At 74.1% G+C, this 113,842-nt stretch carries 92 protein-coding genes (2 of these 92 cut by a window edge); 34 read left to right on the top strand and 58 right to left on the bottom strand.

Going from position 1 to position 113,842, the window contains the following annotated elements; genetic code table 11:
• The 3 genes from AC0693_RS15845 to AC0693_RS15855 form a co-directional block, all read right to left on the bottom strand.
• On the bottom strand, positions 1-546 hold the 5' portion of the coding sequence (locus AC0693_RS15845; protein WP_469319726.1) for a class I SAM-dependent methyltransferase. It extends 381 nt beyond the left edge of the window; only the first 546 of its 927 coding nucleotides appear in the window; it begins with the start codon at positions 544-546; the stop codon falls past the left edge of the window.
• 494 nt (positions 547-1,040) lie between these two features.
• Entirely contained in the window at positions 1,041-1,682 is a 642-nt protein-coding gene (locus AC0693_RS15850; protein WP_469319727.1) for a GNAT family N-acetyltransferase, read from the bottom strand.
• Positions 1,683-1,784: 102 nt separating this feature from the next.
• A complete protein-coding gene (locus AC0693_RS15855) occupies positions 1,785-2,984 on the bottom strand; it encodes an NUDIX domain-containing protein (protein ID WP_478802120.1) in 1,200 nt (399 codons plus the stop codon).
• 77 nt (positions 2,985-3,061) lie between these two features.
• Between AC0693_RS15855 and AC0693_RS15860 the strand changes: the two genes are divergently transcribed.
• The 6 genes from AC0693_RS15860 to AC0693_RS15885 all read left to right on the top strand — a co-directional run bounded on the left by AC0693_RS15860 (position 3,062) and on the right by AC0693_RS15885 (position 14,378).
• The gene (locus AC0693_RS15860) at positions 3,062-3,259 is read left to right on the top strand and encodes a hypothetical protein (protein WP_478802121.1); all 198 of its coding nucleotides are present in this window, start codon (positions 3,062-3,064) and stop codon (positions 3,257-3,259) included.
• A 747-nt stretch (positions 3,260-4,006) separates the two neighbouring features.
• Positions 4,007-5,818, top strand: coding sequence for an RNA ligase family protein (locus AC0693_RS15865; protein ID WP_478802122.1), 1,812 nt, complete (start codon positions 4,007-4,009; stop codon positions 5,816-5,818).
• A gap of 7 nt (positions 5,819-5,825) precedes the next feature.
• Entirely contained in the window at positions 5,826-8,879 is a 3,054-nt protein-coding gene (locus AC0693_RS15870; RefSeq protein WP_478802244.1) for a poly(A) polymerase, read from the top strand.
• Between the two features lie 349 nt (positions 8,880-9,228).
• A complete protein-coding gene (locus AC0693_RS15875) occupies positions 9,229-11,388 on the top strand; it encodes a discoidin domain-containing protein (RefSeq protein WP_469331981.1) in 2,160 nt (719 codons plus the stop codon).
• A gap of 127 nt (positions 11,389-11,515) precedes the next feature.
• Positions 11,516-12,592 (top strand): DUF1996 domain-containing protein, encoded by a 1,077-nt coding sequence (locus AC0693_RS15880; RefSeq protein ID WP_468471437.1) that lies wholly within the window; start codon positions 11,516-11,518, stop codon positions 12,590-12,592.
• 55 nt (positions 12,593-12,647) lie between these two features.
• Complete coding sequence (locus AC0693_RS15885) at positions 12,648-14,378, top strand: discoidin domain-containing protein (RefSeq protein WP_478802123.1); 1,731 nt, start codon at positions 12,648-12,650, stop codon at positions 14,376-14,378.
• Positions 14,379-14,479: 101 nt separating this feature from the next.
• Here the strand turns inward: AC0693_RS15885 and AC0693_RS15890 are convergent, their stop codons facing one another.
• From AC0693_RS15890 to AC0693_RS15910, 5 genes are all read right to left on the bottom strand, one after another.
• Positions 14,480-15,397, bottom strand: coding sequence for an NADP-dependent oxidoreductase (locus tag AC0693_RS15890; protein ID WP_468471502.1), 918 nt, complete (start codon positions 15,395-15,397; stop codon positions 14,480-14,482).
• Positions 15,398-15,535: 138 nt separating this feature from the next.
• Positions 15,536-16,897 carry a GH1 family beta-glucosidase gene (locus AC0693_RS15895; RefSeq protein ID WP_478802245.1) on the bottom strand — a complete coding sequence of 454 codons (1,362 nt, stop codon included), beginning with the start codon at positions 16,895-16,897 and terminating at the stop codon, positions 15,536-15,538.
• 74 nt (positions 16,898-16,971) lie between these two features.
• A complete protein-coding gene (locus AC0693_RS15900; RefSeq protein ID WP_469319733.1) occupies positions 16,972-17,838 on the bottom strand; it encodes a carbohydrate ABC transporter permease in 867 nt (288 codons plus the stop codon).
• A complete protein-coding gene (locus AC0693_RS15905) occupies positions 17,831-18,799 on the bottom strand; it encodes a carbohydrate ABC transporter permease (protein ID WP_478802124.1) in 969 nt (322 codons plus the stop codon). The genes AC0693_RS15900 and AC0693_RS15905 overlap by 8 nt, the downstream gene beginning before the upstream one ends.
• Positions 18,800-18,809: 10 nt before the next feature.
• Entirely contained in the window at positions 18,810-20,129 is a 1,320-nt protein-coding gene (locus tag AC0693_RS15910) for an ABC transporter substrate-binding protein (RefSeq protein ID WP_356416943.1), read from the bottom strand.
• A 181-nt stretch (positions 20,130-20,310) separates the two neighbouring features.
• Between AC0693_RS15910 and AC0693_RS15915 the strand changes: the two genes are divergently transcribed.
• Positions 20,311-21,609, top strand: coding sequence for an ROK family transcriptional regulator (locus tag AC0693_RS15915; RefSeq protein ID WP_469319735.1), 1,299 nt, complete (start codon positions 20,311-20,313; stop codon positions 21,607-21,609).
• A gap of 12 nt (positions 21,610-21,621) precedes the next feature.
• On the opposite strand, the gene AC0693_RS15920 is transcribed toward AC0693_RS15915, so the two are convergent.
• The 8 genes from AC0693_RS15920 to AC0693_RS15955 all read right to left on the bottom strand — a co-directional run bounded on the left by AC0693_RS15920 (position 21,622) and on the right by AC0693_RS15955 (position 31,647).
• Positions 21,622-22,503 (bottom strand): YwqG family protein, encoded by an 882-nt coding sequence (locus AC0693_RS15920; RefSeq protein WP_478802125.1) that lies wholly within the window; start codon positions 22,501-22,503, stop codon positions 21,622-21,624.
• A gap of 99 nt (positions 22,504-22,602) precedes the next feature.
• A complete protein-coding gene (locus AC0693_RS15925) occupies positions 22,603-23,337 on the bottom strand; it encodes a YoaK family protein (protein WP_469332002.1) in 735 nt (244 codons plus the stop codon).
• A 268-nt stretch (positions 23,338-23,605) separates the two neighbouring features.
• Positions 23,606-24,745 carry a LacI family DNA-binding transcriptional regulator gene (locus tag AC0693_RS15930; RefSeq protein WP_478802126.1) on the bottom strand — a complete coding sequence of 380 codons (1,140 nt, stop codon included), beginning with the start codon at positions 24,743-24,745 and terminating at the stop codon, positions 23,606-23,608.
• Positions 24,746-24,782: 37 nt separating this feature from the next.
• Positions 24,783-27,362 carry a glycoside hydrolase family 3 C-terminal domain-containing protein gene (locus AC0693_RS15935; protein WP_478802127.1) on the bottom strand — a complete coding sequence of 860 codons (2,580 nt, stop codon included), beginning with the start codon at positions 27,360-27,362 and terminating at the stop codon, positions 24,783-24,785.
• A gap of 100 nt (positions 27,363-27,462) precedes the next feature.
• Positions 27,463-27,915 carry a hypothetical protein gene (locus tag AC0693_RS15940; protein WP_478802128.1) on the bottom strand — a complete coding sequence of 151 codons (453 nt, stop codon included), beginning with the start codon at positions 27,913-27,915 and terminating at the stop codon, positions 27,463-27,465.
• Between the two features lie 170 nt (positions 27,916-28,085).
• Complete coding sequence (locus tag AC0693_RS15945; RefSeq protein WP_478802129.1) at positions 28,086-29,198, bottom strand: tetratricopeptide repeat protein; 1,113 nt, start codon at positions 29,196-29,198, stop codon at positions 28,086-28,088.
• Positions 29,195-30,289 (bottom strand): tetratricopeptide repeat protein, encoded by a 1,095-nt coding sequence (locus AC0693_RS15950; protein ID WP_469319744.1) that lies wholly within the window; start codon positions 30,287-30,289, stop codon positions 29,195-29,197. Before AC0693_RS15950 ends, AC0693_RS15945 begins: the two co-directional genes overlap by 4 nt.
• Entirely contained in the window at positions 30,286-31,647 is a 1,362-nt protein-coding gene (locus AC0693_RS15955; RefSeq protein ID WP_478802130.1) for an ATP-binding protein, read from the bottom strand. The genes AC0693_RS15950 and AC0693_RS15955 overlap by 4 nt, the downstream gene beginning before the upstream one ends.
• A gap of 162 nt (positions 31,648-31,809) precedes the next feature.
• Between AC0693_RS15955 and AC0693_RS15960 the strand changes: the two genes are divergently transcribed.
• Positions 31,810-32,586, top strand: a complete 777-nt coding sequence (locus AC0693_RS15960; RefSeq protein WP_478802131.1) for an SDR family NAD(P)-dependent oxidoreductase — start codon at positions 31,810-31,812, stop codon at positions 32,584-32,586.
• A gap of 60 nt (positions 32,587-32,646) precedes the next feature.
• On the opposite strand, the gene AC0693_RS15965 is transcribed toward AC0693_RS15960, so the two are convergent.
• Both AC0693_RS15965 and AC0693_RS15970 read right to left on the bottom strand, forming a co-directional pair.
• Positions 32,647-33,765, bottom strand: a complete 1,119-nt coding sequence (locus AC0693_RS15965; RefSeq protein WP_478802132.1) for an ABC transporter substrate-binding protein — start codon at positions 33,763-33,765, stop codon at positions 32,647-32,649.
• 52 nt (positions 33,766-33,817) lie between these two features.
• Positions 33,818-34,681: a peptidoglycan-binding domain-containing protein gene (locus AC0693_RS15970; RefSeq protein ID WP_478802133.1), complete on the bottom strand. Its 864-nt coding sequence runs from the start codon at positions 34,679-34,681 to the stop codon at positions 33,818-33,820.
• Between the two features lie 423 nt (positions 34,682-35,104).
• Between AC0693_RS15970 and AC0693_RS15975 the strand changes: the two genes are divergently transcribed.
• Both AC0693_RS15975 and AC0693_RS15980 read left to right on the top strand, forming a co-directional pair.
• Positions 35,105-35,590 carry a hypothetical protein gene (locus AC0693_RS15975; RefSeq protein WP_478802134.1) on the top strand — a complete coding sequence of 162 codons (486 nt, stop codon included), beginning with the start codon at positions 35,105-35,107 and terminating at the stop codon, positions 35,588-35,590.
• A 104-nt stretch (positions 35,591-35,694) separates the two neighbouring features.
• Positions 35,695-36,261, top strand: a complete 567-nt coding sequence (locus tag AC0693_RS15980; protein ID WP_478802135.1) for a P-loop NTPase family protein — start codon at positions 35,695-35,697, stop codon at positions 36,259-36,261.
• Here AC0693_RS15980 and AC0693_RS15985 read toward each other — a convergent pair.
• Positions 36,258-36,602, bottom strand: a complete 345-nt coding sequence (locus AC0693_RS15985) for a hypothetical protein (RefSeq protein WP_356414868.1) — start codon at positions 36,600-36,602, stop codon at positions 36,258-36,260. The two genes, AC0693_RS15980 and AC0693_RS15985, sit on opposite strands and share 4 nt — an antisense overlap.
• A 151-nt stretch (positions 36,603-36,753) precedes the next feature.
• On the opposite strand from AC0693_RS15985, the gene AC0693_RS15990 reads away from it, so the two are divergent.
• Together AC0693_RS15990 and AC0693_RS15995 are read left to right on the top strand one after the other, a co-directional pair.
• Positions 36,754-37,266 carry a hypothetical protein gene (locus tag AC0693_RS15990; RefSeq protein WP_478802246.1) on the top strand — a complete coding sequence of 171 codons (513 nt, stop codon included), beginning with the start codon at positions 36,754-36,756 and terminating at the stop codon, positions 37,264-37,266.
• Between the two features lie 459 nt (positions 37,267-37,725).
• Positions 37,726-38,250, top strand: a complete 525-nt coding sequence (locus tag AC0693_RS15995; RefSeq protein WP_469320134.1) for a GNAT family N-acetyltransferase — start codon at positions 37,726-37,728, stop codon at positions 38,248-38,250.
• 66 nt (positions 38,251-38,316) lie between these two features.
• On the opposite strand, the gene AC0693_RS16000 is transcribed toward AC0693_RS15995, so the two are convergent.
• Positions 38,317-41,055 (bottom strand): DNRLRE domain-containing protein, encoded by a 2,739-nt coding sequence (locus tag AC0693_RS16000; RefSeq protein WP_478802136.1) that lies wholly within the window; start codon positions 41,053-41,055, stop codon positions 38,317-38,319.
• A 382-nt stretch (positions 41,056-41,437) separates the two neighbouring features.
• On the opposite strand from AC0693_RS16000, the gene AC0693_RS16005 reads away from it, so the two are divergent.
• The 3 genes from AC0693_RS16005 to AC0693_RS16015 all read left to right on the top strand — a co-directional run bounded on the left by AC0693_RS16005 (position 41,438) and on the right by AC0693_RS16015 (position 42,940).
• A complete protein-coding gene (locus AC0693_RS16005; RefSeq protein ID WP_356414874.1) occupies positions 41,438-41,722 on the top strand; it encodes a hypothetical protein in 285 nt (94 codons plus the stop codon).
• A gap of 83 nt (positions 41,723-41,805) precedes the next feature.
• Positions 41,806-42,252 carry a Crp/Fnr family transcriptional regulator gene (locus AC0693_RS16010; RefSeq protein ID WP_468471402.1) on the top strand — a complete coding sequence of 149 codons (447 nt, stop codon included), beginning with the start codon at positions 41,806-41,808 and terminating at the stop codon, positions 42,250-42,252.
• A 265-nt stretch (positions 42,253-42,517) separates the two neighbouring features.
• Positions 42,518-42,940, top strand: a complete 423-nt coding sequence (locus tag AC0693_RS16015) for a subtilase-type protease inhibitor (RefSeq protein ID WP_356414879.1) — start codon at positions 42,518-42,520, stop codon at positions 42,938-42,940.
• Positions 42,941-42,969: 29 nt separating this feature from the next.
• Here the strand turns inward: AC0693_RS16015 and AC0693_RS16020 are convergent, their stop codons facing one another.
• A complete protein-coding gene (locus AC0693_RS16020) occupies positions 42,970-43,857 on the bottom strand; it encodes a GNAT family N-acetyltransferase (RefSeq protein WP_478802137.1) in 888 nt (295 codons plus the stop codon).
• A gap of 84 nt (positions 43,858-43,941) precedes the next feature.
• Positions 43,942-44,565: a hypothetical protein gene (locus AC0693_RS16025; protein ID WP_468471399.1), complete on the bottom strand. Its 624-nt coding sequence runs from the start codon at positions 44,563-44,565 to the stop codon at positions 43,942-43,944.
• Between the two features lie 175 nt (positions 44,566-44,740).
• On the opposite strand from AC0693_RS16025, the gene AC0693_RS16030 reads away from it, so the two are divergent.
• Both AC0693_RS16030 and AC0693_RS16035 read left to right on the top strand, forming a co-directional pair.
• A complete protein-coding gene (locus AC0693_RS16030) occupies positions 44,741-45,193 on the top strand; it encodes a VOC family protein (RefSeq protein WP_469320107.1) in 453 nt (150 codons plus the stop codon).
• 105 nt (positions 45,194-45,298) lie between these two features.
• Positions 45,299-46,033 (top strand): SIR2 family NAD-dependent protein deacylase, encoded by a 735-nt coding sequence (locus AC0693_RS16035; RefSeq protein WP_356414891.1) that lies wholly within the window; start codon positions 45,299-45,301, stop codon positions 46,031-46,033.
• 40 nt (positions 46,034-46,073) lie between these two features.
• Here the strand turns inward: AC0693_RS16035 and AC0693_RS16040 are convergent, their stop codons facing one another.
• The 9 genes from AC0693_RS16040 to AC0693_RS16080 all read right to left on the bottom strand — a co-directional run bounded on the left by AC0693_RS16040 (position 46,074) and on the right by AC0693_RS16080 (position 54,414).
• Positions 46,074-46,556: a VOC family protein gene (locus AC0693_RS16040; RefSeq protein WP_469332024.1), complete on the bottom strand. Its 483-nt coding sequence runs from the start codon at positions 46,554-46,556 to the stop codon at positions 46,074-46,076.
• 104 nt (positions 46,557-46,660) lie between these two features.
• Entirely contained in the window at positions 46,661-50,236 is a 3,576-nt protein-coding gene (locus AC0693_RS16045; RefSeq protein ID WP_478802138.1) for a bifunctional glycosyltransferase/CDP-glycerol:glycerophosphate glycerophosphotransferase, read from the bottom strand.
• 169 nt (positions 50,237-50,405) lie between these two features.
• The gene (locus AC0693_RS16050; RefSeq protein ID WP_356414900.1) at positions 50,406-50,777 is read right to left on the bottom strand and encodes a hypothetical protein; all 372 of its coding nucleotides are present in this window, start codon (positions 50,775-50,777) and stop codon (positions 50,406-50,408) included.
• 72 nt (positions 50,778-50,849) lie between these two features.
• Positions 50,850-51,269 (bottom strand): roadblock/LC7 domain-containing protein, encoded by a 420-nt coding sequence (locus AC0693_RS16055; protein WP_356414903.1) that lies wholly within the window; start codon positions 51,267-51,269, stop codon positions 50,850-50,852.
• Positions 51,270-51,340: 71 nt separating this feature from the next.
• Entirely contained in the window at positions 51,341-52,141 is an 801-nt protein-coding gene (locus AC0693_RS16060) for a transcriptional regulator (protein ID WP_469320111.1), read from the bottom strand.
• Positions 52,138-52,569, bottom strand: coding sequence for a hypothetical protein (locus AC0693_RS16065; RefSeq protein WP_356414908.1), 432 nt, complete (start codon positions 52,567-52,569; stop codon positions 52,138-52,140). Before AC0693_RS16065 ends, AC0693_RS16060 begins: the two co-directional genes overlap by 4 nt.
• Before the next feature lie 181 nt (positions 52,570-52,750).
• The gene (locus AC0693_RS16070) at positions 52,751-53,023 is read right to left on the bottom strand and encodes a helix-turn-helix domain-containing protein (protein ID WP_468471391.1); all 273 of its coding nucleotides are present in this window, start codon (positions 53,021-53,023) and stop codon (positions 52,751-52,753) included.
• 122 nt (positions 53,024-53,145) lie between these two features.
• Positions 53,146-54,111, bottom strand: coding sequence for a DUF4304 domain-containing protein (locus tag AC0693_RS16075; protein WP_468471389.1), 966 nt, complete (start codon positions 54,109-54,111; stop codon positions 53,146-53,148).
• Positions 54,112-54,174: 63 nt separating this feature from the next.
• Positions 54,175-54,414, bottom strand: a complete 240-nt coding sequence (locus AC0693_RS16080) for a hypothetical protein (RefSeq protein ID WP_478802139.1) — start codon at positions 54,412-54,414, stop codon at positions 54,175-54,177.
• 186 nt (positions 54,415-54,600) lie between these two features.
• On the opposite strand from AC0693_RS16080, the gene AC0693_RS16085 reads away from it, so the two are divergent.
• Together AC0693_RS16085 and AC0693_RS16090 are read left to right on the top strand one after the other, a co-directional pair.
• A complete protein-coding gene (locus AC0693_RS16085; protein WP_469320115.1) occupies positions 54,601-55,821 on the top strand; it encodes a PucR family transcriptional regulator in 1,221 nt (406 codons plus the stop codon).
• 131 nt (positions 55,822-55,952) lie between these two features.
• On the top strand, positions 55,953-57,548 hold the full coding sequence (locus AC0693_RS16090) for a hypothetical protein (protein ID WP_478802140.1): 1,596 nt from the start codon (positions 55,953-55,955) through the stop codon (positions 57,546-57,548).
• A gap of 26 nt (positions 57,549-57,574) precedes the next feature.
• On the opposite strand, the gene AC0693_RS16095 is transcribed toward AC0693_RS16090, so the two are convergent.
• From AC0693_RS16095 to AC0693_RS16105, 3 genes are all read right to left on the bottom strand, one after another.
• Complete coding sequence (locus AC0693_RS16095) at positions 57,575-59,506, bottom strand: APC family permease (protein WP_478802141.1); 1,932 nt, start codon at positions 59,504-59,506, stop codon at positions 57,575-57,577.
• Between the two features lie 73 nt (positions 59,507-59,579).
• Entirely contained in the window at positions 59,580-60,035 is a 456-nt protein-coding gene (locus tag AC0693_RS16100; protein ID WP_356414923.1) for a (2Fe-2S)-binding protein, read from the bottom strand.
• Positions 60,036-60,044: 9 nt separating this feature from the next.
• Complete coding sequence (locus AC0693_RS16105; protein WP_478802247.1) at positions 60,045-62,354, bottom strand: xanthine dehydrogenase family protein molybdopterin-binding subunit; 2,310 nt, start codon at positions 62,352-62,354, stop codon at positions 60,045-60,047.
• A 341-nt stretch (positions 62,355-62,695) separates the two neighbouring features.
• Here AC0693_RS16105 and AC0693_RS16110 point away from each other — a divergent pair, with 341 nt between their 5' ends.
• Positions 62,696-62,944, top strand: coding sequence for an SCO4226 family nickel-binding protein (locus AC0693_RS16110; RefSeq protein WP_356414929.1), 249 nt, complete (start codon positions 62,696-62,698; stop codon positions 62,942-62,944).
• A 178-nt stretch (positions 62,945-63,122) separates the two neighbouring features.
• Positions 63,123-64,580: a PP2C family protein-serine/threonine phosphatase gene (locus AC0693_RS16115; RefSeq protein ID WP_478802142.1), complete on the top strand. Its 1,458-nt coding sequence runs from the start codon at positions 63,123-63,125 to the stop codon at positions 64,578-64,580.
• 125 nt (positions 64,581-64,705) lie between these two features.
• Here the strand turns inward: AC0693_RS16115 and AC0693_RS16120 are convergent, their stop codons facing one another.
• On the bottom strand, positions 64,706-66,202 hold the full coding sequence (locus AC0693_RS16120; RefSeq protein WP_356414934.1) for a DNA-binding protein NsdB: 1,497 nt from the start codon (positions 66,200-66,202) through the stop codon (positions 64,706-64,708).
• Between the two features lie 229 nt (positions 66,203-66,431).
• Here AC0693_RS16120 and AC0693_RS16125 point away from each other — a divergent pair, with 229 nt between their 5' ends.
• Entirely contained in the window at positions 66,432-67,556 is a 1,125-nt protein-coding gene (locus tag AC0693_RS16125; protein WP_356414937.1) for an aminoglycoside phosphotransferase family protein, read from the top strand.
• Between the two features lie 196 nt (positions 67,557-67,752).
• A complete protein-coding gene (gene kstD, locus AC0693_RS16130; protein WP_478802143.1) occupies positions 67,753-69,513 on the top strand; it encodes a 3-oxosteroid 1-dehydrogenase in 1,761 nt (586 codons plus the stop codon).
• Positions 69,514-69,582: 69 nt separating this feature from the next.
• Here kstD and AC0693_RS16135 read toward each other — a convergent pair whose 3' ends face one another.
• From AC0693_RS16135 to AC0693_RS16170, 8 genes are all read right to left on the bottom strand, one after another.
• Entirely contained in the window at positions 69,583-70,083 is a 501-nt protein-coding gene (locus AC0693_RS16135) for a hypothetical protein (protein WP_469320120.1), read from the bottom strand.
• 127 nt (positions 70,084-70,210) lie between these two features.
• Positions 70,211-73,057, bottom strand: a complete 2,847-nt coding sequence (locus AC0693_RS16140; protein ID WP_478802144.1) for an ATP-binding protein — start codon at positions 73,055-73,057, stop codon at positions 70,211-70,213.
• A 101-nt stretch (positions 73,058-73,158) separates the two neighbouring features.
• Positions 73,159-73,563 carry an ACT domain-containing protein gene (locus AC0693_RS16145; RefSeq protein WP_478802145.1) on the bottom strand — a complete coding sequence of 135 codons (405 nt, stop codon included), beginning with the start codon at positions 73,561-73,563 and terminating at the stop codon, positions 73,159-73,161.
• 88 nt (positions 73,564-73,651) lie between these two features.
• Positions 73,652-73,879, bottom strand: coding sequence for a DUF397 domain-containing protein (locus tag AC0693_RS16150; RefSeq protein WP_469320136.1), 228 nt, complete (start codon positions 73,877-73,879; stop codon positions 73,652-73,654).
• Positions 73,880-74,023: 144 nt separating this feature from the next.
• Positions 74,024-75,199, bottom strand: a complete 1,176-nt coding sequence (locus AC0693_RS16155) for a thiolase domain-containing protein (RefSeq protein WP_478802146.1) — start codon at positions 75,197-75,199, stop codon at positions 74,024-74,026.
• Positions 75,196-76,263 (bottom strand): thiolase domain-containing protein, encoded by a 1,068-nt coding sequence (locus tag AC0693_RS16160; RefSeq protein WP_356416207.1) that lies wholly within the window; start codon positions 76,261-76,263, stop codon positions 75,196-75,198. Before AC0693_RS16160 ends, AC0693_RS16155 begins: the two co-directional genes overlap by 4 nt.
• On the bottom strand, positions 76,263-77,249 hold the full coding sequence (locus AC0693_RS16165) for a Zn-ribbon domain-containing OB-fold protein (RefSeq protein ID WP_356416209.1): 987 nt from the start codon (positions 77,247-77,249) through the stop codon (positions 76,263-76,265). Before AC0693_RS16165 ends, AC0693_RS16160 begins: the two co-directional genes overlap by 1 nt.
• A gap of 153 nt (positions 77,250-77,402) precedes the next feature.
• On the bottom strand, positions 77,403-78,203 hold the full coding sequence (locus tag AC0693_RS16170) for a crotonase/enoyl-CoA hydratase family protein (RefSeq protein WP_469320124.1): 801 nt from the start codon (positions 78,201-78,203) through the stop codon (positions 77,403-77,405).
• Between the two features lie 185 nt (positions 78,204-78,388).
• Here AC0693_RS16170 and AC0693_RS16175 point away from each other — a divergent pair, with 185 nt between their 5' ends.
• The 7 genes from AC0693_RS16175 to AC0693_RS16205 all read left to right on the top strand — a co-directional run bounded on the left by AC0693_RS16175 (position 78,389) and on the right by AC0693_RS16205 (position 90,796).
• A complete protein-coding gene (locus AC0693_RS16175; protein ID WP_478802147.1) occupies positions 78,389-80,035 on the top strand; it encodes an acyl-CoA synthetase in 1,647 nt (548 codons plus the stop codon).
• 95 nt (positions 80,036-80,130) lie between these two features.
• Positions 80,131-81,462 (top strand): phenylacetate--CoA ligase PaaK, encoded by a 1,332-nt coding sequence (paaK, locus tag AC0693_RS16180; RefSeq protein ID WP_478802148.1) that lies wholly within the window; start codon positions 80,131-80,133, stop codon positions 81,460-81,462.
• 149 nt (positions 81,463-81,611) lie between these two features.
• Positions 81,612-82,355, top strand: coding sequence for a YhjD/YihY/BrkB family envelope integrity protein (locus tag AC0693_RS16185; RefSeq protein WP_356416241.1), 744 nt, complete (start codon positions 81,612-81,614; stop codon positions 82,353-82,355).
• Positions 82,356-82,502: 147 nt separating this feature from the next.
• A complete protein-coding gene (locus tag AC0693_RS16190) occupies positions 82,503-87,095 on the top strand; it encodes a type I polyketide synthase (protein ID WP_478802149.1) in 4,593 nt (1,530 codons plus the stop codon).
• Between the two features lie 8 nt (positions 87,096-87,103).
• A complete protein-coding gene (locus AC0693_RS16195) occupies positions 87,104-87,760 on the top strand; it encodes a 4'-phosphopantetheinyl transferase family protein (RefSeq protein WP_478802150.1) in 657 nt (218 codons plus the stop codon).
• 115 nt (positions 87,761-87,875) lie between these two features.
• A complete protein-coding gene (locus AC0693_RS16200; protein ID WP_478802151.1) occupies positions 87,876-90,335 on the top strand; it encodes a SpoIIE family protein phosphatase in 2,460 nt (819 codons plus the stop codon).
• A gap of 227 nt (positions 90,336-90,562) precedes the next feature.
• A complete protein-coding gene (locus tag AC0693_RS16205; RefSeq protein WP_469320130.1) occupies positions 90,563-90,796 on the top strand; it encodes a response regulator transcription factor in 234 nt (77 codons plus the stop codon).
• A gap of 51 nt (positions 90,797-90,847) precedes the next feature.
• On the opposite strand, the gene AC0693_RS16210 is transcribed toward AC0693_RS16205, so the two are convergent.
• The 5 genes from AC0693_RS16210 to AC0693_RS16230 form a co-directional block, all read right to left on the bottom strand.
• Positions 90,848-91,909, bottom strand: coding sequence for a serine/threonine-protein kinase (locus AC0693_RS16210; protein WP_478802152.1), 1,062 nt, complete (start codon positions 91,907-91,909; stop codon positions 90,848-90,850).
• Positions 91,910-92,002: 93 nt separating this feature from the next.
• On the bottom strand, positions 92,003-92,578 hold the full coding sequence (locus AC0693_RS16215; RefSeq protein ID WP_356416235.1) for a hypothetical protein: 576 nt from the start codon (positions 92,576-92,578) through the stop codon (positions 92,003-92,005).
• Between the two features lie 116 nt (positions 92,579-92,694).
• Positions 92,695-93,162, bottom strand: coding sequence for a hypothetical protein (locus AC0693_RS16220; protein ID WP_478802153.1), 468 nt, complete (start codon positions 93,160-93,162; stop codon positions 92,695-92,697).
• Between the two features lie 107 nt (positions 93,163-93,269).
• Complete coding sequence (locus AC0693_RS16225) at positions 93,270-93,863, bottom strand: hypothetical protein (protein ID WP_469340330.1); 594 nt, start codon at positions 93,861-93,863, stop codon at positions 93,270-93,272.
• A gap of 242 nt (positions 93,864-94,105) precedes the next feature.
• Positions 94,106-95,617: a fatty acyl-CoA synthetase gene (locus AC0693_RS16230; protein WP_469320410.1), complete on the bottom strand. Its 1,512-nt coding sequence runs from the start codon at positions 95,615-95,617 to the stop codon at positions 94,106-94,108.
• 139 nt (positions 95,618-95,756) lie between these two features.
• Between AC0693_RS16230 and AC0693_RS16235 the strand changes: the two genes are divergently transcribed.
• Entirely contained in the window at positions 95,757-98,219 is a 2,463-nt protein-coding gene (locus AC0693_RS16235) for a penicillin acylase family protein (protein ID WP_478802154.1), read from the top strand.
• A 61-nt stretch (positions 98,220-98,280) separates the two neighbouring features.
• Here the strand turns inward: AC0693_RS16235 and AC0693_RS16240 are convergent, their stop codons facing one another.
• The 3 genes from AC0693_RS16240 to AC0693_RS16250 all read right to left on the bottom strand — a co-directional run bounded on the left by AC0693_RS16240 (position 98,281) and on the right by AC0693_RS16250 (position 102,268).
• A complete protein-coding gene (locus AC0693_RS16240) occupies positions 98,281-99,399 on the bottom strand; it encodes a calcium:cation antiporter (RefSeq protein WP_356416282.1) in 1,119 nt (372 codons plus the stop codon).
• Between the two features lie 143 nt (positions 99,400-99,542).
• Positions 99,543-101,135, bottom strand: a complete 1,593-nt coding sequence (locus tag AC0693_RS16245) for an acyl-CoA synthetase (protein WP_478802155.1) — start codon at positions 101,133-101,135, stop codon at positions 99,543-99,545.
• The gene (locus tag AC0693_RS16250; RefSeq protein ID WP_469320407.1) at positions 101,132-102,268 is read right to left on the bottom strand and encodes a nitronate monooxygenase; all 1,137 of its coding nucleotides are present in this window, start codon (positions 102,266-102,268) and stop codon (positions 101,132-101,134) included. Before AC0693_RS16250 ends, AC0693_RS16245 begins: the two co-directional genes overlap by 4 nt.
• A 147-nt stretch (positions 102,269-102,415) precedes the next feature.
• On the opposite strand from AC0693_RS16250, the gene AC0693_RS16255 reads away from it, so the two are divergent.
• On the top strand, positions 102,416-104,377 hold the full coding sequence (locus AC0693_RS16255; RefSeq protein WP_478802156.1) for a serine hydrolase domain-containing protein: 1,962 nt from the start codon (positions 102,416-102,418) through the stop codon (positions 104,375-104,377).
• A 45-nt stretch (positions 104,378-104,422) separates the two neighbouring features.
• On the opposite strand, the gene AC0693_RS16260 is transcribed toward AC0693_RS16255, so the two are convergent.
• Together AC0693_RS16260 and AC0693_RS16265 are read right to left on the bottom strand one after the other, a co-directional pair.
• Entirely contained in the window at positions 104,423-105,130 is a 708-nt protein-coding gene (locus AC0693_RS16260; RefSeq protein WP_469339885.1) for a DUF4232 domain-containing protein, read from the bottom strand.
• 174 nt (positions 105,131-105,304) lie between these two features.
• Complete coding sequence (locus AC0693_RS16265; RefSeq protein WP_478802157.1) at positions 105,305-106,066, bottom strand: LppU/SCO3897 family protein; 762 nt, start codon at positions 106,064-106,066, stop codon at positions 105,305-105,307.
• 253 nt (positions 106,067-106,319) lie between these two features.
• Here AC0693_RS16265 and AC0693_RS16270 point away from each other — a divergent pair, with 253 nt between their 5' ends.
• Complete coding sequence (locus AC0693_RS16270; RefSeq protein ID WP_469320403.1) at positions 106,320-106,766, top strand: nitroreductase family deazaflavin-dependent oxidoreductase; 447 nt, start codon at positions 106,320-106,322, stop codon at positions 106,764-106,766.
• A 22-nt stretch (positions 106,767-106,788) separates the two neighbouring features.
• On the opposite strand, the gene AC0693_RS16275 is transcribed toward AC0693_RS16270, so the two are convergent.
• From AC0693_RS16275 to AC0693_RS16285, 3 genes are read right to left on the bottom strand one after another with little or no spacing between them, the layout of a single operon-like run.
• Positions 106,789-108,408: a phytoene desaturase family protein gene (locus AC0693_RS16275; protein ID WP_478802158.1), complete on the bottom strand. Its 1,620-nt coding sequence runs from the start codon at positions 108,406-108,408 to the stop codon at positions 106,789-106,791.
• Positions 108,409-108,416: 8 nt separating this feature from the next.
• The gene (locus tag AC0693_RS16280; protein ID WP_478802159.1) at positions 108,417-110,609 is read right to left on the bottom strand and encodes a serine/threonine-protein kinase; all 2,193 of its coding nucleotides are present in this window, start codon (positions 110,607-110,609) and stop codon (positions 108,417-108,419) included.
• On the bottom strand, positions 110,591-111,637 hold the full coding sequence (locus AC0693_RS16285; RefSeq protein WP_478802160.1) for an oxygenase MpaB family protein: 1,047 nt from the start codon (positions 111,635-111,637) through the stop codon (positions 110,591-110,593). The genes AC0693_RS16280 and AC0693_RS16285 overlap by 19 nt, the downstream gene beginning before the upstream one ends.
• A gap of 212 nt (positions 111,638-111,849) precedes the next feature.
• Between AC0693_RS16285 and AC0693_RS16290 the strand changes: the two genes are divergently transcribed.
• The gene (locus tag AC0693_RS16290; protein ID WP_478802161.1) at positions 111,850-112,554 is read left to right on the top strand and encodes a hypothetical protein; all 705 of its coding nucleotides are present in this window, start codon (positions 111,850-111,852) and stop codon (positions 112,552-112,554) included.
• A gap of 46 nt (positions 112,555-112,600) precedes the next feature.
• Here the strand turns inward: AC0693_RS16290 and AC0693_RS16295 are convergent, their stop codons facing one another.
• Positions 112,601-113,281 (bottom strand): DUF6308 family protein, encoded by a 681-nt coding sequence (locus AC0693_RS16295; RefSeq protein WP_478802162.1) that lies wholly within the window; start codon positions 113,279-113,281, stop codon positions 112,601-112,603.
• Positions 113,266-113,842 carry the 3' end of a VWA domain-containing protein gene (locus AC0693_RS16300; protein ID WP_478802163.1) on the bottom strand. 656 nt of this gene lie beyond the right edge of the window, so the window shows 577 of its 1,233 coding nt (coding positions 657-1,233); its start codon lies off the right edge, out of view; it ends in the stop codon at positions 113,266-113,268. The genes AC0693_RS16295 and AC0693_RS16300 overlap by 16 nt, the downstream gene beginning before the upstream one ends.

Raw genomic sequence — 113,842 nt, forward strand, 5'->3', positions numbered from 1 at the left:
GTGCTCGGACCGGTAGTCGTCGAACGCCACCACGGCGCCGGGCGCCGCGAGGACGCGGGAGGCCTCGATGTCCCCGTGCACGTGCTCGTAGAGGTGCGAGGCGTCGATGTGGATGAACCGGCAGCTGGCGTGGCGTACGCGGTCACCGACGACGGAGGTCGGGGCCTGGATGACGGTGGGCAACTCCTCGTGGAAGGCGAGGTAGTTGGCCTCGAAGGCCTGGCGGGTCAGCGAGGCGTACGAGGACTGCGTCTCGGCGAGGTTGGACGCGTCCTCGGCGGGCGAGTCGAAGAGGTCACAGACGGTGAACTCCTCGCCGTCGCGCAGGTAACCGCCCATGTAGATCGCGCTCTTGCCCATGTACGCGCCGAGTTCCAGCAGGTCACCGCGGTGTTCGGCGTCGGCGTTCTGGTGTTGCAGGAACCAGTCGAACAGCAGCTGGTCGACGTTCCAGAACCATCCCTTCACGTCTTTGAACCCCGTGGGGACCGGTGCTGCGGACAGCACGGGGGGGTCGGTGACAGGGAGACGCGCAGCTTGCGACATGGAGAGTCGTCCTCCGGGATATGGCACGGAATCAGCACTGACACCTGGCCGGGTAGCCAGACCTTAGACCACGGGACGGGTGCATGACGAGGCTGCGGCGAAGCGGAGGGGGTCGGCGGGGGGCCGGGGGGTAACGGATCGGCTGGTGCGGGGGGTTGCCGGGGGCCTCTGGGGGCTGGGGGGCGGGGTGCCGGGCGGCTCCGGTGCGGCCCCTGGGCGCGGTGCGGCCACCGGGCGAGGTGCGGGCCCTGGGCGCGGTGCGCTCCCTCGTGAGCGGCGGCCCGGGCCCGCCCCGGCCACTGGTCTCGGCATCCCCCGGTAGCGGCCCAGGGGGCGGGGCGGAGAGCGTGAGTGCCGGCTGGCGCCTGGGGGGCCTCCGGCGGCGCCTCAAACGCCGGCGGGGCTGGATCGGGCCGGGGCGGCCCTGCGCCTCATGGTGGGCGGGGCTGGATCGGGCCGGGGTGGCCCTGCGCTTCACCCGGCGGTTTCCGGGGTCAGGGGGCGATCAGGAGGGCCTCTGAGCCGATCGGGCGGTAGCCGGCGGCTTGGAAGGCGCGGATGCTGCGGGCATTGCCCGCCGCCTGTTGGGACCAGACCGGGGCGCCGCCCGGGACCAGGTGGCGGGCGGCGGTGGCGAGGGCGCGGCCCAGGCCCCGGTGCCGGGCCGGCTCGTCCACCTCGATCGCCGTTTCCCAGCGGCCCGCGACCCCGCGGCCGAGGACCACGACCCCGCCGTCGGCGGCCCACACCCGTACGTCGTCGCGCCGGGCGCGCGCCCGGACCACCCGGGGGTGGTCCCGGTCCGCGAGTTCGCGCAGGGCGAGCGGCGGCTCCCCCGGCAGCGGGTCGGCCACGGTCATCAGGTCGATCGTGTCGTGCCGGCGCCCGGTGCGGTCCAGCAGGGCGGCCAGGAAGCGGGGGTTCATGGTGGCGGCCAGGCCGTCGCAGTCGACGGCGGCCAGGGCCGACCGTACCCACGCGGGGTCCTCGTCGGTGAAGACCACGGAATGCGCCGTGAAGGCGATCACCCCGGCGTCCCGGTGCCGCTCCTGCGCGACCACCGTGGTACCCCCGTCGGGCGGCGGGAACTGCCCGCGTGCCGCCGCGTCGAGGATCTCCCCCAGTGTCCGGCCCATGCCGCCACCCCGTTCCTGTTCCCGTGCCGGTACCGCATCACCCGACGCGTGGCCCCTGAAACTATATGCCGGGAGCCCGGTGCCGGTACGGGGCGCCCGCGCTCACCAGGCCAGACCCTCCGCCGGTAGTTCCGTGCACGGGCGGCGCGGGGACCGGGGCAGGCCGAGGCGGGTGCGGGCCGCGTGCACGGCGGTCAGCTGGTCCGCCGCCGCGGGGCCCCAGTCGCAGAGGTCCCGGACCTGCTCCGGGGTGGCCAGCAGGCGGGCGTACCGCGCATCGGCGGCCGGGCCGAGCGCGCGCAGCCGGGCCGCGGAGCGGATCCGCACACCGCGGCCCGCCGCGCCCTCCTCGGTCAGGTGACCCAGCAACTCCGCCTCGGTGATGGTCAGTTCGGGGGCGGGTTCGGGCAGCCGCGCGTTTCCGGTGGCGTGGGCGATCAGGACCAGCACCCGCCCGTCGGGGGTGAACAGCCAGGCCGCCCGGTCCTCCACCCGCGCCGTCTCCGGGGCCGGACCCGCGCACCAGGTGCCCCGCTGCGGGGTGCGCCGGGTGCGCAGCGCGCCGAGCCGGTCGAGCGCGCCGGGGGTGGTGGGCCGTCCGTCCTCCAGCAGGGCGGGGCCGCCGCCCTCGATGCGGGCCCGCAGGGCGGACAGTGCGCGCCGCGCGTCGCCGGGGTGCATCAGACCCGGCAGATCGGCGGGCTCCGCGAAGTGGACGCCGGTGATCTCCTGGGCGGGGAGGCGGATGGCGGCGATGCGTTCCGCGTCCCAGGTGCCGCCGTCGAAGACGTGCAGGATCTCGCCGGGGAAGCGCATCTCCGGTTCAAAACCGGGGGCGTCGGCGGGGATCCAGTCCACGGCGAGGCCGCGGGGGAAGTGGTCCCGGATGCCGAGTTCCTCGTACACCTCGCGGGCGGCCGCCGCGGACGGCGCCTCCCCCGCGTCCACGGCCCCGCCGGGCAGCAACCGGTCGGGCCGGTAGTCCACGGTCTGGACGAGGACCCGCCCGTCGGGGTCGGTGACCAGGACGCACGCGGCGCTCCAGAGCGCGGCGCGCGAGGCCCCGTACTCGGCCGCGGTCATCCACGTCCCGACCGTGTGGGCGAGCCGGCCCGGGGTCGCGGGGGCCGGTACGGCGGGCTCGGGAAGTTCCCGCTCCCCGGCCGGACGGTCCACACCCCCGTGCTCTTCGGCCGCGTGCCCTTCGGCCGTGCGGTCCTCGGTCGGGTGCTCCTCGGTCGTGCAGTCCTCGGTCGCGTGGTCCGCGCGGTCCGTCCGGTCCGTGTCGGTCAACTGCGGCATCGGTACTCCGTTCACCGTGGGTGGGAGAGGGCAGGGGCGGGCTCGTGAGAGGCGGGCGGAGCCGTTCCCCTGCGCCTGTGCAACAGCGCGCGCGGCCCGCGGGTTACGGCGCCGGGCGTACGCCGCGCGCAGAACGCGCGCCAAGCGTGCCGATCTGCGCCGTCGCCCTGGCCACCGCGTGGGGCCGGCAGCGGGCCTGGGCGCACTCACCGCTGCGGCGCGGGCCGCTGGAACACGCCCTCCGCCTCGCCACCGCGCCGCGCGCCCGCGGCTGACCCGGTCCGCGCGCCCGCCCCCGCATCCGACCGGCCGCCGGCCGACCGGCCGCCGACGGGCCGGCGCGGCGCCATCGCCGCTCACCCGTGAGCGTGACGCCGTCACCCGCCCTGGTCCCGGATGCGGCAGGGTGGGCGGATGCAGCTGCGCCGGGTCGTGCCCCTGTCTCTTGCCTCGCTCGTCCTCGCGGCGGGGTGCGCCGGATGTGTGACCGTCCCACCGGCGGCTCCGGCCGGGCCGGCACGGGGCGGGGCGGCCGTCCGTACGGCCGCCCCGCCCACGCGTGCGGCCCTTCCGGTGCTGCCCCTGGGGCGCCTGCCGCAGGAACCCGCTCCGGTAGCGGAAGATCAGGCACCGGCCGGCCCCGCGCCCAGCGGCGAAGACCAAGACCAAGAAGACCAGGAAGACCACGCGGCCCAAGGCGCCGACGGCGACCGGCACCGGACCCCGCACCGCTCGGGCACGCGGCGCGACCCCGCACCGCCGAAGGCGCGCACGCCGCGGGCCCGGCCTCGTCCGCACGCACGGCCCGCCGCACCGGGGCGCGCCTCCGACATGGCGGCGATCTGCGCGGCCGCCCGGGGGACGGTGCCTCCGGCCCTCGCGCAGCTGTGCGCGGACCGGTTCGGCCGCTGAACGGCGCCGCCCGTGCGCGCTCGACGGCCCCGCGCCGGAGCGATAATCGGTAGATCGGCCCGGTACGCCTTCCTACAGTGGCGGGACCACCTCGCCGACCGGAGCGGATCATGCGCACCCACTATCCCCGCACGCCGCACGTCCCGTGGTCCCCCGGGGCCACGCCCGACGACATCCGGACCGGGGACCTGTCGGGGATGCCCGGGCTCGCGGGGCGCGAGGTCGTCGTAACCGAGAAGCTCGACGGCGAGAACACGAGCATCTACACCGATGGTCTGCACGCCCGCTCGCTGGACTCGGCCCACCACCCCTCGCGGGCCTGGGTGAAGGCCCTCCAGGGCCGCATCGGCCCGCGCATCCCCGCCGGTTGGCGGATCTGCGGCGAGAACCTCTACGCGCGCCACTCCCTCGCCTACGAGGCGCTGGACAGCTGGTTCTACGGCTTCTCGGTCTGGGACGGCGACCGGTGCCTCGACTGGGACCGGACCGTGCGGTTCCTGACCGGGCTCGGCGTGCCGGTGCCGCGCGTGCTGTGGCGGGGCGTTCTGGACGCGCCGGCCGAGCGCGCGCTGCGCAGGCTGAAGCTGGACACGAGCCGCCACGAGGGGTACGTCGTGCGCTCCGTGGAGGGCTTCGACCGTGCGGCCTTCGCCCGGCACGTGGCCAAATGGGTGCGCGGGGGCCATGTGCAGACCGGCACGCACTGGATGTTCGCGTCCGTGGTGGAGAACGGTCTCGGCCCGGCCGCCGCGCTGTGGGCGGTCCGTTCGGGCGCGGTGCCCGACGTACCGGCCGTGCTGTCGGCAGCGGGCGTGCCGGACGCCGGGGACCATGCGGATGCCCCTGTCGATAAGTCCGCGGACGCGCGCGCGGAGAGGGTGGCCGGGGCCGTCGCCCGGCTCGACGGGCTGGGGCGGTCGGGGGACGCCCGGTTGGCGGGGGTGCTGGCCGCCGCGCTGCACGGCGCGCACCGGGGACTCCTCGCGCCGCGCCTCGCGGAAGCGCTCGGGCTGCCGCTCGCGCGCCGGGTGGCGGATGTCGTCGGGTTGCAGGGGCGGTTGCAGCTGCCGTTCCCCGACGACAGGCGCGCGGCGGGGCTCGCGCGGATGGCGGCCGCGGCCGATCTCGGGGTCCTGCACGCGGTCGCCGGGGCGGTGGCGGGGGCGTGTACCGGCGCCGAGGGCGCCGGGGCGCGGGAGTGCGTCGAATGGTCCGCGCTGTGCGCCGAGGAGGCCGGGCTGCTGGGCCCCGATCCGTACGGGCCGCTGCGGTCGGGGCTCCGGGAGGCGCTGGCGGGGCTCGACGGGCAGGCGGCGGACCGGTGCTGGGCGCAAGCGCGCCAGGCCTGGGCCGAGGGCCGGGTCGGCGGCGTGGAGGAGGCGGTGGCGGCGACCTGGCGGTGGCGGGACGGGGACTTCCCCCGGCTGGTCCAGCTGGTCGGGCCGTCGGGCAGCGGAAAGAGCACCTTCGGGCGGGCGCTGCCGGGGGTGGACGCGTACGTCTCGCTGGACGACCTGCGCTCCGCGCGCGGAGCCCGGTCGGACCAGCGGGCCAACGGCGAGGTGCTGCGGGAGGGGCTGGACCGGCTCGACGCGGCGCTCTCTGCCGGGGGCACGGTGGTGTGGGACGCCACCTCGCTGGTGGCTCCGCAGCGCGCGCTGGTCGGTGCGGTGGCCCGGCGCCGGGACGCGCTGGTGACGCACGCCGTCGTCCTGGCCGACGAGCAGGCGCTGCTGCGGCGCAACGGCACGCGCGCTCATCCGGTGCCGCCCGCGGTCCTGGACGCCCAGCTGCGCCGGTTCGCGCCGCCGTACCCGGGTGAGGCGCACCGGACGTGGTACATCGGGGCGGGCGGCGCCGTGGAGGACACGGCGGGCGGGCTGTACGACGGGCACCCGGACGAGACCGGCACGACGGGGTGACGGCGTGATGCGCACCAGTGAGCAGCTGTACCACCAGGTCCGCTGGGACCCCCGCTTCGATCCCGCCCGGTTCGTCATGGGGCTGCTCCAGCGGGGGGCCGACCCGAAGCGGGTGCCGCTGACCTCCTTCGTGCCGGGCGGCGACATCCCCTGGCACCGGGTGCTGTTCGTCGAGGCGGACGGGGAGCGGGTGTGGGACCGGGCGACCGGCGTGGACCGGGTCGAGGCCTCGGGGGCCGGGCGGGCGCGTGCCCCCCGGCTGCTGCGCGCGCCCTTCTTCACGGCGCGCACGGCGCACGTCTGGGACCCGGCGCGCGGCTGGGTGCCGGACGAGGGAGCCGCCCTCGCCGGGCTCGCGCCGGTGACCGCTGCGGCCGGGGCGACCGTGCGCGTGCTGACCTGGAACACGCTGTGGGACCGCTACGACGGCCCGCTCATCGAGACGGCGCGGCGGCGCCCGCTGCTGCTCGCCGAGCTGGCCGCCGCCGACGCCGACGTGATCGCGCTCCAGGAGGTCGAACCACGGCTGCTCGACCTCCTCCTGGCCGAACCCTGGGTACGCGCCTCCTACACCGTGGGCACGTCTCCGCGCGGCCGGGACGTGCCCGGTACCGGCTTGCTGCTGCTCAGCCGGATGCCCGTACGGGAGGCGGGAGTTCACGCCCTGGGGCCGCACAAGGGGGTCGCCGCCATCACGGTACAGACGGCGGCTGGGCCGCTCGTGGTCGCCGCGACCCACCTCAGCAGCGACCACTCCGCCGACGGCGCGGGCCGGCGGGCGGCCGAACTGGTCGAACTGGCCGATGGGTTGGCCGGGATCGACGGCGAGGTCGTACTCATGGGCGACTTCAACGACGGGCGCGGGGGCGCCGAGGGGCCCGCGGGGGCGCTGGGGCTGCGGGACGTGTGGACCGAGGTGCACGGGGCGGCGGACGCGACGGCGACCTTCGACCCCGCGGTCAATCCGCTGGCCGCCGTGGGCTCGCTGACCGGGCGCGCCGCCCGGCTGGACCGGATCCTGCTGCGGGGCGGGGCCCGGGTGGCGGGGGCGCTCCTCATCGGGGACCGGCCCGCCACCGCCGACGGACTGTTCGTGTCCGACCACTTCGGGGTGGCGGCGGAAATCGAACTCGGCCCGCCCGGCGGCCGATTCGGCCCGACGACCGGCGGGGCGGCCGCCGACCCGGGGGGCGGCCCGACCGTGCTCGACGCCGCGGCGACCGCGCGGACCGCCGTGGCCTGGATCCCGCCCGCGGAGCTGTGGCCCACCGTGCAGGAGCTGCGCCGGGAGCTGGATCCGCAGGTGGACCGCTGGCCGCCGCACGTGAACCTGCTGTTCGGGTTCGTACCGGAGTCCGCGTTCGACCGGGCGGCCGTCCTGCTGGCCGAAGCCGCCGCCGCGGTGCCCGCCTTCAGCGCGCGTCCGGCCGGCGTGCACAGCTTCGGCCACCGCGAGGACGCGACGCTGTGGCTGGACCCGGCGGCGGGCGGTGAGGCGCCCTGGCAGGAACTGCGGGCGGCGCTGGTAGGCCGGTTCCCCGGGTGCCGGGGGCGCGCCGAGGGGTACACCCCGCATCTGACGCTGGGTCGCAGTACGGATCCGGCACGCGACGCGGCCCGGTGCGCGCAGGTGCTGGCCGCGACTCCGGAGGCGGGGACGGCCGTGCGGGTGGGATCGCTCGCCGTGCTGTCCCGGCGGGGCGGGGAAGCGATGCGGGTGCGGTTCACGGTGGCCCTGGGCACGGGCGAGGTGCGGTGGCTGCCGGAGGGGTCGAACGGGCCGGAGGCGGACGGAGGCGCGGGGCCGGACGGTGGCCCGGACGCCCCGGACTTCCCGGAGGAGCAGGCGCGTTCCGTCACGGAGCGGCTGGCGCGGGCCCTGCCCGAGGGGGTGGTTGAGGTCGCCGGATCGCGCCGGACGGGGTGCGCGCTGCCCGGGGCGGACCTGGACCTGGTGGCGGCCCTCGCGGGGCCGGTGGAGCCGGCGCGGCTGCGCGAGCGGGTGGTGGCCGCGCTGCCGGAGGCGGTCCGGGTCCGGGAGGTGCACGGGGTGCGCGTACCCGGGCTGCGGTTGCGGGTCGGCGCGCTGGACGTTGACCTCGCGGTCGTCGCGGGCGCGGAGGTCGATCCCGGTCGCGCGGTGGCCCGGCGGGCCGAGTGGGGCGAAGGCGCCGCGCTCGCGCTGAGCGCGGTGAGCGACGCCGTGGCGGTGCGCGAAGCCGTGGGCCCGGAGCGCCACGCGGCCTTCGCGGAGCTGGCCCGGCGGGTGAAGGAGTGGGCGCGGGCCCGGGGGCTGGACTGCGCTCCGTTCGGCGGCCTGCCCGGGCTGGCCTGGGCGGTGCTCGCCGCGCGTACGACGGAGAGCGCGGGCGCGGCCGGCCTGACCGGTGACGCGCTGCTGCGCCAGTTCTTCGGCGGGTGGGCGGCCTGGGACTGGCGCCTGCCGGTGGCCCTGTGGGACGGGCCGACTGCGGGAGGGGCCGTGACCGCGGCGGACGCCATGCCCCCGGAAGCGACCGCGGCTGATGTGACCTCGGACCGCGCGACCGGCGCCCCGGTGACCGTGCTGACCCCGACCGCGCCGGTGCGTTCCTGCACGGCCCAGGTGGGGCCGGGATTCCGCGACCTGCTGGTGCGCGAGCTGTACCGGGCGTGGGAAATCACGGAGAGCGGGCCCGGGCCCTGGCCCGCGCTGCTCGACCCGCCGCCGCTGCACCGGCGGCACGCGGCCTGGGCGCAGGTCACCGTGCGCTCCGCTCCCGGAGCGGAGGCCGAGGCCGAGGCCGAGGCCGAGGAGACGGTGGGCCGGGTCCGGGGCCGGATGCGCGCGCTGCTCGCCGCCCTGGAGGAGGCGGGGGCGGTGGACGCGCACGCCTGGCCGCGCCCCTTCGCCCCGGCCCCGGCCTGCGCCCCGGGGACCATCCGGTACGCGATCGGTCTGGGTGGGACCCCGCCGGGCGCGGAGCGGCTCGCGGTCATCGCCCGGCGCTGGGCCGCGGGCCTGCCGGGCGTGGAGGTGGCCTGGGCGTCCGGCGGGGACGTACCGACACCGCCCCGGTAGCGGGGTGGCTGCGGGCGCACCGGTGGCCCGGCCTGACAAGTAGCGAAGGCGGTTCGCCCGTGAACGCGGCGGTGTCGCCATGTTCCGAACGCAGTGCGCACGGCGACCTCCCGGGTCTCCTCGGGGCAGGGTCGGACGGAGCCGTTGGGAGCCTCAGCCAAGCGCTCGCGACTTTTTTCGTCAATACTTTTCACAAGGATTGAAGAAACCCCAAGTTCACGGGCCTGCCATCGATTTGACGCATCCACGGGTCTTCAGTTCATGAACGCTGAACCTCTTGACGGGCCCACCCGGGGGCAGTTCACTCACGCTTCGATCCCCCCGGATCCCCGACGTCAGGAGTACCTCCATGCGATTGCTCTCCGACCGGCCGCCGCGGCTCACCGCGGCGGCGCTCGCCGCCGCGCTGGTCGCGGCCCTGCTGATGCTGCTCCCCGCCACCGCGGCCCAGGCGGCTCCGACCCTGCTCTCCCAGGGCAAGCCCGCCACCGCGTCCAGCATCGAGGGCGCCGGCACCCCGGCCGCCGCCGCCGTGGACGGCGACAACGGCACCCGCTGGTCGAGCCAGTTCGCCGATCCCCAGTGGATACAGGTCGACCTGGGCGCGCCCGCTCAGGTCAGCCAGGTCGTCCTGCGCTGGGAGACGGCCTACGGGAAGGCCTACCGGGTCGAGCTGTCCACCGACGGCACCAACTGGAGCACCGCGTACTCCACGGCCGCGAGCACCGGCGGCGTCCAGACCCACGACGTCTCCGGCACCGCCCGCTACGTCCGTGTCTACGGCACGCAGCGCGCCACCGGCTACGGCTACTCGCTGTTCGAGTTCCAGGTCTACGGCACCCCGGGCGGCACCGGTCCGACCCTGCCCGGTGGCGGGGACCTCGGACCCAACGTGATCGTCTTCGATCCGTCGACGCCGAACATCCAGGCCCGGCTCGACCAGGTCTTCGCCCAGCAGGAGTCCGCCCAATTCGGCTCCGGGCGCTACCAGTTCCTGTTCAAGCCGGGCACGTACAACGGCCTCAACGCCCAGATCGGCTTCTACACCTCGATCTCGGGCCTCGGCCTGAACCCGGACGACACCACGATCAACGGTGACGTGACCGTGGACGCCGGCTGGTTCGGCGGCAACGCCACCCAGAACTTCTGGCGTTCGGCGGAGAACCTCGCGCTGAACCCGGTCAACGGCACCGACCGCTGGGCCGTCTCCCAGGCGGCCCCCTTCCGCCGGATGCACGTCAAGGGCGGCCTGAACCTCGCCCCCAACGGCTACGGCTGGGCCTCCGGCGGCTACATCGCCGACTCGAAGATCGACGGGCAGGTCGGCAACTACTCGCAGCAGCAGTGGTACACGCGCGACAGCTCAATCGGCAGCTGGAACAACTCGGTCTGGAACCAGGTGTTCTCGGGCACGCAGGGGGCGCCCGCGCAGAGCTTCCCGGACCCGCGGTACACCACCCTCGACACGACGCCCGTCTCCCGCGAGAAGCCCTTCCTGTACCTGGACGGGTCCGAGTACAAGGTGTTCGTGCCCGCCAAGCGCGTCAACGCGCGCGGCACGTCCTGGGGCAACGGAGCGCCGCAGGGGACCTCGGTCCCGCTGAGCCGCTTCTACGTGGTCAAGCCGGGCACGACCGCGGCGACCATGAACCAGGCGCTGGCCCAGGGCCTGCACCTGCTCTTCACCCCCGGCGTCTACCACGTGAACCAGACCATCCAGGTCAACCGCGCCGACACGGTGGTGCTGGGCCTCGGCCTGGCCACGATCGTCCCGGACAACGGGGTGACCGCGATGAAGGTCGCCGACGTGGACGGGGTCAGGCTCGCGGGCTTCCTCGTCGACGCGGGCACCGTCAACTCGCCGAGCCTGCTGGAGGTCGGCCCGGCCGGCACCACCACGGACCACGCGGCGAACCCCACCACCGTCCAGGACGTCTTCATCCGGGTCGGCGGCGCGGGCGCGGGCAAGGCCACGGCGGGCATGGTCGTCAACAACCACGACACGATCGTCGACCACACGTGGATCTGGCGCGCCGACCACGGGGACGGGGTGGGCTGGGAGACCAACCGCTCCGACTACGGCTTCCGGGTCAACGGTGACGACGTCCTGGCCACCGGCCTGTTCGTCGAGCACTTCAACAAGTACGACGTGGAGTGGAACGGCGACCGCGGCCGCACGATCTTCTTCCAGAACGAGAAGGCCTACGACGCCCCCAACCAGGCGGCCGTGCAGAACGGTTCGGTCAAGGGCTTCGCGGCGTACAAGGTCGCGGACTCGGTGACCACCCACGAGGGCTGGGGCCTGGGCAGCTACTGCTACTACAACGTCGACCCGACGATCCGTCAGGACCACGGCTTCGAGGTGCCGGTGAAGCCCGGCGTGCGGTTCCACGACCTGCTGGTGGTCTCCCTGGGCGGCAACGGCCAGTACGAGCACGTCATCAACAGCACCGGCGCCCCGACCTCGGGTACGTCGACCACCCCGTCCACCGTCGTCTCGTTCCCCTGATCCACCCCTGATCCCCGCAGGACGCGGGGCGGCCGCCGGCCGCCCCGCGTTTTCCGGGCCACCTGAGAGAGCGCTCTCCCAGTGCACCGTACGGCCGCACCCTCCCCTCCCCGAAGGAGCTGAACCGATGACACTCCACCCGCGGGCCCTGTCCGCCGCCCTCGTCTCCGTCGCCTGCGCCGTGACCGCCACCGCCGGTCTGGGCCTGACCACGCTGACCGCACAGGCCTCACCCGACGCCGGCCTCGCGGTCCACCAGGGCATGGACCACACCGCCGCCGCCCCGCTCGCCGGGGGCGACGACCCGGACGGTGACGGCTACATCCCCGCCGTACCGCCGGTCACCGGCGTGAGCCCGTCCTGGAACAACCCCCCGGACCGGTACTTCCACGAGTTCCAGGCCAACTGTGCGGTCAGCAGGACCGCCCCCGACGACCCGATCGTCTTCGCGGGCCGCCCCGGCGCCTCGCACGACCACACGTTCCTCGGCAACACCACGACGAACGCCTTCAGCACCACCGCGTCCCTCAGCGCCGGCGGCACCGCCTGCAACGCGCCCGGCGACCTGTCCGGCTACTGGATGCCCACGCTCTACAACGGCACCCGGCCGGTCCTGCCCACCGGACCGCAAGTGATCTACTACAAGACGGGCGTCACCGACTACACGAGCGTGCGCCCCTTCCCCAAGGGGCTGCGGTTCGTCGTCGGCAGCCCCACCCAGACCGCTGCCGAGTTCCGCGCCCACAAGGGCTGGGTCGAGGGCTGGGAGTGCGGCGACAGCTTCAAGAACGTCGAGTTCCCGGCCAACTGCCCCGCCGGCACACAGCTCAACATCCGCATGCAGGCGCCCAGTTGCTGGGACGGCAAGAACCTCGACACCCCGGACCACAAGGCGCACATGGCCTACCCGGTGGTGAAGCCGGGCAACAACGACAACGTCTGCCCCGCGGACCACCCGGTCGCGCTGCCCATGGTCGAGTTCAAGATGGCCTTCCCGGTCAGCGGCGACATGTCGCAGGTCCGGCTCTCCAGCGGGGCCGGCCACACCTTCCACTACGACTTCTTCAACGCGTGGGACGACCGGACACTGAGCGCCCTGGTCGAGCACTGCATCAAGGGCGGCCTCCAGTGCAACGCCCGCGGCTACGACGAGACCCACCCCGCGGCGGGCGCCGTACTGGGCCCCGACTACCGCCTCCCGTAGGCCCGTCCGTTCCCCGCGCGATCCCCTCCCCCCACTCCTCCAAGGAGGCACCGGCATGCTCACGCGCATGCGTACCCTCACCGCCGCGGCCCTGCTCGCCGGAGCCGTCACCGCCCTGCCCGCCCTGCCCGCGCACGCCGCGGGCAGCGTGGTCAGGGTGACCGGCTCCCAGGGCAACTGGCAGCTCCAGGTGGACGGTTCGCCGTACCAGGTCAAGGGCGTCACCTGGGGTCCCTCCCCGGCCGACGCGGCCCGCCTGCTGCCCGACGTGAAGTCGTTGGGCGGCAACACCATCCGCACCTGGGGCACCGACGCGAGCAGCCGCCCGCTGCTCGACGCGGCGGCGGCCAACGGCATCAAGGTCATCGCGGGCTTCTGGCTCCAGCCCGGCGGCGGCCCCGGCAGCGGCGGCTGCACCAACTACGTCACGGACACCACGTACAAGAACGACATGCTCGCCGAGTTCACCCGGTGGGTGCAGACCTACCGGGACCACCCGGGCGTGCTGATGTGGAACGTCGGCAACGAATCGGTGCTCGGCCTGCAGAACTGCTACGCGGGCACGGAGCTGGAGAACCAGCGCAACGCCTACACCGCCTTCGTGAACGACGTGGCGAAGGCCGTCCACCGCATCGACGCCAACCACCCGGTCACCTCCACCGACGCCTGGGTGGGGGCCTGGACGTATTACAAGCGCAACTCCCCCGACCTCGACCTGTACGCGGTCAACTCCTACAAGGAGGTCTGCGGCGTCAAGCAGGCCTGGGAGCAGGGCGGTTACACCAAGCCGTACATCATCACCGAGACCGGCCCGGCGGGCGAATGGGAGGTGCCCGACGACGCGAACGGCGTGCCGCGGCAGGTCGGCGACCAGGCGATGGCCGACGGCTACACCAACGCGTGGAACTGCGTCACGGGCCACCGCGGGGTGGCGCTCGGCGCGACCGTGTTCCACTACGGCACCGAATACGACTTCGGCGGGCACTGGTTCAACCTGACCCCGGCCGGGGAGCGGCGCAAGGCCTACTACGCGGTGAAGCGGATGTACGGCGGGAACACGGCCGGGGACAACCTGCCGCCGACCGTGTCCGTGCCCTCGGTCGCCGACGCCTCGGCCGTGCCGGCGGGCAAGGAGATCACCCTCCAGGCCCCGGCGACCGACCTGGAGGACGACGCGCTCTCGTACGAGGTGCTCTGGGGCGGCAAGTACGTCGACGGGAGCGGCGGGCTGCTCTCGGCCGCCTCGGGCGCCCTCGGCAACGGCACCATCCGGGTCACCGCGCCGGGCAGGACCGGCGTGTGGATCCTGTACGTGAAGGTCAAGGACGGCCGGGGCAACGTCGGCGTGGAGCAGCGCTCGGTGCGGGTCGTCCCGCCGCCGGTGCCGGGCACGGACGTGGCGCTGAACCGGCCGACCACCGCCTCGACCTTCCAGAACGACACCTGGGGCGGCTGTCCGTGCGGTGCGGCGCTGGCCACGGACGGCCGCAACGACACCCGGTGGGCGAGCAGTTGGGCCGATCCGCAGTGGCTCCAGGTGGACCTGGGCGCGGTGAAGCAGCTGAAGCACGTCCAGCTGGTGTGGGAGTCGGCGTTCGGCAGGGCGTACACCGTCCAGGTCTCCGACGACGGCCGCAGCTGGCGCACGGCGTACGCGACGTCCACCGGGGACGGCGGTATCGACGACGTCGGCATCGCGGCCTCGGGGCGGTACGTACGCCTGGACATGACCCAGCGCGGCACCGGCTACGGCTACTCGCTGTTCCACTTCGGCGTGTACGCCTGACCGCCGCGGCGACCGGCACCACCCCGTGAAACCCGCGCGCCGCCCCCTTCTCCCCACGGGGCGGCGCGCGGCCGGGTTCCCGGCGCGCCGGGAACGCCGGCTCAGACCTCGATGACGATCTTGCCCGCGGTGTGTCCCTCCTGGCTCAGCGCGAAGGCGGCCGCCAGCTCGGACAGCGGGAAGGTTTCGGCGACGGTGACGGCGAGCTGTCCGCCCTCGGCGAGCCGGCCGAGCTCGGCGAGGGCGGCGCCGTCGGGCCGCACCCACATCCACTGGCCGCCCGCGCCCAGCACGGCCGGGTCGGCGATGGAGGCGTGCCGTCCGCCGTCGGCCAGGACGGCCTGGGTGGCCTCCAGGACCCCGCCCACGAAGTCGGCGACCACGGTGACCCCCTCGGGGGCCAGCTCGCGGACGCGGTCGGCGAGGCCGTCGCCGTACGCGACGGGCTCGGCGCCCAGCTCGCGCAGCCGGTCGTGGTTGCGCGGCGAGGCGGTGCCGATGACCCGGGCCCCCAGCGCGCGGGCGATCTGGACGCCGAAGGAGCCGACGCCGCCCGCGGCGCCGTGCACCAGGACGGTGTCGTCCTTGTCGGTGCCGAGGCGGGTGAGCAGCTGGTACGCGGTGAGCCCGGCCAGCGGGAGCCCGGCGGCCTCGGCCCAGCCGAGGGTGGCCGGCTTGTGGGCGAGGGCGCGGACGGGCACGGTGACGAACTCGGCGAAGGTGCCGCCGTGCACGTAGTCCTTGCGGGCGTAGGCCATGACCTCGTCGCCCGCGGTGAACTCGGGGGTGTCGATGCCGACGACCTCGACGGTGCCGGAGACGTCCCAGCCGGGGACCACCGGGTACACGACGTCCATCAGGCCGTCGAGGCCGCCCGCCATGATCTTCCAGTCGACCGGGTTGACCGAAGCGCACTTCACGCGGACCAGTACCTCGCCCGGTCCCACCTTGGGCACGGGCTGCCGGGTCTCGCTGAGCACCTCCGTCCCGCCGTACGTCTCGTACGTCATCGCCCGCATGGTGCCCTCGCTGTCCTCGGACATCCGTCTCGCCTCTCCGTGAGCTGCTGGAACCGTCCCCCGGCCCCATCCCACCACGAAACGCCGTGCCCGTCCCCCCGAGCGGGGCGGGCACGGCGCGGCGCGGGGCGGTCCCGGTCAGCCGGTGCGGTGGGCGGCGCGGTGCGCCGCGATGACGGAGGCGTAGTGGCGGCCGCTGGCCTTGACGGTGCGCAGCTGGCTGTCGAAGTCGACGTGGACCAGGCCGAAGCGCTTGTCGTAGCCGTAGGCCCATTCGAAGTTGTCGAGCAGGGACCAGGCGTAGTAGCCAGCCAGGGGCGCGCCCCGGCGGGCGGCGCGGGCGCAGGCGGCGAGGTGGGAGTCGAGGTAGGCGGTCCGTTCGGGGTCGGTGACGGTGCCGTCGGGAGCGACGGTGTCCGGGTAGGAGGAGCCGTTCTCGGTGACGTAGAGGCGGCGGGCGCCGTACTCCTCGGTGAGCCGCATCAGCAGCGTCTCGATCCCGTGCGCGTCGACCTCCCAGTCCATGCCGGTGCGCGGGACGGCGGTGCGGTCGATCTGGCGGGCGCGGGGGGCCGGGCCGCCGGGGTCGTCGGTGACGTACTGGGGGAAGTAGTAGTTCAGGCCGAGCCAGTCGAGGGGTGCGGCGATGGTGGCGGGGTCGCCGGGGCGTTCGGGGAGGTCCACGCCGTAGACCTCGCGCATGTCGGCGGGGAAGCCGCGGCCGTGGACGGGGTCGAGCCACCAGCGGTTGACGTGTCCGTCCATCCGGCGGGCGGCGGCGCGGTCGGCCTCGCTGTCGGTCGCGGGCTCGACGGTGGAGAGGTTGTTGACGATGCCGATCCGTGCGGCGGGGGCGGCGGCGCGGATGGCCGCCGCGGCCAGGCCGTGTCCGAGGAGCAGGTGGTAGGAGGCCCGCACGGCGGCGGTGAGGTCGGTCAGGCCGGGGGCCATCTTCCCTTCGAGGTGCCCGATCCAGGCGGAGCACAGGGGTTCGTTGAGGGTGGCCCATTGGGTGACGCGGTCGCCGAGCCGTTCGGCCACCTGGGCGACGTACGCGGCGAAGTGCTCGGCGGTGTCCCGCTCGGGCCAGCCGCCGCGGTCCTGGAGGGCCTGCGGGAGGTCCCAGTGGTAGAGGGTGACGGAGGGTTCGATGCCCGCGGCCAGCAGCGCGTCGGTCAACTGGTCGTAGAAGTCGAGGCCCTTGGGGTTGGGCGGGCCGTCGCCGCCGGGGACCACGCGGGGCCAGGCGACCGAGAACCGGTAGGCGTTGGCGTTCAGGCCGCGCATCAGCGCGACGTCCTCGCGCCAGCGGTGGTAGTGGTCGCAGGCGGTGTCGCCGTGGTCGCCGCCCGCGGTGTTGCCGGGGGCGTGGGAGAAGGTGTCCCAGATGGAGGGCGTACGGCCGTCCTCGTCGGCGGCGCCTTCGATCTGGTAGGCGGAGGTCGCGGTGCCCCAGGCGAAGTCGCGGGGCAGCGCGGCGAGGTCGATGGGCTCGGGCACGGGCTCGGTCACGACGGTCCTTCCGGGGTGTTCGGGTGCGACGGGGGCGGGTGCGACCGCGGCGGCGGGGGCGGTCATTTGACGGCTCCCGCGGTCAGGCCGGCCACCAAGTAGCGCTGGAGCAGCAGGAATCCGGCGACGACCGGGACGCTGACGACGAGCGAGGCCGCCATGATCTGGTTCCAGTACACGTCGTTCTGGGTGGAGTAGCCCTGCAGGCCGACGGCCAGGGTGCGGGTCTGCTGGTTGGTCATGACCGAGGCGAAGAGGACCTCGCCCCAGGCGGTCATGAAGGAGTACACGGCGACGGCGACGATGCCCGGAACGGCGGCGGGGACGACGACCCGCAGGAGCGCGCCGAGCGGGCCGCAGCCGTCGACGGTGGCGGCTTCGTCGAGGTCGCGGGGCACCGAGTCGAAGTACCCGATGAGCATCCAGATGGAGAAGGGCAGGGAGAAGGTGAGGTAGGCGAGGATCAGCCCGGCGCGGGAGCCGTAGAGGGCGATCCCGGTGGCGTTGCCGACGTTCACGAAGATGAGGAAGAGGGGCAGCAGGAAGAGGATGCCCGGGAACATCTGGGTGGACAGGACGGTGACCGTGAACACCCGTTTGCCGCGGAACCCGTAGCGGCTGACGGCGTAGGCCGCGAAGACCGCGATCACCACCGAGGCGGCGGTCGCGGAGCCCGCCACGATCAGGGAGTTCACGAAGTACTGCGCGAGCGGGACCGTGTGCCAGATGTCGATGTACGGGCGGACGGTGAGCCCGCTGGGGATCCAGTGGAAGGCCCCGGCGACGTCTGCCAGCGGCTTGAGCGAGCTGGTGACCATCACGTAGACGGGCAGCGCGACGAAGCCGGTGAGCAGGGTCAGGAAGACCGCCCGGACGGCCTGGAAGGAGCGGGCCGGGGCCAGCGGGGACCTGCGCCGGGTCTCAGGCATCGGTCTTGCTCCCTCCGCGGCTGGTGACCAGCAGGTAGACGGCGGTGACCAGCAGCAGGAAGAGCAGCAGGAGGACGGACATGGCCGATCCGGTGCCGAAGTTCCAGGTGACGAAGCTGGCCTGGTAGATGTGGATGGAGATCAGGTCGGCGGCTTCGGGGGCCGACTTGCCGAAGAGGACGAACGGCGTGTTGAAGTCGTTGAAGGTCCACAGGAACAGCACCAGGACCAGCACCTGGTTGACGGGCCCGATGAAGGGCAGCGTGATCCGGCGCACCTGCTGCCAGGTGCCCGCGCCGTCGAGGGCCGCCGCCTCGTACAGCTCCTTGGGGATGTTCTGCAGGGCGGCCATCACGATCAGGAAGGCGAAGGGCCAGCCCTTCCAGACGGACACGACGAGCAGCGCCCAGAAGCTGTTGTCCCCCAGCAGCCAGAAGGTGTTCGGGCCGGCCATGCCGAGCTGGTCGTGCAGGACGTGGTTCACCAGGCCGTTGTCGCGCTGGAACATGAAGCTCCAGGTGATGACGGCGGCGTAGACGGGGAGCGCGTACGGGACGAGGAACAGCGCGCGCAGGATGCCGCGGCCGCGGAAGGTGTCCTGCATGAAGACGGCGGCCGCGGTCCCGATGAACCAGCACAGGCTCACCGAGAGGAGGGTGAACGCGCAGGTGGTGAGGAAGGAGCGGAGCAGGGCCTCACCGACGGGCGCGTTGACGTCGACGGCCAGGGAGTAGTTGTCGAAGCCCGTCCAGGGGGCGCGCGACCAGTCCCGGATGAAGAACTGGGTGAGCTGCCGGAAGCTCATCAGGATGCCCATCAGCATCGGGACGAGGTGGATGAGCAGTTCCATCAGCAGGGCGGGCAGGAGCAGCAGGTAGGGCAGGGCGGTACGGCGCAGCCGTCCGGTGCGGCGCACGCGGGCGGTGGTGCGGCGCACCCGCCCCGCGGTGGCGGAAGTCATCGGGAGGGGCTCACTTCGCCATCTGCTGCTGGGCCTTGGACAGCCTGGCCTTCACGGACTCGGTGGTCACGGGGCGCCCGGCGGCGGCGTCCGCGAAGAGTTCCTTGACCGCGGTGCCGACGGCCGTCTCGAACTGCGACTCCTCGGGGACCTGCGGGAGCGGGGCGGCGCTGGTGGACAGGGTGTCGCGCAGGACGGTGAGGTCCTCGGTGGCGAAGGCCTGGTCCTGCTGGGCGGCCTTGACCGGCGGGATGGAGCCGTAGGTCTTGTTGAGCAGCTTCTGCTCCTCGTCGCTGGTCATGAACGTCACGAACTTCAGCGCGCCGTCGATGTTGTCGGTGTTCTTGAAGACGGCCATGTTGATGCCCGCGACCATGGAGTTGACGTTCCGGCCCTGGCCGGGGGCGCCGCCCGCCGGGACGGGGACGGGGGCCACACCCCAGTCGCCCTCCTTCATCCCGTGGGCCTTGAAGCTGCTCGCCGCGCTCTGCCAGAGCACCATGGCGGTCTTGCCGTTGGCGAAGTCCTGGAGCGACTGGTTCTTGTCGTACTCGGCGTTGCCCGGCGCGATGATCTTGTCCTTGGCCATCAGGTCGACGTACTGCTTGACGGCCTCGACGTTGGCCGGGGTGTCGAAGGTGGGCTTGCCCGCCGCGTCGAAGAACGCGGCGCCGTGCTGCCGGGACAGCACGAAGACCTGGTGGATGTTGTTCGAGAGGTTCGCGCCCTCGGCGCCGAGGGCCCACTTGCCGTCCTTGGACAGCTTCCGGCCGGTGGCGGCCATCTCGTCCCAGGTCGCGGGCGGCTTGTCGATGCCCGCTTCCCGGAACATCTTCTTGTTGTAGTAGAGCGCGTACGACATGGAGTACAGGGGGACGGCGGCCGGGTCCTGGCCGGCCGCGCCCGCGGAGCCGATCGCGGACTCGACGAAGCGGCCCCGGCCGCCGATCGCGTCGAAGTTCTTCGCGTTCCAGGGCAGCAGCGCGCCGGTGGCCTGGAGGGAGGAGGACCAGGTGTTGCCGATGTTGAGCACGTCCGGACCCTGCCCCGAGGCGGTGGCCGCCAGGATACGGTTGAGCAGGTCGGCCCAGGGGACGACCTCCAGCTTGACCTTGATGCCCGTCCGCTCCTCGAACTTCTTCAGCTCCGGGCCGAGGGTCGCCTGGTCCGCCGCGATGTCGGGGCCCTGGTTGGAGGCCCAGTAGGTGAGTTCCTTGGGGGCGGTGTTGGAACCGCCCTCGGCGCCGGTGGAGCCCCCGCCGCAGGCGGTGGCGGCGGCGAGCAGGGAGGCGGTGACCACGGCGGCGGCCGCGGCTCGGTTTCTGCGCATGGCGGATCGGCCCCTTTCAACAGGGTCGGGCGAGCGGCCGAGAGGGAGGTAGGGGGGCGTTGCGGCCTCCCCGTTACCTCCAGGCCTTAATTTAGGACGTGAGTTAAGCCTCGTGAAAGGGTCGCGTCAAGGGGTCGCGCAAGGGTATGTTGCGAATCGTTGTCAGGGCGGAAGGAGCCACATGACGGGCAGTCACGGACGTACGGTGCGGGACCTGCGGCGCGGCAACCGCAGCGCCGTGCTGCAGCGGTTGTACTTCGGCGGACCCATGAGCCGCCAGGAGCTGGGCCCGGTCACCGGACTCAGCTCCGGATCCGTCAGCAACGTGGTGGGTGAACTCGTCGCGGACGGCCTCCTGGAGGAGGCCGGCATCGTCGACTCCGACGGCGGACGGCCGCGCACCCTGCTGCGGGTGGCCCCCGGCAGCGCCCACATGATCGGCGTCGACGTGGGCGAAACCCGGGTCCGGGTCGAGCTGTTCGACCTGACCCTCACCGAACTCGCCCGCGCCGAAATGCCGTTGCAGCCGCGCGGGTGCTACGACGTCGGGCCCATCGTCGACCACATCCGCACCGGCATCGCCGCCGTCCTCGCGGAGGCCGGCATCGGTACGGACCGGCTCCTGGGCGTCGGCGTCGGCGTCCCCGGCATCATCGAGCGCGCGCCCGGCGGAACCCTCGTACACGGCCAGACCATCGGCTGGGACGCGGTCCCGCTGGAGGCCCTGCTGCGCGCCACCGGCGCCCTGCCCGACGAGGTCCCGTACCTCATCGACAACGGTGCCCGCACCCTGGGCCAGGCGGAGATGTGGTTCGGGGCCGGGCGCGGGGCGCGGGAGGCGGTCGTCGTCCTCTTCGGCTCCGGCGTGGGCGCCAGCCTGGTCACCGACGGCTCGCCCGCGGGCGGCTCCCCCGACGGCACCCCCCTGGAGTGGGGGCACCTGACGGTGTCGGTGCGCGGCCGGCGCTGCCGCTGCGGCGCCCTGGGCTGCCTGGAGGCCTATACCGGCGCCGAGTCCCTGCTCGCCCGGTGGGCGGAGCGGGGCGGCGGCGCAGGCGAGGTCCAGGACGAGGAGGAAGCCCTGGCGGTGCTGCTGGCGCACGGGATGTCCGGGGACCCGGTGGCCGCGGAGGTGCTGGAGGAGACCGCGGAGTACCTGGGCGCCGGGCTGTCCGACGTGATCAACCTCTTCCAGCCCGAACGGATCCTGATCGGCGGATGGGCGGGCCTGATGCTGGGCCCGCACATCCTGCCCTCGGTCCGCGCGCACGCCAGGCGCTACTCGCTGCGCCACCCCGCCGACCGGGTCACCATCGACCTGGGCTCGCTGGGCCCCGACGCGGTCACGGTGGGCGCCGCCACCCTCCCCCTGTCGGCCTTCTTCACCACGGGCGGCCGCCGCCCGGTCCCCGCTCCCCCGACCGAACCCCCGGGCTGGCACGCCTCGTTGGCGACCCGCGGCGGGGTGGCGGGGCGCTGAGGGGGCACGGGGTCACTGGATCAGGCCGAGGTGCGGGTGGTCCGGGGATGCCGGGCAGACGTGCAGTTGCAGGTCGTAGCCCCCGGCGAGGTCGAGCAGGGTGGGGTTCCACGGCCTGTAGTTGCCGGGGGTCGACTTGGAGGAGGATCGGTCTTCGTACGGAATCCAGCCACGGGTATTGGATCCCCATTCGGACGACGCGATGGTCAGCAGCGGGTTCATATCGGTGCCGCAGGTGGGGCAGAGACGGGGGACGGGATCGGTGAGGCCCCAGCAGGTCCAGCCACCGACCTTCCATCCCGGTGCGAGGGAGAGCTCGTTCCAGTAGAACTCGTGCGGGGCGGGGAGGTAGCGGTCGTCCATCCCGGTCCCCCGCCAGCTGCTCGCGTCCGCCAGCTTCTGCTGCAGTTCCTTGCTCAGCTCCATGAAGTTGGGGTACTCGGTGATGGGCTCCGGCGCGAGCAGACACGGCTGCGGCACGTAGCCGTCGTACTCCACCGCGTACGGCTCGGGCGGCTCCGCGAGCACGTCGGTGACCTCGGCGGCGGTCCGCCAGTACAGGGCCGTCAGCGGCTTGTTGTCCGGCTCGTGGTCCCAGGGGCACCACAGCACCTGGAGCAGGTCGGCCGAGCCGGGCGGGCGCAGCAGGGGCGCGTCGCGCACGTACAACTGGGCCACGGACACCATGGCGACCGGCCCCCCTGTGTCGTGCCCCTCGTCGCAGTGCGGCCAGGGCTCGTCGGCGGGCCACAGCAGTGGCCCGCCGACCGAGCTGTCCCGTGGTGCCGGAGACCCGGAGCGGGGGTGCAACCGGATCGCCGGGCGTGCCAGCGGCGCCAGTTCGGCGAAGACCGTGGTGATGTCGAGCGGTCGCGGCGGGGTGGTGCGGCTCATTCCGGCTCCCGGTGGCGCGTCGCGGGCAGGGCTGGTGTCGAGATGCGGCGTTTGCGCGTTCCAGTCTCCCCGCGTCCCTGACGGACAGGGGCCCGCCCCTCATCCCGTGGGGCGGGCGGCCGTTCGGCTGGCCAGGGTGGCGGTCAGGGCCACGGCGAGCAGGAGGGCGGTCGCCAGGGCCAGGGCGCCGCGCGGGTCGCGGTCGAGGGTGAGCGCGCCGCCCGTCAGGGCCCCGGCGAGCAGGGTCAGTACGGTGATCAGGCGGCGCGCCGAGGCCGGGCCCCAGCGGTCCGCGGCGAGCCCGGTCAGCGCGCGGGTGACGACCGTGGTGGTCAGGTCGGGCACGGCGAGGCGGTGCACGACGCCGTTCTGCAGGCCCATGCCGAGCGCCAGCAGCACGACGAGCGCGAGCTGCCCGCCGCCGCCCTGCCGGGTGGCCAGCGCGGCGCCCACCAGCGCGGCCTGCACGGCCACCAGCGGACCGGCGAGGGCCGCCGGTTCCCGGGTGCGGCCCAGCCGACCGGCCGCCAGCGCGCCGACCACGAAGGCGCCCAGGGCCACCGCCGAGGCTCCGGCGGACAGTTCGCGGTCACCGGCGAGGGCGAAGCCGAGGAAGACGACGTTCCCCGTCATGTTGGCGACGAAGACGTGGTCGAGGCCCAGGAAGCTGACCGCGTCGACCAGGCCGCTGACGAAGGTCAGCGCGATCAGCAGCGGCGGCAGCACCCCGTGCGGGTTTCCCGCCGCCGACCCGGCCTCCCCGGTGCGCGCCGGGAAGAGCAACCCGCCGAGCCACGTCAGCACGCGCAGCACTCCGCGGCCGGGCGTGCTCATCCGCGCCGCTCCCGGCCCGTACGGGCCCCCTGGGCGCGGCGCGGCGGGCGCGGCGCGGCGGGCGCGCCTCGTGCCGGGCGGCCCCGCGGGGGGCCGGCCGTGCGCATGAGGACGGACCGGACTCCATGCGCACGCTCCCTCGGGGTCAGCGCCGATGCGCCCCGGCGCGGCGGGCCGGGGTCACGGTGGAAAGCCGGACCTGTGCCGCAACGGCCTGCCGGAATCGTATCCACCGGCTTCCCTGGACGGGTCCAGCGACCCGGCCGGGTCAGGCGGAATCGCGGACGACCAGCCGCGGCGCGAACAGCACCGGCGCGCAGGCCACCGGCGCGGCGGCATCCACCGCGAGCCCGGGCGGGCCGGGCGGTCCGGGCGGGCCCCCCGGACCACCCGGCGCCGGGGACTCGTCGAGCAGCAGCCGGACCATCTCGGCCGCCATGTCCTCCACCGGCTGGCGTACGGTCGTCAGCCGGGGGCGGCAGGCGGTGGCCGCGCTGGAGTCGTCGAAGCCGACGACCGCCACGTCGTCCGGGATCCGGCGGCCGTGTTCCCGCAGCACCAGGCACGCCCCCTGGGCCATCAGGTCGTTGGCCGCGAACACGGCGTCCAGGTCGGGGTGTTCGGCGAGCAGCCGCAGCATCGCGCGCTCGCCCCCCTCGACCGTGAAATCGGCCTCGGCGACGGCGATCGACTGCCGTCCCGCCTCGCGGAGGGCGTCCGCGCAGCCCGCCACCCGTTCCCGGCTCGCGGGTACGTCGGCGGGGCCCGAGACGACGGCGATGCGGCGGTGACCGCCCGCGATCAGGTGCCGGGCGGCGAGCGCGCCGCCGTCCCGGTGCCGCAGGTCCACCGACGGCAGGGGCACATCCGGCTCCGGCCGGGCGAAGAGGACCGCGGGCAGTCCGGCCCCCGCCAGCAGGCCCGGCAGCGGGTCGCGCGGATGGGTGGAGACCAACAGCGCGCCGTCCGCGCCGCCTTGGGCGAGGTACGCGACCAACTGCGCCCGGTCGGCATCGGTTTCCGCACACATCAGTACCGGATGTACCCCGCGCGGTCGCAGCGCGCGCACCACCCCGCTCACCACCCGGCCGAAGAACGGGTCCTGGAAGACCCGCGCGGCGAAGTCGTCCGGCGCGTCCGTTCCCGCCCCCGACACCACCAGCGCGACCGCGCCGGCCCGCCGGGTGACCAGCGAGCGGGCGGCCCGGTTCGGCACGTACCCCGTGGCGTCCACCGCGCGCTCCACGGCCCGGCGGATCGCGGGGTCCACGTTGCGGATGCCGTTGACCACGCGGGACACCGTGGCGCGGGACACCCCGGCGGCCCGGGCGACGTCCTCCAGGGTCGGCGCCGCGCCCGCCCCGGATCCCGTGCCGCCGCTCCCGCCCGTGTGCCGCCCCGTGTCCATGGCGGCACTGTATCCCCCGGTCCCGCAGCCGGGCGCGCTACACCTCCAGCCGCGTCCGGAGCGGGAGGTCTCCCGCCGTCGGCCCGGCGAACACCTCGTACCCGCCGGGTTCCGTCACCCAGTCGGCCGCCGGGGACCAGTACTGGAGGGCCCGCGCGGGGATCCGTACCACCGCCGCCACCCGCTCCCCCGGCTCCGCCTCGACCGCAGTCCAGCCCGCGAGCCAGCGCACGGGCCGTTCCACCGCCGAGTCCGGACGGGACAGGTACAGCTGGACCACCTGACGGCCGCTCCGGGCACCGGTGTTGCGCACGACGACCGTGAACCCCACCTCGTCCGGCACCCCTTGGGCGGGCAGTCTGCTCAAGCGCTCGAATTCCCAGTCCGTGTAGCCGAGTCCGTGGCCGAACCAGTAGGCGGGACTGCGGCCGGTGCGCAGCCACGCGCGGTGGCCGATGTGCAGGCCCTCGGCGTACGGCAGTCGGCCATCGGGGCCGGGGCGGGTGTCCCGGACGGGGGCGTCGGCGAGGGCGGCCGGCCAGGTGGTCGGGAGGCGCCCACCGGGTTCGCGGTGGCCGAAGAGGACGTCGGCGATCCCGCCGCCCGCCTCCTGGCCGGGGAACCAGGTCAGCAGGACGGCGCCGGCCTCCGCGCGCCAGGGCAGCTCGACGGGGCCGCCCGCGTTGACCACGACCGCCGTGCGCGGGTTGGCGCGCAGCACCGTCCGCACCAACTCGTCCTGCGGGGCGGGAAGTCGCAGGCTCTCGCGGTCGCGGCCCTCGCACTCGGTGTCGTCGGTGGTGCCGACGACCACGACGACCGCGTCCGCCGTCCGGGCCGCCGCCTCCGCTTCGGCGAGCGCGGCGGCCGGGTCCGGCGCGGGCGGTGCGGCGGCCAGTACCGTGGCCCGTCCCGTGCCGGGCGCGAGGTGCCGACGGGCGCACACGCTCACCTCCCGGCCCCGGGTGAGGTGGATCCGGGCGGTGCGCAGCGGGGGCCGCACGTGCACGACGGCCGGATCGTCCGTCTCGGGCGGGAACACCCCGTCGAGCAGGGTCCCGCCGTCCACGGTCAGCCGCATCCTCCCGAAGCCGCCCAGGCCGAGCGCCCAGTCGCCGCTCACGGAGGGACGGAGTACGACGGCCAGCTCGATCGCGTCGGCTCCGGGAGGCAGTTCGGGCTCCAGCACCCGGCCGGAGGGCCGGCACACCGAGTACAGGACGGCTCCCCGGGCGTCGAGGACGCGCAACCGTACTCCCGGCTCGCCCGTCTCCGGATCGCGTGCGAGCCCCCGCCCCACGGGTACCGGACCGGCTCCCCGCAGGACCGGGCCCGGCGCGTGCAGGAACCGCACGTGCGGGGGCAGCGCCTCCCTGATCCCGTCCAGCGGGCTCACCACGCGGTGGGGGAACACCTCGGCGCTGCCGCCGCCCTGCGCCCGGGGCGCCGCGGCGTGCACCCCGATGACCGCCACGCTCCGCAGCCGCCCCGCGTCGAACGGCAGCACCCCCCGGTTCTCCAGCAGCACGGCACTGGCCGCCACGGCATCCCGCAACACCGCCGCCACGGCATCCGCCTCCGCCTCGGCCCGGCCGGACGCGCCGGGAGCGGGGGCCTTGGCCTCGGCGCACCTCGGGACGCCGGCAGTTCCCCCCGCGACTCCGGCGACCCCGGCGCCCGCGCCCGCTGTCGCCACCGCCGCGCAAGGGCCGGACCCGGGCGCCCCCTCGTCCCGTTCCCCCTCCCCGCCGGGACCGCCCACCGCGCCCACGCGCGTCGCCAGGCGGAGCAGGCGGCGGGTCTTGTCCGCCACGGCTTCCCGCGGGACCAGGCCCGAGCGGACGGCCCGGACCAGTTCCTCGCCCCACGGCCCGCGGGGCCCCGGCATCACGAGGTCCTGGGCCGCCGATCCGGCGGCGGCCGTGGAGCGGACCGCGCCCCAGTCGGAAACCACGACCCCGTCGAAGCCCCACTCCCCCTTCAGCGGGTCGGCGAGGAGCGAACTCTCGCTCATGCTGACGCCGTTGACCCCGTTGTACGCCGACATCACCAGCCAGACCCCGGCCCGCACGGCCGCTTCGAAGGGGGCGAGGTACAGCTCGCGCAGCACCCGTTCGCCGATCCGGGCGTCCAGGGTCAGCCGGTCGGTCTCCGAGTCGTTGGCCACGTAGTGCTTCGCGGTCGCCGCGACCCCCCGGGACTGGATGCCCCGGATCAGCGCCGCGCCCGTGCGCCCGGCGAGCAGGGGGTCTTCGGAGAAGCACTCGAAGTGCCGTCCGGCGAGGGGGCTGCGGTGCAGGTTGAGGGTGGGCGCGAGCAGGACGTCCACGCCCTTGCGCCGGGCCTCGTCACCGAGGAGCGCGCCGAGGCGGCGTACCCGGTCCTCGTCCCAGAGGGCGGCGAGCGCGGTGGCCGAGGGCAGCAGGGCCGAGGTGTCGAACTCCTCCCAACCGGGTCCGCGCACCCCGGCCGGCCCGTCCGAGAAGACCATCTGCCGCAGCCCGAATTCCGGTTCGGCGGCGGTCCGCCAGGTGTCCGCGCCGGTCAGCAGCCGGACCTGCCGGTGCAGATCCGGTTTACCGGCGAGCCGTTCCTCGTCGTCGCCACCGCCGCGCATGCGGGCCCCTTCACGTCGGATGATCTGGGAGAGCGCTCTCCCAGATCATCCGGGGCTCCGCAGGCACTGTCAATGGCGGCGAACGCGCAGCGAACGACGCTCAGTTGACCGTGACGGTCACGGTGGGCGACACGGCATCGCCGACCATCACCCGCAGTTGCTCCTTGCCCTTGTCGCGGAAGGTGTTGTCGAACGCGAAGCTGCTCCCCTGCTTGACGGCCGTACTCGCCCGCAGCGTCGTCCACTTGGCGCCGTACTTGTGCTGGAGCACCACCTTGGTGCCGACCGGCACTCCCTTGGTGCGGCCCGTGAAGCTGACCTTCTCGCCCCTCTTCACCGTGGCGGGGGTCGCCGTGAGCGTCACTGCCGCGGTGGCCGACTGCGACGAGGAGGCGGTCGGCTTGGGGGTCGCCGCGGCGGAGGCGAAGGTACCCGCCCCTGCGGCCGCCAGCAGGGCCGCCGACAGGGCGGCGACGGCGGCCATCCGCAGCCGTCGCGCGCACGGCGTTCGCGGGTCGTACGGAGGGCGCAGATCGGTCGGTGTGGTGTTCACATCGGACTCCCGTCGTGACGGACTCCCCCATGTGGAGCGAAAACCACCGCTATGCGGCGATTGACGCGGCTCCGATGCTACGGACCCCCATCGGCGCGTGTCGACTCGATCATGGCCGGATCCGCCTCCCCCAGGGATCCGCGGCTTCGTCCGCCCAGCAGGCTCCGGCTTTACCGCCCGCGCCGGTCCGGTGAGCGCCGGTTCAGTGCCGCGCGGCTGATCCAGTAGGTCAGGATCAGCCCCCAGAACAGCGGGACGGCCAGTGCGCCGACCACCCCGGCACCGAGCGACGGCAGGGCCATGACGACCACCGAGTAGGCCGCCATCACCGCCACGGCCACCGCCATCGCGACGACCGGCGGGCAGCCGCGCGCGGTGAGCAGGAGGGGCCGCCGCAGCCTCGGGGAGAGCTTGCCGCGCTGCCACAGCGCCCAGCCCGACCACAACGCGAGCAACAGCACCGCACCGGTCACGGTGGCGGCGGCCCTGGCCCCGCCCCCGGCGCTCTGCGGGGCGCGGCCGACGAGGGAGACGACGAAGCCCAGCAGGGCGGGCCAGCGCCCGCCCGCCGCGATGCCCCAGGCCATGGCCTCCAGGTTGAACCGGGCGTGCCGGTCCTCCATGTCGAGGGCGGCCGATGCGACGAAGCCCTCGGCGGCGCGGGTCCAGGCGGCCCGGCTGAACCAGCTGCGCCGCATGTCGAGCGTGGCCAGGTTGTTGTGGGCCTCGCTGTTCTCCGGATCCAGGCGCAGGGTGGTCTCGTAGGCGAGCCGGGCGGTGGCGCGGTCGCCGAGGCGGTGGGCGAGCAGCCCGACCATGAAGTGGGCGCTCGCCGCCTGGGGTTCGAGTTCGGTGGCCCGGCGCGCGGCGAGGTAGGCCTCGTGGCGGCGGCCGCGCTGGCGGCTCTGCTCCAGGACGACGGCGAGGCAGTGGTGGCCGCCCCAGAAGTGCGGGCTGAGGGCGATGCAGCGGTGCGCGGCCTCCTCGGCCTCGGCGAACCGGCCCAGTCGGACGAGGGTGTCGACCCGCACGAGCCAGGCGTAGGTGTCGTCGGGGGCGACGCGCAGGGCGTCGTCGACACATGCCAGCGCGCCGGGCAGGTCGCCGAGCGAGCGCCGGCAGCGGGCGAGCAGGATCAACGCCCGCCCATCGTCGGGATGCTGGGCCAGACGGGCACCGGCGAGCGCCGCGGCCTGGGCGAAGCGGCCGAGGTCGTGCAGCGCGTCGGCGCGGTCGAGGCCGCCGTCGTCGACCGGGTCCGCGCGGGGCGGTTCGGCGGTCATGCGATCTTCTTCCGGTCATGGAGGACGGTCACCAGCGCCGGGACGAGTCCGGTCCAGAACACCACTTGCGGCACGCCGCGCTGGGTCCAGGGGACGACGGCGAGCAGGACGCCGGCGAGCGTGGCCCAGGCCGCCTGCGCCAGGACGACGCGGGCCCAGGGTTCGCGTGCGATCAGCGGGCGTACGCTGAGCCGTGCGCCGAGCCGCATCCGCCGGTAGCGGCGCCAGGCGCCGAAACCCCAGACCGCGCTCATGAGGACGAGCGCCCACAGCCGCATGCCGATCGGCAGCGGCAGCGCCTTGGGCGTCTCGCCCTCGGTCGGGAAGACGTCCAGGGCGGCCGCGGCGATGGCCAGACAGGCGAGGGCGAGCCAGCGCGTGCCGCGCAGCATCCGGTAGACGGCGGCGTCGAGTCCGGAGCGCAGGTCGGCCGAGCCGGGTACGGCGGCCAGCGCGGCGGCGAAGGTGTCGGCGGCCCGCGCGGCGCTGGTGCCCGGCTTGTCGGCCTCGCGGCGGGCGAGGTAGGGCACGGCGAAGGTGTTGGAGGGGTCCATGCCGAGCAGGGTGGCGCGGGCCTTCGCGGCGGCTTCCTCGCGTCCCGTCTCGGTGGCGACGTAGAGCAGCACTTCGCAGACCCAGGTCTCCTCGGGTCCGAGGCGGGCGGCGGCGAGCGCCTCCTCCCAGGCCTCGTCGGGGCGCTTGGGTTCGACGAGCATCAGGATCTCGGCGCGTCCGGCGCGGGCGAGCCAGTTGTCCGGGTCGATCCGGACGGCCCGTTCCATCATGTCCAGGGCGTCCGCGTAGCGGCCGACGCGGCGCAGGCAGAAGGAGCGGACGAAGTAGGCGTCGTAGTGCTCGGGGTCGCGGACGAGCACCTCGGCGGTGGCGTCGTACGCCTGCTGGTAGTCCCGGAGCTGGAAGTGGGCGCGGGCGAACCAGACCCGGGCGAACAGGTCTTCGGGATCCTCGGCCAGGCGGCGCCCGAGCACCTCCAGGGCCCGGTCGGCGCGGCCCGCCTCGACGAGGGCCACGCCCTGCTCGGCGAGCGGGTCCCGCCCCGGCCGCGGTGGCACGGTGCGCTGTCCGGTCACAGTTTGCGCTTCTTCTTCAGGTAGGCGAGCAGGTCGTCGTACATGCCGCCGTCGTTGGCGAACATGGCCACGTTGCGGGCGGAGGCGAACCAGGGCTCGCTGGAGGGGCGGATCTGCTTCGCGGCGGAGAGCAGGTCCTTCATGCCGATCATGCGGACGGTGCCGGTGCGGGCGGAGTCGAGCAGGGCCGTCTCGGCGGCCGTCTCGCAGACGTGGGCGAGGTCCGCGCCGGAGAAGTCCTCGGTGGCCTTGGCGAGTTTGCCGAGGTCGACGGCTTCGATGGGGCGTTCGCGCAGGTGGTAGCGGAGGATCGCCTCGCGGGCGGCGGCGTCGGGCGGCAGGACGAGCAGCGTCCGGTCGAGCCGTCCGGGGCGGCGCAGCGCGATGTCGACGTCCCAGGGGACGTTGGTGGCGGCGAGGACGAAGACGCCCTCGTGGGCGCCGCTGCCGACCCCGTCCAGTTCGGTGAGCAGCTGGTTCACGACGTTGCGCAGGCCGCTGTGGGCGGTACGGCTGCGCTTGGCGCCGAGGGCGTCCAGTTCGTCGAGGAAGACCACGCAGGGCGCCTGCCGGCGGGCGGTCTCGAAGATGTCGTGGACGTTCTTCTCGGACCGGCCGATCCACATGTCGAGGATGTCGGAGAGCGAGATGGACATGAAGCTCGCGCCGAGTTCACCCGCGACGGCACGTGCGATGAAGGTCTTGCCGCAGCCGGGCGGACCGTAGAGCAGCAGGCCGCCGCGCAGGCTCTTGCCGTAGAGCTTGCGCAGTTCCGGGTTGCGCATGGGGGCGAGGAAGGCCGCTTCGAGGCGGTCCTTGACCTCCTGCATGCCGCCGACGTCGGCGAGGCGCACGGTCCCGGGCGCGTCGATGTCCCAGGGCGAGTCGTCCCCGTCGCTGTCGTCCTGGCCGTCGCTGGTGAGGGGGCGTTCGGGGGCGTCGCCGGTGGGGTCCGCGACGAAGCGGGGGCCGACGACCCCGCCGAGTTCCTGTTCCGCGGCGGCCCAGTCGAAGCGGGGCGCGGGGGCCGGTCCGGCCGGGGGCCCGGCCGGAGCGGCGGTCTCCGTCGGCGCGGGGGCCGGTGCGGGGCCCGGTGCCTGGGTGTTCGCGGGGGCGGCGGGCGCGGCCGCGGGTCCGGCCGGGGGCAGGCCCATCGCACGGGCCATCAGGGCGCGGGCGTCGGCGTCGCCGGGGGCGTGCTGGAGGGCCACCGCGGCCTCGGCCACGGCGGCGTCGGCGCGGCCCGCCGCGAGCAGCAGCTCGGCGAGGTGCAGGCGCAGCGGGACGTCCTCGGGCGCGGCGGCCACCGCCGCGCGCAGGCTCCGGATCAGGGGGGACTCGTGGGACTCGTCGGACATGGCTTCACCCTATGGAGTGAACCCGACGTGACGAAACGCGGCCCCCGTTGACGCGGCCCCGTTGACGGGGCCCGCGGTGTGCCGCCGGCGCTCGACGGGTGATCATGGCCGTCCGGGCCGCGGCGGCGCGTCCCGCGCACACCGTCCCGTGGGAGGCAGCACATGGCAGGTACGGTCCCGGCTCCGGCCCCCGCCGCGGGCACCGCTCCGGTCACCGTCGTCACCGGGGGCGGCAGGGGCATCGGCGCGGCGGTCTGTCGGCGGCTGGCCGCCGAGGGGCACCACGTGGCACTGGGCTACGTCGGTGACACCGCGGCCGCGGAGGCGACCGCGGTGGCGGTACGGGCGGCGGGCGTGCGGTGCGTGACCGTACGCGGGGACACCTCCGTCGAGGAGGACGTGGACCGCCTCTTCGACGTCGCGCGGGCCGAACTGGGCCCGGTGACCGGGCTGGTCAACAACGCCGGGGTGACGGGCCCCCTCGGCCGTCTCGCGCACGCCCGTACCGCGGACCTGCGGCGCGTGCTGGACGTGAACCTGCTCGGCTACCTGCTGTGCTGCCGCCGGGCGGCCCGCGATCTGGCGGCCTCGGGCGGCGGGGCGATCGTGAACGTCTCCTCGGCAGCCGCCACCCTCGGGGCGCCCGGGGACTACGTCCACTACGCCGCCTCCAAAGCGGGCACAGACGCGCTGACGGTGGGCCTGTCCAAGGAACTCGGGCCGGACGGGATCCGGGTGAACGCCGTGGCGCCCGGCATCATCGACACCGACATGCACGCGGCCATGGGCGATCCGGACCGCCCGGCCCGCTCCGGCCCCGGCATCCCGCTCGGGCGGCCGGGGCGGCCCGAGGAGGTCGCGGCGGCGGTCGCCTGGCTGCTGTCCGCCGACGCCTCGTACACGACCGGTACCGTGCTGCGCGTCTCCGGCGGGCGCTGACCCGGCGCACCGGGCGGGTCCGGCGGGACTACCTCCCCGCCGCCCGGCCGCCCCGCCCGATCAGCCCGTGTGCAGGATCCGGAAGCGCTCCGGGTCCGCCGGATCCCGGTCGACGACCTGGACGGGAGCCAACTCCCACTGCCACACGCCGGTGTCCGCCGTGCGCGTGAAGCGGATCCGCCCCCGGGTTCCCTCGACGTCGACGTGCGGCCAGAACGCGACGACGCTCGCGCGGTCCGCGCCGTGGGCGCGCAGCAGACCGGCGAGGACGGCCACCGTGTCGTAGCCCTCGAAGGCGACGAACGAGGGCGCCTCACCGAGCCGTTCGCGCAGGACCGACGCCACGCGTGCGCCCGCCGGGCCGAGCCGGTCGGGCAGGTAGCGCAGGAACGGGACCGCGGCCCCGGCGCCGCCCAGCAGCTCCGCCCAGTCGGCGAACTCCGGCTGCCCGGCCGGAGCCCCGATCAGCACGTCCGCGAGGCGCCGGTCGGCCCGGACGGCCCGGACCAGCGGTACGGCCGGTTCCGGGTGGCCGGCGAGCAGCAGCAGGGCGGTCGCGCCGTGGTCGACGAGTGCGTCGCACACCGCCGCGGGGGTGCGCTCGCGCGCATCGAGTTCCACGACGGTGGCGCCGCGGGGCGCCAGGTGCTCGCGCAGGATCCGCCTCCCGGACGTCCAGTACGCGCCCGGATCGGCTGCCACGGCGATGCGGCGGTGGCCCGCGCCGAGGAGGAAGTCCGCGTACGTCCGCCAGCCGCGGGACTGCGCCGGGGCGAGGCGGGCGACCCACCGCGTCGGCCCGTCGGTGAGCGCGTCGATGACCGCCGAGGAGCAGAGGAACGGCACGCCGAGGGCGTCGGCCCTGGCCGCGACGGCGCGCGCCACGACGCTGTGGTACTCGCCGGCCAGGGCGGCCGCGCCGAGGCCCACCAGCTCGTCCACGGCCGCCGCGGCCCGCAGCGGATCGGCGGCGGTGTCTCGGACCACCAGTTCGAGCGGCCGTCCGGCGATGCCGCCGGCGTCGTTGACCTCCCGGACGGCGAGTTCCAGTCCCGCGAGCAGGTGGCGGCCCGCGGCAGTCCAGCCGGGCCGCGTGAGCGGAACGAGGGCGCCGATCCGGACGGGCGAACCGTCCCCCTCGGCCCGTACCGCTCCGGTGGTCCCTGGTGACGTGGTCATGTGGGGTCTTCTCCCGTGGGGTGAGGTGCCGGCCGGGCACCGGCGGGCACGGTCAGCGCCCTTCCAGCGCGGCACGGGTCCGGGGTCCGTAGACGCCCATGGGGTCGCCGGTCAGGCCGCGGTCCCTCTGGAACTGGGCGACTCCGCGCCGGGTCCGGTTGTCGTAGACGCCGGTGGTGGAGACGTACGTGAACCCCTGCCCGAAGAGCCGTTCCTGCAGGGCGCGCACCGCGGCCCCGGAGTCACCGGGCCGCAGAGTGCCGTCGCCGGCGGAGGCGGACGCGCCCGGGTTCGGGGTCGGGGTCGGGGTCGCGGAGGCCGGGGCGACGGGGTGGGCCGAGCGGCTTGGTGCCGGGGCGGCGGAACCGGTGCCGACCGACGGGGCGGACGCGGAAGGACGTACGGACCGGGTCGGGGACGCGTCGGGTTCCCCGGCCCCCGGGCTGCGGGCCAGCAGTCCCGGGGCGCTCACCCCGGGCGGTCCGACCGGGCTCGGCGGGTCCGCGGGCGGGGAGTGGAGCAGGGTCAGCAGGGTGCCGGTGGTGAGCAGCGCGAGGAGGCCGAGGACCACCAGGGCGTTGCGCGTACCGCGTTCGCGGCGGGCGGCCCCGGGCGTGCCGGACCGTGCGCTGCCCCCGGGCGGGACGTAGCGGAGGGCTTCGTCGGGGAGCGGGCGCATGCCGGGGGCCCGGTCGGGGGCGAAGGCGGGGGCGGGCGCCGTGCCGTCACCGGGCGTCAGGTCCCCGGACGTCCCCCGGTCGAAGGGGACGGCGGCCGGGTCGTGCTGCGGCCACACCGGGTCGCCCGTACGGCGCGGGGCCGGCCGGCGGCCCGGCCGGCCGCCGGGGGCGACGTAGGGGCGTACGAGCAGCCGGTCGTCGACGACGGAACCGTCCTCGTCAGGGTGGTGGGGCACGGTCGTCTCCAGGCAGGGACAGCGGTCAGGGGCCGGCCCCTGGGGTCAACGTAGCGCGCACCCGGCGCGGCCCCGACGGCGGGGCCGGAACGTTCCGTTCACACCGGCCGGGCTCCCTCGCCGACCTCCGCGTGCCTAGGAGGCGGGTGATCGGCCGCACTCTTTCTCCCGGGAGGCACCCGGGTCAAGCCCGTTGTCCGGAATCCGAGATCTGCTGCGGTTTTCCCCTTCGCGACCCGCTGACCAGCGGTGTGTTGGTGGCGGCCCGTCACCGGGAAGACAACCGGAGGGGCGTCATCGCCCGTGCGGTGGTGCGGTGTCCGACCGTGAGCCGGGTGCCGGGCTGTGGCCCGACCGTCCCGCCGTCACCCGTAAGCGGTACGGACCCCGTCGTCCGGGGCCCGCATGCGGCATGGTGGTGGGATGCAGTTGCGCCGGGCCGTCCCCCTGTCCCTCGCCGTCCTCCTCGCCGGCACCGGATGCGTCTCCGGCGGTACGGGAGGGGCCCAGCAACCGGCTCCCTCCCGTACCGCCGAGACTCCCGCGCCCCCTTCCGGCGGGATCGCCCCGCCCGCCCGCGCCGGGGAACCCACGGGCGCACTGTTCGGGGAGACGGGCCCGGCGCCGACCGTCCGGCACTCCCCCGGGACCGATGCGGGCGTGGGCCCCGACGCGTCCGGGCCCACGCCGCCGCGCCGGGCCGCGGAGCGCGCCGGGAAGCCGTCGGCGCCCCGGCGCACGTCCCCCCACATGCCCGCGCCGTCCCATCCGCGCCGGCACGCGGCCCCGCCGCCCGCCCGCGTCCCCGGGCAGCAGGACATGGACGACCTGTGCTCGGTCGCGGAAGCGGCCGAGGGGACCGTCCCTCCCTCGGTCATGGACCTGTGCGTGGGCCGGTCCGCCGACTGAACGCCCCGGGCGCTGCCGGGCGGTTCGCGGAAACCGGTCGACCGATCTGCCGATCGTCCGCCGCCCGGCCGGGGTTCCGCCCCGCCGGTGCGTAGGCTGCTCCGATGAGACGCGTTCTGGTGGTCGGGATCAGTGGCGCCGGCAAGTCGACGCTGGCGGCGGAGCTGAGCCGGCGGCTCGGGGTGCCGCACCACGAGATGGACGCACTGCACTTCACCGGTCCGGGGTGGGCCGTCAACGACTCCTTCGTGCGCGATACGGCCCGCCTCGCGGCGGGGGACGGCTGGATCTTCGACTCGCTCGGCTATCCCGCGGTGCGGGACCTGCTCTGGGAGCGGGCCGACACCGTCGTCTGGCTGGACCATCCCCGCCGCGTGATCATGTGGCGGGTGGTGCGGCGCTCCCTGCGCAGGACCGTGCGCCGTGAACGGATCTTCGGCGGGAACGTCGAGGGCTGGCGCGGCTGGCTGCGCGCCGACCACCCGGCGTGGTGGGCCTGGTCGCAGTACGGCGCCCGGCGCGCCGAGATCGCCCGCCGCGCCGTCGACCCCCGCTTCGCCCCGCTGCGGCTCGTCCGGCTGCGCGACCAGGACGCGGTGACGGCCTGGCTGGGGCGATCGGACGAGGCCCGCCGGGGAGCAGCGGGTGGAGACTCACCGGACACCCCTTAGACGGACCGGCTCCGGCGGAGCGGCCGGATCGTCGCGAGGGGCGTCCGGGCGGACGCGGCGCCGGAGGCGGGGAGGCGGGCCGCCCGCGGGGCGGGGCGCAGGCGGCGCAGGGCGCTACGGGCGTGCTGCCCGCGGCGCCGCCATTCGGCGCGCGGGATCCCCGCGCGCGGCCCGCCCCCGGTGATCAGGGCGTTCACCGGGGCGTGCGGGTCGGCGGCCATCCCCTTGGCCACCAGGACGCCGACGACCAGCGGGAGCAGGGCCACGGCGAGGGCGGACCCGGCGGTGGTCGCGTTCCGCAGGCGGGGGTGGCGGGTACGGGGAGCGGCGTCGGGTGTCATGGCCTCATTCGACCAGCGACAGCCGTGCGGGACATCGGGCGGCGTACTCAGGTCGCGGGGCGTGCGGTACTCATGGGGTACGGCGCTCGGGCGGTGCGCCATCCAGGCGGCGCGGTATCCGGGCGGCGCGGACCGGAAGGGCGGGAACGGCATGGCGGACGTGGCGGACGGCGGCGGGTTCGAGCCCGCGACGGGCGACGGACCGGCGCCCACGGGCGGGCCGGCGGCGGCGAAGGCCCGGGCCGCGGAGGTGCGTACGGCCTACGAGGGGCTGCTCGCCGTGCGCCGGATCGTGGCCGGCGGCCCCTCGGGCACCGGGGCGGCCGACCCGGTGGACGGCGAGGGCCCGGAGGCCGTCCCGGCCCCCTGGGAGCTGCGGCGGATGCCGCGCGCGGTGGCGCTCGTCCTGGAGGCGTCGGGTTTCGCGCCGTCGGCGCTGGACGCGGCGGGCGGGCGCGCCGCCACCGGCTACCGGGTGCGGGCGGCCGAGGACCCGGAGCGGGTCGAGGTGAGCTGGGTGGGCCCGCCGGGCGGTGGGGCCGCCGGGGAGGAAGAGGAGCGGCTGACGGCCTGCGCCCGGGTGCTGCGGAGCCACGGCTGGGAGTGCCTGCTGTACCGGGGCCCGCGCCGGCGCCGTTTCCTGGAGGTGGAACCGCGCCGCTGAGCGCCCGCCGGGCAGTGGGCGGCCGCCGGGGCCGCGCCGCCGGGAAATCCGGTGTCGTGCGCGCCCGGCGTGGTGCACGCTCGTCGGATGAGCATGATGGACGCGGTCGCGGCCCGGGTCAGCGGCGGCGAGACGGTGGAGTTCCGGCCCCGGGGGACCTCGATGGTCCCGCTCGTCCAGGACCGGCAGCCGGTCGTCGTCGCGCCGGTGGATCCGGCGCGGATCGAGGTCGGCGACATCGTCCTCGCCCGGGTCGGCGGCGGGGTGTACCTGCACCTGGTCTCGGCGGTGGACGCACCGCGCGGACGGGTGCGGATCGGCAACAACCGCGGCCACGACAACGGGTGGACGGGCCGCGAGCGGGTCTACGGCATCTGCGTGGCGGTGGGGGGCGTCCCGCGACCCGGCGCCGCGGACCGGATCCGTCCGGAGCCCGGGCCGGCCGCCGGTCCCGCCGCGCTGCCCGGGCTGATCCCGGCGGCGCGGCTGGAGCTGGTGCCGCTGGCCGTCGCGCACGCCGAGGAGATGGCCGGGGTACTGGCCGACCCCGCGCTGCACCGCTTCATCGGCGGCGCTCCCCCGGACCTCGACGCGCTGCGCGCCCGCTACGCACGGCAGAGCGCGGGCTCCCCCGACCCGGCGGTGCTGTGGGGGAACTGGGTGCTGCGACCGCGTGCCACGGGCCGGCTGGTGGGGACCGTACAGGCCACCGTCGAGGACGGCGTCGCGGAGGTGGCCTGGGTCATCGGCACCGCCTGGCAGGGCCGCGGTTACGCGACGGAGGCCGCGCGCGCCCTGGTGGCCCGGCTGACGGAGCCGGTGGGCGGCCGGGCCGCCGCCGTGCACACGGTCGTCGCGCACGTCCACCCGGACCATCGCGCCTCGGCGGCCGTGGCCGCCGCCTGCGGGCTCGCCCCCACCCGCGAGGCGGTGGACGGCGAGGTCCGCTGGCGGCTCCGGGCGGCGCCCCGGGCCGGCGGGTAGCGCGCCGGACGCGGGGGTGCGGGCCCCCGGGATCGCCGGGGCCCGCACCCCCGTACCACCCCGGTGCTACTGGGGCCCGAAGGTCAGGGACAGCTGGGGCGTCCCCTCGTTCGCGCCGGCCTCGGAGGACCACAGCCACGCCGGGTCACTGCCTCCGTTGGTCAGCGCCAGGCTGTAGGCGCTGTTCAGGGCCGCCGCGACGGTGGCCGTGTCCAGGGCGGTCGTGGCGACCGCCGAGCCGTCCGCGATCCCCGCGAAGGCGCCGAGGGCGGTGGCGCCCAGGGCCGGACGGTTGGTGTAGGTGGTGCCCGTCTCCGTCCAGGCGCCGGTGACGGGAACCACGGACACCGTGTCGGTGGTGCCCGCCCCGCTCATGGTGCTGGTCTTGACGCTCAGCGTGGCCGACTTCAGGACCGTACCGGCGGGCGCGGCGGGCAGGTTGAAGCGCAGGTAGCTCTGGTAGAGCGCACTGCCGCCCACCGCCAGCGAACCGGAGGCGCCGAAGTTGGTGCCGGGCGCGCCCGCGTTGGCGTAGGTGTCCTCGGCGGCCTGGACCTGCACGACCGAGTCGGCCGGGGCCGTGGCGAGGGCGAAGTGGTTCTGCACCTGGGCGGGGGTGAGGACCGTCGGGTAGACGGCGGTCTCGTCGAGCCGGCCCGCCCAGTAGTCGCTGAGGGGCCGCTCCGGCCAGCCGTTGAGGTTGTCGCCACCCACGTGCCAGTAACCGGCGAAGTTCTCGTTGGTGGTGACGTTCAGGGTGCCCTGCTGCGCTCCGTCCACGTACAGGACCATGCCGCCGGGACCCTGCGTCGCGACGACGTGGTGCCACTGGTCGTCGTTGTAACGGGCGCTGCCGCCGGTGGTGATGGTGCGGGTGCTGCCGGTGTAGACGCCGTAGACGAGGCGGCCGTCGTTGGTCATGTAGAGGTGCTTGTCGTACTGGCTGCTGTTGTTCGCCTGGTTGTTGCCGAAGCCGAGGAGTTTGCCGCCGCGGGTGGTGTTCGTCCTGAACCAGGTTTCCAGCGTGTAGGTGTTCCCGACGGTCGAGCGGCGGTCGCCGTAGACCTGGGTGTTCGCGCCGTTGAAGCCGATCGCCGTACTGGCGCCGGTGACCGCGCCCGGGCTCTGGCGCAGCGCCGGGGCATTGAGGTGGACGCCGCCGGAGTTGCCGCCGTCGGAGGAGTCGGCGACGAAGGGCAGCGCGCTCTCGTCGTAGCGCCAGTACTGCGCGGCACCGTCCGTGCGGACCTGGTTCGGGTAGGCGTCGACGGTGGCCGGGACGGTCACCGAGGCCGTCGCGGAGAGGGCGCTGGTGTTGCCCGCGCCGTCGGTGGCGCTCACCCGGTAGCTGTACGTCTGGCCCGCCGAGACGGTGGTGTCGGTCCACGAGGCCTGGGGGCGCCGGAAGAACAGCGAGTCGGCGCCGACCGTGGCGATCGGGGTGGCCGAGCCGTTCCGGTACACCTTGTAGGTGAGCGTGCTGTCGTCGAGGTCGAGGCTGGTGCGCCAGCGGACCTGTACCTGGCCCGGCTTGTAGCTCACCGCGCTCGCGACCGGGACGGTCGGCGCCCCGGTGTCGCCGGTGGACGCGAACCGGGTCAGGCTCTGCTGGGCCGAGCCGTTGACGGCGGTGAACTCGCCGCCGACCCAAAGGTATGGGACCCCGGCCTTGGATCCGACGGTCATCACGCGCGGGCCGATGCCCTCGCCGATGCCGTCGTTGGTGTCGGGTGCCCAGCCGAGTTTCGCCGTGCCGCTGGTGGGTTCGGCGAGCAGGTGGTGGCGCTGGCCGTCGGGGTACTCGCCGACGCTGGAGCAGTCGTGCGCGTGCGAGGCGCTGTAGAGGACGTTCTGGTAAGGCAGGACGGCCTGGGTGGCGCCGAGGCAGGTGTCGCGCCACCGCTGGTTGAAGTCGCCGAGGTTGAGGGCGATGCGGCCGTCGAACACCCCGCCGCCGGTGCCTTCGTTGCCGGTGTAGAAGCCGGTGGCGTCGGTGGCGATGTCCTTGACGACGGAGTTGGTCTCGATGAAGCCCGGGTAGGACTTGGTGAGCGCGCCGCTGGTGGCGTCCACGACTGCGAGCGCGTGGGTGTTCGCGCCGTTGACGGTGAAGAAGTCGCCGCCGATCAGCACGTTCTGGCCGTCGGGGGTGACCTCGACGGCGCGCCCCGGTTCGTCGGCGTCGGCCGTGAAGGGCTTGAGGGCTCCGTCGTCCGCGTCGACGGCGGCGAACCGCTGGCGGGGCTGGCCCTGGACGGTCAGGAAGTCGCCGCCGGCGTAGACGGTGTCGCCGGTGACGGCGAGCGCGCGGACCGTGGCCGCGAAGGACGGGTGGAAGGACGCCTTGGGGGTGCAGGTCGCCACGTCGATCGCGGCGAGGCTGGAGACCGGGGTGCCGTTGACGGCGCCGAAGTACCCGCCCGCGTACAGGGTCTGCTTGTCGGGCGACAGGACCAGCGCACGGACGGTGGCGGTGCCCCCGCCGACGGTGAAGGAGAGCTTGCAGGCGGTCGGGGCGCCGGTCGCCGCGTCGAGGGCGACGAAGTTGACCGCGGACTGCTCGGCCCCGGCGCCGCCTTCGGGCGGCCGGACGGCCGAGAAGGTGCCTCCCGCGAAGACGGTGCCGTTCGCCTCGGCGAGCGCCCAGACGACGCCGTTGGGCTGCCAGGTCGACAGCGCGTCGGCGGTGAAGGCGACGGGCGGCGTGAGCGCCGCGGCTTGCGGTACGAGGCCGAGTCCGATGGCTGCGGCGCCACCGGACAGGGCGACGGCGAGCGCGGTCGCCATGCTTGTGGATCTACGCATGAACCCCCCAGTTCATTGAGCGAGCTGATGGTGGTGCGGATGAGCGCATGGCTGGAAACAGCCGATCCGAAACCATGCGTACGGGCGCACCTTAGGGGGGATCCGCCCGCCGTTCACCACACTTGACCGATCGGATGCCGAACGGCACCGCCGGCGAACTCTCCGCCCGGCGCGCCCGGTGGCCGGTTGTCGCCCCGATGGAGCGCGGTCGAGTTACCGGCCGGTCGCCCCCGGGGGAAGGAGCGTGCGGCCCTGGGGCGGGACACCGGGCGGCGGCCACCCTGGCGAAAGCGCCACGCCGTGGGCCGGGTCCCTCTACGGTGCCTGCAGGGCGCTCGGCTCGGTCGGCGGAAAGCGGGGGCGGATGGACAGGGAAGAAGACATGCGGCTGGCGAGGATCACCCCGGAGATCTCGCGCCGCACCATCACCCTGCTGCGCGAGCTGGCCGGGCTGGAGCCCCCGGAGCGGGTGCCGGAGGACGCGATGGTCCTGGCGGACGCGATCCTCGCCGAGCACGGCACGGACGGGCTCCGCGTCCTGGTCATGACGCTGTCGGCGTGGGCGACCGCGCAGATCGAGAACGTCGCGGAGCTGAGCCAGCGCAGTTACGAGGCGGTGCTCGACGCGATGGAGCTGGCCTGCCTGGAGGCCGACGCGGACGAATGAGACCCGGATCGCGACGCAGGACAGCCATCGGGCCCGCGGTCGGCGACACTGGTGGAACAGGGGGGTCCCGATCGGAGGCCGTCGTGAGCAATCCTTCCCCCATCCGACTCGCTGCCGCCCTGTCCACCGAACACCGTGGACGGCTGATGAGCCACGCGCGTGAGGTCAACTTCCCCGAAGGTTTCCGGATCTTCGACGAAGGAAACCGGGCCGAAACCTTCTGGATCGTGCGCTCCGGGACCGTCACCCTGGAGATCCCGGTGCCCGGACACCGCTCCGCTCCCGTGGAGAGCCTCGGCCCCGGCGAGCTGGTGGGCTGGTCGTGGCTGTTCCCGCCGTACGTCTGGCAGCTGTGCGCCGAAGCGATGACCCCGGTGCGGGCGTACGAGTTCGACGGGATGACCGTCCGGATGCTGATGGACGCCGACCCCGCCTTCGGCTCCGCCGTGGGCCAGTGGGTGGGCCGGGTCCTGGCCCACCGCCTGCACCAGACCCGCACCCGTCTGCTCGACCTGTACGCCCCTCACTAGCGCTGCCGACCGGACCCCTCGCGGGGCCGCAGGTGGCCCGATGTCGACGGACCGATCTTCGGCCGTTTCGTATACAGGTTCTATACAGGTTTTCCTACAGGTCACAGGCCACCTCACCGACACAACCTGCGATCATCCGGTCGCTTTGGGTGACGCGAAATCGGGGTACGGGTCTGCGGCCATGCCCTGGGTGGGCAACACTCGTGTCCGTTATCCGAAACAACCACCCAAGGGAGTGTTCGAAATGCGGTCCATCGCAAGGGGTATGGGTCTCGCTACGGCGGCCATGGCGCTCACCGCGCTCACGTCGCTGGCCGGCTCGGGAGCGGCCGACGCGGCGCCCTCCGGCACCGAGAGCCTCTACGCGCCGTCCGCGCTGGTGCTCGGGATCACGGCGGGCGACGACGCCCGAGACGGTACGGTCCTGCGCGCCGTGACGCTCAGCTGCGCCCCCCGGCCGAGCGGGACGCACCCGGACCCGGCCGGCGCGTGTAAGGAGTTACTGTCGGCCGCCGGTCAGCCGGATCTCATCACGTCGGGCGGCGCGGGGGCGATGTGCACCCGCGAGTGGGACCCGGTGACGGTGACGGCCGACGGCGTCTGGCAGGGCAAGCGGTTCACCTACGACCACACCTTCGCCAACCGCTGCGCGCTGCGGAACGGCAGCGGGGTCGTCTTCTCCTTCTGACCGGCCCGGCATGCCGATCGGCAGCCATTTCAACCCAGTTCGAGGCTGGTGACCCCGTACAGACCGGGGAGGTCCACCTCGGGCGCGGGGCCCGTGTACATCCGGGCGGCCTCGAAGGTGGGGAGGAGGCCGAGTCCGGACATCAGGGCGAGGGCGTCGGGATGGGTGTCGGGTACGTCCACCGCCACCGCTCCCGCTCCCCCGCCCGGGCCCCCGGGCACCGTCGCCGCCAGCCGCTGGACCAGGGCGGCGGCGACGGCCGGCCCGGCGGCGTACAGCGGCCCGATCCGCGAGGCCCCGCTGCACGGCCGGATCACGCCGAGGCCCTCGATCCGCCCGTCGCGGACGGCGGCGAGGGCGGTGCGGCCGGGCAGTCCGGTCCAGGCGGCGAGGAAGGAGTCGCGCGCCTCGGGGAAGAACCGCCGGTCGTAGGCCGCCAGTTGGGCGAAGGGCAGTGAGCGGGCGTCGATCACCTCGATGCCCTCGGCTTCCTTGCCCGAGGCGGCGTCCCGCGCCGCCTCCGCGCTCGGAACGCCCTCGTGACGGACGTTGTTCCACGCAGAACGGAACCCGGATCTGCGGTAGTTGTCCTGCTGGGCGACGACCCCGTCGAGGCCGATGAGGCGCCCGTCGAGCCGCTGCATCGCGGCGTTCCAGAGCTGGATGCCGTACCCCTGGCCGCGCACCGCGGGGCGGGCGATGTAGAACCCGATGAACCCGAACCCGGCGCCGTAGCGGACCGCGGAGACGCAGGCCACGGGTTCCCCGTCGAGGCGGCCCACGAGGAAGCCGCCCGGGTCGGCCACGACGAAGGCCAGCCGGTCGCTGTGGCCCGGGTTCCACCCCTCGTCGTCGGCCCAGGCCCGGAACAGTTCCATGTCGGCGGCGCTCGCGCCGGCGATCTCGAATGCCGTCATGAGCGGTGTTCTACCAGAGGAACGGCGCCGGCCGGTACGGTGCCGATCCGGACGGCCCACGGGAGCTTGCGGGGTGACAGGCCGTCAGTGGCCGCCCTTGGGCTGCCAGCAGCCGCCCTCCATGTACGAACCGTGGGTCTCGATCCGCACGGGGTCGTGCAGTTGGCCGCCGACGCAGGGACCCCCCTCGTGGACCCGCAGCTGGAACCAGAGCCTGCCGCTGTCGGGCGTTGCGGCGTCGGCGACGATGGCGCCCGGTCCCACCGTGTACCCGAGGCCCTCCAGGGCGGTCCGCAGCTGCGCCTCGGTGTGCGGGACGGTCTTGCCGGGGCCGGTCAGGGCGGCGCGGATGCGCTCGGCGTGGGCCGCGCCCTTGCACTCCTCCATGGGGGTGTCGGGCAGCTCCCGCTTGAAGGCGTTGTTCTCGGCGTACTTGTTCGCCTCCGGATCGGTCCCGGTGGTGGCTCCGGGTGCCGGGGGCAGAGCGGTGGCCCGGCCGGCGCAGCGGGCGGCGATCTCCGGGTGGTCCCGGTCGTGCCGGACGGCGGCCTCCCTGGCCAGGGCGGCGTAGTCCACGGACGGGGACGCGGACGGCGACCCCGACGGGCCGGGTCCGCCGCTCCCCGTGGTCGCCGTGGTTCCGCAGCCGGCCAGCGCGAGCAGAGCGGAGACGAAGAGGGCGGCGGCGCGAGCGCGGCGGGGTGTCACGGCATCTCCAGGTCCTGCGGGCGGTCCCCGGGGGCGGGGCTGGAGCGACCAGTATCACCACCGCGGCCCGCGGGCACCTGAGTACGGGTACTCAGCCGGGCGCCGGAGGGCCGTTGTCAGTGCGCCCGGTTATAACGGGAGCCAGATCCGGTCCGTGCGTTCCCTGGAGGCTGTCATGACCCCGGTGCAATGGAAGCTCGTCGTCGACTGCGCCGATCCGCTGCGCCTCGCGCACTTCTGGTCCGCCGCGCTCGGCTACGCACGCGAGGACCACAGCGAACTGATCGACCGGCTGATCGGCTTCGGCGCCGTCACCGAAGCCGACTGGAAGGTGGTGGACGGCCGCAAGGTCTGGCGCGGCGCGGCCGCCGTCCGCCACCCCGACGACCCGGTCGATCCGACGACGGGGGTCGGGCTCGGGCGGCGGGTGCTGTTCAACGCCGTCCCCGAGCCGAAGCAGGGCAAGAACCGGCTGCACATCGACCTGCACTTCGGCCCGGAGCGCCGGGTGGCGGAGAGCGAGCGGCTGACCGCCCTGGGGGCGGCGGTGCTGCGGTCGGTGGAGGAGCACGGCAGCGCGCACCTGGTGATGACGGACCCCGAGGGCAACGAGTTCTGCGTGCAGTGAGCGCGCGCCGGACGGCCGGGCCCGGCCGGGCCCGGCCCCGCCCGGCTGTCCGGCGCGCCGGGTAATGGGTCGCCCCGGCGCCCCCGGCCTGCGTAGGGTCGGGGCATGGGGAAGCCGCTCGTCGTCGTGTTCAGTGGGGCCGGGATGTCCACCGATTCCGGGATTCCGGACTACCGGGGGCCGCAGGGTCTCTGGCGCCGGGAGCCCGGCGCGGAGAAGCTGGTGACGTACGAGTACTACATGGCGGATCCGGAGATCCGACGGCGCTCCTGGCTGATGCGGGCCGAGATCGCGGCGCTCGGGGCGCGGCCCAACGCGGCGCACCTGGCCGTGGCCGCCCTGGAGCGCGGCGGGACCCCGGTCCGGGTCGTCACCCAGAACGTCGACGGGCTGCACCAGCTCGCGGGGATGCCCGACCGCAAGGTCTTCGAGCTGCACGGCACCGCCCGGGCGGTCGTCTGCACCCGGTGCCACGTCCGGTCCCCGATGGCGGAGACCCTGGAACGGGTCGCGGCGGGCGAGCCCGACCCCGCCTGTCTGACCTGCGGCGGGATCCTCAAGGCGGCGACGGTGATGTTCGGCGAGCGGCTGGACCCGGAGGTGCTGGCGCAGGCCGTGGCGGTCGCCAAGGGCTGCCAGGTCTTCATCGCCGTGGGCAGCACGCTCCAGGTGCAGCCCGCCGCCTCGCTGGCGGGGATCGCGGCGGAGCACGGAGCCCGTCTGATCATCGTCAATGCCGAGGAGACCCCGTACGACGCGCTCGCCGACGAGCTGATCAGGGAGCCGATCGGGAGCGCGCTGCCCAGCCTCCTCGACCGGCTCCAGGACGTCCAGGTGTAGGTCCGGTCCGCCGGGCGGAAACCGCCCCGCACCGCGCGGATCAGCCGCCCGCGTGCGCCTTCTTCACCGCCGCCAGGTCGATCTTCTTCATCGTGTACACGGCGGCGCTGGCCCGGGCGGCCTTCTCCGGGTCGGGGTCGCTGATCAGGTCGATCACCTCGGCCGGAACGACCTGCCACGACAGGCCGAAGCGGTCCTTGAGCCAGCCGCAGACCGATTCCTCGCCGCCGTCCGCGGTCAGCGCCTGCCAGTAGTGGTCCACCTCGGCCTGGTCGTCGCAGTGGATCTGGAAGGAGACGGCCTCGCTGAAGGTGAACTGGGGGCCGCCGTTGAGGCCGACGAACTTCTGCCCGTTGATCTCGAACTCGACGACCATCACCGAGCCGGCCTCACCCGGACCCGCGTCGGTGTAGCGACCGGTCCGGCCGCGCTTGCCGTCCTTGAAGACGGAGAGGTAGAAGTCGGCGGCCTCCTCCGCGTTGCCGTCGAACCACAGGCACGTGGTGAAACCGTTGCTGATCATGACTGCCTCCATCGGGTGCGGGCTGTTGTCCACCCATACAGACCGGCCCCGGGCCCGATTCTCATCGGTGGGCCCGGGACCTGTCCGCGAAGCACCCGTACGGGCTACATCTCCAGCATGCGGTCGACGACGCGCTCGGCGGCCCGGCCGTCGTCCAGGTCGCAGAACTCGGCGCGGAAGGCCGCGCGCCGGGCGGCGTACTCCGCGCCCACCGCGTCCGCGTTCCGCACCGCCGCGATCAGGCTCGCCGAGTCCTCCAGCAGCGGGCCGGGACCCTTGGCCTCCAGGTCGATGGTGAGGCCGCGCAGCGTGCCGTGGTAGTGCGCCAGGTCGTAGGTGAACAGCAGGATCGGGCGGTCGGTGAGCGCGAAGTCGCACATCGCGGACGAGTAGTCCGAAATGAGGACGTCGGCCACCAGCAGCAGATCGGTGGTGTCGGGCCAACGGGAGACGTCCACCACGAAACCGTCGCGGACCCCGTCGCGGACCTGCTCGGTCACGCGGTAGTGGCCGCGGACCAGCAGCACGTGGTCCTCGCCCAGCTCGCGCCGGGCCTCGTCCAGGTCGATCCGCAGGTCGAGCTTGTAGCCGCCGCTCCAGCCCTCGTTGTTCTCGCGCCAGGTCGGCACGTACAGCACGACCTTCTTGCCCTCGGGCAGGCCGAGCCGGCGGCGGACCTCGGCGATCCGGTCGGCGTCGGGACGCACCAGCGCGTCCGTGCGCGGGCTGCCGACCTCCAGGACCTCGCCGTCGAAGCCGAGGGCCCGCTTGAGGACGGGCGTCGCGAAGCTGCTCGGGGAGGCGAGCAGGGACCACTGGGCGCTGTCGTGCGCCAGCGACTCCAGCACCTCGGGGCTCGAGTAGTAGTCGTGGATGAAGTCGTGGCCGATCTGCTTGAGCGGCGTGCCGTGCCAGGTCTGGACGACGACCTGGCCCTCGCGGCGGAAGAACTGCGAGGGGACGCTGTCGTTGACGACGTAGTACCGGGCGCGGGCCAGCACGTCCCACGATTCCAGGCTGCTGTACTGCACCGCGCGAGCGGTGGAGGGGACCTCGGCGCGGCCGTCGCGGACCAGCCAGACGTGCTCCAGCTTCTCGCCCCGGCGCAGCAGCTCCTCGTGGATGGCGCGCGGCGAGTCACCGGCGCCGTTCCCCTGGAAGGTGTCGTAGACGACCATGTCCTTGAGCGGCGCGCGGCGCTGCGCCGGGTAGGTCACGTCACGGGCGATGCGCTGGGCGTACCGGGAGCGGTCGTGCGGGGTCAGCAGCGGGTCGGTGACCAGCGCCATGCGGTCGTAGAAGCGGGCTTCCACGCGCATCCGGCGGCCCTCGACGGTCAGGGCCACGGGGCCCTTGCCGAGCGCGGGGGCGATCAGCTGGACCGGGGCGCCCCGGTCGACGCCGAGCAGGCTCGCGGTCGTTCCGCCCTGGCTGACCGGGCGCAGCGTCGGCCACCAGCGGCCGTGCGGGAGCGAGGTCTTCCCGGCGAAGGGCTCGGGCAGCATCGGGGTGAAGACGGCCTGGAAGCGGCCGTTCCCGTGGGTGACGGGGTAGGTGTACTCCTCGCCGTGCCAGTTGTGCAGGACCAGCTCGTACGGCTCGTCGGCCCCGCTCGCGGGCGGGAGGAAGGTGCCGCCCAGGGTCAGCGTGCCGTCCTCGGCACTGACGGTGTCCACCAGCGGCGGCGACGGCTGGAGCGAGAAGCAGAGGTGCCCGGCGGGGGTGCGCTTGACGAACACGGAGCGGCCGGTGTCGTCTCCGGGGACCGGCATGACGAGTCCGGTGAAACCGCCGCGCTCGTCGTGCGCCAGGTCGGCGGAGGTGCCGTCGGCGCGGGTCACGGACAGGTTCCACGGCTCGGGGAGCCATTCGCCGGGGGCGGGCACCGCGTCGGGCACGGCGGCCAGGTCGGCGAGGGGCACGTGCACGGTGAAGGCGGCGCGGCCGCCCTGGCTGCCCGGGGTGGTCTCCAGCGGCAGGGTCAGGACGGTGCCGGTGTTCTGGTGCTGGGCGCGCAGTGCGGCTCCGGGGCCGAAGTCCGCGGCGAGTTCGCCGCTGATGTCGAAACCGCTGCCGTCGGCGGCCGGGCGGACGTCCAGGACCCGGGCCCGTACGACCTCGACCGTGACGGTGAAGGCACCGCTGACGGTGGGCACGATCCGGACGTCCGGCGCCACCCAGTGGGCGGGCGGGGTCAGGCCGCTGTCGTGGTCGCCGCCCTTGAGGCGGGCGCGGTGCAGGCCGCCGGCGCCGGTGACGGCGACCGAGGTGGTCCAGGTGCCGTCGCGCCACTTGCCGCCCTGCTGGAAGACGGAGGGGTCGACGACGGCGGTGAAACCGGCCCAGTCGGCGTGCCGCAGCGCGAGGTGCGCGGCGTTCACGGTGGCCATGGGCGCGGCGACGGTACGGGTGTTGACGACCGTGCGGCGGCGCTTGCCCTTCTCCCGGAAGACCAGCATCTTGCGCGAGCCCAGGCGGCTCTCGGCGCCCAGGTGGCCGGGCAGCGCGTAGCCGCGCAGGAGCAGCTTGCCGCCGCTCCACGCGGCCTGTTCGAGCCGGCTGACGACGCGGAGTTCGCGCTGGCCGAGGGTGAGCACCTTGGCGGGGACGGGCGGACGGCCCTGGAGGAAGGGGTAGTCCGCCTGCGGCCGGGCGAGACCCTTGACGGGCACGCTGTAGGAGAAGTCGCCCTGGTGCTTGAGGAGGGCGATGAAGTCCTCGACGCGGCCTTCGCGGGCGAGGTACGCCTTGAGCCGGTCGGCGACGGTGAGGTCGCTCCAGGGCTCGCTGCCGATCTCGCGGACGAGGCCGCCGACTTCGCGGACGAACGCGTCGCGGAAGTCCTGGCCGCCCTCGGGCACGTACTTGTAGATGAGCGGGAGTTCCTCGCTCAGCACGTTGTGGTCGTACTCGCGCAGGTAACGGGCGTACTTGGCGCCGGTCTTGGCCTTGAGGGCGTCGCGGACCAGGCGGACGGAGGTGACCCGGTCGATGAGCGAGACGGGGTCGGTGGAGCGCTGGGTGATGGAGCGCTCGCCGGTCTCGCGGACGCGCCAGTGGTAGACGACGTCGCTGAGGACGTCGACGCTGGCCGCGAAGTAGTGCGCGGGGATGCTGACGGGGGCGTCCTCGTAGAGGATGCCTTCCGGGTACTGGAAACCGTGCTCGTCCCAGAAGGTGCGCCGGTAGACCTTGTTCCAGGCGGTCCGGTCGGTGACGAGCGGGGCGAACTTGGAGATGTGCGTCTTCAGCCGGGTCTTGGCGAAGGGCGCCTTGTGCCCCCAGGACTGGTTCATGCCCACGGAGCGGAAGCGCAGGACGTTGCCGCCGACGAAGTCCGAGCCGGTCTCGTCGAGGGTGTCGACCATCAGCTGGTACGCGTTGGCCGGCAGGGTGTCGTCACTGTCGACGAAGGCGAGGTACTCGCTGCCCTCGGACACGTGCCGGGCTCCGGCGTTGCGGGCGGCGCCGAGGCCGGCGTTCTCCTGCAGGACCAGCCGGAAACGGCTGTCCCGTGCGGCGAAGGCCTTGGCTATGACGGCACTCGTGTCCGTCGAACCGTCGTCGACCATGACGACTTCGAAGTCGCCGAACGTCTGGGCGGCGAGAGACTCCAGGCACTCGTCGAGGTAGAGCTCGACGTTGTAGACGGGGACGACGATGCTCAGGCGCGGGGGCATGGGTGACGAATTCTCCAGCGGGTTTATCAGTCAAATGATCAGCTAATTACAGCATCTTACTCTGTAACGGGCTTATAAACTCCACCCAATCCGGACAAAGCGTCGCAAGTGGTGGGGCGAACGGCAAAGAATTCAACCGCCCGCCTCCCCACTGTGCCCGCTCGTACGGTCAGACCTCCAGTTCGGCTTCGATCCGCTTCAGCTGGTGACGTGCCATCGCGAGGTTGGACCGGTCCTTGTCCAGCGCCAGATAGAGGAAAAGACCCTGGGAGTTGCGGCCGCGCAGCAGCCGGATGAGGTGGTACTGCGAACCGAGGGTGATGAGGATGTCCTCGATCTCTTCCTTCAGACCGAGCAGTTCCATGGTGCGGACCTTGGCGCGGACCACGTCGGTGTTGCCCGCCGCGGCCACCGCGAGGTCGAGTTCCTTGCTGCCGCCGATGGTACCGAGGGCCATGCCGCTGCCGTAGTCGACCAGGGCGGCGCCGAGGGCTCCGTCGATGGTGGTGGTCTCCTTGAGAGCGGTCTCCACGTTGGCCATGGGAGTTCCTTTCCGGTGTTCCTGCTGGTGAGGGTGATGGGTCATGGGTGGCACGGGGGGTGACGCCCGGGGTCAGCGGGGCCTTTCGGGGGCCTCGGGGCCGCGCCGGCCGAGGACGCCGTCTATGAGCTCGGCGATCCGCAGGCTGGAGCGACGGGCCTCCAGGTGGAGCCTGCCGACGTTCGCGCGCGGTTCCGCGATCAGGGTCAGGACCGCCGCGTCGCCCGCGGCGTAGGTGGCGACGTACCCGTGCTCGCCCCGGACGAGCAGCTCCCGGAAGTCGCCCTGTCCGGTGCTGTCGCTGAGCCGCTGGGCCACCCCGAGGGCGGCTGCGGTCAGCGCCGCCACGGCTTCCGCTTCGGTGGCGGCCGTGTCCTGCGCGAGCACCAGCCCGTCGGCGCTGGCGGCGAGGGCGCCGGTGAGCTGCGGGATCCGCGCCCGCAGCCGCCGCAGCTCGGCGAGGATCTCGGCTTCGGCTTCGGCGGGCACCATGGGCGGTTTCCTTTCGGTGGGACGCCCCCGCCCGTCCTGGCGCCGCTCGGCGCGCGGTCGCAGCGGGAGCCTCACAGGCTTGCCTCCAGCGCGTCGCGCAGCCGCCGCAGCAGGGCCACGTCCGGGGACTGGGCGTCGGTCAGCCAGTCCGGCAGCGGCGCCGCGGCGGGCGCGGGGACCGGTGCGTGCGGGGTCTCGACGAGTCCGGCCGCGGCGAGCCGCCGTACGTCGAGCAGGGTGTGGAAGGCGGGGCGGCCCATCGCCCAGGCCAGCGCGGCCGGGGTGCGCACCCCGTCTGCCTGTCGCAGCAGGAGGCGCTGGCGGCTGGTGACCGTCTGGCCGGGGGCGGCGGCCCGGGGCACCACGGGCGCGGTGTCGAGCAGGGGGTACGGCCACACCGAGTCCAGCAGCTCGCGCCGCCGCCGGGTCTCGCGCTCGACGGCGGCGGCGGGTACGGAGCGCACGGAGCCGATCCAGTGGGTGGCGCCGCGCCGGAAGCGCGAGGGGCCGCTGCCGGGCGAGAGCGCGAAGAACGCGGCGTCGAAGATGGCGGCGAGGTGGCATATCTCCAGTTCGCCCCCGGCGAGGCCGCCGCTGTCGACGAGGAACCGGGCGACCTGGCGGCGGGCTCCGGCCCGGTCCACGGCCTCGCGCCAGCGTTCGGGGGCGAGGCCGCCGCCGGTGGTGAGCAGCACCTCCAGGCCGGGCGTGGCCGGGCTCTCGGCGTGCACGATCCGGCCGTCTTCCAGGAAGAGGGTGCCGCGGTCGCGTAAGAGGGCTCCGGTGGCCCGCTCGGCGGCGAGCCGGGTGAGCAGCGGCGAGACCGCGGCGTGGCCGGGCACGCGGTCGGCGGCGGGGGTCGCGGTGGTCACCTGAGCACCAGCCCTTCCGCGAGGTCCCGGAGTCTGATCCGGGCGAGCGCGAGGTTGCCGTGCGAACGGTCCAGCCAGAGGTGCAGGAAGACGCTGCTGTCGAAGCTCGTCTCGACGAAGCGCAGGACGTGGTAGCCCGTCCGGGTGGTGACGATGAGGTCCTCGATGGGCGGCCCGTCCTCGTCACCGGCACCGGGGCCCGGGCCCGCGTCCGCCGTCCCGGTGGACGGGGCGTCGGGGGCGAAGGACTCGTATTCGGCGGCGGCGCGGGCCAGCTCGGCGGTCTCGGCGGCGGTCGTCTCGTGGTCCCCCACCGGTGATTCCCCCGCGGTGCCGAGGGCCAGTCCACTGCTCCAGTCCACCAGCGCCGCCCCGCGCGCGCCGGGCAGCGTCATGGCTTCGAGCAGGCATTCGTCGATCCCGGGCACGCGGGTTCCCCTCCCGGCCGGTCGTGCGTGGTGCACGGTCGTGCGGCGCGACAGAGAGGAACTTACTGAAGTTCCGCACGGCGAAAGGGCGTTCTGGCATTTTCTCCTGGAACATGCGCCGGATGCCTGCGCAGGGTTGGCCGGATGCCGACCAGGACCGGTCGTTCCCGTTCACAGGTGATCAGGAAGCCAGGGGAAGGGGCATTCCGTCGACGAGTCTGAAGGTCCCGCCCTCGCGGCGGACGTAGCCCTCGTGGGTGAGGGTGCGCAGGAGGTGGTAGACGGTCGGCAGGGGGATCCCGGTGATCCGCGCGAGCCGTTTCGCCGTCGCGCCGTCCTCCGCGTACATCGCTTCCACCAGGCGCAGCGCGCGCTGGACGGAGCCGATGAGGGTGGGTGCGCTGTGGGGTGCGCCGTGGTGCGCGCTGTCGTTCTGAGTCTGCTCGGTGCCCATGAGTAGTCCCCCTGCTCCGGTAGGCGGCCTGGCAAACCCATCAAAGTCGCTCGCCCACCCCAATACCAGCTGACTCGCGTCAACCCGGGGACGGGATCGGCCGGGACCGGGGCGGGGCGCGCTCAGGCCCTGGTCCAGCCGTCGAAGTGCCAGGGCGCGGCGACGGTCCGGGCGTGCGGGGTGCCCGAGACCGTGAGGCTCGCCTCGCGCGGGGTGCCCGTCTCGAAACGGACGTGCAGCGATCCGTCGGGCGTGACCTCGGCGTCCGAAACGCGGCGCAGGCCCAGTTCGCCGAGGACGGCCGTCTTGTGCGCGGGCAGCGTGGCGCCCGGGGAGCGGACGATCCGCTCGCCGCCGGAGGGGTCGTGGCCCACCCGGATCCAGCCGGAGTCCGGCAGCTCCAGCCGCCATGAGGCGTCGAGGGTGATCCGGCCCTCCGCCTCCTCGTCCTCGTCGTGGAAGACGAGGTAGGGCCGCGCCCGGCGCTCGCCCACCTCGTAGACGACGGTGCCGACGAGGTCGGCGGCGTCGAACGCGTATCCGTCCGGTTCCTCGCCATCGGCACCGCCGTCGCCGCCGTCGGCGGCCGGGTGGTGCGCGCACCCGGTGTCCAGGCACTCGGCGAGCGGGTCGACGCGGGGTCCGGGGACCGGGGCGTGGCCGGTGAGCCTGCCCCACAGCGCGGGCACGGCGTGGCGCTGGACCAGGTCGACCACGTCCTCGGCGACGGCGAGCGAGCTGCGCTCGTCGGTGATCGTCCACCAGTGGTCGTGCGGGTGACCGAGGAGCGCTCCGATGCGGGCGTGCCAGCCGACGGGGCCGACGCGGTTGGCCGAGAGCCGGGTGCCGAGGGCGGGGCGCAGCCGCCGCAGGTCCTCGTGCTCCTGGTAGCCGACGGCGCGGAGGTTGACGGTGAAGCGGCAGCGCTCCGGGGTGGAGGCGGCGCTGCGCTGGAAGCCGATCAGCGCGTGATCGGGGACGGCGACCGCGAGCCGGTACTCCCGGCCCGCGCCGGTGAAGCCCGCTTCGCGCAGTGCCGGGGCTATGCGCTCGCGGAGCATCTGATGGAACAAGTCGGTCGCATTCACCCCGGCAGTCTCCCAAGCGGGACCCTCCGGGGGCAAAACGGTTTGCCGCGCCCTGCGCCCGGGTCAGTCCGTCCGGCGGCCGCCCGCGATGGAGGCGGCCACGCTCGCGGCGGTGCCGAGGGCGACCATGACGACGTAGGAGAGGACCTCGTACCCGGAGGGGATGAAGTGGCCGAGGAAGCCGAGGATGCGGATCCAGCCCCACCATTCGTGGAGCAGGCCGCTCGCGCCGCCGACGAGGAGGACGAACCCGACGAGGGCGAGCAGGTCGCCGAGCGGGGAGCGGGAGGTCGAGGTGGTCATGTCCCTGACGGTAGGCGGCGGGGCCGGGGCCGGGCGTCCCGCTTCCGGCGCCCCGTTCCGCGACTTTAGGGGACAACTGCGGCCCGCGCCGCCCTACTTTCGTAGCCCCCGCTCCGCCGCACCCCACCGAAGCGCGGGGGCTCCAGGCCCTCCCCACCGGAGCGGTTCCCGTGTCACGCTGCCCCGATGGAGCGGATCATCGAGGAGATACGCGAGGACCTGGACCGGCGGATCGCCGTGGCGGCGGACCGGCTCGCCGAGCGGACGCTGACCGAGGATCCCGCGTACGCCGCTCCGCTCGGCCGGGCCGAGCTGCGCGAGCGCGCCCACCGGCAGCTGCGCCAGACCGTCGAGGGGGTGGTCCGCAGCGCGCGCGGGCTGCCGGTGGACCTGACGGAGGCGCGGTCGGTGGGAGCGCTGCGGGCCGAGCAGGGGCTGCCGCTCGCCCCGCTGATCCGGTCCCACCGGCAGGCCGGCCGGCTGCTGTGGCAGCACCTGACCGAGGCGGTGACGGCGCACGACCGCGCGGCTCTGCCCCGGTTGCTGCCCGGTGCGAGCGTGCTGTGGGACGTGCTGGACCAGCAGACGGACGCCACCGCCGAGGCGTACCGGCAGGCGGAGAGCGCGCGCGGCGGCCGCGACCGGGAGCGCCGGGCCGCCCTGCTCGACTCCCTCCTGGACGGCGGTCCCGCCGAGGAGGCGGCGGCCGCGGCCGCTCAGCTCGGGCTGCCGGGCCAGGGCCGCTTCGCGGTGCTCGTGCTGGCCTCCGGCGCCGACCCGGTGGACCGGCCGCCCGTCTCCGCGGCCGGGCCGCGCGTGCTGTGGCGGATCCGGGCGGACGGCGAGAGCGCCCTGGTGGAGCTCGGTCACCATCCGCTGGAGGCGGTGCGCGCGCTGCTGGCGCCCCTGGGGGTACGGGCCGGGGTGAGCCCGGTGGTGGCCGCGCCCGCCGAATGCGCCCGGGCCCGGAGGCTGGCCCTCCTCGCGCTGCGGACCACGACCGGTCCGGGCGGCCCGCGCACCGCCCTGCTGGACGAGCGGCTCCCCGCGGCGCTGGTCGCGGGCCAGGGGGAACTCGCGGGGCGGCTGCGGCAGGTGGTGCTGGGTCCGGTGCTGGCGCTGGCGCCCGAGGACGGGCGGGTGCTGCTGACCACGCTGGGCACCTGGCTGGCCTGCCAGGGTTCGACGACGTACGCGGCGCAGCGGCTGTACTGCCACCGCAACACGGTCTCCAACCGGCTGCGCCGTCTCGAACAGCTGACCGGCCGTTCCCTGACCGACCCGGCGCACGTGGTGGAGCTGGCGCTCGCCCACGCGGCGGTGGTCCAGCGGGCGGCCGACGGGCAGGGCGCATCCGCGCCAAAGTCGCCGCCGCGCACGGCGCGCCGGTCCGGCCCGGCCGGGTGATCAGCCGGGTGGTCCCCGCCCCTGACCGGGGGACGCGATCCGGTCAGGCTCCGGCGACCGGTCCCCGCGGGCGGCCGTGTTTCGGTCAGGCTCGGTGAGGCACCGCACCGACCCCCACACCGGGAGACTCCATGCCCCAGGGCTTCCTTCCCCCCACCTTCGACGAGCCGACCGCCGAGCTGCTGCGCGAGCTGGAGCGGCCGGGCGGCGACGGCCGCCGGATGTTCCAGCTGCGGATCACCCCGGACGCCCGGCGGATCACGTTCGAGAAGGAGATCCGGGCCCGGTACTACGGTCCGACCAGTCCGCGGGAGGACGACCACCGGTACGTGGTGTTCAAGGACCTCTACAGCGGCCGTCTCACGCTGCTGCACTGGACCCATTTCGGGGCGGAATCGGCCCAGCCGTACGGGGAGACGACAGACTTCTTCGTCACCCTGGCCAATCACGACACCGACGTGAGCCGGGTCGACGAACTGGCGGCGGAGCTCACGGCGGTCACCGCCCGCACCGCCGAGCTGAAGGCGGCCCACGAGTTCTACGCGGCGGAGCGCGAGCAGGCCCGCGCCCGCCAGCTCCAGTACGAGCTGGACATGCTGCTGAGCGACGTCGCGATGCAGGCGAAGCGCTACGGCGCGCAGGGCCTGGACGGCCCGGCCCTGGAGGAGCTGCGCGGCCACCCCTTCTACCGGCTGGCCCGCGAGCACTGCCTGCTGGTCGCGGGGGGCGACCGCGACTACAGCGCGCTCACCCACGACACCCGGCGCCGGGACCTGCTCAAGGGCAGGCGGCCGGTGGTCCGCGCGGAGTACGGGGACCTGGTGGAGACCCAGCCCACGGAGCTGACGGCGGCGGCGCCGGACCGGCGCCACACCCGCTACGCGAACCTGTTCTGGGAGAAGCACGAGAGCGAGGAGTTCTTCGTGCTCCGCCGGTGCCCCTCGGACCACGAGTTCAGCCGGGGCGGGGTGCCCCGCCCGGCGGAGGACGGCGACAACTTCGCCACGCTGGCGCTCTCCGAGGACCAGGACATCTCGGGCATCCGGGTGCTCCCGGACGACGGCGGGCGGCTGCCGTCCGACGACGAGACCGTGCCGCCCGCGCAGGGGCTGTCGGAACCGTGGCCGGTGTACGGCGGGTACGGGGAGTACGGGACGTACGAGGACTTCGAGGTGTTCGGCGGCGGGGAGGCGCAGGACGGTCCGGGCATGCTCGCCGACGTCGTCGTCCGGCGCACGGCCATGGACCCGGCCGACGGTTCGTGCCGGACGCAGCGCTCCTACCGCGGCCGGGAGAAGGTCAACGCGCGGTGCCGGGTGACCATGGACCTGCCGGAGCGGGACGCGGCGCAGTGGACGGTGAAGGTGGCCGTCTGCGCGGACACCTTCAGCTGGGAGAGCCTCTTCTGGGAGTGGCGCGACCACCGCTACGTCGTCACCGCGGAGGTGCGCACCGAGGCCGGGCACCGGACCCGTTACGCCCCGGGCACCGCGCCCCACACCGTGACCCGCACGCACGGCCGGTGCGCGACGGGAGAGTACGGGGGCGAGCTGTCCTTCACCCTGCCCGTGGACTCGGGGCGGTACGTGGTGGAGTGGACGTACGACGTGCCGTGCGACAGCCCGGACAAGAACGACGGCTTCCCCTTCGGTTTCTCGCCGAACTTCTCCCCCGACCGCCACCTCACCGCCCGGGGCGCGGTCATCGTGGACACCGCCGTCGGATAGGCCGCCCGGCGCCGCTCCCGGACGGCCTACGGGGCGGGTTCGTCGTGCCGCGCCGATTCGAGCAGGTACGGTACGTCGATCACGGCGACCCCCGGGGTGAACAGCAGCCGGGCCTTGAGCCGCAGCGCGTTCTGGTTGTGCAGGGGCTGCTCCCACCAGTGGCCCACCACGTACTCCGGGATGACCACCGACAGCATGTCCGCACCCTCCCGGGCGGCCTCTTGCTGGATGTACGCCAGCACCGGGCGGACGACCTCCCGGTACGGCGAGTGCAGGATCTTGAGCGGGATCCCCGGGTCGTGCTCGGCCCAGGCCGCGCGCAGCCGGTCGGCGTCCTCCTCGTCGGCGGCGACGCTGAGCGCGGTGAGGGTGTCGGGGCGCAGGCCCAGGGCGAAGCCGAGGGCCTTGAGCGTGGGGGCGTGCACGGAGGCGACCAGGACGACGACGTGGTGGCGGGCGGGTCGGCGGGGTTTGACGCCGGGGGCGACGGCCACCTGGCGGGCCACCTGGTCGTAGTGCCGGCGTACGCCCTTCATGCCGAGGAAGAGCAGCGGCATGGCGATGACGACGAGCCAGGCGCCGTGCGTGAACTTGGTGATCAGGACGATGACCAGGACCAGCGCGGTCATCACGGCGCCGACCGCGTTGATGGCGAGGCGGCGGTGGATGTGGACGCGCTCCTCGCGGGGGGTCTCGGCGGAGGCGAGGGCGCGGCGCCAGTGCCGGACCATGCCGGCCTGGGAGAGGGTGAAGGAGACGAAGACGCCGATGATGTAGAGCTGGATGAGACGGGTCAGCTCGGCGTCGAAGGCGACGATGAGGGCGATGGCGGCGAGCGCGAGGAGGACGACGCCGTTGGAGTAGACGAGCCGGTCGCCGCGGTTGTAGAGCTGGCGCGGCGCGTAGCGGTCCTTGGCGAGGATCGAGGCGAGCATCGGGAAGCCGTTGAATGCGGTGTTCGCGGCGAGGACCAGGACGCCCGCGGTGACGGCCTGCAGCAGGTAGAAGAGGAAGTCCCAGCTGCCGAAGGTGGCGCGGCCGATCTGCGCGAGCGCGGTGGAGGTCGGTGTGCCTGCGGGCAGGCCCAGCTCGGTCGGGTCGGCGGCGACGTGCACCTTGTAGGACATGGCGAGCACCGTGATCCCGACGAACATGGTCACCGAGAGGGCGCCCATGGCCGCGAGGGTGGTGGCGGCGTTGCGGGCCTTGGGCTTCTGGAAGGCGGGGACGCCGTTGCTGATCGCCTCGACTCCGGTGAGGGCGGTGCAGCCGGAGGCGAAGGCGCGCAGCGCGAGCAGGACGACGGCGAGCCCCGTATAGGTCCCGGAGGCGGTGATCGGCAGCTCGGCGGACTCCGCGCGGAGGGTGGCGCCGGTGCCGAGCCGGACCGCCGCGACCGCGAACATCAGGTAGATGACGAGGACGAAACCGTAGGTGGGGATCGCGAAGACGCGGCCGGACTCGCGCACGCCGCGCAGGTTCATCAGGGTCAGCAGCACCACGAAGCAGACCGACAGCAGCACCATGTGGTCGTGCAGGGCGGGGGCGGCCGAGGTGATCGCGGCGACTCCGGAGACGACGGAGACGGCGACGGTGAGGACGTAGTCGACGAGCAGGGCGCTGGCGGCGGTGAGCGCGGCGGTCGGCCCGAGGTTCTCGGCGCTGACGACGTAGGCCCCGCCGCCGCCCGGATAGGCGTGGCAGGTCTGCCGGTACGAGGCGACGACGACCACCATCAGGAAGACGATGGCGGCGGCCGCGTACCAGGCGAGGTGCAGCAGGGTCACGCCGCCGAGGGCGAGGATCAGCAGGATCTCCTCGGTGGCGTAGGCCACCGAGGAGAGCGGGTCGCTGCAGAAGATCGGCAGGGCGAGCCGTTTGGGCAGCAGCGTCTCGCCCAGCCGGGCGGAGTCGAGCGGTTCGCCGACCAGCACCCGTTTCGCGTTGATGCGCCTCATGCAAGCATGATCAGCGATTCGTGACGGTTCGTCGCTTTTTACGGTGCACCCGGGGAGGTGGCGGGCGCACGGCTCACATGCGGGCGGCCGCGGACTTGATGGCTTCGCGGATGCGGACGTACGTCCCGCACCGGCAGATGTTGGCGATCGCGTCGATGTCCGCGTCCGTCGGGGCGGCGGTCCGCTTCAGCAGGGCCACGGCGGCCATGATCTGGCCCGGCTGGCAGAAGCCGCACTGCGCGACGTCCTGTTCGAGCCAGGCCTCCTGGACCGGGTGGAGGACGTCCCCGTCCGCGAGCCCCTCGATCGTGGTGACCTCCCGCCCGGCGCAGGCCTTGACCGGCACCACGCAGGGCCGGATGTCGGCTCCGTCGAGGTGGCTGGTGCAGGCCTTGCAGACGTCGACGCCGCAGCCGTACTTGGGGCCGCGGATGCCGAGCAGGTCGCGCAGGACCCACAGCAGGGGCAGGTCGTCGGGCGCGTCCACGGTGACGCTCCGCCCGTTGACGGTGAAGGTGTGCGAGGGCACGGCGTACTCCTAGCGCGGGTAGGGGGTGAAGTCGACGTCGAAGTCGAGGGGGAAGCTGCGCGGCTTGGTGCCGGTGGCGCGGGCGTAGGCGTTCGCGATCGCCCCGACGGCCGCCGGTACGCCCAGTTCGCCCGCCCCGCCCGGCTGCTCCCCGGTGGCGGGCAGCACGAAGACCCGTACGTCCCGCGGGCTGTCGCGCTGGAGCGCCCAGTGGAACTGGCTGTAGCTGCCCTCCAGGGGCAGGCCCTTGTCCAGGTGCAGACCGGCCCGCAGGGTGGTGGAGATCGCGTCGGTGAGCCCCCCGATCATCTGCGCCTCCAGCCCGCGCGGGTTGACCGGACGGCCGACGTCCACGGCGATGACCGCCTTGGTGACCCGCACGTGCTCCCGGTCGCGGGTGTCGATCTCGACCAGGCAGGCCGTGCGGGACTTGTACTCCTCGTGGAAGGCGATGCCCTGGGCGCAGCCGGCGGGCAGCGCCCGCCCCCACTCCCCCTCGGCGGCGGCCTTGTCGAGCACCGCGCGCTGGTCGGCGTGTTTGAGGAAGGCGCGCCGGAACGCGTACGGGTCCTTGCCGAGCCGCGCCGCCAGCTCGTCCACCATGATCTCCTCGGCGCCGCGCGTGTTCGCGGAGTACACCGAGCGCCAGGATCCGGTGGGGATGCCGGTGGGCACCTCGGTGAGCAGCTGAGTGGTGAGCCCGAAGTGGTAGGGGGACTTCACGGTGGTGAGGAACAGCGTCTGCGCGAGGGTGGCGTTGCCGATGCCCGGCGGCAGGCTCGCGGCGGTGGCGGTGAGGATCTCGCCCAGGCCGTGCCGGAAGTCCGTCTCGACGGCCGCGACCCGGTGTTCGAAGCTGAGCACCTCGCCGAGCGCGTAGGTGGCGCGGATCCGGTGGTGGGTGGCCGGGCGCATCCGCCCGTGCCGGGTGTCGTCCACCCGGGTCCACATCAGCCGCACCGGGCGGCGGCAGGCCCGCGAGACGCGCGCCGCCTCCAGGGCCGCGTCGAAGAACAGCCGGCGGCCGAAGGAGCCGCCGGCCTGGACCACGTGGACGGTGACCTTGTCCACCGGCAGGCCGAGCTCGGCGGCGATGGTCTGGCGGGCGACGATCGGGGACTTGAGCCCGGACCAGATCTCGGCGCGGTCCTCGCGCACGTCGGCCACCGCCGAGTTCGTCTCCATCGGAGCGTGGCCGACGAAGGCGAAGTCGAACTCGCCGTCCACGTACGGGGTGAGCAGTGGCGGCAGCAGCGGCACGGGGTTGGCGGTGCGCAGCCTGGCCCGGACCTGCTCGTCGGAGAGCGCGTCGGCGGGGCCGGGGCCCCAGGTGACCTGGAGGGCGGCCTTCGCGTCGAGGGCCTGACCGAAGGTCTCGGCGACGACGGCGACCCCGGTGGCGATGGTGACGACGTCCAGCACGCCGGGCATGGCCCTGACGGCGGCCAGGTTGGCGACGGAGCGGACGGAGCCGCCGAGGGTGGGCGGGCGGCGCAGGACGCACGGCTTGGCGCCGGGCACGTCCAGGTCGAGGGTGTAGCGCTGCTCGCCCGTCACCATGGCGCGGGCGTCGATCCGGCTGGTGGGGGTGCCGACCAGGGTCTGTCGCGCGGCGGGCTTCGGGGCGGCGCCGAGGACGACCAGGCCCGGGTCCGCGGCGGCCGCGGCGAGCGCGCCGTAGCCGAGGGTGCGGCCGTCGGGCGCGCGGACCGCGCCGTTCGCCGTGGTCAGGCCCGCGGCGGGGGTGTTCCAGCGCCGGGCGGCGGCCGCGACCAGGCGGGCTCGGGCGGTCGCGGCGCACTGGCGGACCGGCCCGTACAGCGAGCGGATGGCGTTGGAGCTGCCGGTGAGCTGGTTGAAGAGCAGCTCCGGGCGCGCGTCGTCCAGCTCCACGCGGACGGCGGCCAGCGGGGCGTCGAGTTCCTCGGCGACCAGCATCGCCACGGCCGTGGTGAGGCCCTGGCCGACCTCTTCGCGGGGCAGCCGGAACCGGATGGTCCCGTCGGCTTCGACGGTGAGGAGCAGGAGCGCGGACGTCGGCGCCCCGGCCAGGATGAAGAGGTCGCCGAGGTCGACCAGGTCGGCGGGCGCGGGCAGGGTGGGGACGGCGGCCCGGGCGTCCTGCGGGGCGACGGCGTCGGCGCCGGCGCGGGTCACGAGGGCCAGGGTGGGCGCGGCGACCAGGTAGGTGAGGAAGCTCCGCCGGCTCCGGCTCCGGCCCGGCTCCGGGGCTTCCGCCGGCCCTGCCGCTTCCGCCGGCCCCGGCGCCCCCGTCGGCTCCGCCGATCCTGGCGCTCCCGTCGGCCCCGCGGTGTCCATCGGCCCTGCCGTGCCCGTCATTTGGCTGCGCCCCACCCTGTTCGCCGTACCCCACATGGCTCATTACCGACACGTAGAGTAGCGATCACCGGATGAGCTGGGAAGACGTGCGCGGGGCGCCGGGTCACTCGTTCGGGGGGCGCGCGGCGCGCGCCGTGCCGAGGCTTCCGGCGGGCCGTCGACCGGCCGTCCGGTCGCACACGTCGCTCATACGAACGGTCCCCGCCCCGCCCGCCGACGGTTTCCGGCCGCACCGCGCAGCGCGGCCCGCTCGGGCGGACCATGGAAGGAGCACACGGGAGCCCCCGGGAACCAAGGGAAGAAGAAGGAGGTGAACCGAGGTGACCATGTTCATGGATGTCCACCAGGGCATGCACGGCATCACCGCGGAGCAGCTGTCCGAGGCCCACAAGGCGGACCTGGCCATCGAGGCCGAAGAGGGGGTGCACTTCGAGCGCGCGTGGGCCGACCCCGAGTCGGGCACGGTGTACTGCCTCTCCGAGGCCCCCTCGGCCGAAGCGGTCCAGCGGATCCACGAGCGCGCCGGGCATCCGGCCAGCGAGATCCACCCGATCGCGGTCAGCGTCTGACGCCCTGACCGGAACTGTTCGTACACCCCAAGGGGGGGGCGGGAGGCCTTTGGCATATGACGGCGGCAGGAACGGCCCGGATGTTGCCAAACGGCTTACAGCCCATTGCCGTCTGTGCAACAGTCGTAACCGGTCCTTCCTTCAGACTTGGCCGTGCCGCGCCTGTATCGGAGTTCTCATGCCGTCGCACCTGTTCGCGGACCGCCCCGCGCAGCCTCCCCGGCCCGGGTCGGTGGACGCGCTGATCACGCAGACCCGGCGGTTGCGGGGCGACGTGGACGCGGTCCGTCGTGACGCGGTCGTGGACGACGACGACGCCCAGGCCCGTTGGCAACGCGCGCTGTGCGACCTCGCCGTGCACCACCTCGACGACCTGGGCGAGCAGCTGGGGCAGCTCAAGGAAGGCCTCCCGGCCGTCCCTTCGCCCGCGTCCGCCGCCGAGGCCCTGTTCCCGGCCGCACCGCCCGGACCCGCGGCGGAGTCCGGCGCGGGTGTGCCGCAACAGACCCGGATCGGCAGCGCCGAGTGGAACCTGCTCACGGACGAAGTCAGCTGGTCCGACGAGCTGTTCGCGATCTTCGGCCGCGCGCCCGAGGCCGGCCCGCTCTCCCTGGACGAGCTGGGATCCACCCTGTGCGAGGAGGACCAGCCCCTGCTCACCGCGATGGTGACGGCCTGTCTGGTCGACGGCAAGCCCATCGACGGCGAGTTCCGGATCGTCCGTCCCGACGGCGTGGTCCGCACCCTGCACATGCGCGGCGAGCCCGTCGTGGACGAGTCCGACGGCTGTACGGCCTCCATGTGGGCCGTCCTGCGCGATGTGAGCGAGCTGCGGCGCAGCGAGCGCGCGGTGCGCGAGAGCCGGGACTCCCTCCAGCAGCAGCGGCAGATCGCCCGGACCGAGCACCGGCTGGCGGTGGAACTCCAGGAGGCGGTCCTCCCCCCGTGGGGCGGCACCCTGCGCTCGCCGCGCGCCGCCGCGGGCGCGCTGGACGTGACCGCCCACTACCTCCCCTCGGACACGAGCGCGCTGATCGGCGGCAACTGGTACGACGCGCTGGAACTCCCCGACGGACGCTCGATGCTGACCGTCGGGGACCTCACCGGGCACGGCGTCACCGCCACCTCCGGCATGGCGATGGCGCTCGGCGCGCTGCGCGGCATGGCGATGGCGGGGATCGAGCCGGGCCCCCTGCTGGGCTGGCTGAACCAGCTGCTGGAGACCTCCGCGCAGCCCGCGCTCGGTTCCGCCGTGTGCTGCAGCTACGACCCGGCCCGCCGGACGCTCACCTGGTCCCAGGCCGGCCATCCGGCCCCGCTGCTCTTCCGGGGCGGCCGCGGCCGCTCCCTGCGGCCGCCGGAGGGCGTCCTGCTGGGCGCGACCCCCGGAGCGGTGTACGGGCAGCGCGAAGAACCGCTTGAGGTGGGCGACGTCCTCGTCCTGCACACGGACGGGCTGACGCCGCGCAGCATCGAGTTCGGCCGGGCGGACGGCGGCGAGCGGCTGCTGGCCCTCGCGCCGCGGTTCACGGCGGCCCGCTCGGCCCAGGACTGCGTACGGACGGTGATCGAGGAGTTCGGCGAGACCGGGCGCGAGGGCGACGCCTGCGTCCTGGTCGCCAGGGTCGGTGCGTGAGCTTCACCCGGTAGAGGTGGTTCCGGTGAGTTCGGGGCCGCGCCGGCGGGCGCGGCCGTGTCCGTCCCGGCGCGGATCTCTGCGTGCGGGTGCGTCGGCATCGTGCGGGTGCGTCGGCATCACGGTCAGGCCTGGGCGCCCCGGCCACCTCGCACCGTGCGCGTCGGCAGAGCCGTCTTGAGCTCCTGGCGCAGTTCCTCGATCCGTCCGTACCCGGCGTACTGGCCCGTGAGCCGGTACATCTCGCGCAGCCGGTCCCACGTGCGGTGCGAGGAGGTCTCGTTCATGGAGACCAGGGCGAGACGCGCGTAGCGGTCCGCCTGCTCCGGGTCGTCGGCGAGGAAGCACGCCGAGGCCATGGAGATGTAGTCGAAGATCTGCGACCGCTGGTGCCCGGCCGCGCGCAGCCGCAGCGCCTCGCGTGCGTGCCGCTGGGCGGTCGGCGCGGCGCTCGGGTCGTGGTCCGCCAGGGTGCGGAAGGCGAGCGCCTGCATCCCGTGCAGGTCCGCCTCGTCGAAGTGCTGCATCCAGCTGGGCGGCGGGACGTCGCTCTTGTCGGAGACGAAGAGGTCCTCGGCCTCTCCGAGGGTGCGCCGCATCGCCTGCCCCTTGCCCATGGCGGCCTGCGCCCACGCCTCGATGGTGTGGAGCATGGCGCGGGTGCGCGGCAGCGTCTCCTCGCCCGAGCCGGACTGGGCGAGCTTCATCAGGTCCAGGGCCTCGTTGGGCTTGCCCAGGTGCACCATCTGGCGCGCCGCGCGCGAGAGCGCCTCGCCGGCCCGCGGCCGGTCGCCGCCTTCCCGGGCCGCGTGCGCGGCGATGACGAAGTACTTCTGCGCGGTGGGTTCGAGGCCGACGTCGTGGGACATCCAGCCGGCCAGGACCGCCAGGTTGGCGGCCACCCCCCACAGCCTGCGCTGCAGGTGGTCGGGGTGGTGGTAGGCGAGCATGCCGCCCACCTCGTTCAGCTGGCCCACGACCGCCTTGCGCTGGAGACCGCCGCCCCGGGAGGCGTCCCAGGCCCGGAAGACCTCCACGGAGCGCTCCAGCGCCTCGATCTCCTGGGAACCGATGGGCGCGGCCTCGTAGCGGTCGTAGCCCGCGGGGTCGGCCTGGAACCCGTCGCCGCCGAAGCGTGGCGCGGGGGTGGCGGGCAGGGGGTCGGAGTGCAGCCAGTCGTGCATGGCGTTGGTGAGGGCGGAGCCGGCGGTGAGCGCGGCGCCCGCGCCCATCAGACCGCGACGGTTGAGCATGAGGTCCATTCCCGTGAATTCGGTGAGGACCGCGGCTGTGCGTTCGGGCGCCCACGGCAGGCCGTCGGGGTTGTCCTGCAACCCGTCCTGCTGTCGTGCCGATGTGCGCCGCTGCCGTACGAACCCGAGGTCCTCGATGGTCACGACACGACCGAGCCGCTCGGTGAACAGGGCTGCCAGTACGGTGGGAACCGGTTCGCGCGGGGTCTCCCCCACGTCGATCCAGCGCCGCACCCGCGAGGTGTCGGTGGCCAGCTGGTGGTGGCCCATGGCCGCCGCCTGCCGGTTGACCATCCTCGCGAGTTCGCCTTTGGACCACCCGGCCAGCCCGAACAGATCGGACAGGCGGGTGTTGGGTCCTTTGCTCACGTCAAGCCCCCAGGTTCTCGGCTGAGTTGACAGTAACCCCCCGTCAGATGCCGAGCGACTATTCGCCAGGGTTCGCCAGGGTGCGCCAGATGGTGTGCCACCCGCACCCGGGTGTCAGGTAGGAATGCGCCTCCCCGACCCGGTCACCGGCGGAACTCCCCAGGGTGATGTACGGGATCGAGCGGGGCGGCGTACGAACTCGTCGGCGCACGAAGGGATCCGTATCATCATGTACGCAGCAACCTCCTCCGTGTCCGCGCCCGTCCGGCCGCACCGCACCTTCCAGGCGGGCGGCGGCCCCTACCTCGACGCCGGACGTCCCTCGAACGCGGCCCAGGCCGCCGTCCGGGCCCGGCGGATGCCGGGCAACGGGGCCCAGCCGATCAGCGGAAGAATCGACCTCTCCGGCCCGCAGGGCGCGCAACTGCGCACCGCGCTCGCCTCGGTGCAGCGGATCTGTCCGGAGTTCGCTCCGGTGCAGGTGCTGCGCCGCAGCGGCCGGTCGGTCCTCCTGGTGGGCACCACAGGACGGATGACGGCCGTCGCGAAGGTCTTACTGGACCATTCGCCCGAGTGGCGCGAGCGGTACCGGCACGAAATAGCGTCGTACCGGGCCTTCGTCCGGCACCGCCCGCCGGTCCGGGTGCCGCGGCTGATCGCCGCCGACCCCGAGAACTGCGTCCTGATCGTGGAGCGGATGGCGGGGCGGGTGGCCGCACTGCAGCGGCACCCGGTCGAGGCCCCGCCGCGGCCGGACGTACGGGCGGCGCTGGGCGCGGTGTGCCGGGTCAACCAGTGGCGTCCGCCGGGCGAGCTGTTCGGCCGGCCGCTGGAGTACGCCTCCCGGATCTCGCGCTACCACGAGCTGGGGCTGCTGACCGACCGGGACCTCGGCGACCTGCAGAAGCTGCTGCACGGGCTGAAGATGGGCGGGGTGCAGCCGCAGTTCAACCACGGTGACGCCCTGCTGTCGAACCTGCTGCTCTCCCCGGCCGGGCCGGTGCTGCTGGACTGGGAGCACGCGGGCTGGTACCTGCCCGGCTACGACCTGGCGACGCTCTGGACGGTGCTGGGCGACGCCCCGGCCGCCCGCGGGCAGATCAGCAGGCTGGCGCAGGCGGCGGGTCCCGCGTCCCGCGACGCCTTCCTGGTCAATCTGATGCTGGTGCTGACCCGGGAGATCCGGATGGCGGAGACGGCGGTCCAGCGGTCGATCCTGGCGGCCGCCCCGGCCCAGCCGCTGCCGTCGGGCGCGCTGTCGAGCGGTGAGGAGCACCGCCTGCTGCTGCGCAGGCTGCACGACGACTGCGGGATGGCCCGCAGGGCGGTCCGGGCGGCGGTCGGCACGCGCTGACGCGACCGCTCCCGCAAGGCCCCGAATCCCGTGGCGCGCACACCCGGTGTGCGCGCCACGGGATTTCGTGCGTTCCGGCCGCACTCGCCGTCCCTGCGCATGTCTTGACATCACATGATCCCCCGAACACCTTTTCTGACTCAGCATCAGACATGCTGGAGAGCCGCCCTTCCTCCCCACCCGCTGGAGCCCGCCCATGTCCGCTAGCGCGACCTCCCCTTCCCGGCGCACGGTCCTGGCCGGCACCGGCGCCGGGATGCTGGCCGCCGGCCTTCCCTCCGTCGCGGCGCGGGCCGCCGACGCACCCGTGCTCGGCACGTACGACGTGGTCGTGGTCGGCTCCGGGGCGTCCGGGATGACCGCCGCCCTGACCGCCGCCGGGCGCGGCCTGAGCGTGCTGGTGGTCGAGAAGGCGCCCACCTTCGGCGGCTCCGCGGCGCGTTCGGGCGCGGGGATCTGGCTGCCGAACAACGCGGTGATCCTGCGGGCCGGGGTACCGGACACGCCGGAGAAGGCCGCCGCCTACCTGTCGGCGGTGGTGGGGCCCGACGTACCGGCGGCCCGCCGGCAGGCGTTCCTGGACAACGGGCCCCGCATGCTGGACTTCGTCATGGCGCACAGCCCGCTCGGGTTCCGCTTCATGGACGGCTACAGCGACTACTACCCGAACCTGCCCGGCGGGATGCCGAACGGCCGTTCCATCGAGCCGGACCAGATCGACGGAAACGTCCTGGGCGCCGAACTGGCCCGCCTGAACCCGGCGTACCTGCCCGTCCCGGCGGGGATGGTGGTGTTCAGCCAGGACTACAAGTGGCTCAACCTGGCGGCGGTCAGCGCCAAGGGGCTGGCCGTGTCCGCGGAGTGCCTGGCGCGCGGCACGGTGGCCGCGCTGCGCGGTGAGAAGCCGCTGACCATGGGCCAGGCCCTGGCCGCCGGGCTGCGGGCAGGGCTGCTCCGGGCCGGGGTGCCGCTCTGGCTGAACAGCCCGCTGGTGGACCTGGTCCAGGAGGGGGGCGCAGTGACCGGTGTCGTGGTGGAGAAGGACGGCGCGCGCGGTGTCGTACGGGCCCGGCGCGGCGTGGTCATCGGCTCCGGCGGCTTCGAGCACAACGCCGAGATGCGGGCGCGCTACCAACGGCAGCCGATCGGCACCGCGTGGTCGGTGGGGGCGAAGGAGAACACCGGCGACGGCATCCGGGCGGGCCAACGGGCCGGGGCCGCGCTGGCGTTGATGGAGGACGCCTGGTGGGGTCCCTCGATCCCGCTGCCGGGCGAGCCGTACTTCTGCCTCGCCGAACGCACCCTGCCCGGTGGGCTGATCGTCAACGGGGCGGGGGCCCGGTTCGTCAACGAGGCGGCTCCGTACAGCGATGTGGTGCACGTGATGTACGAGAAGGACGGGGGCACGGGTTCGCACATCCCGGCCTGGCTGATCGTGGACCAGAACTACCGCAACAAGTACCTGTTCAAGGACGTGCTGCCGACGATCGTCTTCCCCGACTCCTGGTACGAGGCGGGAGCGGCGAAGAAGGCCTGGTCCTGGGACGCCCTGGCGGGCCAGATCGGGGTACCGGCGGCCGCCCTGCGGGCCACGCTCAACCGGTTCAACGCGCAGGCCTGGAACGGCACCGACCCGGACTTCCACCGCGGCGACACGGCCTACGACCACTACTACACGGACCCGGGCGTGCACCCGAACTCCTGTCTGGCCCCAGTGTGGGCGCCGCCGTTCCACGCCTTCAAGATCGTGCCGGGCGACCTCGGCACCAAGGGCGGCATCGTGACGGACGCGCGGGCGCGGGCGCTGCGGGAGGACGGCTCGGTGATCCGGGGGCTGTGGGCCGCGGGCAACGCGAGCGCGGCCGTGATGGGGCACAGCTACGCGGGGGCGGGTTCGACGATCGGGCCCGCGATGACCTTCGGCTACGTGGCGGCCAACGACATCGCGGACGCGTAGCGCCGGCGGCCGGAGCGACCCGGGCGGCTCCGTTTCCGCCCGGGCTTCCGGGCGGGCAGGTCCGGGGGCTCAGCCCTGCTGGAACAGCTCGGCGGGCAGCGGCTTGAGCAGCGCGTAGAGGTCGTCGGTGATCGGGCGGTCCCAGCTGGCGATGGTGACCAGCACGTTGTCGCTGCGGTCGAACTGCACGCAGGAGATGCGGGATTCCGAGAGCTTGACCTTGCGGACGATGAGGAGGTTGTCGCCCTGCATGACGGGGCAGTCCTCGGTGCCGGTGACCTCGACGTCCTCGTCGTTCTCCAGTGCGTCGAGGAGCTGGGCCACCTCGAAGGGGACCTGCTTGTCGGCCAGCTCGCGGGCCGGCGAGCCCTCGGGGAGGTTGCCGATGATCATCGCGGGGCCGCGGCCGCCGAAGAGGTCGTAGCGCAGGAAGACACCCTGGCAGCTGCCGTCGGGGGCGGGGAGCAGGCCGGCCCCGAGGTTGCCCGGCCAGTCACCCGGATCCATGGCGAGGACATCGAAGTCCGGGCCGGCGGGAGTGGCGGCGCTGCGGCGGCGGAGGAAGGACATGCGGCCATGGTACGTGGCCGCGTGGGGTTTCCGACCCGGGCCCCGCAACCGCCGCGGGGCGGCCGGTCCGGGCGCCCCGGCGGCCTGCCGGGGGCCGGGGGCCGGACCGGGCCCGGCCGTATCCCGCTCACGGAACGGGCCGCGCGGGGACCGGCCGCCGTCCCGAGGGAGCGGGTCGGCCGACGCCTACGGCGGGTGGGACGGCGGGGGCGGGGGCGGGGGCGGGCCGAGTCGGCGCATCCGCCGGGGACGGCCCCGCCGGGTGGGCAGGCGCCCCACCGGCGCCGCGGGTCACGGCGGCCAGGGCCAGGACGGCGTCCCGCGCCACCCCGTCCGCCCCGCAGGACGACGCCACCGCCGCGGCCCGCTCCAGGGCGGCCGCCTCCCGCCGGGCCACCCCCAGGGCCAGCAGCGACCGGCTCAGCTCGTACCGGGCGGGCGAGCCGCTCAGCAGGGCCACCGACTCCTCCAGCAGCCCCGCCCGCCGGGCCCGCGGGCCCACCCGCGCCGCCACCCGCAGCGCCTGCCCGATGGCCGACGGGGCCCCGAAGGCCCGGGCTCGGCGGGCCGCGTCGGCGGCCAGTGCGCGGGCCCGCCTGGGGTCCGCGTCCGCCACCGCTTCGGCCAGGTGCAGCTGCCAGGGGCACCACGCGGGGTTCTGGATCCCGCGCGGGGTGAGCCGCCGGTCGACCGCCTCCAGCTGGGCCGCGGCCGCCGCGGTCTCGCCCCGGGCCAGCAGCAGTTCCGCGTACACGGTCTGGGAGTCCGGGAAGACCACGGCCGCCGGGAACGGCTCTCCGTAGGCGTGCGCCCGCGCCAGCTCCCAGGCCTCCCCCGGCCGGCCCCGGGCGAGCAGGGTCTCGATGAGGATGGCGATCGCGTACCAGTGCACGGGCGTACGGCGGCCCACGCGCTCGGCGAGGCGCAGTCCGGCCCGCGCCAGCTCCTCCGCTTCGACCAGCCGCCCACGGCGGTAGCGGATGTAGGCGCGCAGGCTGTAGGCGAAGGACAGGTGCGCTCCGCGCCACCCGTGGCGTTCGAATTCGGCGGTGCCCGCCTCGAAAAGTTCCTCCGCCCGCTCGGGCCGGTCGGCGTACATGTGGGCCATGGCGGCCAGGACCGGGACCTCGAAGCCCCGGTCCTCGTGCGCCCAGCTGAAGCCGTCGCCGAGGGCCCGCCCGGCGTGGTGCAGGACCACGTCCACCGGTTCGCCGCGCAGGCAGGCGTCCCAGGCGCGCAGCCCGATCAGGTACCGCTCGGTGAGGTCGCGGCCGGTGAGCCGGTCGGCGAGCCGGGCCAGGCGGCGGGAGCGGGCCGGGGAGTCGGTTTCGGCCGCGTTGAAGGCGCCCCACATGAACTGCTCGGACTGGAGCCGCAGCCGCCCCCGGACGTCGGGGGTGGCCGGGATCTCCCGGGCCAGCGCCTCGCAGGCCTCGGCGAGCCGGTCGCTGTGCGCGAGCACCTGGGCGAGGCGGATCACGATGCCCTGGCGCAGCGCCGGGTCCTCGACCGGTTCGGCGAGGGCGGCGCGCAGATGGTGCACGGTGTTCGCGGGTTCGGTGAGCAGGGAGGCGCAGCCCAGTTCGTAGAGCACGGCGGCCCGTTCACCGAAGGCCGGGGGTTCGCGCAGGGCGCGGGCGAGCTGGCGGCGGGCCGCTTCGGGCGCTCCGGCCCGCAGGTTCTCGCGGGCGGCCTCGCGCAGGGTGCGCACGACCCAGGGGTCGTGGTCGGGGCGGGCTTCCAGGAGGTGGCGGGCGGCGGCGCAGGGGCCGAGGCCGGCGTCGACGACGGCGACCGCGGCCTGGCCGTGCAGGGCGGCCCGCAGGTCGTCGGGGATGGAGCGGTAGAGGGCGGAGGCGATCAGCGGGTGGACGAATTCGAGGGCCTGACCGCCTTCCGGGCCGCCGTCGGGTCCGGCCGGGGCGCTGAGGATACGGGCGGCCCGCAGCCGTGCGGTGGCGTCGGCGGCCCCTTCGGTGCCGAGCCCGGCCACCCGGGCGGCGAGGTCGCGCGGGGCGGCCGTGCCGAGGACGGCGCAGGCCCAGGCGAAGCGGACGGTGGAGGGGCCGAGTCGGTCGAGCCGGGCCACCAGGCCGCTGCCGCGCTGGGCGGCGGCGAGTCCGCTCAGCAGCGGGGCGCTGGCCTCGACCGGGTCGAGGCCGCGGTCGTGGACCCCGGCGCTCAGTTCGACGGCCTCGAAGGGGTTGCCCTCGGTGACGGCCCAGGCCTCGTGGCAGAAGGCGTCGTCGGCGTGCTCGCCGACCTCCTCGCGCAGGAGCCGGCCGACGGCGGCCGCGGTGAGCGGGGCGAGGCTGAGCGGGCGCCTGCCCGCGCGGCCGGGCAGCGTGCGGAACGCCTCGGCGTGGGCGGGCAGTTCGTCGGGGCGGTAGGCGACCACGAGGAGCAGCGGGAGCTGTTCGGCGCGGGGCGCGAAGGCGGCGAGCCAGCCGAGCGACTCGGGGTCCGCCCAGTGGGCGTCGTCGAGGACGAGGACCACCGGCGGGTGCTGGACGGCGAGGTGGGTGAGCACCCAGTCGAGGCCGTCGCGCAGGCCCTGGGGGTCGGGGGGCGCGCCCTCCTCGGCGGCGCGCAGGCCGAGGGCGGGGCCGACGATGGGGTACCAGCCGCCGAGGGCGGCGCGCAGGGCGTCCTCGGAGCGCCCGGCCAGCCGGGGCCGCAGGAGCTGGCGGGCGACGTGGAAGGGCTGGCCCTGTTCCTGTTCGCCGCCGCGGGCGCTCAGCAGGGTGCAGGAGCGGGCGCGGGCCCGGCGGCGCACTTCGGCGAGCAGGGTGGTCTTGCCGAGTCCGGCGGGGCCGCAGAAGGCGAGGAGCGCGCCGCCGCCGGCCGTGACGGGCGCGGACCCGGCGGGGCCGGGCCGCGAGCGGGTGAGCTGGTCCAGCGCCTCGTCGACGGCGGCCAGTTCGGTTTCGCGTTCGAACAATACGCGCCGTGTGCGGGCCCGGCGTTCCGTCATGACTGGTACCCCCCAGACCTGTTCGGGAGATCAGCCTACGCCCGCCTGAGCTCGGCGGGAGCCCGTGGTTCGGGAAAGATCGGTTTCTTTTCCCTACGGCGTTATTCAGCCGATTCAGCGGCGAGTGCCTCCAGAACGGCGACCGCCTCGTCGGCGCGCTCGGCGGCCACGAAGAGGTGGTCGTGGTGGTGGCCGGCGATCACGTTGCAGCTGAGGCCGTGCGCGGCGAGGGCGGCGGCGAAGGCCCCCGTCAGGCCGACGGCGTCCAAGGCGGAGTGGATGCGCAGGGTGATCCACCCGGCCACGTAGTCGTACGCCAGTCCGGCCGCGTCGGCGTCCTCCTGGCGCAGCACCAGGGTCAGGCCCTCGGGCTCCAGGACCGTGGCCACCGGTGTGGTCCCGGGCGGGGCCGTCGGCCCGGGCACGGTGCAGAAGACGTACCGCCCCTCGTTCAGTTCGGGGCGCATGCCGCTCAGCAGTTTCCGCAGGTCGCTCTCGCCGCTCATGGCGACACCCTAGTGCCGTGACCGGAAAGGTCCACCGTGTCACGGCGCCGGGCCCGGTCGCGGCGGACCGGGCCCGGCGCCGCCGGAGTCACGTCAGGTCGAACTCGCCGCCGCGGGCGTTCATGACGAACGTGCGCCACTCGTCCGGGGCGAAGATCAGCGAAGGGCTCCCGGGCCGCTCGCTGTTGCGCATCGCGATGAAGCCCTCGACGAAGGCGATCTGGACGTCACCGGCTCCCCGGCTGCTCGACTGCCACTGCGCCCCGCTGAGATCGAGGTCCGGCTTGTCCCAGCCGGCGAAGGGCTTCGAAGTCATGCTCTCGGCCACGTGCGTGCTCCTCCCGGTACGTCGTCCGGGGGCAAGGTTAACCACCACCGGCCGTGCCGGACAGGCCGCGTTCCGTGACCGGCCGGCCCGTCCGGCTCCGCTGTCCGGAAACCGGTTTCCGCCCCCACAGGGTCAGTTGGCCGGTTCCTGTGCGCCCACCAGCCACATCGCGAAGAACTGCGCGCCGCCGCCGTAGGCGTGGCCGATCGCCCGCCGAGCCCCCTCCACCTGGTGCTCTCCCGCCCGCCCCCGCACCTGGAGGGCGGCCTCCGCGAAGCGGATCATGCCCGAGGCGCCGATGGGGTTGGTCGACAGGACACCGCCGGACGGGTTCACCGGGAGGTCGCCGTCGAGTTCGGTGACCCCGGCCTCGGTCAGCTTCCAGCCCTCCCCCTCGTCCGCGAAGCCGAGGTTCTCCAGCCACATCGGCTCGTACCAGGAGAAGGGGACGTACATCTCCACCGCGTCGATCTGCCGGCGCGGATCGGTGATGCCCGCCTGCCGGTAGACGTCGGCGGCGCAGTCCTTGCCCGCCTGCGGCGAGACGAAGTCCTTGCCCGCGAAGAGGGTCGGCTCGCTGCGCATCGCCCCGCCGTGCACCCAGGCGGCCGGGTGCGGCGAACGGGCCGCGCCCGCCCGGTCGGTGAGGATCATCGCGCAGGCGCCGTCCGAGGACGGGCAGGTCTCGGAGTAGCGGATCGGGTCCCAGAGCATCGGCGACGCCTGGACCTTCTCCAGGGTGATGTCGTGCTCGTGCAGGTGCGCGTAGGGGTTCTTGAGCGCGTTGCGCCGGTCCTTGTACGCGACGAGCGAGCCGACCGTGTCGGGCGCGCCGGTCCGCCGCATGTACGCCCGCACGTGCGGGGCGAAGAACCCGCCCGCCCCCGCCAGCAGCGGCTGCTGGAAGGGGACCGGCAGGGACAGCCCCCACATGGCGTTGGACTCGGACTGCTTCTCGAAGGCGAGGGTCAGCACGGTCCGGTGGACCCGCGCCGCGACCAGGTTCGCCGCGACCAGCGCGGTCGAGCCCCCCACCGACCCGGCGGTGTGCACGCGCAGCATCGGCTTGCCGACGGCGCCGAGGGCGTCCGCCAGGTACAGCTCCGGCATCATCACGCCCTCGAAGAAGTCGGGGGCCTTGCCGATGACGACGGCGTCGATGTCCGCCCAGGTCAGCCCGGCGTCGGCCTGGGCGCGGACGGCCGCTTCGCGGACCAGCCCGGCGATGGAGACGTCGTGGCGGGCGGCCACGTGCTTGGTCTGGCCGATGCCGACGACGGCGACCGGCTCCTTGCCCGACGCGCTCATGCTCGGTCCCCTTCCAGGACGGCGACCAGGTTCTGCTGGAGGCAGGGGCCGGAGGTGGCGTGGGCGACGGCCCGGTCGGACTCGCCGCGGTGGATCCGGGCGGCGGCCTCGCCGATCCGGATGAGGCCCGCCGCCATCACCGGGTTTGCGGCGAGCGCCCCGCCGGACGGGTTGACGCGCACGGCCCCGTCGAGCCCGAGCGCCTTGCGCAGCACCACCTCCTGGGAGGAGAACGGTGCGTGCAGTTCCGCCGTGTCGACGGGCGCGTCGAAGACGCCGGCGTGCTCGGCGGCGAGCCGGGTGGAGGGCGAATCGGTGAGGTCCCGCAGGCCCAGGGCGTGGGCCTCGATGCGGTGGTCGATGCCGGTGATCCAGGCGGGGCGCGGGCACAGGGCGCGCGCGGTGTCCCCGGCCGCCAGGATGACGGCGGCGGCGCCGTCGCCGATGGGCGGGCAGTCGCCCGTGCGCAGCGGCCGGACCTGGTAGGCGCCCTGCGGGACGGCGCCGCTGAGCTGGGCGTGCGGGTTGCTCTGCGCCGCGGCGGCTCGGCTGCGGGCGCCGATGGCGGCCAGTGCGCTCTCGTCGGTCTCGCCGGCGTCGATCAGCGCCTGGGCCTGGAGGGCGGCCAGGGCCACCGAGTCGGGCCAGAGGGGGGCGAGGTAGTACGGGTCGAGCTGGCGGGTCATGACGTCGCGGACGGATCCCGGGGAGGACTTCCCGTAGCCGTAGACGAGAGCGGTGTCGGCCTCGCCGGTCTGGATCTTGACCCAGGCCTCGTAGAGCGCCCAGGCGCCGTCCATCTCGACGTGCGACTCGGAGATCGGCGGCCAGGCGCCGACGCCGTCGAGGGTCATCGTGAACGAGAACGCCCGGCCCGCCAGGTAGTCGCTGGAGCCGGAGCAGGTGAAGCCGATCTCCCCGGCCTTCAGCCCGGTCTGGGCGAGGACCTGGTGCAGGACCGGCATGACCATCTCGACTTCGCTCAGCTCGTCGGTGCGGCGCCGGTGGTCGCTCTGCGCGAAGGCGACGACGGCGACCTCGCGGGACGTGCGTGCGCGGGCCATCAGATCAGCTCCTTGTACACGTCGTAGTCGGCGTCGGGCTCGCCGGTGGGCCGGTAGTGGTCGGGGTAGCGCCCGCCCTCGGTCCAGACCGGCTCCACGCGCAGGCCCATCCGGACCTGGTCGTAGGGGATGCCGCCGATCCGGCCGTGCAGGGCGAGACCGGCGCCGTCGAGCGCGATGTGCGCGTAGACGTACGGGACGTCGATGTCGAGGTTGCGGGCCTTGATGTTGACGATGCAGTAGGTGGTGACGGTGCCGGCGGGCCCGACCTCCACCCGGTCGGTGGTGGCGACGCCGCAGGTGGGGCACGCGCCGCGCGGCGGGACGTACACCTTGTGGCAGGAGGGGCAGCGTTCGCCGACGGTGCGGCGCTCGGCGAGGGCGTTGATGTACGCGGTCTGGGCGCGGCCGGGGCTGTAGACGTAGTCGAGGCGGGCCTCGGCGACGATGCCGGTGACGGCGTCCTCGAAGACCCCGTCGTGCGGGCACCCGGCCGGGGCCGCCGCGGCGTCCGCGGCCCCTTCGCCCCCGTCCCCTTCGTACGGTTCGAAGCAGGCGATGTCGGTGATGGCTCCGGTGCGCTCCCCGGCCCAGCGGATCCGGACCCGCATCCCGGTGCGGACGGCCTCGGGGCCGGACGCGTCGAGGGCGTGCAGCAGGGCGGTGTCGGCGCCGTCGAGGCGGACGAGCACCCAGGCGAAGGGGGTGCCGAGCGGCTGCTGGGGGCGGGGGGCGCCGTTCCAGGCCCAGGTGGTGACGGTGCCGGTGGCGCCGACCTCGACGAGATCGCGGATCTCCTCGGCGGTGACCGGGTCGTATTCGACGGGCGGCACCATGACCCGGCCGTCGGCGGTCTTCACCCCGAGCACGACGCGCTCGCGCAGCCCGGTGAGGAAAGCGCTCTGCACGGGCCCGAGGGACCGGGTGAAGGGGAACTCGACGACGAGGGGCGCGCGCAGCACTTCCGGTGTGGGGGCGGCTGTCATGAGGGGCTCTCCGATTCTCCGGGACGGGGACGGGGGCGGGGCGCGGTGGTGGGGGGCGCTTGGGTGGGGGGCCGGGCGGTCCGGGCGCGGGGGCAGGGGGCCGGGCCGCGGCGGTCGGGGCGGGGCTCCGGGGCGCCGCCGGCCCGGGCTCCCTCACGCGCGGCGGTAGACCGGCGGCCGTTTCTCGGCGAAGGCGCGGGCGCCCTCCTTGGCATCGGCTGTGTCGAAGACCGGCCAGCCGCGCACGAGTTCGGCGGCCAGCCCCTCGGTCTCGGTCAGCTCGGCGCTCTCGTACACCGACGCCTTGACGGCCTCGACGGCGAGCGGGCCGCACCCGTTGACCAGCTCGGCGATCTCCAGGGCCTTCTCCAGGGCCGTGCCGTCGGGCACCACCTGTCCGATGAGGCCGATCCTGGCCGCCTCCTCGGCGGCGTACGGCCGGCCGGTCAGCAGCATTTCCAGGGCGTGCGTGCGCGGGATCTGCCGGGGCAGCCGGACCGTGGACCCGCCGATCGGGAACAGGCCGCGCCTGACCTCGAAGAGGCCGAAGGTGGCGCCCGCTCCGGCCACCCGGATGTCCGTGCCCTGGAGGATCTCGGTGCCGCCCGCGACGCAGTAGCCCTCGACCGCCGCAATGACGGGCTTGCGGGGGCGGTGGTGGCGCAGCATCGCCTTCCAGTGCAGGTCGGGGTCGGCCTTCAGCCGGTCCCGGTACCGGTCGCCCGCCATCCCCTGGCCCGCGAGGGCCTTGAGGTCCATGCCGGCGCAGAAGTCGCCGCCCGCGCCGGTCAGCACCACCGACCGGACCGTGTCGTCCGCGTCGGCTTCGAGCCAGCCGTCGTACAGGCCCACCAGCAGCGGCAGCGAGAGCGCGTTCTTCGCCTCGGGCCTGTTCATGGTGAGCACCAGCGTGGCGCCGTGCCGCTCCACGGTCAGGTGTTCCGTCCCACCCATTGCCGTCCTCCCTCTCAAGACCTAGAACAGGTTGCAGGAGGGGCGGGTGCAGTTCAATAGTTTTCTGACACTCAGTCAGTTTTCTTGGGTGGCGCCCTTCCCAGTTGGCAGACACGGCGCTCTAATGGCCGCCGTGCCGCCCAGCGCGGCTCTGTCATGCGGGTTTTCCGGGGTCAGGAGGAACGGTGGAGTACAACCTTGCCGACCTGTTCGAGTCGGTCGTCGACGTGGTTCCCGACCGCGAGGCCCTCGTGTACGTGGACCACCCGGGCACCGGCGCGGAGCGCCGCCTCACGTACGCGGAGCTGGACGCCGCGGCGAACCGGATCGCGCACCACCTGCTGGACAGCGGCCTGAAGCCCGGCGAGCACCTGGGACTTCACCTCTACAACGGCGTCGAGTACTTGCAGACCGTCCTGGCCGCGCTCAAGGCGCGCCTCGTACCGGTCAACGTCAACTACCGCTACGTGGAGGAGGAACTGGTCTACCTCTACCGCGACGCCGACCTCGCTGCGCTCGTCTTCGACGCCGAGTTCACCGCGCGCGTCGTGGGCGCCCTGCCGCAGACGGAGAAGCTGCGCCACCTCGTGCGGGTGGGGACGGCTCCCGATGGCGCCCCGCACCTGGACGCCGTGCCGTACGCCGAGGCCGAGGCGGCCGGGTCCGCCGGCCGCGGCTTCGGCCCGCGGTCGCCCGACGACCTCTTCATCATCTACACGGGCGGCACCACCGGCATGCCCAAGGGAGTGATGTGGCGCCAGGAGGACCTGTTCTTCGCCGGGCTGTTCGGCGGCGAACCCTCGGGGCAGCCGGTGCGGCGGCCGGAGGAACTCGCCGAGCGCGTCGCGAAGAACAGCCCGGGCCTGACCTTCTTCCCCGCTCCCCCGCTGATGCACGGCACCTCGACCCTGACGTCGTTCGTCGCCTTCAACTACGGCCAGCGGGTGGCGATCCACCGCAAGTACACGCCCGAGGACGTGATCCGCACCATCGGCCGGGAGAAGGTCTCCAGCGTCTCCCTGGTCGGCGACGCGATGCTGCGGCCGCTCATCGACGCCCTGCGCGGCCCCTTGAAGGGCGCCGACCTGTCCTCGCTGTTCAGCGTCTCCTCCTCCGGGGCGATCATGTCGGAGACGGTGCGCGCCGAGTTCCAGGCGCTGGCCCCGCACGTGATGCTGCTGAACAACTTCGGGTCGTCCGAGTCCGGTTCCAACGGACGGGCGACCAGCGACTCCGGCCCGGAGAAGGGTTTCCGGCTGGAGGTCAACGAGCGCACGCAGGTGGTGGACCCGGTGACGCACGAACCGGTCGCGGTGGGCGAACCGGGGCGGCTGGCGCAGCGCGGGTACGTCCCGCTCGGCTACTACAACGACCCCGTCAAGACGGCGGAGACCTTCTTCCAGCGGGGCGCGGAGCGCTGGGTGCTGCTCGGCGACATGGCGACGGTCGACGAGGACGGCATCGTCACGATCCTCGGGCGCGGCTCGCAGTGCATCAACACGGGCGGCGAGAAGGTCTACCCGGAGGAGGTCGAGCAGGCCCTCAAGTCCCACCCGGACGTGTACGACGCCCTGGTGGCCGGGGTCGCCGACGCGAAGTGGGGCAACCACGTCGCTGCGGTGGTGCAGGTCCGCGCGGGAGCCGCCGACCCGAGCCTGGCGGACATCCAGACCCACTGCCGCACCAAGCTGGCCGGGTACAAGATCCCGCGCCAGCTGGTCATCGCGCCGAGCATCCAGCGCTCCCCGAGCGGCAAGGCGGACTACCGGTGGGCTAAAACCGTGGCCTCGCAGGCGGCGCAGACCACGGAGGAGGGCGGCACGCGGGGCTGACCGGCGGGAAGCGACCGGGCGGGACATTGATTTCCGCCCCGCGCTCCGGCAGGCTACCGAATGATCGGTCGGTTGGCTCACAACGGGGTGACGAGATGGCTGCTTCCAGCGCTTCCGCTTTCCAGGACCACAGCGAAGGGCTGACGCCCGACGCCCTGGCAGAGCTCCAGCTGACCCGGCTCCGCGCGACCCTGCACCGCGCCTACGCGCACGTCCCCTTCTACCGGCAGGCCTTCGACAAGGCGGGACTGCACCCCGACGACTGCCGCTCGCTCGCCGACCTCGCCCGGTTCCCCTTCACCACCAAGGCCGACCTGCGCGACAACTACCCCTTCGGGATGTTCGCCGTCCCCCGGTCCGAGGTGCGCAGGCTGCACGCCTCCAGCGGCACGACCGGAGCGCCGACCGTCGTCGGTTACACCGAGGGCGATCTCGGCACCTGGGCCGAGGTGGTCGCCCGCTCGATCCGCGCGGCGGGCGGCCGCCCCGGCCACGTCGTGCACGTCGCCTACGGCTACGGGCTCTTCACCGGCGGCCTGGGCGCGCACTACGGCGCCGAGCGCCTGGGCTGTACGGTCGTGCCCGCGTCCGGCGGGATGACCGACCGCCAGGTCCGGCTGATCCAGGACTTCCGCCCCGAGGTCATCATGGTGACCCCCTCCTACATGCTGACGCTGCTCGACGAGATGGAGCGCCAGGGCATCGATCCGCGGTCCACCTCCCTGCGGACCGGGATCTTCGGCGCGGAACCGTGGACCGAGGAGATGCGCCGCGAGATCGAGGAGCGGCTCGGCATCGACGCCGTCGACATCTACGGGCTGTCGGAGGTGATCGGACCCGGCGTGGCGCAGGAATTCGCGGAGACGAAGGACGGGCTCCACATCTGGGAGGACCACTTCCTGCCGGAGGTCGTCGATCCGTTCACGGGCGAGGTGCTGCCCGACGGGGAGCCCGGGGAGCTGGTGTTCACCTCGCTCACCAAGGAGGCCATGCCGGTGATCCGCTACCGCACCCGGGACCTGACCCGCCTGCTGCCCGGCACCGCGCGGCCGGCCCTGCGCCGGATGGAGAAGGTGACGGGCCGCAGCGACGACATGATCATCCTGCGCGGGGTCAACCTCTACCCCACGCAGATCGAGGAGGTCATCCTGCGGACGTCATCGGCAGCGCTGGCCCCGCACTTCCAGCTCCGCCTCAGCCGCGAAGGCCGGATGGACGCCCTGACGGTCCGCGCCGAGGCCCGCCCCGACGCCACCCCGGCCGAGCGCGAGGCCGCGGCCGCCGCCGTGGTCCGGGCGGTCAAGGAGGGCATCGGGGTCTCCGTGCGCGTCGAGGTGGTGGACCCGTGGACGCTGGAGCGCTCGGTGGGCAAGCTGCGCCGCGTCGTGGACCTCCGCGGGCGCGAGGACACGCCCCCGCAGGGCTGAAACCACCCCTTCGGGGGCAATTGCGGGCCGCATCCGGGAAGCGGAGGGCGCTCGCGGGTAGGTCATGGTGCGTGATCCCGTCCCTCCGGCACCTCTGCGACCGGCTCCAGGCGTCCTCCGCCGGGCTGGCGTGGAGCCGTGGCCGGGAGATGGAGCTGATGCACCGGGCGATGGGCTTCGCGGCCCTCGGGTTCCTCACCCTCGTGCCCCTGCTGATCGTCGTGGCCGCCGCCGCCCCCGGCAGCGGTGAGGGGTTCGGGCGCTGGCTGGGGCAGGCCCTCGGGGTCTCCTCGTCCTCCCGCGCCCGGGTCGAGGTCCTCTTCGGCTCGGCGAACCAGGCACTGGAGCGCACCACCGCCTTCGGTCTGGCGGCCCTGGCGGTCTTCGGGCTGACCTTCGGCTCCGCCGTCCAGACCGGTTACGAGAAGGTCTGGGACCTGCCGACCGCCCGCTGGCACACCATGTGGCGGCACGTCGTGTGGCTGGCCTTGCTGGTCTCCTACATCGCCCTGCTGGTCGTCATCCCCTCGCCGTCCGACGACGCCCTCGGGACGGGCATCGGCACGGTGGGCGACCTGACCGGCACCTGCCTGTTCTTCTGGGGCTCGCAGCGGCTGCTGCTCGGCGGCCGGGTCCGCTGGCCGGCGCTGCTGCCCGGGGCCGTCGCCACCAGCCTCGGCCTGCTGGGGCTGCGCGTCTTCTCGCAGCTGGTCTTCTCGCCGCTCATCGCCTCGAACGCCGTCACCTACGGCCCCTTCGGCACCCTGCTGGTCGTCCAGTCCTGGCTCGTCGGCGTCGGCTTCGTCGTCTACGGCGGCGCCCTCGTCGGGCGCCTGGTCCACGAGCACCGGACCCTGCGGCGCCTGCGCGCGGACGGCTTCCACGCGCCCTGACGCACTGCCGGGGTGACGCCCGTTGTCAAGTGACGAATAGCCGGGGCTACGGCCTCGTGCCGCCCGCGGGCACGGTGGAAACCCACCGCTCCGCGCCACCACCCGGTGGCCGTACGCCCCCCGGCACGATGACAAGGAACCCCCCTCATGACTGACATGGCCATCATCGGACTCGGCTGCCGCTTCCCCTGCGCCCCGGACCTCCGGGCCTACTGGAACCTCCTGCTCCGTGCGGAGCGGCAGTTCTCCCGGGTGCCGCGGGACCGCTGGAACCACGACGCCTTCCACGCGCCCGGCGGCCGGCCGGCGCCCAATGCCGCGTACACGGATCAGGTCGCCTTCCTGGACGACGTGGACCGCTTCGACGCCCTGCACTTCGGGGTGCCGCCCGCGCGCGCCCGGTCCATGGACCCCCAGCACCGGCTGATGCTGGGCGTCGCCCGCGAGGCCCTCGACGACGCGGGGCTGGGCCGCGGCGACTTCGACCGGGAGAACACCGGCGTCTTCTTCGGCATGTCGGTGTCCGACTACAAGGACCTCATGACGGCCCACATGCGCACGCTCACCCTCGCCGGTGAGGCGCGGGCGCAGGGCCGCCCCGCACTCTCGGACGCCGTCGGCGACGAGGCGGAACGGCTCGGCGCCATCGAGGCCTTCACCCTGCCCGGCAGCCTGCTCGCCATGGCGTCCGGCACCGTCAGCCGGCACTTCGGCCTCGGCGGCCCGAGCTTCGCGGTCGACGCCGCCTGTTCCGGTTCCATGGTCGCGCTCGACCAGGCCGTGGCCCAGCTGCGCCAGGGCGGCTGCCGCATCGCGCTGGTCGGCGGGGTGTACCTGAACCTCACGCCCGACAGCCTCGTCGGCTTCTCCAGGCTCCGCGCGCTGTCCGCCACCGGCGTGTGCCGCCCGTTCGACGAGAGGGCCGACGGCTTCGTCCTCGGCGAGGGCGCCGGTGTCGTCGTCATCCGGCCGCTCGCCGACGCGCTCGCCGCCGGCGATCGCGTCTACGCGGTCATCAAGGGCATCGGGTCGGCCAACGACGGAGCCTCGCCCGGACCGCTGGTCCCCACCGCGGACGGCCAGCTGCGCGCCATGCGCCGGGCGTACGAGGACGCGGGCGTCGCCCCCTCCTCCGTCGGCTTCATCGAGGCGCACGGCACCGGTACCGCCGCCGGTGACCGGGCCGAGACCGAGGCGCTGCGCCGACTGCGCGCCGAGTACCCCGACGACGATCCGGGCCTGTGCTACCTCGCCGCGGGCAAGGCCCTCATCGGGCACTCGCTGGCGGCGGCGGGTGTCGCGGGCCTCATCAAGACCGCCCTGGTCCTGCACCACCGCACGATCGTGCCGCAGCCGGACACCACGCCCCACCCGGACCTGGGCATATCCGCCGCGGGCCTGCGCTTCGCCGACACCGCGCGCCCCTTTCCCGCCACGGACACCCCCCGGCGCGCCGCCGTCAGCTCCTTCGGCTTCGGCGGCACGAACGTCCACGTGGTCCTGGAGGAGCGGCAGCCCGCCCCGGCCCGCGGCCACCTCGCGGAACGGACCGACGGCACCGGCCGCGCCGACCACTCCGGTCACGGCGGCACCCCGGACAGCCGCGGCCCCGGCCCCGGCCCCCACCTCGTCCTCCTCTCGGCCGGCAGCACCGACCTGCTGGTCGAGCACATCGGCGAGGTACTCGGCGCACTCGACGCGGCGGACCGCCCGCCGCTGGCCGCCGTGGCCCACACCCTGGGCTCCCGCGCACCGCTGAGGGCCCGGCTCGCGATCGTCGCCGCCGACACCGAGGCCTTCCTGCGGCGGCTGCGCGCTGCCCGTGAGCAGCTCCGCACCGGCGCCCGGGGCGACCTCGGCGACGGCGCCTTCGCCTCCGACGCCCCGCTGCCCGCCGCGCAGCGCCGCGTCGCCTTCCTCTTCCCGGGCCAGGGCAGCCAGCGGCCGGGGATGGCGCGGGATCTCCACGAGCGGTTCCCCGCCTTCCGTTCGGCGCTCCGGGAACTCGGCGCCGTGGCCCGGGGGGACCTCGGGGCCGACTTCGCCGACCTGCTGTACGGAGAGGCTCCCGCCTCCCCGGCCGCCGCCGAGGAGCTGAGGCTGCGGATGACCTCCACCGAGGTGTGCCAGCCGCTGCTCGGTACGGTCCAGCTCGCCGCCACCCGCGTCCTCGCCGACTGCGGCGTCGCCCCCGACCTCTCGCTCGGCCACAGCGTCGGAGAGTTCGCCGCCGCCGCGGCGGCCGGAGCGCTCACGCAGGTGGACACCGTCCGGCTGCTGGTCCACCGTGGCGCGGCCCTGCGGCGGGCCGAGAGCGGCTTCCGGGGCGGCATGCTCGCCCTCCAGAGCGACGAGGAGACCTGCCGCCGGCTCGTCGCGGACATCGACGACGTGTGGCTCGCGTGCTTCAACCAGCCGCGGCAGGTCGTGGTCAGCGGCACGGCCGAGGGACTCGCCGCCCTGCGGCGGGCCTGCGCCGGGGCCGGGGTCGTGACGGCGGCGCTGGAGGTGTCCCACGCCTTCCACTCGCCGCGGCTGGCCGCCGCCGAGGAGAGCGTGCGCGCGGGCCTCGCCGCCCACCGCGTCGGTGTTCCCGCCCTGCCGTTCGTGTCGTGCGTGAGCGCCGAGGTCTGCACCGACCCCGAGCAGCTGCGCGACCTGTGGACCCGGCACGCGTCGGCGCCGGTCCGCTTCAGCGACGCCGTGCGCACCGCCTACGCCGAGGGCGCCCGCGTCTTCCTCCAGATCAACGGCGGCAGCTCCCTGCTCACCGCCGTCCGCCGCAACCTCGCCGGCCACGGCGACGTCCACCTCGTGCCCGCCGACGGCGAAGCCCCGGACGGCGGACGTGCCTTCGTCCTGGCCCTCGCCCGGCTCGCGGTCCTGGGCGTCCCGGTCGACCCGCGCGCCCTGGTCCCGCGGGAGGAGCGCCGGCTGCTGGACCTGCCGGTGGCGCGGCTCGACACCCGGTCCTACTGGATCACGGAGCGGGAACCCGCGCGGCGGGACGCCCCCGCCGCCCCGGCACCGGCCCCGGTTTACCCCGAGCCCGCCGTCCTCGCGGTACCGGCCGTTCCCGTGCTGACCGTCGTCTCACCCGACCCGGCGCCCGAGCCCGACCACGAGCCCGACCACGAGCCCGCGCCCGCGCCCGCGCCCGCGCCCGCCGAGGAGCCTTCGTTCATCGGGGACCTCGCGGACGTCACCGAGGCCGTGACCGCGCACGTGGCGCGCATCAGTGCCTTCCCGGTCGGCCACCTGCGCGACGACCAGCTCCTGATCGACGAGCTCGGATTCGACTCGCTGATGCTGACCGACCTGTTCACCTCGCTCAAGCGGCAGTGGCCGCGGTGGCGGTTCGACGAAGCGGTGGCGGACCGGCCGACCATCGGAAGGATCGCCGCCCTGGTCACCGGCGTATCCGCGGACTCCGCGGGGCACCCGCGCACCCCGCGCGTAGAAGCCCCGCACGCAGAAGCACAGCACGCAGCGGCCCCGCCCGCCGCGAACCCGCCTCCCGAGGAGCACACGCGGATCGAGTGCTTCCCGGAGGTCACCGCCCTCGGCGAGCGCATCGCCTCGCTCACCGAACTGGGCGTGCCCAATCCGTACTTCCTCGTCCACGAAGGCGGCATGACGGACACGACGGTCGTCGACGGCCGGGAACTCCTGTCCTTCTCCAGCTACAACTACCTGGGCCTGGCGACGCACCCGCGCGTGAAGGAGGCGGCCCGGCAGGCCGTCGACCGTTTCGGCACCTCCGTGTCCGCCAGCCGGCTGCTCTCCGGCAGCCGTCCGCTCCATCTGGAACTCGAAACGGAACTCGCCGCCCTGCTCGGCTGCGACGACGCGCTCGCCCTGGCCAACGGACACGCGACCAACGTCACCGTCATCGGCCATCTCGTGGGGCCGGGGGACCTGGTCGTCCACGATTCCCTGGCCCACGACAGCATCCTGCAGGGCTGCACGCTCTCCGGAGCCACCCGGCGCCCGTTCCCCCACAACGACGCGGCCGCCCTCGACGCCCTCCTGCGGCAGGTGCGCCACCAGTACCGGCGGGTGCTCGTCGTCATCGAGGGCGTGTACAGCATGGACGGGGACATCGCCGACCTGCCCGCCCTCGTCGAGGTCAAGCGGCGGCACGGCGCGCTGCTGATGATCGACGAGGCGCACAGCATCGGAACCATCGGCGCGACGGGCGGCGGCATCGGGGAGTACTTCGGCATCGACCGCGCGGCCGTCGAGCTGTGGTCGGGGACGCTGTCCAAGGCCCTGGCGAGCTGCGGCGGCTACGTCGCCGGGAGCCGCCGGGTGATCGAGTTCCTGCGCTACACCGTCCCCGGCTTCGTCTACAGCGCCGGGATGACGCCGGCCGACACCGCGGCGTCCCTGACCGCCCTGCGGATGCTGCGCGCCGAGCCGCACCGGGTGGCACGGCTGACGGAGAACGCCGCGCTGTTCGTCCGGCTCGCCCGAAAGGCGGGCATCGGCGTCGGGGACAGTCACGACACGCCGATCGTCCCCTGCATCGTCGGGGACTCGCTGAAGGCGCTGCGGCTCGCCGAGGCCCTGTTCCAGCAGGGCATCAGCGTCAATCCGATCCTCCATCCGGCCGTGCCCGAGGAGATGGCCCGGCTCCGCTTCTTCGTCACCTGTGACCACACGCCCGCCCAGATCCGGGCCGTGGTCGCCGCGCTGGAGCGCGAGCAGGCGGCGGATGCCCCGGCCCGGGCCGCGTGAGCGCCGTCGTGGAGAGCACCTTCCGGCCGATCGCGCCGGGCCACGTGCACCGGTGGGGCGGAGCCGCCCTCCTCGTGGCACGGCGCCGCGACCTGCGCGGGAGCCCGGTCCTCTCACCGGCCGAACGGCGCGTGGCCGACGCCATGCCGGGCCGGCGGCGCACCGAATGGCTGGCCGGCCGGCTGGTCGCCCGGCGCCTCGTCCGGGAGGTCCTCGCCGGGGCGGCGCACGGGGTGGAGATCCTCCCGCGCGCCGACGGCAGCCCGCACCTCCTGGCCGACGGCGCTCCGGTACCCGCCGTGCACGTCTCCCTCAGCCACACCGCCCACCACGTCGCCGCGGCCCTGGCACCGGGGCCGGTCGGAGTGGACCTGTGCGAGACCGCTTCGGCCCCTGCGGTGCTCCGCGTCGCCGACCACATCCTGTCGGCCCGCGAACGGTCCGTCGTCGGTACGGACCGGCCCGAGGCGCTGGCCGGCGCGTGGGCGCTCAAGGAGGCCGCGGTCAAGGCCGACCGGAGCGGCATCTACGGCGACGCCGCCCGCGGCGTCGAGATCCTCGGCCTGCGGCCGCCCGTGCTCGGTGGCGGCCGCCCCGCGATGGTGTGGCGGGCCGGCGACGCGGTCCTCGCCCTCGTCCTCGCGCCCGCCGGGAACCGGGCGTGACGACACTGCGTTGGTGCTCCGTGCCCCGCCGGATCATGCTTGTCAGTGGAGCCCCTGGCCGTGCGGGGCGCCGTGGGACGCGGCGCAGGATCTAGCGAGGGCGAGATGAGCGGCGATGGAGCAAGTTCCCACCTCTCCCGGTGAGCGGCCGGAGGAGACGAGGGCCCCGGTGGAGGGGGTGCACCCCGCCACGGGGGGCACCGCGGCCACGGCCACGGCCACCCTCAGCGAGCAGGGCATCGTCACCGAGTGGAGCCCGGAGGCCGCGCGCCTGCTCGGTTACGTCCCCTCGGAGGTCGTGGGTCTGCCCGCCGTGCACCTGCTCGCCGACGACATCGGTGACCCGGCGCCGCGCGTCCCGCCCGGACAGGAGCGGTGGAGCGGCACCGTGGCGCTGCGGCACCGGGACGGCAGGCGGCTGGAGCTGGGGCTGATCGCCCATCGGCGGGTCACCACGGGCGGCAACGTCCGGTGGTCCGTGGTCACCGCGGTGCCGGGCGAGCCGGGTCCGCCGTGGGCCGAACCGCTGAGCGAATGGGCCTTCGCCCAGTCCCCCTTCGTCCTGGCGATCTTCGGTGAGGACCTGCGGCTGGTGCGGGCGAACGCGGGCATGAAGCGCGCGCTGTCCCTGACCGAGGCCCAGATGCGCGGGCTGCGGCTGCCGGACATCGCCCCGGGGCCGGTGAGCGAGGAGACCCAGCGCAAGATGCGCCGCGTGCGCGAGACCGGCGAGCCGCAGCACCTCGACGACTTCGTCCGCCCCTCGGGGGCGGAAGCGGAGCAGGGCTGGTCGACCTCGCTCGCCCCGCTGCGCGACTCCGACGGCCGGGTGCGCGCGGTGTCCCTGGCGGCGCACCGGGAGAGCGGGGCCGAGAGTGACCGCAGGCCGCCTCCGGCGCCGCTCGACGCCGCGGCGGCCGTGGCGCGCATCGGCACCACCCCGGACAGTGCCCGTACCGCGCAGGAGCTGGCGGACGTCGCCGTCCCGGGTCTCGCCGATTACGTCGTCGTCGACCTGCTGGAGCCCGTTCCCCGCGGCAACGAGCCCTCCCGCGGGCCGTCCGGCCCGGTCACCCTGCGCCGCGCGGCCGCCCGGTCGGTCCTGCGGGACAGTCCGGGGTCACGGATCCCGGTCGGCGAGCTGGCCGTCCATCCTGCCCGGTCACCGCTCGCCCAGTGCCTGGCCGCCGGCCGGGGCTCGGTGTACGGGGCGGACGATCCGGCCCTGGCCCGCTGGGTGAGCGAGGACCCGGCGGCGGCCTGGGTGAACGAGTACGGGTCCCGCTCGATGATGGTGGTACCGCTGCGCGCGGCGGGCGTCACGCTCGGGGTGGCCGTCTTCAGCCGCCACCAGCGGCGGGAGCCGTTCCAGCCGAAGGACCTGTGGCTGGCCGAGGAGCTGACGGGCAAGGCCGCGGTGGGCATCCGCAGCGCGCCCCGGCACCCCCGCGAGCACACCTCCACGATGATGCTCCAGCGCAGCATGCTGCCGCATTCGCTCCCCGCGCATTCCGCGCTCGAAACCGCCTCCCGCTACCTGCCGGCCCGCGGCGAGGCGGGCATGGGCGGCGACTGGTTCGACGTGATCCCGCTCTCGGGTGCCCGGGTGGCCCTGGTGGTGGGCGATGTCGTCGGCCACGGCATCCGGGCCTCCGCCACCATGGGCCGGCTGCGCACCGCGGTGCGCACCCTGGCCGACGTGGACCTGCCGCCCGACGAGCTGCTGACCCACCTCGACGACCTGGTCATCCACCTGTCCGCGGACGAGGGCGACCCGGAGGGCGGGGACAGCGCGGCGGGCATCGGCACCACCTGCCTGTACGTGGTCTACGACCCGATCACCCGCCGCTGTACCGCCGCCCGGGCGGGTCACCCGCCGCCCGTGGTGGTCTCGCCGGAGGGCTCGGCGTACCTGCTCGACGTCCCGGCCGGGCCGCCGCTGGGCCTGGGGGGCCTGCCCTTCGAGACGATCGAGGTGGAGCTGCCGGAGTGGAGCATCCTCGCCCTGTACACCGACGGTCTGCTCCGGGCCCGCGACCACGACATCGACGAGGCCCTGGACAGCATGTTCACCGCCCTGCTGCGGCCCGCGTCCACCCTGGACGCGGTCTGCGACCGCGTCCTGACCACACTGCTGACCCATCCCCCCGACGACGACGTCGCCCTGCTCGTCGCCCGGACCCGGGCCCTGCACGCCGACAAGGTCGTCGTGTGGGACGTACCGCCCGACCCCTCCATCGTCGGCCAGGCCCGCCGTGACGCCACCGAGCAACTGACGGCCTGGGGGCTCGACGAGGCGGCCTTCGTCACCGAACTCGTGGTCAGCGAACTGGTCACCAACGCCATCCGCTACGGCGAGCCGCCCATCCAGCTGCGGCTGATCCACGAGGACACCTCGCTGATCTGCGAGGTGTCGGACGCGAGCGGCACGGCGCCGCACATGCGGCGGGCCCGGATCTTCGACGAGGGCGGCCGGGGCCTGCTGCTGGTCGCCCAGCTCGCGCAGCGCTGGGGCACCCGGCACACTCCCGTCGGCAAGACCATCTGGGCCGAGCAGTCCCTGGCCGGACTGTGAGCGACGGCCGGGGCCCGTGCGGCGCTCCCGGCCCCGCCCCCGCCACGCCGTCCGGTTCCCGGCCCCTTTCCCTGTGACACGCCTGTGACAGTCGCCGGACACGGCGGTGAAGTCCCGGCGGCAGTCTCTTTAACAGGGACATACACCGACATTCCGTCGCTTGTCCCCCTACCTGCTTCCGAGGGTGTGAGCAGAGACGACCGAGCCGATGTGTCGGAGGAAGTCCCATGAGCCTCACCCTCACCATGCCGCACCAGGAAGCCCCCGCCGCCACCGTCCTCGCCCCCCGCGAGCAGGAGGCGCTGCGCTACATCGCCGCAGGGTGCACCTACGTGCAGACGGCGCGCTCCATGGGGCTCTCCAGGCACACGGTCGACGCCTACCTGCGCCGGATCCGGGCCAAGCTGAACATCAACACCACGGCGGAAATGGTCCGCCTCGCCGTCTCCCTGGGGCTGTGACCCCCCCCGGCCGCCCGCAGCGGCGGCCGGGGCCGGGGTCCCCCCTTCCCCCTACCGTCCGCCCGACGGGCCCGCGAAGACCGCCCGCGCCCAGTCCGGCGGTTGCGGTGGCGACACCCGGGCGCCCGACACCGTACTTTCCCCGATCGCGCCGCTGTCCCCGCTGTCCCCGCCGTCCCCGGCTGACCGGGCATCCGACCAGGATGCCCGGTCAACGCGTTGTACGGGGGCGCTCGCGGCGGCGGTGCGCAGGGCCGCCACGAACTCCAGGCAGGAGCCGTAGCGGTCCTCCGGAATCTTCGCCAGGGCCTTCTCCAGCACGCCGCCGACCGCAGGCGGGATGTCCGGCCGCCGCTCCGCGAGGGGTGGCGGGGGCTCGTACTGGTGCGCCCACAGCAGCGCGGGAGCGTCGTCGCGGACGAACGGCGGCGCGCCGGCGAGGGTCTCGTAGACGACACAGCCCAGGCTGTACTGGTCGCACCTGCCGTCGACCGGCCGCCCGGCGATCTGCTCCGGGGCCATGTAGTCGAGGGTGCCGACGAACTCGCCCGCCATGGTGAACCCGCTGAGCGCGAGGGACTTCTTCATCAGCCCGAAGTCCGTGAGGTAGACGTGTTCGGGGTGATCGCTGTCGGTGCCCGCCGCCACCAGCAGGTTCGCGGGCTTGACGTCCCGGTGCACCAGGTCGTGGTCGTGGGCCGCGTCGAGTGCGGACGCCACCTGGGCGGCGACGCGGACGGCGGTGAGCAAGGAGAGCGGTCCCTCCCGGTCCAGCAGGCCCCGCAGGTCCGGACCCACCACGTACCGCATGGCGATGTACAGGACGCCGTCCGTCTCGCCGGCTTCGAAGATGGGCACGATGTGCGGGTGGTCGAGCCGCGCGGCGACCCTGGACTCGTAGGTGAAGCGCTGACGGAAGACCTCGTCGCGCACGCGTTCCGGGGCGATCAGCTTGAGCGCGACCATCCGGTCCAGGCGCAGGTCCTTGGCGCAGTAGACGACCGCCATCCCGCCGCGGCCGATCATGCGCTCGATCCGGTAGCCCGCGATCTCCTGCCCGATCAGACCGGAGGGGCGGCCCGTGTAGAGGCTTCGATGCGATGCCGTGCCCATCAGGCTCCTCCCGCACCCGGCCAGTTTATCCAGTGAGCCCGATGCGGGGCGAGCGCTGCTCGCCCCGCACTCCCCCGCTCCCGGCGCTCTCCGTCAGCCTTCGCCGCCGTTGCCGCCCCGGCCGCCCTGGCCGCTGGTCTCGCAGCCGGAGCCGACGCAGATGCCGCCGTTGCCGCCCTTGCCGCCGTTACCGCCGTCGCCCCCGGGGGGCGCCGAGCCGCCGTTGCCACCGTTGCCGCCGTTGACACTGCCCGCGCACTGCCCGACGCAGACGCCGCCGTTGCCGCCCTTGGTGCCGTCGCCGCCCGTACCGCCCTGGGTGCCGCCGCCTCCGTTGGCGCTGCCGTTGCACAGCCCGACGCAGACTCCGCCGTTGCCGCCGTTCGTACCGTTGACCGTGCCGTTGCAGTTGCCCGCGCACACCTTGTCACCGACGCGGACGCTGCCGTTGCCCACCTGGACCTTGCCGCCGAGCCCGCCCAGCCCGGGGTGGTTTCCGCCGCCGGGTGCGGGGGTGTGCCGCTCGCTCATGACCGGCGCTGCCACGACGGCGTGGGCCGGGGCGGCGGTGACGGTGGCGGCAGTCGCGGCGGGGACCATGGCGCCGACGCCGATCACGGTGGTCGATACGACGAAACCGAGGCTGAGCTTCCAAGAACGTACACGCATGGGATTCTCCCTGGCCGAGAAACGGGTCTTCGTGGATTTCTTCCGAACGGTGTCCTGAAAGGGACCTGAAAGGGGAAAGGTCCGGCCGGTGACCGGCCGGACCTCCCCGTCCTGCGCTAGACGGAGGGGAAGGTGCCTGTCGTGAGGGCGAGCCAGTCGCCGTCGAGGTAGTTCTTCTTCCAGGTGTCGAGCTGTTCGGTGGTGATCTTGTACTTCTTGGCGATCTTCTCCTGGTTGTCCTTGGAGTCGTCGGCCAGCAGGGTCACCACGATGCGGACCCGGTCCACGACGGTCAGTTCGTCCTTGGGCTTGTCGGGCAGGTCCTTGAAGGAGAGGCAGCCGACGGAGCCGGGCTTGCCGGGCTGTCCGGGCTGACCCGGCTTCCCGCCGGATCCGCCCTTGCCGCCCTCACCGCCTTCGCCTCCCGCACCGCCGGCGCCGCCTGGGGTGCAGTGGGCGCCCGCCCCGAGCGTGAGAGCGGGGGTGTGGGTCTGAGCCGCCTGCGCGGCGCACGCCGTGCCGGTCACGAAAGCCAGCGAAGCCGCCGCCAGGACGAGCGGACGCTGCCAGGAGCTGGTGAACATGGGAATCTCCGAATTCGCGGGAGGAGGGGGGTGGGGTGGTGCTGGGGGGTGGAGGCCCGGAGGCCTCCACCCGTGGGGACTACTGGCACTGCTGGGGCGCGCCGGGCTTAGAAGATGCTGCTGCCTCCGGCGCCACCCCCGCCGCCGACGCCGCCGAAGATGCCCTTGCCGCCCTTGCCGCCCTTGCCTCCGTTACCGCCCTGGAAGACACCGTTGCCGCCGTGACCGCCCTTGCCGCCGTTACCGCCCTGCAGCTTGCCGTCACCACCGCCACCACCGTTGCCGGCGCTGCCGCCGAACAGACCGCCACCACCGTCACCACCGGTACCACCGTTGCCGCCGATGACGCCCTCGCCGCCACCACCGCCACCGCCGCCCCCGCCACCGGACAGGACACCCGTCCCACCCTTGCCACCATTACCACCGTTACCGCCGACACCGGTGACACTGGCGCCACCGGAACCACCGGAACCGCCACCCCCACCGATCAGGCCGCCCCCGCCCTCACCGCCATCCCCACCAGCACCACCGGCCGAGGGGAAAGCCGCCGCCACATGAGCGGGCATCGGAGCCGCCGAAGCCATCGACGCCGGAATCAGCAGCCCTCCCGACACCATCGCCGCCGAAGCGACCAGCGTCGCCACACGGAAACCACGACGGTTGGAACGGACAACGTTGTTGGTACGCGTCTTACGGTTCATGACCTACTCCTCAGGCGAATCAAGCGAATGAAGTGAACGAACTGAAGGGTTCTCCGGTGAGGAGGAGTTCCTCCGGGGAGGTTTTCCGTCTCTTTCCGTGTCACCAGTAAGCCCCGCCACGACCACCACGGTCACGTTCCGGACATTCGGGACTTGACGCCCACCGTGCGGCAGGGTAAAAGACCGCCCCCGGCCGTCGGCCGGGGGCGGTGGGTGCAGCGTCGGGCTCCGCGGACGGCTCGCTAGCGCGCGGCCCCGTCGGCGCCGAAGCGGTCGCGCAGCTCCCGCTTGAGGATCTTGCCGCTCGCGTTGCGGGGCAGCGCGTCCACGAAGAGGACCCGCTTGGGAGCCTTGAAGTGGGCGAGCTTCTCCCGCGCGTACGCCAGCAGCTCCTCCTCCGTCACCGCGCCGCGCGGCACCACCACGGCCGTGACCGCCTCGATCCAGCGCGCGTCGGGCAGTCCGACCACCGCCGCCTCCGCCACCCCCGGATGGGTGTAGAGGGCATCCTCGACCTGGCGGGAGGCGACGAGCACCCCGCCGGAGTTGATGACGTCCTTCACCCGGTCGACCACCGTGAAGTAGCCCTCCGCGTCGCGCACCGCCAGGTCGCCCGAGCGGAACCAGCCGCCGCGGAAGGCCTGCTCCGTGGCCCGCGGATCCCTCCAGTAGCCCCGGCACAGCTGCGGGGAGCGGTAGACCACCTCGCCCGCGGTCCCGTCGGGCGCGTCCGCGCCGTCCTCGTCGACCACCTTCGCCTCGACGTGGCGCACCGGCCGCCCGCAGGAGTCCATCCGCCCCTCGTGCTCGGCCGGGCCCAGGACGGTGGCGAGCGGGCCGATCTCGCTCTGCCCGAAGCAGTTGTAGAAGGCGAGCCCGGGCAGCCGGGCGAGCAGGCGTTCCAGCACGGGCACCGGCATGATCGAAGCCCCGTAGTACGCCTTGCGCAGCCCGCTCAGCTCGCGGGTGGCGAAGCCGGGGTGGTTGGCCAGGGCGATCCACACGGTGGGCGGCGCGAAGAGGCTGTCCGCCCCGCCCGCCTCCACCCGCTCGAAGATCTCCTCGGCGTCCGGCCCGTCCAGCACCGTGTTCTCGGCGCCGACGGCGAGGTAGGGCAGCAGGAAGACGTGCATCTGCGCCGAGTGGTAGAGCGGCAGCGAGTGCAGCGGCCGGTCGTCCTCGGTGAGGTCCAGCGCCCCGATCGCGCTTTCGTAGGCGTGGCAGAGTGCCGCGTGGGTCATCATGGCGCCCTTCGGCAGCGCGGTGGTGCCGGAGGTGTACAGCAGCTGCACCAGGTCGTCCGCAGCGCCGCCGCCCTCGTACGTTCCCCCCTCCTGCACCGCCGCCAGGAAGGACCCGGGAGCGTCGCGCAGCGCCCGTACCGGACGCCCGTCCGGGACCCGGGGCGCGAGGTCCGGGTCGGCGAGCACCAGGGCGCTCGCCGAGTCGTCCAGGATGTACGCGAGGTCCTCGCCTGTCAGGTTCTGGTTGACCGGGACGTGCACGAGCCCGGCCCGGGCGCAGGCGAGGAAGGCGATCAGGTAGGCGTCGCTGTTGTGGCCGAAGGTGGCCACCCGGTCGCCGGGCCGCAGGCCGCACTCCCCCGCGAGCAGGGCGGCCCCGGCGGAGACCGCCGCGTCGAGGCCGCCGTAGGTCCACGTCCGTGCGCGGTAGCGGACCGCGATCCGCTCCGGCACCCGGAGCGCGGTGTCGCGCAGCAGCCCGTCGACCGTGTTGTCCCGCACCTGCGTCATGGAGCGATCCTCATCTCGTTGTGCATCAGGGGTTGTTGACAGGTCATCAGTCGTCCTGCGTGAGTGTGGGGGCACAACCCGCTCGCACCACCAGCGTCATGCGCAACCACCGTCATTCGCAGGCTACTTGGGAGGCACGTTGCGTTTCCGCACCCGTCCCGCCTTACGCCGGATCGCCCTCACCGGCGCCGCGCTGCTCGCCGCGGCCGCCGCGATCCCGCAGGCCTCGGCCTCGGCCACCGCCGACGCGGGGGCCGCCCGGGGGCCCTCGGGGGGCGGTCTGTCCGCCCTCGTCCGCTACACGGAGAACGGCGTCCCGCACATCCTCGCCAAGGACTACGCCGACCTCGGCTTCGGCACCGGGTGGGCACAGGCCGCCGACCAGGTCTGCGTGCTGGCCGACGGGTTCCTCACGGTGTCCGGCGAGCGCTCGCGCTGGTTCGGGCCCGACGCGGCCCCCGACGGCTCGCTCTCCTCGGCCGCCGGGAACCTCTCCAGCGACCTGTACTTCAAGGGCGTCCGGGAATCCGGCACGGTCGAGAAGCTGCTGGCCACGCCCGCTCCCGCCGGTCCCGGGAAGGACGTGAAGGAGCTGATGCGGGGCTGGGCCGCCGGGTACAACGCCTGGCTGGCGCAGAACAGGATCACCGACCCGGCCTGCAAGGGCGCGGGCTGGGTGCGTCCGGTGACCGCCGTGGACGTGGCGGCGCGGGGGTACGCGGTCGCGGTGCTCGGCGGCCAGGGGCGCGGGATCGACGGAATCACCGCGGCCCGGCCACCGGGCCCGGTCACCGGTGCGGGGGCCCGTACGAGCGCCCCCGCGCCCGGCGGCGACGTCGACCCGGCGGCCGCGGCCGAGGCGGCCCGGCAGCTCTTCGACACCTCGCGCTACGACATGGGGTCCAACGCGGTGGCCTTCGCGGGGTCGGCCACGGCGAGCGGCGGCGGTCTGCTGCTGGGAAATCCGCACTACCCCTGGCAGGGCGGGCGCCGGTTCTGGCAGTCGCAGCAGACCATCCCCGGTGAGCTGAACGTCTCCGGCGGTTCCCTGCTCGGCACGGTCGTCGTCAACATCGGCTTCAACGACAAGGTCGCCTGGAGCCACACCGTGGCCACCGGCACTCCGGTCAACCTGCACCAGCTCTCCCTGGACCCGGCGGACCCGACGGCGTACCTGGTCGACGGCGTGCCCGAGAAGATGGTCCCGCGGAGCGTCAGCGTCCCGGTCAAGGGCGGCGCCCCGGTCGCCCGCACCCAGTGGTGGACCCGCTTCGGCCCGGTGGTCACCTCCCTCGGGGCGTCCCTGCCGCTGCCCTGGTCCGCGACCACGGCCTATGCGCTGAACGACCCCAACGCGCTGAACCTGCGGGCCTTCGACACCGCCCTCGCGATGGGCAGGGCCCGCTCGGTGGCCGGCATCCAGGACGCGCTGCGGCGCACCCAGGGGCTGCCCTGGGTCAACACGGTGGCCGCCGACTCGGCGGGCGCGACCCTGTTCACGCAGTCCCAGATCGTGCCCCGGATCACCGACGAGCTGGCGGCCCGCTGCTCCACGCCGCTGGGCCGGGCGACGTACCCGTCGGCGGGTCTGGCGGTGCTGGACGGCTCGCGCGGCGACTGCGCGCCGGGCTCGGACCCGGACGCGGTGCAGCCGGGCGTGTTCGGCCCGGCGAAGGCTCCCGTCCTGCGGGACGCGGCGTACGTCGAGAACTCCAACGACAGCGCGTGGCTGGCCAACGCGGAGCACCCGGTGACCGGCTACGAGCGGGTCTGGGGCAATACCGGCACCGCCCGCTCGCTGCGCACGCGCGGCGCGCTGGAGGACGTCTCGGCCATGGCGGCGCGGGGCCGGCTGACGGTGGCGGACCTTCAGGAGCAGCAGTTCGCGAACCGGGTTCCGGCCGGTGACCTGGCGGCCGCCGACGCCGCGCAGGCGTGCGCGGCCCTGCCCGGCGGTACGGCGACCGCGAGCGACGGTTCCGCGGTGGACGTCTCGGCGGCCTGCCCGGTGCTGGCGCGCTGGGACCGCACGGCCGAGGAGGACAGCCGGGGCGCGCTGCTCTTCGACCGCTTCTGGCGCAGGCTGACCGGGGCGGCCGCGGCGAAGGACCTGTGGCTGGTGCCGTTCTCGGCGGCCGATCCGGTCCGTACGCCCCGCACCCTGAACCGGGCGGCGCCCAGCCTCGGGCGGGCCCTGGCGGACACGGTCGCGGAGCTGGGGGCGGCGGGCATCGCGCTGGACGCACCGCTCGGCGCGCACCAGTTCGTGGTGCGGGGCGGGAAGCGGATTCCGGTCGGCGGCGGTACCGAGGCGCTCGGCGTCTGGGACAAGGTGGAGGCGGTGTGGAACCCGGCCGGGGGCGGTTACACCGAGGTCGTGCACGGTTCCAGTCACCTCCAGGCGGTCGGCTGGGACGGCGGCCGCTGCCCGGTGGCCCGCACGCTGCTGTCGTACAGCCAGTCCTCGAACCCCCGCTCGCCGTACTTCGCCGACCAGACCCGGCTGTTCTCGGCCGAGCGCTGGGTGACCTCCCGCTACTGCGAGAAGGACATCCTGGCATCGCCCGCGCTGCGGGTGGTCTGGCCGCGCGAACGGCGCTGACGGTGCGCGGCCCCGTACGCCGATCCGCGCGCGCGGGTCGGCGTACGGCCGGGCGGGCCGGTCAGGGGCTGACTGCGAGGAACAGGTAGGAGGCCAGCAGCACCAGGTGGACGCCGCCCTGGAGCAGCGTCGCGCGGCCCGGGGCGATGGTCAGGGCGCTGACCACGACCGTGAGGGCGAGCAGCACCATGTGGATCGGGCCGAGGCCCAGCAGCAGCGGTCCGGTGAGCCAGACCGAGGCGAGGGCGATGGCGGGGATGGTCAGGCCGATGCTGGCGATCGCGGAGCCGTAGGCCAGGTTGAGGCTGGTCTGGACGCGGTCGCGGCGGGCCGCGCGGACGGCGGCCAGGGTCTCGGGGGCGAGCACGAGCAGGGCGATGATCACACCGACGACGGCGTGGGGCAGCCCCGCGCGGGCCACGCCCGCCTCGATGGTGGGCGAGACCGCCTTGGCGTTGCCGACGACGGCGACGAGGGCGACCAGCAGCAGGCCGACGCTGGTCAGCGCGGCCCGGGCGGTCGGCGGCTCCGCGTGTTCCTCGCCCTCCCCGGCGGCCTCCCGGCGCTTCTTCGCGGCGGTGTCCACGGGCAGGAAGTAGTCGCGGTGACGGACCGTCTGGACCGCGATGAACAGGCCGTAGAGCGCCAGCGAGGACACGGCGGCGAAGGTGAGCTGCGCGGTGGAGAACTCGGGGCCCGGCTTGCTGGTGGTGAAGGTCGGGATGACCAGGCTGAGGACGGCGAGGGTGGCGACGGTGGCGAGCGCGGCGCCGGATCCCTCCGCGTTGAAGACGGCGACGCGGTTGCGCAGGGCGCCGACCAGCAGGGACAGGCCGACGATGCCGTTGCAGGTGATCATGACGGCGGCGAAGACGGTGTCGCGGGCCAGGGAGGCCGTCCCGTCCCCGCCGTCGGCCATCAGGGTGACGATGAGGGCCACCTCGATGACGGTGACCGCGACGGCCAGCACGAGGGAGCCGAAGGGTTCGCCGACGCGGTGCGCCACCACCTCGGCGTGGTGGACGGCGGCCAGTACCGCGCCCCCGAGGCACAGGGCCACGAGCGCCACCGCGAACGAGGGCAGGTCGCGCCCCCAGCTGAAGGCGAGGGCGACGAGCGCCACCACGGGGACCAGGAGGGTCCAGTCGGTCAGGGGGGAGCTGCGGGTTGCCGTACTCATGCGGCCACGCTGCCAGAACCGGCGCCGCGGTGCGGCGCAAGGCGCGCCGCCGGGGCCCCCGGGTGGAACATCTCGCAGGATGCCGGGGCGATCCGGGCAAACCACCGGGCGGTGGGATGCCTCGCCGCCCGGGGGCCCGTACCTCACACGGCGCGCTCCCGGCCCTCCCAGTACGGGTCGCGCAGCCGCCGCTTGTACAGCTTGCCGTTGGGGTCGCGGGGCATGGTCTCGATGAAGTCCACCGTCCTGGGCCGCTTGTAGCCCGCGAGCTGCCGCTCGCAGTGGGCCAGGATCTCGGCGGCCAGCGCCTCGCCCGGCTCGTGGCCCTCGGCCGCTTCGATGACCGCCTTGACCTCCTCGCCCCAGTCCCCGTTCGGGATCCCGAAGGCGGCGGCGTCGGCGACGGCCGGGTGGGTGAGCAGGGCGGACTCGATCTCGGCCGGGTAGATGTTGACCCCACCGGAGATGATCATGTCGATCTTGCGGTCGCGGAGGAAGAGGTAGCCCTCCTCGTCCATCAGGCCGAGGTCGCCGACGGTGAAGAAGTCCCCGATCCGGTTCTTCCTCGTCTTGCCCTCGTCCTTGTGGTAGCTGAAGCCGCCGGTGCTCATCTTCATGTAGACGGTGCCGAGTTCGCCCTGGGGCAGCCGGTTGCCGTCGTCGTCGAAGACGGCCAGCTCGCTGATCGGCCAGGCCTTTCCGACCGTACCGGGCTTCTTCAGCCAGTCCTCGGCGGTCGCGAAGGCGCCCCCGCCCTCACTGGCCGCGTAGTACTCCTCCACGCAGGTGCCCCACCACTCGATCATCGCGCGCTTGACGTGGTCGGGGCAGGGGGCGGCGCCGTGGATGGCGTGGCGCATCGAGGTGACGTCGTACGCGTCCTTGACCTCCTGCGGGAGCGCGAGGAGGCGGTGGAACTGGGTGGGCACCATGTGCGTGTGGGTGACGCGGTGCGCGTCGATCAGCCGCAGCATCTCGGCGGGCGTCCACTTGTCCATCAGGACGAGCGGGTGGCCGATGTGCAGGGACGCTCCCGCGAACTGGAGCACGGCCGTGTGGTAGAGCGGTGAGCAGACGAGGTGGACGTTGCCGCCGAAGGGGCGGATGCCGAAGATGCCGAGGAAGCCGCCCAGGTACGTCTCCTCCGGGGGCTTGCCGGGCAGCGGGCGGCGGATGCCGCGGGGGCGGCCGGTGGTGCCGGAGGTGTAGTTCATGACCCAGCCGAGGGTCCGGTCGGCGGGCGGCCGCTCGCTCTGGCCGTCGAGGAGTTCGGCGTACGGGCGGAAGCCGTCGACGGCTCCGACGGCGTAGCGGTGGCTCGCGGGCAGGCCGGCCTGCTGCGCCGCGTCGGTGGCCGCCCCGGCGAAGCGTTCGTGGGCGATGAGCACCTTGGCGCCGGAGTCGGAGACGATCCAGGCGATCTCGGGCCCGACCAGGTGGTGGTTGACCGGGACGAGGTAGAAACCCGCCTGGGCGGCGGCGAGGTAGGCGGTGAAGAACTCGACGCTGTTCGGCAGGACGACGGCGAAGACGTCACCGCGTTCCAGGCCGGCCGCGCGCAGGCCGTGGACCAGGCGGTTGACGTCGGCGTGCAGGCGGGCGGCCGTCCACTCCTCGCCCTCGGGGGTGATCAGGACGGTGCGGCCGGGGTCGGCGGCGGCCTGGGCCCAGAAGCCGTTGGGACCGGCCGGGGTGGAGGTGGCGGGGGCGGCGGGGGTGCCGGGGGGCGGGGTCATGACGGGAGTTCCTCCTTCGGGACCGGCCCGGACCGGCCCGCGATGCGGGTGATGCGGTCGATGGCCCGCTCGAAGCCCCGGGTGAGGTCGTCGAAGACGGCCTGGACGCTGCGCTCGCTGTTCATGCGGCCGACGATCTGGCCCACCGGGGTGCCGAGGAGCGGCTGGACCTCGTACTTCTGGATCCGCGAGACCGCCTCGGCGACGAGCAGGCCCTGGAGGGGCATGGGGAGCGCGCCGGGGCCGCTCGGATCGTCCCAGGCGTCGGTCCACTCGGTCCGCAGCTGGCGGGCGGGTTTGCCGGTCAGGGCGCGGGAGCGGACGGTGTCGCCGGAACCGGCGGCGAGCAGCTTCTCCGTGAGGGCGCGGGAGTGCAGGTCGGCTTCGGTGGTGGTGAGCCAGAGCGAGCCGAGCCAGGCGCCTTGCGCGCCGAGCGCGAGCCCGGCGGCGATCTGCTCGCCGCTGCCGATGCCGCCCGCGGCGAGGACCGGGAGCGGGGCGACGGCCTCGACGATCTCGGGCACCAGGACCATCGTGGCGATGTCACCGGTGTGGCCCCCCGCTTCGTATCCCTGGGCGACGACGATGTCGATGCCCGCCTCGGCGTGCCGGCGGGCGTGCGTGGCGGTGCCCGCGAGGGCGGCGACGAGGACGCCGTGGTCGTGGGCGCGCCGGATGACGTCGGCGGGCGGGGAACCCAGCGCGTTGGCGAGGAGTTTGATGGGGTAGTCGAAGGCCACGTCGAGCTGGTTGCGGGCGACCTGTTCCATCCAGCCGGTGATCCGCCAGCCGGAGGCCTCCCCCTCGGCGAGCTCGGGGACCTGGTGCTTGGCGAGGGTCTCGCGGACGAACTCGCGGTGCCCGGCCGGGATCATCGCCTCGATGTCGGCCTCGGAGATCCCGTCCACGGCCTTCTTGGCGGGCATGACGACGTCGAGGCCGTAGGGCTTGCCGTCGGTGTGCTCCTGCATCCAGTCGAGGTCGCGCTTGAGGTCGTCGGGAGCGGTGTAGCGCACCGCGCCGAGGACGCCGAAACCGCCCGCGCGCGTGATGGCCGCGGCGACCGCCGGGAAGGGCGTGAAGCCGAAGATGGCGTGTTCGACTCCGAGTTTCTTGCTCAGCTCCGTCTCCATGGGCGGCAGGATGCCGCAGGGCGCCACGTGAGGGAAGAGATTTTCTGATGCTGTGTCAGATTCTTTGCGGGCCGGTCGTGACGGGGTCCGCCGGGTGCGCGGGCAGATACTGAGTGGCGCGCTCGACAGCGGACAGGAGGGCCGGTCATGAGCCAGGACACGGGGGCCGTCAGGGGCGGGACGGACGGGGCCGGGGGCGGGGGCGGAGGCGGGGCCGACGGGAGAACCGCGGGCGGTGGGACGCGGGACCGGGCGCGGGGTGCTGCGGGCGGCGGGCTGACGCGCAGGCGGCTCGGGGCGCGACTGCTCGCGCTCGGCGGGGTCCTGCTCGTGCACGCGGCGCTGCCCGGGGGCCCGGCCGGAGCGTACGGACGGGGTCTTCCGGGAGCGGGCACGGGAGCCGGGGCGGCCTCCGGTCCGGGCGGGAACCCGGTCGAGCGGCGCGCCCTGCAGGGGCTGCGCCTGCGGTACGGCTCGGCCCGCCAGGCGGGGCTGCTGGAACGGCACCTGGAAGCGACGGCGGACGAGGCCCGGCGCTTCCTCGGCCCCTCCCCCGAGCACCCCTACTACGCCGGCGCCGTGGTGCTGGCCGGGCGCGGCCGGACCGTGGCCCTGCACCGGGCGATGGGCGACGCGGTGCGGTACGCGGACTACGACGGCCGCACCGACCGGGTCCGGGAGTTCCCGGCCACGGAACGGATCGCTATGAGCGAGGACACCGTCTTCGACCTGGCCTCCCTGAGCAAGCTGTTCACCGCGGTGCTCGCGGTGCAGCAGATGGAGCGGGGGCGCCTGGAACTGGAGGCTCCGGCGGCGCGCTACCTGCCGGAGTTCAGCGGGGACGGCAAGGAGACGATCACGGTCCGCCAGCTGCTGACGCACACCTCGGGACTGCGGTCGTGGGCGCCGTTCTACCAGGAGTCGACGCGCGCGGGGCAGTTGGGGCTGCTGTGGTCTGTGCGACCGCAGGACACTCCCGGGAGCGTGTACCGGTACTCGGACCTGAATCTGATCACGCTGCAACTGCTCTTGGAGCGGATCACCGGTCGCACTCTGGATGTCCTGCTCCACGACGAGATCACTGCTCCGCTCGGGATGCAGCGCACTCGTTTCAATCCCCCGCTCTCCTGGCGCCGCGTCACCGCCGCCACCGAGGTCCAGCGCCCACCCTGGTCAGGGCTGGACCGCGGGCTCGTGTGGGGCGAGGTGCACGACGAGAACGCCTACGCCCTGGGCGGGGTGGCCGGCCACGCGGGGGTCTTCGGCACCGCCTGGGACCTGGCCGTCCTCGCCCGCACCCTGCTCGACGGCGGCGCGTACGCCGGAAAGCGGATCCTGCGCCCGGCCTCCGTCGAACTCCTCTTCACCGACTTCAACACCGCCTTCCCCGGCGACGACCACGGCCTCGGCTTCGAGCTCTACCAGCACTGGTACATGGGCGCGATGGCGACGCCCCACTCCGCCGGACACACCGGGTTCACCGGAACCTCGCTGGTGCTGGATCCGTCCACGGACTCGTTCCTGATCCTGCTCGGCAACTCCGTCCACCCCGTACGGACCTGGCGGGCCGGCAGCGCTCCGCGGGTGGCGGTGGGCAACAGCTTCGCCCGGGCGGTGCCCGTCCGTACCCGGCACGGCGGCCCCGCCTGGTTCTCCGGAACCACCCCCGCCGCGTCCGGCACCCTCACCCTGCCGCCGCTCACGCCCGCCACGGCCGAGGCGCGGCTGCGGTGCGCGGTGTGGTGGGACACGGTGCCGGGCGCCGGCGGCTTCTCCGTCGAGGCCGCGCCGGGGCCGCAGGGCCCGTGGCAGCCGCTGGCGTTCAGTACGGTGCGGTCGACCGGCGGCAGCCCCGAGGAGTGGCCGCACGGAACCGTCACCGGCTGGTCGGGCCGCATCTGGCACCGCCTGGAGGCACCCCTGACCGCATGGGCCGGCCGCGAGGTCCACCTCCGCTTCCGCCACGAGGCCACGGGCCGCTACGTCGGGCGCGGTGTGTACGTCGACGTCATCCGGGTCTCGGAACGCACCCGCTCCCTCTTCGCCGAGGACCGCCCCGCCGACGCGGCCCGCATCGAGGCCAGGGGGTGGTCCCGCTCGGCGGACTGACGCCCCGCCCCCTGACCCCGTGCCCCGCGCCCCGGCTCCCTGCCGCTAGGCCGGCTTGACGGAGGACCAGGCGGTGACGCTCACCCGGTCGTCGCAGAAGGCGAAGACGCCGTCGTCCATGGCGATCTGGTGCTTCCCGGCGTCGAGCACCCCGATGACCAGCGTCGGGTAGGAGGCCGGGGTCGCGCCGGACGCGCAGTAGCCGTCCGCCTCGCCCTGGACCTGCACGAACGTGAGCTTGGTCCACGCCCGGGCACCGGGGGCCAGGACCAGTTTCGCGGCGGAGCCGGTGTGGGTGGTGGCCAGCGGGTGGTTCTTCTCCGGTGAGCCGTTGCCCGCCGCCGCGACCGTCGGGTAGCCGCCCACCGTGCAGGCGGACGCGGAGGTGTTGGTGACGGAGAGGACGACGGCCCCGGTCCCCGTGCCCGGCGGGCGGTTCGCGGCCTGGTGCGCCTCGGAGACCTTCACGTTCCCAGCCGTACAGGGCTTCTTCGTCCCGCCGCCCGTGGCGCCGCCGGTCGTGGAGGCGGACGGGGAAGGGGACGCGGAGGCGCCGCCCGTGGCACCTCCGGTCGCGCCGCCGGTGGGCGTGGGCGCGGTCGGCCCCGAGGCCGCGGGCGGGGCGGGCGGGGTCGCCGGTCCGCCGGCCGCGCCGGCGTCGCCGGTCGGCGTACAGCCCGTCATCAGGGCAACGGCCGCCAGGGCCGTCGCCAGAACCGCCGCCGTCCGGCCGGTGATCGCTGTGTTCTTCATGGGTGCTCCCGAGGTCCACGACCGGTCCCGCACCGGCACTCGCGTGCTGGAACACGACCCCCTGACCCGGACAGGTTCCCGCCGCACGGCCCTGTGGCGGTTCCGTGACGCGCCCATGACGAACGGTCATCACCCCGGCGCAGTACACGGCGCACGCCCAGGGCGTGTCATCCGTCAGCGCGCGTAGGAGCCGATGCCGACGACGCAGTAGACGTACTCGTTGAGCGTGATGCCGCCCCGGCTGTAGCGGTAGGAGAAGCCGTACTCGGTCTTCGGATTGGCGTCGCAGCGGTTCATGTCCGAGGTGCCGGGGATGCTCTCGATCACCTTGTAGTGAGCGTCCGACGCGGAACACGGCACCTCGCGCACGTCGTCCACGCGCTGGGCGGTGGTCGAGTCCGGCAAAGTGCCGTTGAGGCAGGTGCCCCGGTCGAAGGGGCTCGGAGCCGCCTCCGGCGTCGGGAGGACGGGGTAGGGGGCGGTGCCGGCCGGGGTGTCCGCCGGAGCCGGGGGCGGCGGGGCCGCGGGAGGCGTCCACGCGCTGTACGACGGCGTGGACGTGGCGGTGTCGGTGGGCGTGGACGTGGCGGTCGGGGAAGAAGAAGCGGTGCTTGTGTCGCCGTCGTCACCGAGGTTGGCCACGATCAGGCCGATGATCACGGCGGTGGCGATCCCGGCGGCCACCAGGCCGCCGCGCGAGCCGGACCGCCCCTGCGGTGCGGGCGGCACGGGCGGGACCGGCCCCTCGGCCGCCTCGGCCCGCACCGCGACGCGCAGCAGCACCTCGGTCTCGCCGAGGCGGGCCCGCACCAGGTCACCGTCCTTGCACACCGGGATCCGGAGCCGGGCGGTGCCGCTCGCCAGCGGCACGGGGAGGATCACCCCGTGCGCGGCCTGCTGGGGGGTGAGCGATATGGGGATCTCTTGCGACGACACCAGCTGCTCCCGAAGTGTGGTGGTGCGGACCGCGCCTGACGGACCCCCGGGAATTGTGCCCGGTGCCCGCGGGGCCCCGCAGGCGTTCACGCGATCCCCGCGACCCCGGCCCCCCATCCCTGCCCGGTCGCCACCCGGTCCGAACGCGTGGGGCATAAACGCCGTACCCCCGGGCGTTGTTGATCGTTGAGGGTTCAACACCGACAGCCGACCCACCGACAGCCGATCCGTCGACACCTGGAGGAAGACCCGCATGACCGACATCGACTGGGACCACCCCACCGACCCCAAGCCCGGCTGGCAGCTGGACCACGTCAAGCAGTACGTCGCGTCCAACGGCGCCGAAGGCCACTCCTGGAACGGCACGCAGACGCTGCTGCTCACCACCATCGGGCGCAAGAGCGGCAACCCCGTCCGGACCCCGCTCATCTACGGCGAGAAGGACGGGCGGTACTTCATCGTCGCCTCCAAGGGCGGCGCGCCGGAGCACCCGCTGTGGTACCTGAACCTCACGGAGCACCCCGAGGTCCGGATCCAGGTCGGACCCGAGATCATCCAGGGCAGGGCCCGTACCGCCGACCCCGCCGAGCGCGCCGAGGCCTGGCCGCTGATGGTCGGGCACTGGCCCGCCTACGAGGAGTACCAGACCAAGACCGACCGCGAGATCCCGGTCGTCGTCATCGAGCCCCTCGGCGCGTAACGCAACCGGCGCGGCGGCGGGGTCAGCGGCCCAGGGCCGCCATCGCCGCGTTGTGGCCCGGCACACCGCTGACCCCGCCGCCGCGCACCGCGCCCGCCCCGCACAGGAGCACGCCGGGGTGCCGGGTCTCCACGCCCCAGCGCCCCGCCCCCTGTGCCGTCCCCGTCTCCGCGCCCGGCGCCGCGTCCCGGTCCGCGAAGGGCCAGGACAGGTCCCGGTGGAAGATGTGGCCGCCGGGCAGGCGCAGTTCGCGTTCCAGGTCGAGCGGGGTCTTGGCCTCGATGCAGGGGCGGCCCTCCGCGTCGACGGCCAGGCAGTCGGCCAGCGGTTCGGCGAGATGCGCGTCCAACTGCGCCAGCGTGGCCGCCAGCAGCGACTCCCGGACCCCCTCGTTGTCCTTCTCGAACAGCCGGGCCGGGGCGTGCAGTCCGAACAGGGTGAGCGTCTGGTAGCCGCGTTCCGCCAGGTCCGGCCCCAGGATCGAGGGGTCGGTCAGCGAGTGGCAGTAGATCTCCGAGGGCGGCGCGGACGGCGGTTCGCCGGCGGCGGCCTCGCGGTAGGCCCGTGCGAGCTCCTCGTAGCCCTCCCCGATGTGGAAGGTGCCGGCGAAGGCCTCGCGCGGGTCCACCGAGGAGTCGCGCAGTCGGGGCAGCCGGCGCAACAGCATGTTCACCTTGAGCTGCGCGCCCTCGGCGGCCTCCGGCGCGGGTTCGCCGAGGAGCCGTGCCAGGTCCTGTGGCGAGGCGTTGACCAGCACCTTCCGGGCGCCGACGCGGCCTTCGCCGTGCTCCGTGCGGTACGTGACCTCCACCGGCCCGCTCGGCTCCGTCCCCGCGCCGGGGTCGACGTCGATCCGCACCGCCTCGTGCCCGGTGGCGATCCGCGCCCCGGCCGCCCGGGCGGCGGCGGCGAGCGCGTCGGTGAGGGCGCCCATGCCGCCGACGGGCACGTCCCAGTCGCCGGTCCCGCCGCCGATCACGTGGTAGAGGAAGCAGCGGTTCTGCGCGAGCGAGGGATCGTGGGCGTCGGCGAAGGTCCCGATCAGGCCGTCCGTGAGCACCACGCCGCGCACCAGGTCGTCGGCAAACCGCTGCTCGACGGCGCGCCCCAGCGGCTCCTCGAACAGCATCCGCCAGGTGCTCTCGTCGTCGATGCGCGCCCGCAACTCGCTCCGGGTGGGCAGCGGTTCCGTGAGTGTGGGGAAGACCCGGCGGGCGAGGCGGGCGATGCTCGCGTAGAAGGCCCGCCAGTTCTCGTACTCGCGGTCGGAACCGGTGAGCCGGGCGAAGGACGCGCGGGTCCGGTCCTCGCCACCGCCGACGAGGAGCCCGTCCGCCCGGCCGGCGCGCCGGGTGGGGGTGTACGAGGACACCGTGCGCTTGCGGACGGCGAACTCCAGCCCCAGCTCCCGCACGATCTTGTCGGGCAGCAGCGAGACGAGGTACGAGTAGCGCGACAGGCGGGCGTCGACCCCCGCGAAGGGGCGGGTGGAGACGGCGGCGCCGCCGGTGTGGCCGAGGCGTTCCAGGAGCAGGACCGAGCGTCCCGCCCGGGCCAGGTAGGCGGCGGCCACCAGGCCGTTGTGCCCTCCGCCCACGATCACCGCGTCGTACACGCCCTGGAACCGCTGCTCCTTGGTCATGGCTCTTGTTAGCACATCTGCCCGAGCCGCTCCAGACAGTGTGCTTCGTCCGCGTGGGCCGCGACGGTGTCCGGATGGTCGGCGCCGAGGACGCGCTCGCGGGCGCCCGCCACCTCCTGGTACACGGGGAGCGCCTCGTCCCAGCGGCCCAGGCGCCCGAGGCCCACGGCCACTTCGCGGCGGCTGACCAGCGTGTCCGGGTGGTCGGGGCCCAGCGTGCGGGCCCGCAGCGCGAAGACCTGCCGGGCCTCGGCGACGGCGTCCGCCCAGCGCCCGAGGCGGCCGAGGTTGACGCCGACGACGTGGCGGGCGCGCAGGGTCTCGGGGTCGGCGGCGCCGTAGGCGCGGGTGCGGTCGCGGGCGAGGGAGCGGAAGAGGTCCAGTGCCTCCGCGGTGCGGCCGAGGCGGCCGAGACCGATGCCGACCTCGTAGCGGGCGGCGAGGGTGTCGGGGTGGTCGCGGCCCAGGATCCGCTCGCGGGCGGCGGCGACCTCGCGGTAGGCGGCGAGGGCCTCCTGCCAGCGGCCGAGCTGACCGAGGGCGTAGCCGACCTCGTAGCGGGTGAGCAGGGTGTCCGGATGGTCCGGGCCGAGCACCCGGGACCGGGCGGCGGCCACTTCCTCGGCGGTGCGGTGAGCGTCGGCGAGCCGGCCGAGGCGGCTGAGGCTGAAGGCCAGGTTGTGACGGCAGCGCAGGGTGTCCGGGTGGTCGGCGCCCATGGTGCGCTCGCGGGCGGCGAGCACGGTGCGGTAGACCTCGTGCGCCTGCTGGTGGCGCCCGAGCCGGCCGAGGACGTACGCCGTCTCCTGGCGGGCGGCGAGGGTGTCGGGGTGGTCGGGGCCGAGCGTACGTGCGCGGCCCTCGGCGACCCGGGTGTGTGCGGCCAGCGCGTCGGCGGGGCGGCCGGCCCGGCTGAGGGCGAAGGCGTGCGCGGAGACGGCGGCGAGGGTCTCGGGGTGGTCCGGCCCGAGCGGGCGGGACGGCCGGGCCTGACCGTAGGCGGCGGTCAGCCGCGGGTCCTCGGACGCGGGGGGCCGTACGACGCCCCCGGCGGGCGAGCCCGACGCGCAAGCGGCGGGGTCCGGCTCCGCGGCGTGCTCCGCCGGGGCCGGTTCGGGCTGCGGGACCGGTACCGGGAGCGGCTGGGGAGCCGATTCGCGGGTGGACTGCGCCTCGGAGGGCTCCCGGACCGGCACGGCGGGGCCGGCGGCGGTCCACGAGCCGGTCAGGACGGTCCAGGCGCCGCTGGCCGGGCGAGCCTCCAGGCCCGCCTTGCGTCCGGCGGTCATTCCGAGCGCCCACCCGGGCAGGGCGCCGGTGGCGAGGGGCACGGCGGCGGGGCCGCGGCGGGCGTCGACGAGGCGGCGGTGCAGTCCGCGGGCGTCGGCGGGCCGGTCCTCGGGCCGCTTGGCCAGCAGGTCCAGGACCACCTGTTCGAAGTGGACGGGAAGTTCGGGGCGGTGTTCGCGCGGCGGCACCGGAGCGGTGTCCCGGTGGCCGACCAGGACGGACCAGGAGTCGCCGAGGTCGAAGGGCGGGGCGCCGGTGGCGATCTCGTACAGGACGCAGCCGAGGGAGTAGAGGTCGCTGCGGTGGTCGACCTCACCGCCCGCGATCTGCTCGGGCGACATGTAGTGCGGGGTGCCCATGGCCATGCCGCCGCCGGTGAGCTTGGCGGTGAAGCCGATGTCGGCGGCGAGCCGGGCGATGCCGAAGTCGCAGATCTTCACCGTGCCGTCGGTGAGCCGCATGATGTTGGCGGGCTTGAGGTCGCGGTGCACGACGCCCTGGTCGTGGGTGTAGCCGAGGGCCGCGGCGAGTTGTTCCGCGATGTCGACGACATCGTCGACGGGCAGCGGGCGGGCCTCGTTCTCCTCCAGGAGCTGGCTGAGATTACTCCCTTCGAGCAGCTCCATGACGAGGTAGAGCGGGCCGCCGGTGGCGCTGTCGTCGCCGAAGTCGTGGACCACGGTGACGCCCCGGTGCTGGAGCGAGGCGGCGACGCGGGCCTCGCGCCGGAAGCGCTCGCGCAGGACCTGGGTGAAATGGGCGTCCTGTTCGGCGCCGAGCGGTTTGAGACACTTCACTGCGACATGCCGGCCGAGCGACTCGTCACGGGCGCGCCACACCTCGCCCATGCCGCCGCGGCCGATCAGATCGAGCGACCTGTACCGGCCCTGGATCAGTCTGGACTCAGCCATGTCCTACTGCCGCCCCCGTCGTCGTGCTCGTGGTCGCGCTCCACCCTCCCCGGCCGGTCCAGTATGGCCGCTGAAGTGCGCAGTGCGTGCGGCGAGGGGCGACTCCCGGGGCCCATGCGACGCATCGCTCTCAAGATGTGACCTGGCGGGAGCTGCCAGCGCAGATCCGCGGGAACGCTGCGCAGGGCGAGGCCGGTGAGGCGCAGGCGCCGGGTGACGGTGGGCGGGGCGGGCGCGGGCCGCCCGTAGAGCCGGTGCGCGTAGGCCGGGAGGGTTCCGTAGGCCAGGTCGGCGAGCGGTCGCCACAGCAGGTTTCGGCCAGGCACCAGGACGGGGTGGGTCGGCGGGCTGCGCAGGAAGTCGTCGACGGCGCGGGCGTCCGCGCCGACGGCGAGGCGGGGGCGGATCTCGTCGAAGTAGGCGGCCAGGCCGGCGGTGGTGGCGGGCACGCCGACGGGGTCGAGGCCGACGAGGCGGGCGTTGACGCGGTTCTCGTCGACGTACCGGTCGGCCTGGGCGTCGGTGAGGAGGACGCCGGAGCGGCGCAGTATGTGCAGGAAGGAGTCGATCTGCGCGCAGTGGACCCACAGCAGCAGTTCGGGATCGTCGACGGGGAAGCGCTCGCCGGTGGCGGGGTCGGTCGCCGACAGGCCGCGGTGGATGGCGCGGACGCGGGCCCCGGCCCGTTCGGCGGCCTCGGTGGTGCCGTAGGTGAGGGTGCCGACGAAGTCGGCGGTGCGCAGCAGCCGTCCCCAGGCGTCGCGCCGGAAGTCGGAGTTCTCCATCACGCCGCGGACGGCGCGGGGGTGCAGGGCCTGGAGGTAGAGCGCCCGGATCCCGGCGATCCACATGACCGGGTCGGCGTGGCACTGCCAGGTGACGGACCGGGGGCCGTAGAGGCCGGGGTCGGGGGCGCTGTCCGCGCCCGTGCCGGGGCCGGTGCCCGGGGCGGCGTCCGCGGCGGGCGGGGCCTTCGGGCCGTCCGTGACCCGGTCCGCTCCGTCGTGCCCGTACGGCGCTGCGCTCATGGGTGGCCTCCCGTCGCCTGAGTCGAGCGTACCGACCGGGCGGTGGGTCGCGCAGGGACCGACGCGGACCAGCAGTTTCCTCCCGGTCGCCGCGGTGCTGTCGGGAAGATCACAGGGGGTGCGTACCGGGATCGAGAAGGGCGCGGCGGAGTACCCGACCAGAATGGGCCCGGCATCGGGGGATTCCCCGTGCTGCGAGAGGGGGAGTAGGCATGTCGAGTAGGAACCCGGGGCGTTCCGTCCTGGCCGCCGCGGCCGTCGTCTGCGCGTCGGTGGTGCTGGCGGGCTGCGACAGCGCGCCGCCCGCGCTGCAGTTCGGGTCGGCGAAGCCGTCCGGCGCACGGCTCGAAGCACGGCCCGCGGCGGGACGTTCGCTGCCCATCGCGCAGTGGCCCAACGCCTGCGAGGTGCTGAGCGACGAGGAGATCCGCGCGATCCTGCCGCAGGCGAAGGACTTCGAACGCCGGCCGGTCAAGGTGACCATCATCAACTTCAACCCGCTCCAGAAGTCGGAGCCGGGCACCACCGGCGACGTACCGGCCGGTGGCTGCGAGACCGAGTTCGCCCTGCCGGCCAAGTACAAGGCCAAGCACAACAGCAAGGTCCGCATCGTCTTCAAGACGGTCGCGGACGCCGCCCTCGTGGCGGACGCCTACGCCGAGGACCGGGACAAGGAGGCCAAGGAAGCAGGCCAGGACACCAAGAAGTTCCGCGACCTCCAAGGCTCCCTGGGAGCGGCCGGCTGCTACACCGAGGGCACGACCAACAACCTGATCTGCCACCAGGGCCCCTACGAGTTCGAGGTCAGCGGCATGTCGACCGCGGACGGCGTCGGCAAGTACCCGGACTCCGAGGAGAACTGGCGCGACAAGGTCCTGACCGAAGTGGTCCGCACCCTGAGCGCCCGCATGACGTGAACCCGGCGCCCGCCGGGCGACACCTGGTCGGGTGCGGCCGGCGGCTTCACGTCCCCGAGCACCTTCTCTGCTGGTGGTCCGTACGGTGATGCATCCAGAGCACCACGTCGCAGACCCGCAACGCACTGACGGTCGCGGGGAGGCCGGCGGAGTCCCACAGGGCGATCAGGCTGTGGTGCAGGGCATGGTCGTCAGCGCGCAGCGCACCGTGCAGGGCGAGCCAGAACAGCCTCGGCCGACCAAGAACACAGCGAACGACCTGGTCGTAGACAGGAAGCAGGCGCGGCCGTTTCCGGGCGAGGAGTTTTCCCGCCGTCACCCAACCGATCCCTCGCTGACCGCAAAGCAGACGCCAGGCCGCGTCCGCCGGTGATCCCTCGGCCAGGTCGGCAGCGTCGGCCTCGACCATGTCGACGTGGACGGGAACACTGCGCAGCAGCCGGGACAAGCGGACCCCGAGGTCGCCTTCGAGGAGGTCAAGGGCGACCTGGGCGGGAATCCTGACCGAAAGGGTCTGTACAGCGATCAGGTCGTCGGCGGTCACTTCATTCGCAGTGGCCCGGCGGTCCCCTCCCCCGGCGAGATGCTCGAAACGGCTGCCCGTGAACGGCACCGCTCCATCGCGGCCGGTACCGAAATAGCAGCGGAGCGCGGATACGGCCTGATCCGACGCGAGGAGGCGGGTCAGGCGGTCGGCGACCGCCGGGGGGCTCATCTGTGCAGCCATGTGGCGAAGGCGCCGACGAGGCCGGCGTAGAAGCGCTCGTCGGGGACCGATCCCGGGTTCTTGCTCGCGTCGTAGAAGGCGACGTTGGTGAAGGTCGCGGAGGCGGATGCGTTGAGGTTCTTGTAGAACGCGAGCTTGCCGCGGCCGAACCCGACGAACAGCCAGAAGACGCCGAGCGGCGCGGTGTTCTGCAGCAAGGAGCGGACTTCGGCCTTGTCCCACGGTTCGTCTCCGACCTGGGTCACGATGAAGGCGGGGTCGGTGGCGCCGGATTCCTGGTAGTGCCCCACCGCACGGCGCATGGCGTCGGCGACGTTGCCCCACCCCCAGTCGACCTGGGTGTGCAACTGCCCGATGCGACCGCGGTAGTTGTCGAGGCGGATCTCCTCCAGGAAGGGCTCCACTCCGCTGGAGAAGACCACGGGGACCGTGCCGTCGTCATCGAGCGTGGCCGACAACGCCAGGACGCGCTCGGCGAAAGCTTGCACGGCGAACGACTCGTACAGCTCTTCCATGTGCGAGTCGTGGTCCAGGATCAGGTACACCGCTGCCCGTTGGTCC

The organism is Streptomyces sp. NPDC043876 (assembly GCF_056435825.1).

Bases quoted from the DNA above. Each gene is read 5' to 3' on its own strand.
- AC0693_RS15850 (WP_469319727.1), bottom strand. From the start codon at position 1,682: ATGGGCCGGACACTGGGGGAGATCCTCGACGCGGCGGCACGCGGGCAG.
- AC0693_RS15855 (WP_478802120.1), bottom strand. From the start codon at position 2,984: ATGCCGCAGTTGACCGACACGGACCGGACGGACCGCGCGGACCACGCG.
- AC0693_RS15865 (WP_478802122.1), top strand. From the start codon at position 4,007: ATGCGCACCCACTATCCCCGCACGCCGCACGTCCCGTGGTCCCCCGGG.
- AC0693_RS15870 (WP_478802244.1), top strand. From the start codon at position 5,826: ATGCGCACCAGTGAGCAGCTGTACCACCAGGTCCGCTGGGACCCCCGC.
- AC0693_RS15875 (WP_469331981.1), top strand. From the start codon at position 9,229: ATGCGATTGCTCTCCGACCGGCCGCCGCGGCTCACCGCGGCGGCGCTC.
- AC0693_RS15880 (WP_468471437.1), top strand. From the start codon at position 11,516: ATGACACTCCACCCGCGGGCCCTGTCCGCCGCCCTCGTCTCCGTCGCC.
- AC0693_RS15885 (WP_478802123.1), top strand. From the start codon at position 12,648: ATGCTCACGCGCATGCGTACCCTCACCGCCGCGGCCCTGCTCGCCGGA.
- AC0693_RS15890 (WP_468471502.1), bottom strand. From the start codon at position 15,397: ATGCGGGCGATGACGTACGAGACGTACGGCGGGACGGAGGTGCTCAGC.
- AC0693_RS15900 (WP_469319733.1), bottom strand. From the start codon at position 17,838: ATGCCTGAGACCCGGCGCAGGTCCCCGCTGGCCCCGGCCCGCTCCTTC.
- AC0693_RS15905 (WP_478802124.1), bottom strand. From the start codon at position 18,799: ATGACTTCCGCCACCGCGGGGCGGGTGCGCCGCACCACCGCCCGCGTG.
- AC0693_RS15910 (WP_356416943.1), bottom strand. From the start codon at position 20,129: ATGCGCAGAAACCGAGCCGCGGCCGCCGCCGTGGTCACCGCCTCCCTG.
- AC0693_RS15915 (WP_469319735.1), top strand. From the start codon at position 20,311: ATGACGGGCAGTCACGGACGTACGGTGCGGGACCTGCGGCGCGGCAAC.
- AC0693_RS15920 (WP_478802125.1), bottom strand. From the start codon at position 22,503: ATGAGCCGCACCACCCCGCCGCGACCGCTCGACATCACCACGGTCTTC.
- AC0693_RS15925 (WP_469332002.1), bottom strand. From the start codon at position 23,337: ATGAGCACGCCCGGCCGCGGAGTGCTGCGCGTGCTGACGTGGCTCGGC.
- AC0693_RS15930 (WP_478802126.1), bottom strand. From the start codon at position 24,745: ATGGACACGGGGCGGCACACGGGCGGGAGCGGCGGCACGGGATCCGGG.
- AC0693_RS15935 (WP_478802127.1), bottom strand. From the start codon at position 27,362: ATGCGCGGCGGTGGCGACGACGAGGAACGGCTCGCCGGTAAACCGGAT.
- AC0693_RS15945 (WP_478802129.1), bottom strand. From the start codon at position 29,198: ATGACCGCCGAACCGCCCCGCGCGGACCCGGTCGACGACGGCGGCCTC.
- AC0693_RS15955 (WP_478802130.1), bottom strand. From the start codon at position 31,647: ATGTCCGACGAGTCCCACGAGTCCCCCCTGATCCGGAGCCTGCGCGCG.
- AC0693_RS15960 (WP_478802131.1), top strand. From the start codon at position 31,810: ATGGCAGGTACGGTCCCGGCTCCGGCCCCCGCCGCGGGCACCGCTCCG.
- AC0693_RS15965 (WP_478802132.1), bottom strand. From the start codon at position 33,765: ATGACCACGTCACCAGGGACCACCGGAGCGGTACGGGCCGAGGGGGAC.
- AC0693_RS15975 (WP_478802134.1), top strand. From the start codon at position 35,105: ATGCAGTTGCGCCGGGCCGTCCCCCTGTCCCTCGCCGTCCTCCTCGCC.
- AC0693_RS15980 (WP_478802135.1), top strand. From the start codon at position 35,695: ATGAGACGCGTTCTGGTGGTCGGGATCAGTGGCGCCGGCAAGTCGACG.
- AC0693_RS15985 (WP_356414868.1), bottom strand. From the start codon at position 36,602: ATGACACCCGACGCCGCTCCCCGTACCCGCCACCCCCGCCTGCGGAAC.
- AC0693_RS15990 (WP_478802246.1), top strand. From the start codon at position 36,754: ATGGCGGACGTGGCGGACGGCGGCGGGTTCGAGCCCGCGACGGGCGAC.
- AC0693_RS16000 (WP_478802136.1), bottom strand. From the start codon at position 41,055: ATGCGTAGATCCACAAGCATGGCGACCGCGCTCGCCGTCGCCCTGTCC.
- AC0693_RS16005 (WP_356414874.1), top strand. From the start codon at position 41,438: ATGCGGCTGGCGAGGATCACCCCGGAGATCTCGCGCCGCACCATCACC.
- AC0693_RS16015 (WP_356414879.1), top strand. From the start codon at position 42,518: ATGGGTCTCGCTACGGCGGCCATGGCGCTCACCGCGCTCACGTCGCTG.
- AC0693_RS16020 (WP_478802137.1), bottom strand. From the start codon at position 43,857: ATGACGGCATTCGAGATCGCCGGCGCGAGCGCCGCCGACATGGAACTG.
- AC0693_RS16030 (WP_469320107.1), top strand. From the start codon at position 44,741: ATGACCCCGGTGCAATGGAAGCTCGTCGTCGACTGCGCCGATCCGCTG.
- AC0693_RS16035 (WP_356414891.1), top strand. From the start codon at position 45,299: ATGGGGAAGCCGCTCGTCGTCGTGTTCAGTGGGGCCGGGATGTCCACC.
- AC0693_RS16040 (WP_469332024.1), bottom strand. From the start codon at position 46,556: ATGATCAGCAACGGTTTCACCACGTGCCTGTGGTTCGACGGCAACGCG.
- AC0693_RS16045 (WP_478802138.1), bottom strand. From the start codon at position 50,236: ATGCCCCCGCGCCTGAGCATCGTCGTCCCCGTCTACAACGTCGAGCTC.
- AC0693_RS16050 (WP_356414900.1), bottom strand. From the start codon at position 50,777: ATGGCCAACGTGGAGACCGCTCTCAAGGAGACCACCACCATCGACGGA.
- AC0693_RS16055 (WP_356414903.1), bottom strand. From the start codon at position 51,269: ATGGTGCCCGCCGAAGCCGAAGCCGAGATCCTCGCCGAGCTGCGGCGG.
- AC0693_RS16070 (WP_468471391.1), bottom strand. From the start codon at position 53,023: ATGGGCACCGAGCAGACTCAGAACGACAGCGCGCACCACGGCGCACCC.
- AC0693_RS16080 (WP_478802139.1), bottom strand. From the start codon at position 54,414: ATGACCACCTCGACCTCCCGCTCCCCGCTCGGCGACCTGCTCGCCCTC.
- AC0693_RS16085 (WP_469320115.1), top strand. From the start codon at position 54,601: ATGGAGCGGATCATCGAGGAGATACGCGAGGACCTGGACCGGCGGATC.
- AC0693_RS16090 (WP_478802140.1), top strand. From the start codon at position 55,953: ATGCCCCAGGGCTTCCTTCCCCCCACCTTCGACGAGCCGACCGCCGAG.
- AC0693_RS16095 (WP_478802141.1), bottom strand. From the start codon at position 59,506: ATGAGGCGCATCAACGCGAAACGGGTGCTGGTCGGCGAACCGCTCGAC.
- AC0693_RS16105 (WP_478802247.1), bottom strand. From the start codon at position 62,354: ATGGACACCGCGGGGCCGACGGGAGCGCCAGGATCGGCGGAGCCGACG.
- AC0693_RS16115 (WP_478802142.1), top strand. From the start codon at position 63,123: ATGCCGTCGCACCTGTTCGCGGACCGCCCCGCGCAGCCTCCCCGGCCC.
- AC0693_RS16125 (WP_356414937.1), top strand. From the start codon at position 66,432: ATGTACGCAGCAACCTCCTCCGTGTCCGCGCCCGTCCGGCCGCACCGC.
- kstD (WP_478802143.1), top strand. From the start codon at position 67,753: ATGTCCGCTAGCGCGACCTCCCCTTCCCGGCGCACGGTCCTGGCCGGC.
- AC0693_RS16135 (WP_469320120.1), bottom strand. From the start codon at position 70,083: ATGTCCTTCCTCCGCCGCCGCAGCGCCGCCACTCCCGCCGGCCCGGAC.
- AC0693_RS16140 (WP_478802144.1), bottom strand. From the start codon at position 73,057: ATGACGGAACGCCGGGCCCGCACACGGCGCGTATTGTTCGAACGCGAA.
- AC0693_RS16145 (WP_478802145.1), bottom strand. From the start codon at position 73,563: ATGAGCGGCGAGAGCGACCTGCGGAAACTGCTGAGCGGCATGCGCCCC.
- AC0693_RS16150 (WP_469320136.1), bottom strand. From the start codon at position 73,879: ATGACTTCGAAGCCCTTCGCCGGCTGGGACAAGCCGGACCTCGATCTC.
- AC0693_RS16155 (WP_478802146.1), bottom strand. From the start codon at position 75,199: ATGAGCGCGTCGGGCAAGGAGCCGGTCGCCGTCGTCGGCATCGGCCAG.
- AC0693_RS16160 (WP_356416207.1), bottom strand. From the start codon at position 76,263: ATGGCCCGCGCACGCACGTCCCGCGAGGTCGCCGTCGTCGCCTTCGCG.
- AC0693_RS16165 (WP_356416209.1), bottom strand. From the start codon at position 77,249: ATGACAGCCGCCCCCACACCGGAAGTGCTGCGCGCGCCCCTCGTCGTC.
- AC0693_RS16170 (WP_469320124.1), bottom strand. From the start codon at position 78,203: ATGGGTGGGACGGAACACCTGACCGTGGAGCGGCACGGCGCCACGCTG.
- paaK (WP_478802148.1), top strand. From the start codon at position 80,131: ATGGCTGCTTCCAGCGCTTCCGCTTTCCAGGACCACAGCGAAGGGCTG.
- AC0693_RS16185 (WP_356416241.1), top strand. From the start codon at position 81,612: ATGGAGCTGATGCACCGGGCGATGGGCTTCGCGGCCCTCGGGTTCCTC.
- AC0693_RS16190 (WP_478802149.1), top strand. From the start codon at position 82,503: ATGACTGACATGGCCATCATCGGACTCGGCTGCCGCTTCCCCTGCGCC.
- AC0693_RS16200 (WP_478802151.1), top strand. From the start codon at position 87,876: ATGGAGCAAGTTCCCACCTCTCCCGGTGAGCGGCCGGAGGAGACGAGG.
- AC0693_RS16205 (WP_469320130.1), top strand. From the start codon at position 90,563: ATGAGCCTCACCCTCACCATGCCGCACCAGGAAGCCCCCGCCGCCACC.
- AC0693_RS16210 (WP_478802152.1), bottom strand. From the start codon at position 91,909: ATGGGCACGGCATCGCATCGAAGCCTCTACACGGGCCGCCCCTCCGGT.
- AC0693_RS16215 (WP_356416235.1), bottom strand. From the start codon at position 92,578: ATGCGTGTACGTTCTTGGAAGCTCAGCCTCGGTTTCGTCGTATCGACC.
- AC0693_RS16220 (WP_478802153.1), bottom strand. From the start codon at position 93,162: ATGTTCACCAGCTCCTGGCAGCGTCCGCTCGTCCTGGCGGCGGCTTCG.
- AC0693_RS16225 (WP_469340330.1), bottom strand. From the start codon at position 93,863: ATGAACCGTAAGACGCGTACCAACAACGTTGTCCGTTCCAACCGTCGT.
- AC0693_RS16230 (WP_469320410.1), bottom strand. From the start codon at position 95,617: ATGACGCAGGTGCGGGACAACACGGTCGACGGGCTGCTGCGCGACACC.
- AC0693_RS16240 (WP_356416282.1), bottom strand. From the start codon at position 99,399: ATGAGTACGGCAACCCGCAGCTCCCCCCTGACCGACTGGACCCTCCTG.
- AC0693_RS16245 (WP_478802155.1), bottom strand. From the start codon at position 101,135: ATGACCCCGCCCCCCGGCACCCCCGCCGCCCCCGCCACCTCCACCCCG.
- AC0693_RS16250 (WP_469320407.1), bottom strand. From the start codon at position 102,268: ATGGAGACGGAGCTGAGCAAGAAACTCGGAGTCGAACACGCCATCTTC.
- AC0693_RS16255 (WP_478802156.1), top strand. From the start codon at position 102,416: ATGAGCCAGGACACGGGGGCCGTCAGGGGCGGGACGGACGGGGCCGGG.
- AC0693_RS16260 (WP_469339885.1), bottom strand. From the start codon at position 105,130: ATGAAGAACACAGCGATCACCGGCCGGACGGCGGCGGTTCTGGCGACG.
- AC0693_RS16270 (WP_469320403.1), top strand. From the start codon at position 106,320: ATGACCGACATCGACTGGGACCACCCCACCGACCCCAAGCCCGGCTGG.
- AC0693_RS16275 (WP_478802158.1), bottom strand. From the start codon at position 108,408: ATGACCAAGGAGCAGCGGTTCCAGGGCGTGTACGACGCGGTGATCGTG.
- AC0693_RS16280 (WP_478802159.1), bottom strand. From the start codon at position 110,609: ATGGCTGAGTCCAGACTGATCCAGGGCCGGTACAGGTCGCTCGATCTG.
- AC0693_RS16285 (WP_478802160.1), bottom strand. From the start codon at position 111,637: ATGAGCGCAGCGCCGTACGGGCACGACGGAGCGGACCGGGTCACGGAC.
- AC0693_RS16290 (WP_478802161.1), top strand. From the start codon at position 111,850: ATGTCGAGTAGGAACCCGGGGCGTTCCGTCCTGGCCGCCGCGGCCGTC.
- AC0693_RS16295 (WP_478802162.1), bottom strand. From the start codon at position 113,281: ATGGCTGCACAGATGAGCCCCCCGGCGGTCGCCGACCGCCTGACCCGC.